This window comes from Anthropogastromicrobium sp., from assembly GCF_037349415.1.
Classification (GTDB): Bacteria; Bacillota; Clostridia; order Lachnospirales; family Lachnospiraceae; genus Anthropogastromicrobium; species Anthropogastromicrobium aceti.
Map to the genome: position 1 here is coordinate 1 of NZ_JAXWCK010000016.1, position 81,394 is coordinate 81,394.

Sequence of the window (81,394 nt, forward strand, 5' to 3'; positions counted from 1 at the left end):
GACATTAAGCTGGCTGTGGGAAAATCACAGAGAATTATTTGGCAATGTACAGGGAGACCGCTTTCCGCTTTTGATTAAGATTATTGATGCAAAGGCAGATCTTAGCATTCAGGTTCATCCAGATGATGCATACGCAGCAGAGCACGAGAATGGCTCTCTTGGCAAGATGGAGTGCTGGTACATTCTTGATGCAAAGGAAGGCGGCACTATCGTGATCGGTCATAATGCAAAGAATCACGAGGAAGTAGAAGAGATGATCCGCGGCAAGCGCTGGAAAGAATTTATCCGCGAGATTCCTGTAAAGAAGGGTGATTTCTTCCAGATCAATCCAGGCTGTGTTCATGCAATTAAGGGTGGAACTTTGATTCTTGAGACTCAGCAAAACAGTGATATTACATATCGTGTATATGACTATGATCGTCTGCAGGATGGAAAGCCGAGAGCACTTCATGTACAGCAGAGTATTGACGTTATTAAGGCACCATTTGAACCGGCAGTGGCAGAGCATGAAAAGCTTGACGTTGAAGGTGCAGAGGCCGAGAAGCTTGTAAGCTGCCCGTGCTATACTGTATGCAAGGCAACTGTAAATGGAACAGCAGAGTTTGATTGGAATCAGCCATTTGTAGATATCAGTGTTCTGGATGGAGAGGGAAGTTTTGACGGCACTCCAGTAAAGAAGGGCACTCACCTTATCGTTCCGGCAGAATATGGAAAGATGAAGGCAGAGGGCAAAAATTTGATGATGATTTATTCTTACGTCACAGAAAAATAAGAAGTAATCAATTAAAATCAAAATAAAACAGGAAAGATCACCCAAAAATAAAATAGAAGACAGGGGAAATAGAGGAGAATAGAAATGAGAATTGGCGCATTAGAGGGCGGCGGCACAAAGATGGTTCTTGCTGTCTGCAATGAAAATGGAGAAGTTTTGGATCGTGTATCCATTCCAACAGAGACACCAGAAATTACAATGCCGAAGATGATTGCATATTTCAAGGAGCAGCAAGTTGAAGCACTTGGAATCGGATTCTTTGGTCCGGTTATCTTAAACGAGCAGTCTCCAAAGTATGGCTGTGTCGGCAATACACCAAAGCTTGCATGGAAGTGGTATCCGGTACTTGATGAGTTTAAGAAGGCACTGCAGATTCCTGTTGGATTTGATACAGATGTAAATGCAGCAGCGCTTGGTGAGGCAACATGGGGCATCACAAAGGGCTTAAAGAACAGCATCTATATCACAGTTGGAACAGGAATTGGAGCAGGAGTTATTGTAGATGGAAAGATGCTTCACGGTATGCAACATCCGGAAGGCGGTCATATTTTAGTAGCACCTCATCCAAATGATACATATAAGGGCAAATGCCCATATCATGGAAGATGCTTAGAGGGTATGGCGAGCGGTCCGGCAATTGAAGAGCGCTGGGGCAAGAAGGCATATGAGCTGTCTGACAAGAAGGAAGTTTGGGAGTTAGAGGCTTACTATGTGGCACAGGGTCTTGTAGACATGATCATGCTTCTGTCACCAGAGCGTATTGTACTTGGCGGCGGTGTTATGCATCAGACTCATGTGATGGATCTGATTCGTAAGGAAACGCTTCGTATGGTCAACAAGTACATTGACACAGAGGAGCTTTCCGATATCGAAAACTACATTGTGCTTCCAAGCCTGAATGACAATCAGGGAATCCTTGGCTGTGCAAAGCTTGGAATGGATGCACTTACAGCAGCAAAATAAATCTGATTAATACAGATAAAATGAAAGGCTCAGCACCGCGTTTAGCGGTGGCTGAGCCATTTGTATATGGAAAAAAGAATCGCACTTACAATGATAATAAGTGAAAGCAGACAAAGATAATATACAGCATTTGGCTGAGACAGCGTCATGGTAAGTGACAGAACACTATCTGTTGTCTTGGCAGAGTAAACATTATCTAAGATATTGTTTTCAGTTGTAAGACTGCTTTCAAGAGAATCAGATATTATGGAAGTACCGTTTGGAAGCTGCACCATCACAGTAATTAATGTTGCATCTGGCTGTACAAGAAAATTGGAAAAGTCCATGTTTTCTGTGAAGCGATATGTATGCTTTGGCTGAAACAGCGCCATAGTCTGAGAGCAGTAGTCAATTGTTTCCTTTCCGTCAAAGAAAGCTTCAAATCCCTTTGCGAGATAGGATGGTGTACCAGTCTGTGTAAAAAATAAGGTCAGGTGATTTTCATCATCAGTTTTGGCAGTTATAGTTCCGAAAGTGTTAGTATCGCGCTCGGCAGTATCTGTGATAAGCTTTTGATGAAGCTTAGGTACCTCGCCGAGTGACAGAGTAATTGTGCGCGTCAGAAGCTGGATAGATTTTATCTGCGTGGAAACTGTGATTTGCTGCGGCTGATATTGGAAGATGGCATCATAGTTGTAGGTGCATCCACCTTCCACAAGATCATCAAACAGACAGACATAGCCATCATAACCATCGCGTGCAAGCGGAAGCTTTTGAAGCGTATGATCATTGTCGTATACAGCAAGCGTTGCATTTGTGTCTGTGCTGTAGAAATAGCGTGCCCTTGCTGTTCCTGAATCGGGAACAAAGAAGGAAAACTGAAAAGGCTCTTCATAAGAGTGCACGATTTTCATAGAATTTTCAGCAATGATCGATTCAGACGCAAGTGATTTGCTTGATGACTGAAATAGCTGGCTTGTCTTTACACACAATTCTTTAAAGCTTTCAGCGCTGAAGGTCAGTTGCCATGTGGTATCATTATTCCAGACAGCTTCAATTCCATCTGGGACAATAGCGTCCAGATAGCTTTTTACATTAGAAGCATTGTCGCGCAGTTCATCAGGAAAGATGATATAAATAGTACGGTTCCATTTGTCAAGAGAAAGTGATGTTAAAATATCAATTCGCTTGGCATCAAGAATTGTTTCTGCGTTGCAGACGAGTGCATTATTCTGACTTTTATAGCTTCGACCGTTATAGATAAGTTCATTTTCCTGCTGAGACAGGTAGGCTAAAAGCTTCGAGTCACTAAGTCCTGTGCGCTCCTTAAGAGCATCAGTAAACCAGGCAAAAACAGCCATCACATCATCTGGCTCAGATAAGGTAAAGCCAGTTTTTACACCGACTTGCGGTCGTGAAATAGAAGAAAATTGTTCAATGCCTGTAAGTGCATCAATTTTTTCCTGATATTCATCTAGCGAATCAAACGAAAGAACAAAAGTCAACTCATAGGCAGAAGCAGTGTCCACATAATTCCATTCAAGTACCTTAGGGCAGTTAGCTGTGATAAAGCTTTGAAAAGAAAAATTGCTGTTGTGGAAAAGCTTCTGCAGTGTCCTTTTATTGGCTGTAACAGACATCGTGCGTGTACCTGATTCGTCAGCCTGAATATCTAATACAGAAGAGAATGTGATTGGCGAGCACTTTGCGCAGCCGCTCATCATACAAGCAGTGATGAAAATAAAAAAGCAAAATAGAAAAGCGTGAAGAAATTGTTTTATCCTGTCAGTATGAATTATTCGTGTTTTCATAATCAAAACTGACCAAAATGGTTCTTCAGTGCTTCAAAACTCTCCTTACTGATTACATGCTCCATTTTGCATGCATCTTCAGCAGCAATGTTGCTGTCAACGCCAAGGCTAATAAGCCAATTTCTCAGCCACTCATGTCGCTCATAAATCATTTCAGCGATCTCGCGGCCACTGTCAGTAAGATAAATATAACCAGCCTGAGTTACGGTAATTTTTCCGCCTTCGCGTAAATTTTTCATTGCGATGCTGACACTTGATTTTTTAAAATCCAATTCATTTGCGATATCGACAGAGCGCACAACTGGCAGCTTTTTGCTGAGCATCAGTATTGTTTCGAGATAGTTTTCGGCAGATTCATGTATTTGCATAAGCAAACCTCCTGTGTAAAATATATCTAAGTCAATTACCTATAAGAATACCATATCTGCGAAAAAAGTTCAACATAACTTCAACGATTCATTTTGCAAAAAAAGTCATTGACAAAATAAAATCAGGTATTATAATAATTCTGTATCGAACAATTCGAAAACGAACTATTTTTGATTTCGGTGAAAGGAAAGGCTGTATGGAAAAAGAAAAATCAATATGCTTTAGCCTAAAGAGGGTTAATCATATCGTAGAAAGAGGCATTCACACAAGCCTCGCGGCAGCAGGTTTTGATGAAATTACCAACATGCATGGGTGGATTCTGGGTTTCTTGTATCACGCACAGCGTCCAGTCTACCAAAAGGATATTGAATCAAATTTTGGAATTGCCCGTTCAACGGTGACAAACATCCTACAGCTCATGGAGAAAAAGGGGTATCTGACAAGAACTACCGATGAGCACGATGCAAGGCTTAAACGGTTAGAGCTGACAGAGTTAGGGAAAAAGGTTCATCTTGATACGATTGCAGTAATCGATTCGGCACATGATACGATGGAGGCTGGTATTACAGATGAAGAGAGAAGAATCTGCTTTGAGGTATTGGAAAAGATCTGCAAAAATGTAGAGAAAATAACAGGAGGAGAGTAGCCATGATAAAAACACTAGGCGCATATGTAAAAGAGTTTAAGCGTGCATCAATTGCGACACCGTGCTACATGATTCTGGAAGTTTTGATGGAGATGATGATTCCCTATCTGATGGCTTCCATTATTGATGACGGTGTCAATAAGGGTGATATGAAGCATATTTATGTTGTCGGTGCAGGCATGCTTGTGATTGCAGCAATCGGTTTATTAGCTGGAATCATGGGCGGTGTGTATGGTGCAAAGGCATCAGCAGGATTTGCCCGTAATCTTAGAAAGGGAATGTACGATAATATTCAGACCTTTTCATTTTCTAACATTGATAAATTTTCAACTGCCAGTCTCGTAACAAGACTGACCACTGATGTAACTAATATTCAGAATGCATATCAGATGGTGCTTCGTATGTGTATGAGAGCACCAGCTAGTCTGATTTGTGCACTGGCAATGGCATTTATTACAAATGCAAGAATTTCTACAATTTTCTTAGGCGTTATCGTTGTTCTTGGTGTTGCTTTGTTTTTTATTGTCAACAGAGCAAGAAAATATTTTACCGCGGCATTTCCAAAGTACGATGAGTTAAATGCGAGTGTTCAGGAGAATGTTTCTGCTATTCGTGTTGTAAAGGCTTACGTGCGTGAAGATTATGAAAAGAACAAGTTTGTAAAGGCAAGCGAAAACATTTATAAGATCTTTGTAAAGGCAGAGGGTGTTGTTGCATTGAACTCTCCAGTCATGATGTTTGCTGTATATGGCTGTATCCTTGCAATCAGCTGGATTGGTGCGAAGATGATTATCGGAACAGGAAGTGTTGCATTGACAACTGGAAAGCTGATGAGCTTATTAAATTATTGCATGAGTATTTTGATGAGCTTGATGATGCTATCTATGGTTTTCGTTATGCTTACAATGAGTATTGCAAGTGCAGAGCGTATCTGTGAAGTATTAAATGAGAAACCAGATTTAAAGAACCCAGATCAGCCAGTTACAGATGTAAAGGATGGCAGCATTGAGTTTGATCATGTTACATTCCGATATAATGCAGGAAGCGAAAAGCCGATTTTGTCTGATATAAATTTATCTATTCGTTCAGGTGAGACAATTGGTCTGATCGGCGGAACAGGAAGTGCAAAGTCAAGTCTTGTTAATTTGATTAGCCGTCTGTATGATGTTCAGGAGGGTGCTGTAAAGGTTGGCGGATTAGATGTGCGAAAATATGATATGGAAGCACTTCGTAATCAGGTCAGTGTTGTTCTTCAGAAAAATGTTCTGTTTTCTGGAACCATTTTTGAAAATCTTCGCTGGGGTGATAAGACAGCTTCTGATGAGGAGTGTATCCGTGCCTGTAAGCTTGCCTGTGCAGATGAATTTATTGAGCGTTTCCCAGAGCGCTACAATACTTACATTGAGCAGGGTGGAAATAACGTATCAGGTGGACAAAAGCAGCGTCTTTGTATTGCAAGAGCACTTCTTAAAAAGCCAAAGATTTTAATTCTTGATGACTCTACAAGTGCAGTTGATACAGCAACTGATGCAAAGATACGTCAGGCATTTGCAACGGAAATTCCAGATACAACAAAGATCATCATCGCACAGCGTATCTCAAGTGTGCAGAATGCAGATCGTATCATCGTGATGGATGATGGTAAGATTAATGGAATTGGAACACATGAAGAGCTTCTTGCCCAAAATGAGATTTACCGCGAGGTATATGAATCTCAGACAGGCGGAAGCGGTGATTTTGATGAGAAAGGCGGTGATCAGTAATGCCAGGACCAAGACGTGATTTCGGACCAAAGCAGAAGGTCGAAAATCCAGTAAAGGTATTTAAACGCATCATGTCCTATGTGCTGAAGCGTTATCCAGTTCATTGTCTGTTTGTACTTATCTGTATTGTTGTAAGTGTATATGCAAATGTACAGGGAACTATGTTTATGAAGACTTTGATTGACGGTTATATTACACCTCTTTTAGGTCAGGCTAACCCAGACTATTCAGAGCTTCTGCAGGCAATTATCAAGATGGGAATTTTGTATGTAATTGGTATTGCTGCTACTTTTGGCAATACTAAGATCATGGTGTATGTTACTCAGGGAACGATGAGAAATATCCGTAACGACATGTTTAAACATATGGAATCCCTTCCAATTAAATATTTTGATACACATAAGCATGGCGATATTATGTCAATGTATACAAACGATGTTGATACGCTTCGCCAGATGGTCAGCCAGAGTATTCCGCAGTTCATCAACAGCTTAATTAGTATTGTAAATGTGCTGATCTACATGATCATCTTAAGTGTGCCGCTTACACTTGTTTCAATTGTTATGGTTATGCTTGTTATATGGGTAAGTAAAACAGCTGCTTCTAAGAGCGGAAAGTTTTTCGTATCACAGCAAAAAAATATCGGTGCATTAAACGGCTTTATCGAGGAGATGATGGATGGTCAGAAGGTTGTCAAGGTATTCTGTCACGAAGAGGAGAGTATTGAGCGCTTTGACCAGTTAAATAATGATCTGTTTGGAAGTGCATATAATGCAAACCGTTATGCTAATATCTTAGGACCAATCAATGCACAGCTTGGAAATTTAAGCTACGTTGTTGTTGCAATTGTCGGTGGTCTTGTTGCAATCAATGGAATTGGCGGCTTTACATTGGGAAGTTTGGCAAGCTTTTTAACTTTAAATAAGAGCTTCCAGCAGCCAATTAACCAGATCAGTAACCAGTTAAATAGTATCGTTATGGCACTTGCCGGCGGTGATCGAATTTTCCGTTTGCTTGATGAAAAGCCAGAGGTGGATGATGGCTATGTTACTCTTACAGATGCTGTTGTAAATGCAGATGGCACAATAACTGAATCAAATAAGAGAACAGGAACATGGGCTTGGAAGCATTATCACAAGGCAGAAGGTACGACAGATTATAGACAGCTTAAAGGCGATGTTGTATTTGAGCATGTGGATTTTGGTTACAACGACGATAAGATGGTACTTCATGATGTAAGCTTATATGCGCAGCCGGGACAAAAGATTGCATTTGTAGGTTCAACAGGTGCAGGAAAGACAACAATCACCAATTTGATCAATCGTTTCTATGACATTCAAAGCGGAAAGATCCGCTATGACGGTATAAATATCGGAAAGATCAAAAAGGATGATCTTCGTCATTCACTCGGAATTGTTCTTCAGGATACACATCTGTTTACTGGAACTGTTATGGAAAATATTCGTTACGGAAAACTTGATGCGACAGAAGAAGAGGTACATGCAGCAGCCAAGCTTGCTAATGCAGATGGCTTTATCCGCAGACTGCCGCAGGGCTACGACACAATGCTCACAGGAGATGGTGCTAACTTAAGTCAGGGTGAAAGACAGCTTCTTGCCATTGCCCGTGCAGCTGTTGCCGATCCGCCTGTACTAATTCTTGACGAGGCAACAAGCTCAATTGATACAAGAACTGAGAAAATTGTTCAGGATGGTATGGACAAGCTGATGCACGGAAGAACAACATTTGTTATCGCGCACCGTCTGTCTACCGTTAAGAACAGCGACTGTATCATGGTCTTAGAGCAGGGACGTATCATTGAGCGTGGAACTCATGATGATCTTATTGCACAAAAGGGCAAATATTATCAGTTATACACCGGAAATAAGATTAGCGAGTGAGTGCATAGTTTTAAACACAAAGAGCAAAAATGCAAAAATAAATAAAAGATAAAACGAATAAATCGTTATGTTTCATCAGACCCTCGGCGGTATTCGCTGGGGGTCTTTTTGTATCGTTTTTTAAATGAACGGTTAAAATAAGAAAGATTCTCATAGCCGCAGGAGAGGGCAATATCTAAAATAGAGTCATTTGTCAGCAAGAGAAGACGCGCTGCCATTGAAAGACGGTACGAGGAAAGATATGAAGTAAAAGAGGTACCCATTGCAGATTTAAAAAAACGCATAAAATGAGAAGCAGAAAAACCAGAAACAGCGGAAATTTCATCAATTGAGATTGAACTCATGTAGTGTGTTTCGATATATTTTAGGACACTTTTGAGTCGTTCAATGTGAGGGTCATTTTTGGGAGCAGGAATATCGGTGGAATTTGTGAATATGGTGTAGAAGAAGGTAAAAAGAGCACCCTTAATTGCAAGGCGGTAGCCTTTTGGAAAACTGCTGCTGATACTGTCAATGTGGTTTAGGCATGAAGAGAGAGCAGGGTAATGTTCATCATCACAGCAGACAAGATGCTCAAAGCCAATGGTACCAGCCAAAAAAGGCTCAAAAAATTCACTGCTTAGAGCATCCATGCTTCCAGTACAAAGAAGATCAAGTGAAAAAATAATATTTTCATATTCCATAGAATATTCAGCTGGGCCGATTGCATGAAGCTGACCTGGACTGACAATAATAATATCACCTGCCTCTACATAAAGAGAGGTAAAATCTAATGTGACGCGCCCACGCCCCTTTTTAATATAGATGATTTCCACCTCATCGTGCCAGTGAAGAGGCACCTTCTCAAAATCAAGTGGAATAGAACAAATATACGCATTGTAAGGAAAATCAGGTGTGCTGTGTGATTTTGTCTCATGATAATTTTCGTATTCAGGTATCTGCATCGTGGCTCTCTCCTTATGTTTTTGCGGATCCCAAGCTCAACCCCCTCATCGTGCAAGCACGATCGGTGGTTGGAGCTTTTGACCCTGGTATCATCATGATAGGATAGTACCATAAAAAGGCGGCATAATGCAAGAAAAATGACAAAAAAAGCAGTAAACTGCATACATCAACTCATGAAAGGAGTTTTAATAATGATGGTAAATGAAATTTGTGAAAAGAAATATAATAAGCCGTTATCTGGCTGCACCAATAAGGAGATTTATTACGCACTGCTTGATATGACAAAGGATCTGGCAGCAAAGAAGGAAAGCGAAGCTGGAAAGAAGAAGGTATATTACATTTCCGCAGAGTTTTTGATTGGAAAGCTGTTATCAAACAACCTTATCAATCTTGGTCTTTACAAGATTGTAAAGGAAGAACTTGAAGCAGCAGGAAAGGATATTGGTGAGATCGAAGAGATCGAGCCAGAACCATCTCTTGGAAACGGTGGACTTGGCCGTCTGGCAGCATGCTTTTTGGATTCCATGGCAACATTAAATCTGCACGGTGATGGTGTAGGCTTGAATTATCATATGGGTCTGTTTAAGCAGGTGTTTGATCACAATTTCCAGAAGGAAACACCAAATCCATGGATTGAAAAAGACAGCTGGCTGATCAAAACTAATGTAAGCTATCCAGTTTCATTTGGTGATCTGACAGTGACCTCACGCATGTATGACATTGAGGTGACAGGCTATGAGGGACGCACGAATAAGCTTCATCTGTTTGATGTTGATACTTTAGATGAGAGTCTTATTAAGGACGGTACCATAAGCTTTGACAAGACAGATATCGCAAAGAATCTGACACTGTTCTTATATCCAGATGACAGTGATGAGGCAGGAAACTTACTTCGTATCTACCAGCAGTATTTTATGGTAAGCAATGCAGCACACTTGATTTTAGATGAGTGTACGGCACGCGGCTGTAAGCTGACCGATTTAGATGAGTATGCTGCTATTCAGATCAATGATACTCATCCGTCAATGGTTATTCCTGAGCTGATCCGTCTGCTTCTTGAGCGCGGCATCACTATGGATGAGGCAGTTGAACTTGTCACAAAGGTATGCGCATATACAAACCACACAATTCTGTCAGAGGCACTTGAGAAGTGGCCGCTTGCATATTTAGAGAAGGTTGTTCCACAGTTAGTATTGATCATCAAGGAGCTTGATAAGCGTGTAAAGGCAAAATATTCAGATCCGAAGGTAGCGATTATTGATGAGAATGACAGAGTTCACATGGCACATATGGATATCCACTATGGTCACAGTGTAAACGGTGTTGCTTACCTGCATACTGAAATTTTGAAAAATTCAGAGCTTAATGCTTTTTACAAAATTTATCCGGAGAAATTCAACAACAAGACAAACGGAATCACCTTCCGCCGCTGGCTGCTTTCATGTAATGAGGAGCTTTCAGAGGAAATTGAAAATAAGATTGGAAGTGGTTTTAAAAAGGATGCCTGTGAGCTTGAAAAGCTGCTTTCATTCGAAAATGATGACAGCGTATTAGACAGCATTCTTGCGATCAAGAAGGAGAAAAAGCGCCAGCTTGCTGACTATTTAAAGCATACACAGGGTGTTGTTATTGATGAAAATTCTATTTTTGATATTCAGGTAAAGCGTCTTCACGAGTATAAACGCCAGCAGATGAATTTACTCTGGGCAATTCATAAATATCTTGAAATCAAGAATGGAAAGCTTCCTAAGACACCAGTAACGCTGATCTTTGGCGCAAAAGCAGCGCCAGCCTATACAATCGCAAAGGATATCATTCATGCAATTCTTTGCTTACAGCAGATCACAGAGCAGGATCCAGAAGTCAGCCCATATCTGCGCGTAGTTATGGTAGAAAACTACAACGTAACAAAGGCATCAAAAATTATACCGGCATGTGATATCTCCGAGCAGATCTCCTTAGCATCAAAGGAGGCATCAGGAACAGGAAACATGAAGTTTATGTTAAATGGTGCAGTAACATTAGGAACAAGAGATGGCGCAAACGTAGAGATTGGAGAGCTTGTCGGAGAAGATAATATTTACTTCTTCGGAGAGAGCAGCGAGCAGGTAATTGAACATTATAAAAATGCAGATTATTGTGCAAAAGATTACTACACAAAAGACGAAGACATACACACAGCAGTCGATTTCCTTATCAGTGAGCAAATGCTTGAAGCAGGAGACGAAGAAACCTTAACACAGCTTCATAAAGAACTGATAAATAAAGACTGGTTTATGACCCTCCTTGACTTAAAAGAGTATATAGCACGCAAAGAGCAGGTGCTTAATGACTACGCAGATAGAAAGAAATGGGCAAAGAAAATGCTCATCAACATCGCAAAGGCAGGATTTTTCTCATCCGACCGTACTATAGCACAATATAACGAAGAAATCTGGAAGTTATAATAAATATTAAAAAAGGTGGCAGCATAAACACGCTGCCACCTTTTTTTCGTTGATTTTCATCGTTTATTAGGGTAAAATGGAATACAGATAATTTGCGTACAGAAAGGATAGGGGGATATGTATCAGATATTGGTGGTAGACGATGAGCGAATTGAACGAAATGGCATTAAAATGCTGCTGCGCCACATGCAGCTGCCATGTGAGATTGCTGAGGCTGCAAATGGAAGAGATGCGCTTGAGTATTTAAAGGAGCATACGGCAGATATTTTGCTTACAGATGTAAAGATGCCATTTATGGACGGCATTCAGCTGATAGAGGAATGTAAAAAAGACGACAGAAACGAGGATATGAAATGCGTAATCTTTTCGGGCTGCAGTGAGTTTGACTATGCCAGAAAAGCAGTGCGTCTAGGTGTTTCTGATTACATTTTAAAGCCAGTTGATCCGAGTGAGTTTAAAGAGACTATTACACGGGTCATTCAGGAACTTGAAGCAGAACGTGCCGAGAAAAATATGAAAAAAAAGAGTATGCAGCAAATGCGTGAGCATGCACTATATCAGATTGTAAATGGAGTAAATGTAGCAGAAGTGCTTGAGAAAAGCGGCGGTGTTTTGACAAAATCAGACGTTGATTGTTTTTGCCGTATTCTAATGCTTGAGACAGATGATGATTTTTTCGGAAAAAATGGTGTTGATTTGCAGGAGCGCATTCTGGCAAAAAAAATAAAAGAAGTTTGCGCTAGCGAAGCCTTTCTTTATTTAAATCTGACTCCGCAGCAGTCTATCATCTTATTAAAAGATAGATCTATTGATCCTATTGAGTTTGCAAATAAGCTGCTAGATCAGATTAAAGAGGAATATGAAAATAGTTGTACAGCATCCATTTCTTCAGAAATTTCATGTGCAGAGCAGATTATTTGCGCAATGGATGAGCTTGAGGAGCTTATGGAAAATAAATTTTATCATCCGAATGTCAGACTGTTTTACAGTGGAATGAAGAGCAGTGATTGTGAGATCATTAAAATAGATGATGATACATTAATTAAGCAGATGAAGCAGGATATTCGAATGAAGGATGTTCAGAGCCTGCGTGATCATTTTGAGCGTTTCAGCCAGAGATACAGAAGTCAGACTGCATTTTCCCAGATGTATATCAAATTTTTATTTGCCAACTTACTAAAGGATATTTATGATGCAGTACCAGGAGAGGGAGAGAAGCAGTTAAATACGAAGATTGATCAGCTTTATCGTTCATTTGACTTTGTTCAGGTTACAGATATTGTAAGCGATTCCATAAATCTATTGGAAAAGACATTTTCAGGAAGAGTACAGACAGGCCATCGTGAGGTGGAGGCTGTCAAGCGCTACATTGCTGCTCATTATGGAGATGAAATGAGTGTGGAGCGACTAAGTGAGCTTGTCTATATGGCTCCAAGCTACTTAAGCAGTGTATTTAAAAAAGAAACAGGTCAGAATTTGAATCGTTTTATCAAGAGCGTTCGTATGGAAAAGGCAAAGGATCTTTTGGAGCAGACGATGATGAAAATTGTAGATATAAGCACTGCATGCGGTTATCCAAATGTTTCATATTTTTGCTCTAGCTTTCGTGAGTATTACGGAATTAGTCCACAAAAATTTAGAGAAAGCGGGGATGAAATGATTGAAGAAAAGTAAGCTTGGCAGCCGAATTGTCAGCTGGTTTAGAAATGTAAGGCTTGGTTATAAGCTGGCCATTGTATATGCGCTGTCAGGTTTTCTTCCTGTTGTGGCGGTGCTGTCAGTTACTTATGTTCAGATGAAGCAGATTTTATTGCAAAATGAGAGAGACAGTATGGAATCGTATCTGTATCAGGCACTTGCCTCAATGGAAAATAAGCTTGCAATCTACACAAATTTAAATAACTATATTTGCTACAACCAGACAATCTCACAGGTGATTGGATACCAGTATGATTCAGTGTATGAGATGTACAATCAGCTTGTTACGATACTTGACCCAATGCTTGCTTCACTGAAATATTTTCACAACGATGTTGGCAAAGTTACGATTTATGTAGATAAGGATATGATCAAGCATGGTGACACGCTGGCACCAATTTCAGAGATTATAGATACTAATTGGTATAGGAGTGTGGCAGATTCTGGAGAAATGCAGTGGTTTGTTGATAAAAATGAAGAAATTGTGTTTGGGGTAAGCCCAATGAGTATGCTAAAGCGCTATGGATTAGATGGTATTTTGTACATTAGTGTTGAGTATGACAGCATGTTTGAGACATTTAAGCAGACACTTCAGAATAATTATGGCATTGTTATTTTCGATGAGAAGGGCAATGCAGTGTATGAAAAAGCATTCTTTGATAAAAAATATCGGGAATATGAGTTAAACGCCGCGCAGCTTCTTGATCAGAAGAAAAATCAGGAAAATGAGTATACGATTCTTTCAGAAACATCATCTGTGACTGGATGGACAGCATGTTTGTATAAGCCAAATAGCTTAATAGTATGGTCAGTAACGCCAATTACACGAATTGCGATTATTGCGGTGTTTGTTATGACACTGATGTCAGTGATAGTCATGATGATTTTGACGAGCTTTGTTACAAAGAGGATTAGAAGACTTAGATCTGGAATGAAAGAGGTAGAGCAGGGGAATTTTGAGGTTAATATTACTAGTGACAGCCGTGATGAGATTGGTGATCTTGTCAATGGTTTTGATTCAATGCTTCTTCAATTAAATACCTTAATCAAAGAGGTTTACGAGGGACGAATTAAGGAAAAGGAATATGAGATGAGGGCGCTTCAGGCGCAGATTAATCCACACTTTTTATATAATACGCTGTCGTTAATTAATTGGAAGGCAATTGAGGCAGACGCGAAGGATATAAGTAAAATTACGCTGGCACTTTCTACATTTTACCGAACCTCGTTAAACAAAGGAAAGAATGTCATGTCACTTTCAGATGAGCTTCGTAACATGCGTTCTTATCTTGATATTCAGCTGATGATGCATGACTACGAATTTGATGTGGAGTTTGATGTAGATGAATCAATTGGTCAGTATCAGTCATTAAATCTTATGCTTCAGCCTCTTATTGAAAATGCTATTGCTCATGGAATCGATGTGAAGACAGACGGCAGAGGAAAGCTAACGATTACCGGAAAGGAAGATGGTGATCTGATAGTTTTGACTGTAGCAGATAATGGTGTCGGCATGAGTGATGAGCAGGCGGCTCGTATTTTAACAGAAGAGTCAAAGGGATATGGTGTTAGAAATGTCAATGAGCGCATAAAGCTTTACTATGGAGAACAGTATAGTCTGCAGATTGAAAGCAAAATAGGGCAGGGAACCAAGGCGAGTATCAGGATTCCAAAGAGAATATCGTAATTTCAGAAAAAAACAACATGAATCTAATATTTTTGATATATACGGAATCACCAAAATTTCTTATAATAATGACATAAAGATTTCCGAATGGAAACAGAAAACAGGGAGGATTTTGTATTATGAAATTTAGAAAAGCATCCAGTTTATTTTTAGCAGGCGCTATGTGTTTATCAACTTTTGGTGGTGCAATGAGTGTATTCGCTGATGAAGAGACAAGCTCAGAGGCAGCAGAGGAAGAAACAGTAGATTATTCAGCAGAGGATCCGATTACAGCAACTATCACTGTATGGGGACCAGCAGAGGATCAGGCAGAAGAGTACGGCGAGTGGCTGCAGAAGCGCTGCGAAGCATTCAATGAGCTTCATGTAAATTGGGATCTTACATTTGAGTATGGTACCTGCTCAGAGGGAGATGCAGGAAAGACTATTTCTCAGGATCCATCTGGTTCTGCAGATGTTTACATGTTTGCAAATGACCAGCTTCAGATGCTGATCGATGCAGGTGCAATCGCAGAGCTTGGCGGAAAGACTGTTGATTATATTAAGAATACAAACTCCGAGGCAATCATAGATTCTGTAACAGTAGATGATTGTGTATATGGTGTTCCGTTCACAACTAATACCTGGTATATGTTCTACGATAAGAGCGTATATGGTGAGGACGATATTAAGAGCCTTGATACCATGCTGGAAAAGGGTAAGGTTTCCTTCCCATTAACAAACTCCTGGTATATTGCTTCTTTCTATGTAGGAAACGGCTGTACATTGTTTGGTGAGGATGGCACCGATGAGGAAGCTGGCATTGATTTTGCTGGTGAGAAGGGTGCAGCAGTTACCAAGTATCTTGTAAATCTTGTAGGAAATAAGAACTTTGTAAATGATGAGTCTGGTGTTGGCGTTTCTGGTATGTGCGATGGAAGCATCAATGCAATGTTTAGTGGTTCTTGGGATTACACCAAGCTGTCAGAAGCAATGGGTGACAATCTTGGAATAGCAAAGCTTCCAACCTACAACTTAGACGGTGAAGATATCCAGATGGAATCATTCGCAGGTTCTAAGGCAATAGGTGTAAATCCTAACTGTGAGTATCCGCAGGTAGCAGTAGCACTTGCACTGTTCCTTGGAAATGAGGAGTCACAGCAGATGCACTATGATGCAAGAAGCATCGTTCCTTGCAATACTGATCTGTTAGCGGAAGAAGAAATTCAGAAGGATGAGCTTGTAATCGCTCAGAATGAGACATTTGATGAGACTTCTATCCTGCAGCCGTTCGTAAGCGCTATGAATAACTACTGGACACCGGCAGAGAACTTCGGTAAGTCTATCGTAAACGGTGAGGTTACATTAGACAATGCAGAAGAGATGACTGATAAGTTAAGTGATTCAATGAATCAGAGCATCGTTGACTAAATAAAAAGTGAAATAAAATAAAGAGCTCTGGGTTCCGCCTTGCGGGCCTGGGGCATTTATTTTCAAATTCATGTAACTATTAAGATTGAACGGGAGGTTTTTTATGTCCGAAAAGAAAAAAAGGGGCAAAGAATTTGATAATCCGTACTCTGTTGCGAAAGCAGTTACAAAGGGAAATATATTGACAAAGCTTTCCATGGTTGTACTCGGACTCGGAAACATTGCACATCATCAGATAATAAAGGGTCTTGGCATGCTTGCCATTGAAATTGCTTTTATCGCATTTATGGTGCTTGAAGGTGCAGGCTATATTGTAGATCTTGTTCACCTTGGAGGACAGGAGCAGCAGAAGGTATGGAGTGAGGCAAAGCAGATTTATGAGTATACAAAGGGTGATAATTCACTTCTTATGCTTTTGTTTGGTGTGGCTACATGCTTTTTAGTTGCTGCATTTATTATTTTCTGGCGTGGAAGCGTAAAGAGTGCATATAAAATGCAGTGTCTGTCAGAGGCTGGTAAAAAGATTCCTACTTTTAAGGAAGATATCAAGAGTCTTTTTGACAAAGATCTGCATCGTACACTTCTTACACTGCCAATTCTTGGCATACTAATTTTCACAGTTCTCCCACTTGCATTCATGATTTGTATGGCATTTACAAATTATAGTAAAGTAGATGCTCATACAACAATCTTTAATTGGGTAGGACTGGCAAATTTTGCGAAGGTATTAAATATTGGTGATTCCATTGGAAGTACATTCTGGTCAGTACTTGGTTGGACTCTTATCTGGGCTGTAGCAGCGACTTTTAGTAACTATATCTTAGGTATGATTCTTGCAATTGTCATCAACCGTAAGGGTACAAGATGTAAGGCATTCTGGCGTTTTTGCTTTGTACTTTCAGCAGCAGTTCCGCAGTTTGTTTCACTGCTGTTAATGAGAACGATCTTTAGTCAGAATGGTATTGTAAATACGCTATTATTAAATGCAGGCATCATTGAAAAGGCTATTCCGTTCTGGTCAAATACAACGCTGGCACGAGTGATGGTAGTTGTAATCAATATCTGGGTTGGTATTCCATTTACCATGCTTCAGGTAACTGGTGTTCTTCAGAATATTCCGGCAGATTTGTATGAGGCGGCAACAGTGGATGGTGCAGGTCCGGTGAGAACATTTTTCTCAATTACACTGCCGTATATGCTGTTTGTAACAGGTCCATATCTTATTACAACCTTTACTGGAAATGTAAATAACTTTAATGTAATTTATCTGCTGACAGGCGGAAATCCTACACCTGTAGGATCAACAGCAGGAAGGACGGATCTTCTCGTTACCTGGCTGTATAAGCTGACAGTTGATAACCAGTATTATAATCTTGGTGCAGTCATTGGTATTTTGACCTTCTTGGTTCTGGCCGTTGTATCACTGATCACGTATCGGAATACAGGTTCCTATAAGAATGAGGAGGGCTTCCAATGATGAAAAAGCAAAATACTGCTTCGGCAAAAAGCAAAAGATTTATTACAAACACAATAGTTCATGTGATTCTTGCTGTTTTGGCAGTTATTTGGGTCATTCCGATTGCGTGGATTATTATGATCAGCTTTAGAGGAGAGAGTGGACAATATATTTCCACACTCATTCCGAAGACATTTACACTGAACAACTATAAGAAGCTGTTTACAGATACGCAGATTTTAAATTTTCCGCAGATGTTTATTAATACACTTATCATCTCAATTTTCTCTTGCGCAATCTCTACCTTCTTTGTTTTGTCTGTATCATATTGTATGTCACGTATGCGTTTTAAGATGAGAAAACCGATGATGAACATTGCACTTGTTCTTGGTATGTTTCCGGGCTTTATGTCAATGATCGCTGTTTACTATATTTTAAAGTCAGTTGGTCTGTCAGAGGGTGCGATGATTCGTGTAGCATTAGTGCTTGTATATTCTGGCGGTGCGGGCTTAGGCTTTTATATTGCAAAAGGCTTTTTTGACACTATTCCAAAGTCTATTGATGAGGCTGCTTATCTGGATGGTGCGACAAGATTTCAGGTGTTTACAAAGATAACTATTCCGCTTAGTAAGCCTATTATTGTCTACACGATCCTGCAGGCATTTATGGCACCATGGCTTGATTTTATCTTTGCGAAAGTAATTTGCCGTGCGAATGCAAAGTACTATACGGTATCAATTGGTCTTTGGAACATGCTTGAAAAGGAATATGTAAACAGTTGGTTTAACTGCTTCGCAGCAGGTGCCGTGCTGATTTCCATTCCGATTGTCATTTTATTTATGTCAATGCAAAAATGCTACCAGGAAGGTGTATCAGGAGCTGTTAAGGGATAAAAACGGAGAATGTCTATGGAAAAGAAAATCCCAAAAAGTGTGTTGGCAGTGATGTTTGTATCGGTGCTGTCTGTTTGTCAGACAGTGCCGGCAAACGAATTAGCAAAAAAAGAGCAGTGGGAGTATGCCAGTACAACACCTGATGGCAAATATCCAGAGCTTGTAACATACACGCTTGGAAAAATGACTGGAGCAAATAACTCCAATCTTCCTAAAGGTGAGACTTACGAGAACAATGCTTATACGCGTTATCTGCGTGAGTACTTTAACATTCAAAATAAGGATGTATTTGAGGAAAAGAATGATCAGTATAATGTCAGTGTGTCAGTGGCTATGTCTTCTGATAATCTTCCAGATTTAATGCTTGTAGGGAGTATTGAGGATTTGCGCCAGCTCGTAGCGCTTGATTTGATTGAGGATTTGACAAAAAGTTATGAAAATTGTTTGACAGACCGAATCAAAGATATTTATGCAAGCTATGGAGAGGGCATAATAGATGGTGTTACCTTTGATGGAAAAATAATGGCAATTCCAGAGACAAATATTGATGATGGTCCAAACCTTTTATGGCTAAGGCGCGACTGGATGGATAAGCTAGGTCTTGAAAGTCCTAAAACAATAGAGGATGCAGAGGCAATTGTTCAGGCATTTATAGAGAAGGATCCTGGTGAAAATGGAGAAGGCAAGACAGTTGGTTTTGTATGTGATCCGGAGTTATCGGGTGAGTGCGGCTACAGCAGCGAATATTTGATGGATATTGTGTTTGCAGCAAATGGTGCCTATCCGAAACAATGGATTGAAGATGAAAATGGAGAGGTCTCTTACGGATCAGTTTTGCCGCAGGCAAAAGATGCATTGGCTAAGCTTAAAAGCATGTATGAGCGCAATATATTAGATCAGAATTTTTTGCTTCGTACCTCTGTAAACAATATTGAACTCATAACGAAGGGACTTTGCGGATCATTTTTTGGACCTTGGTGGGCAGCGAATAATCCACTTATGGAAGCTATTGCAGCTAATCCCGATGCTGTTTGGGAGCCATTTCTTATTCAGACAGATGACGATGGAAGCACAAGCTATTATTCACAAAATCCAACTTACAAGTATGTTGTTGTGAGAAAGGGTTATGAACATCCTGAGATCGCCTGCAAAATTATAAATGGATTGTTTGATTATGTGCGCTATGATGGAACATATAACAGTGAGTTTGAAGAATATTATCAGAACAATGTAGACCCAACAGCCAGACCACTTGCAATCAATGTTGATTACAGCTATGCGCTGACAAAATGTTATCACGAATTAACAGATGTGCTTTCAGGAAAAAAAGAACCAGAAGATCTTGATTTATTGGAGTATTCATATTATAGATCCTGTAAGGCCTATCTGGATAACACAGATAGTGCTACGCCAGAGGAGTGGGCGGCATACACCTCCCGAATCACAGCCTGCTCTTTGCTGGCGGATGCAAAAACAAATAAGGTTGAATCACTTTATTTTGATGAGACAGAAACTATGGGCACGCAGTGGTGGAAGCTTCGCCAAATAGAAAAAGAATATTACCTTCAGATCGTCACAGGAGAGCGTGACATTGATGCATTTGATGAATTTGTCACCAAATGGTATGAAAATGGAGGCGAGACTATCACGCAGGAAGTCAGGGAGGCTGTACATTAACAGAATAACCCCACAAGGCAAACTTTGCTTTGTGGGCTTTTCTTTTTGCAGATGGTACGCTATAATAATAAAAGCTGGTTTCAGTAAAAATTATGACATGGTGCATAACACATAAAATGTCAGTAAGGAGTGGACTATGGTAGATCGCGTAAAAGGAGTAGAGAAGGTAACTGATAATCCATTTTTAAATCTCTATAATTTTGATGTTGAAAAAAGAAATGGAAAAACAGGCAAATATTATGTGGCATCCAGAAAGAAGGATCCAACGCAGCTTAAAGCAGCAACTCATAAAAATACATCTGATGGTGTAATTATTTATAGTGTATATGGAGAAAAAAAGGATAAAATAGTGCTTATAAAGCAGTTTCGTTATCCAATCAATGCGTATGTGTATGAGTTTCCGGCAGGACTTGTAGAGCCAGGTGAGGAGATGGCACAGGCAGGTATACGTGAAATTTACGAGGAGACAGGGCTTGTTTTCGAGCCAAAGGTTACAGAAGGTGCATACACAAGACCATTTTTTACGACAGTCGGTATGACAGACGAAAGCTGCGGAACAATCTATGGCTACTGTAGTGGAACGCCAACAAACGAGCACGAGGAAGAATCAGAGGATATCGAGATTGTATTAGCAGACCGTGAAGAATGTAAGCGCATTTTAAAGGAAGAAAATGTAGCAATTATGTGTGCATACATGCTTATGCACTTTATTCATACCAAAGGAGATCCACTGGCATTTTTGGATGAGCAGTAAGAAAGTGTAATTGCCTTGATGTTTTTCATGAACCGTGGTATGATAGCCTTGTTTCGCAAAAATATAAAAAAGCTCTTTTAATGTGTAAAGTTGGAAAGAGAGGCAAATCATGAAAGAGGTAAAAACAGGACTTGTTCTTGAAGGCGGTGCCATGAGAGGAATGTATACGGCAGGTATTCTGGATGTTTTGATGGAAGAAAAAATCCAGGTGGACGGCGTGATTGGAGTTTCGGCGGGAGCTGTATTTGGCTGTAACTATAAGTCTGGACAGATAGGAAGAACTCTGCGTTACAATATGAAGTTTTGTGGTGATAAGCGTTATGGCACACTTCATTCACTTTTAAAAACAGGTGATATTTATGATGTTGATTTATGCTATCATCAGATACCAGAGATTCTTGATCCATTTGACAATGAGGCATTTGCCAAAAATCCAGCAGAATTTTTTGTGGTTTGCACAGATGTGGAAACAGGAAAGGCTGTTTATCACAAATGCACAGATTGCGGCAGAGATGATCTTAAGTGGATGCAGGCATCTGCATCAATGCCGCTTGTATCAAAGGTGGTAGAAATAGATGGATATAAGCTGCTTGACGGCGGCGTTGCCGATTCTATTCCGATCATGTGGTTTCGCAGACAGGGATACAAAAAAGATCTTGTCATTTTAACAAGACCTGAAGGGTACCAAAAGAAAAAAATGAAATTTCAAGGTGCCATAAACAAAATCCTTCATCGTTATCCAAATCTGGCTAAGGCGATGGCACACCGCTATGTGATATACAACAAAACACTAAAGAAGATTGATGAATTAAAGGAAAAAGGTGAAGTCATGGTGCTTCGCCCAAGTCGTCTGATCGAAGTGTCAAGACTTGAAAAGGATCCAGAAAAGTTAAAAGCATTGTATCAGCTTGGCCGAGAGGATGCAATGAAAAATTTGGATCAGATTCACGCATTTTTAAGTAAATGAGCCGCATAGGCGGCAGAATGGGAGGGCAGTATGGTAGCACAAAAATATAAAGACATGCTTCAGAAAAAATCAGTGATCCGTACATTATCCGAATTTGCAACAAAGAGAGGACAGGAGATTGGATACGAGAACGTTTTTGATTACAGTTTAGGAAATCCATCCGTTCCTGTTGTGCAGGACTACACAGACAATACTATTCGCCTACTTCAGACAAAGACATCGAGCGAGCTTCACGGCTACAGCCCGAGTGTCGGACTGCCTTCATTTAAAGAAAAGGTGGCTGCATCGCTTAACAAGCGTTTTGATATGAACTATACAGCAAATCATATTTTTCCAACCTCAGGAGCTGCGGGAGCCTTAGCTCATGCACTTCGTGCAGTAACATCTCCGGGAGACGATGTGCTTACATTTGCACCGTATTTTCCAGAGTATAACTGCTATGTAGGCATGACAGGAGCAAATCTGAGAGTGGTACCTGCAAACACAGCTGATTTTCAGGTGGATTTTGAACAGTTTGAAAAGATGCTGACGTCAAATGTGTCAGCTGTTTTGATCAACACACCGAACAATCCATCTGGTGCTGTATACTCAGCAGAAACGCTAAAAAAGTTGGCGCAGCTAATGGAAGACAAGCAAAAAGAGTATGGCCATGATATTTTTATAATCTCCGATGAGCCATACAGAGAAATCGTATTTGATGGAAAGAAAGCACCATATGTATCAAAATTTTATGACAATACGCTTTCATGCTATTCGTTTTCCAAGTCACTTTCTCTTCCAGGTGAGCGTATAGGTTATGTTGCTGTTAATCCAACATGTACCGATGCTGATTTGTTAGTGCCAATGATGTCACAAATCTCAAGAGGAATCGGACACAACTGTCCATCATCACTTATTATGATGGGTGTGGAGGATGTGTTAGATGAGACGTCTGATATGACTGTTTATGAGACTAACATGAATCTGCTCTATGACAAACTCATTGAGTTAGGATTTTCCTGTGTGCGTCCGTCAGGAACATTTTATATTTTCCCAAAGGCTCTTGAGGAGGATGCGGTGGCATTTTGCAACAAGGCATTAAAGTATGACCTGGTATTAGTTCCAAGTGATTCCTTTGGATGCCCTGGATATTTTCGTATGGCATACTGCATCGATACAGAGAAGGTTGTGCGCTCACTCGATGCATTGGAGCGCTTTGTAAAGACAGAGTATCCGGACAGATAAGTCAGGCAAACAAAAACGTAATAAACAAGGAGTGTTTCGAATGAACAAAAAAGAAGTATCCGAGATAAAAAGTCTTTTTAAGAGAGACGGCGGTGCAATTGACCGCATTTGCGGCTGCCTGATAGATGGTGAGCAGCAGATCCGCATGACATTTAGCGATATGTTTTTGTCGCTGTCACAGGAGGAAATCGACAAGTATTTTGAAATTTTCCGAAAGGCGCTTTCTGGAAGTCTGGGTAAAAATCTTCATTCACTCGATTACACGCTTGATCAGGAACTTTCGGGGGAAGGCCATAAGCGTTTGATGCAGCTAAAGGCGACTGGATTAAAGGATGAAACTGTTTTAGAGGAGTTTTACAAGTCGGTAGCAGAGACATATCATTTTGGTGAAAGCTACTATGTAGTTATGATCCATTGTAATTATGACGTTCCGGGAAGAGGAAGCGACAACTTAGATATGGATGATGCTTCAGAGGAGGTATATGAATTTATCCTTTGCTGCATCTGTCCTGTTAAGCTGTCAGAGGCTGGTTTGTGCTACAATACACAGACAAACCGCGTCGAGGAACGTATGCGTGATCAGTGGATAGAGGCTCCTGTAAATGCCTTTTTATTCCCTGCATTTGACGATCGCAGCAGTAATATTCACAGCCTTTTGTATTATACAAAAAAGACAGAGGAGCTTCACGAAGACTTTATCAATGATTGTATCGGTGGTCCGGCACCTATGTCCTTTAAGACGCAGAAGGCTGTATTTCAGGAGATCATAGAGGAGACTGTCGGAGATGTTGTAAACTATGATACTGTTTGCCAGATTCAGGAGAATCTGACGGAGCTGATTGAGGAGCATAAGGAAGAGCCGCAGCCTTTCAAGCTTCAAAAATCAGATGTAAAAAAGCTTCTTCAAAATAGTGGAATCAAAGAAGAAAAGCTTGAAAATTTCGAGCAAGTCTATGAGGAGACTGCAGGAGAGGATGCTTTCTTTCAGGCGGCAAACTTAGTTGAGGCAAAAAGCGTTGCCGTCAAGACTCCGGATGTGACAATAAAGGTCAGTCCGCAGCGCATGGATCTTGTACAGATCCAATTAGTAGAGGGACGCCGCTGCATTGTAATTCCGATGGAGGACGGCGTACAAATTAATGGAATGAATGTAACTATGGAGGGTACAAATGGAACAGATTGAGAAGATCTTTAAGATCAGGGAGAACCATACGACAGTGAAAACAGAAATCATTGCCGGTTTGACCACATTTATGACGATGGCGTACATCATCGCCTTAAATCCGAATCTTCTGACTGGATTTGGTGCAGAGGGACAGAATTTATGGAATGGTGTATTTTTAGCGACTTGTATCGCATCCTTTATCGGTATGATGGTAATGGCGTTTGTTGCAAATAAGCCATTTGCCATGGCTCCTGGTATGGGATTAAACAGCTTTTTTGCTGTAGTTGTTGCCAATATTGTTGGTATGACGGGCATGAGCTATCTGGAGTCTTTCCAGTCAGCACTGTGCATCATTTTACTTGAAGGAATTATCTTTATTATCCTGTCTGTATTAAATATTCGAGACAAGATTGTAAATGCGATTCCGCTTGGTGTTCGTCTTGGTATCTCCCCGGCAATCGGTCTTATGCTTTTAAATATCGGTGTTGGTTCCAACGCTGGTATCTATTCAGAGAATGGCGGACCATTCTTTGTAATGAGAGATTTTTTTGGTGCGTTGACACCGAGTGTTGCTCAGGATGCAATGGGAAGCGGCTACACCCAGATGGTTCTGACAGTAGTAACTATGTTTATCGGTTTATTTGTTATCATCGTTCTGGCACAGAAGGGTGTAAAGGCAGCTGTAATTCTTGGTATGCTTGCAGCATCTGTTATTTACTGGGCAGGTGAGGCAATCTTTCTTGGAACTAATCCATTTGCAGGTCTTGAGGGTGCAAGCTTCGTACCTCCATTTGCAGATATGGCAGAGACAACTCTGTTCCATTTTGATTTTGCCGGCTTTGTAAAGATCGGCTGGTTCACAGCAATCACACTTATCATTACCTTCTGCATTATCGATATGTTTGATACCATCGGAACACTTGTTGGTACTGCATCACGTGCAGGTATGGTTGATAAGGACGGAAATATGCCGCAGATGAAGGAAGCACTGTTAGCAGATGCAGTTGGAACTGTAGCAGGTGCGATTACTGGTACCTCAACAGTCACGACATTCGTAGAGTCTGCATCTGGTGTTGAGGCAGGCGGAAGAACTGGTCTGACTGCATTTACAACTGGAATTTTATTCCTGGCATGTATGTTCATCGCACCAATCGCAGCAATTATCCCGGCAGCAGCAACATCTTCAGCACTGATTTATGTTGGTATCCTGATGATCTCTGGTCTGTCAAAGGTAGATTTTACTGATATCTATCAGACTGTTCCAGCAGCAATCATGTTAATCTCTATGCCAATCTCCGGATCTATCGGACATGGTATTGGTCTTGCACTGATCTCCTATACAATCATGAAGGTATTCACCGGAAAGGCAAAGGACGTATCTGTACTGACCTATATTATTTCAGCAATCTTCTTATTAAAGTTCTTCTTAGTAGTTTAAAAATAAAAAAGCATCGCCATCGAAAGGTGGCGGTGCTTTTTTTAAAAAAACTAAAAATAATTAAAGCTCAACAATAACCTCAACCTCGCAAAGAGCGCCCTTTGGGAGAACAGCCTGTACGCAGGAACGTGCTGGCTTGTTGTTTGAAAAATACTGAGCATATACTTCATTAAAGTTTCCAAACTCCTTCATATCAGCGATGAAGCAGGTTGTCTTTACAACATTGTCAAATGTTGCACCGGCATTCTCAAGAAGTGCCTTAACATTCTCCATCACCTGCTTTGCCTGCTCAGCAACAGTTGTGCCAACCATTTCGCCTGTAGCAGGATTAAGTCCAATCTGACCAGAGCAGAAAAGAAGATTTCCTGTCTTTACAGCCTGACTATATGGGCCAACTGCTGCTGGTGCCTTATCTGTATGCATGATTTCCATAATAAAAAACCTCCTAAAAAATTGTTTCTAGTTTTTATTATAAGCGTTGAGGTTCTGTTTGTAAATAAGGAACTGTAAAACTAAAGTTTTTATAAAAATATTGGGTTGCGCTTGAAGAAAAAAATAGGCAATGTTACAATGGAATAAGTAAAAAGAGAATAAAAGAAATGGAGAATATTATGGAGCAGTCATATGTAATTTTGAAAGATGTGCGAAAAACATATCATATGGGCGAAGTTTCAATTAATGCAGCAGATGGCGTGAATTTTGAAATAAAAAAAGGAGAATTTGTAGTGATTGTCGGTCCGTCTGGTGCAGGAAAGACAACCATATTAAATATTTTAGGCGGAATGGATACTGTTACGAGCGGAGAGGTCATTGTAGATGGTGTTCATATCGAGTCTTTTAAGAACCGTCAGCTGACAAAATATCGCAGAGAGGATATTGGATTCATTTTCCAGTTTTATAATCTTGTTCCGAACTTGACAGCAAAGGAGAATGTTGAGCTTGCACTTCAAATCTGCAAAAATCCAAGAGATGCAGAAACAGTATTAAAAGAGGTTGGACTTGGAGAGCGCTTAAACAACTTTCCATCACAGCTATCAGGCGGCGAGCAACAGCGTGTTTCAATTGCCCGTGCACTTGCAAAAAATCCCAAAATGCTTTTATGTGATGAGCCGACTGGTGCGCTAGATTATGTAACAGGAAAGCAGATTTTAAAGCTTTTACAGGATACGTGCCGCAAGCAAAAGATGACTGTTCTTGTAATTACGCATAACTCTGCAATCGCGCCAATGGCAGATCGTGTGATCCGTATTAAAAACGGAAAAGCAGCCAGTGTGTGCACTAATCCATCTCCTGTGTCAGTAGAAGATATTGAGTGGTAATAAAGGGGGGAATATATGGCAAGAAAAAAAGCATTAAATAAAGATATACGGGTGGAGATCAAAAAAAGTCTTGGCCGCTACATTTCAATTTTTTTGATTGTTGCACTGGGCGTATCATTTTTTTCAGGACTTCGTTCAACGGAAAGTGATATGCGTTATACAGGAGATGCGTTTTCAGACGCAAGCAACTTGATGGATATTCGTGTGATAAGCACGATGGGTTTGACAGATGATGATGTAGAGGCACTTTCACAAATAGAAGGCATATCAGGCGCAGAGCCAGGGTATATGAAGGATGTAATCACAAAACAAAATGAGACAGATTACGTAGTTGAGCTTTTATCCATGCCAGAAAAAATGAATCAGATTCAAGTGACAGAAGGCCGTCTTCCTGAAAATGAAAATGAGTGTCTGCTTGATAATCGTCTGAAAAAGGCATTTGAAGTAAAAGTAGGTGACACGATTTCATTTGTATCAGGAACTGATACTGAGCTTAGTGAGGATTTGACGCAGACAAGCTATACAGTCACTGGATTTGGTGACAGCCCGCTTTTCATTTCCATGGAGCGTGGAAGCAGTATGATAGGAAGTGGTCAGATTAATGGCTTTGCAATTGTGCAGAAGGATGTGTTTACACAGGATTATTATACTCAGATTTATCTTACTGCAGCCGATGCTTTTGATGAGATAGCATTTACAGATGCATATACACAGGCAGTAGAGCCAGTGCAAAAGCGAGTGGAAGCACTTGAAGAAGAACGATGTCAGGCACGATATGATGAAGTGACAAAGGAGCCGAGGCAAGAGCTTAATGATGCAAGAAAAACCTGGCAGGAAGAAAAAGATAATGCTGACAGTGAGCTTGATGATGCCAGAGCAAAGCTTGATGATGGCTGGGCGCAGCTTTCAGACGCAAAGGATCAATTGGCTGAGGGCAGAAAAGAATACGAGCAAAATTATGAGACAACAGTGGAACAGTTAAAACAGCAGCAGGCTCAGCTCGATGCTGGAAAGGCCATGATGAGCGAGGACCAGATTGCGCAGGCACAGGGACAGATTGATGCGGCGTATGCGGCGCTTGACGAGGCAAAAAATACACTTGATCAATCAGAAGCACAGATAAAAGAAAATGAGGAAGAACTTACAAAACAGGAAGAAACTTATGAGAGCAGTAAGGCAGAGGCCAAACAAAAGCTAGATGATGCATGGAAAGAGATTGAAGATGGTCAAAAAGAGCTTGATGATATCAAGATGCCGACATGGCAGGTAATCAATCGTGAAAGTCTTCCAGGATATACTGATTATGGCAGCAATGCTGAGCGTATGGGGGCAATAGGAAAGGTATTTCCAGCAATCTTTTTCTTAGTTGCAGCACTTGTTGCATTGACAGCCATTACACGTATGGTAGAAGAGCAGCGTACACTTATTGGAACATACAAGGCTCTTGGCTACAGTAAGGCAGCTATCGCAAAAAAGTATCTTCTTTATGCGCTTTCAGCAACACTAGGCGGCAGTATTGTTGGTGTGCTTATTGGTGAAAAACTGTTTCCATTTATTATCATCATATCGTACCGCCTTATGTATGCATCATTATTAAAGTTAGTAATTCCATATAATTGGTATTATGCAATTTTATCTACTGCGCTTGCCGTGTTCAGTGTTACATTTGCTGCGCTTGTGGCATGCTACAGAGAGCTTTATGCGCAGCCGGCAGTACTTATGCGCCCAGTAGCACCAAAGCCAGGAAAGCGTGTTTTATTAGAACGGATTGGCTTTATTTGGAAACATTTGTCCTTCTCACAAAAAAATACATTTAGAAATCTGTTCCGTTATAAAAAGCGTCTGATTATGACAGTTTTTGGAATAGGATGTACAACAGGTCTGATGGTTGTTGGATTTGGTCTTAAAGATTCTATTATGAATATTGCATCGCTTCAATATGATAATATTCAGCTGTATGATGCGATGGCAGCATTAAATACGGACGAGACAGACAAACTAGATGATCCAGATAAAACACTTAATGAAATCATGGAAAATGAATCAGGCATTGAAACGTTTGCAAAGGTCAGCATGAAGTCGATGGATATTTCATCTGGTTCAAATGTTCGAACTGCTTACACTGTTGTATGTAAGGATGCGCAGGCATTGGAATCCATGATGGTTTTTCAGAGTCGTACAACAAAGAAAACATATGAACTGACTGATGATGGTGTCATTTTGACAGAGCAGATGGCAGAAGCGCTTGGTGTTGGTGAGGGAGATACTGTGTCAATAACAAGCGGTGAAAATGAACCAGTCACAGCAGTTGTCGCACATGTTATGGAAAATTATCTGATGCATTATGTTTATATGACAGAAGGCTGTTATGAAAAAGTGTTCCAGACTGAACCAGAATATAATATGTATTGGTTAAAGCTAAATAAAGACGGCCGCGCAAATGAAGATGCGTTAGGACAGCGTCTTATGGAGCATGATGAGATTTTAACAGTTACTTATGTTAGTACAACAAGAGAGATGATTGATGGCATGTTAAGCAGTCTGTATATTATTGTTGTAGTGCTCGTGATTTCAGCAAGCCTTCTGGCATTTGTTGTAATCTATAACTTAAATAACATCAATATCAGTGAGAGAAAACGAGAACTGGCAACAATCAAGCTGCTAGGTTTTTATGATTCTGAAGTTGCCATGTATGTCTACAGGGAAAATATCTGGCTGACTTTAATTGGTGCCTTTGCAGGAATTTTTATCGGAAAGGTACTTCATGGATTTATCATCAAGACAGTACAGGTTAATCAGGTCATGTTTGGACTTGATATTTCTGTGCCAAGCTATATCTACAGTATGGTACTCGCATTTATCTTCTCAATGGCTGTAAATGGTGTTATGTATTTCCAACTTAAAAAGATAGATATGATTGAATCATTAAAGAGTGTGGAGTAAGCCTAGGGTCAAAAACTCTAAAAACCGTTCGTGCTTGCACGATAAGGTTTGTGAGTTTGAGACCCGCAAAACCATGAGGATGCAGCGATTTTCAAAGAAAATCAGCGAATCCGAATGGTTTTAGAATTGCGAGAATTGCGAAGCAATGAAGCAATTCGTAGGCTTATAGTAAGCCACGCAAACAAGAAAGGAAAAATATGCCGAAGAAATTTTATGCCGTCCGCAAAGGACGTAAGACCGGAATTTTTACCACATGGGACGAGTGTCGTGCGCAGGTGCATGGCTTTCCGTGTGCGGAATATAAAAGCTTTCCAACAATGGAAGGCGCAAAAGGATTCATGGAGCTTGGGATGGAAGGTGAAAATAAGCTGCCATTCGATGAAGATACTAAACAGCCATCTAATAATATAAATTCGTCAATTGCTACAAACCAAATCACACAGAACATATCAAACGAGCCAGAACTAGTTGCATACGTCGATGGCAGCTACGATCAGTCCACCAAGCGTTTCTCCTATGGAATGGTAATATTGGAAAATGGCGAAGAAAAAACCTTTAACAAAAGCTTTTCTGATCCAAGCCTTGCAGGTATGAGAAACGTAGCAGGTGAGATCATGGGAGCCAGAGCCGCTATGGAGTATGCCATTGCAAATAATAAAAAGCGATTAGTCATTTATCACGATTATGAAGGTATCGCAAAATGGCCGCTTGGTATATGGAAAACAAATAAAGAAGGAACAATAGCCTATAAAGCTTATTACGACGAAGCAAAAGAAAAAGTCTCAGTTCGATTCCAAAAGGTGACAGGTCATTCAGGAGACAAATATAATGATTATGCTGACAAGCTTGCAAAGCAGGCGCTGGGGCTGGAGTGATTGTAAGTGTAGCTGCAAACACGGTAGAGCAGTGGCTGCAGGAAAAGACAAATGCGTAAGTAAGCTAACAAAAAATATATATAAACATATTTAGAGGGCAGACATCTGGTATGATCTGCCCTCTTTACTAAAATGAAAAATTATATTATTATAGTAGCATGGTCAAAAGTTAAAATCTATCTGACAAAAACCTTGAAAGGGGGACTCCATGGACTTTTTGGAAGCACAAAATTATCTGGAAAAGGTGCGAAGTCAAAAGGAAATCGTTCTGGGACTTGACACAATGCGCCATCTGATGGCTAAACTTAATAATCCGCAGGATAAAGTCAAATTTATTCAGGTTGCAGGAACAAACGGCAAGGGATCAACAGCTGCCTATCTCACTTCAATCTTATCTGAGGCAGGAATTAAAGTAGGAAGATATACATCTCCGGCTGTATTTTCAAGCACAGAGCAGTATTTCGCATGTGGAAGCTGTATAAGTGAAAGCGAATATGCAAAAGGCGTGACAGCAGTGGCAGAGGCTGCAGCAAGTCTTGACGGCGAAACACCTACTGCTTTTGAACAGGAAACAGCATTGGCATTTTGGTATTTTGCCCAAAAAGGCTGCGAGCTGGCAATTTTAGAGGCAGGTCTTGGCGGTGACATGGATGCTACAAATATTGTGACAACAACGGTATGCAGTATCATAACATCAATCAGCATGGATCATTGCCGTATCCTTGGAAATAAGATCAGCGAGATTGCAGCACATAAGGCTGGTATTATAAAGCCGGGTGCACCCGTTATTTGCATCGAGCAGAAGGAAGATGCGATGGAGCCAATTCGTGCAGCAGCAAAAGCAGCAGACACGCCGCTTTACGAGGTACACCGCGATGAGGTGCGTCAGATATTTTCTGATAAGCGAGAGAGCATTGTATTTTTTCGAGAATTTGAAAATCTGCATTTAAAGATGCTTGGAAGTTGTCAGCCTGAAAATGCTGCACTTGCCGTACAGGCAGCAAGCGTACTTAGCCGCAGCTATCCAATTGAAAAAAAGCACATTTATGATGGAATTGAAAAAACACGCTGGGGCGGACGCTTTGAGCTTCATAGCGGTTCACCTGATATAATATTAGATGGTGCGCATAATCCAGATGGCATAAGACGCCTTCGTGAGTCTGTAAATCAAATGTTTGGTGCAGTGCCGATTTGCTATGTCTGTGGTGTTCTGGCAGATAAAGATTACGAAAAAGAAATTGAAATTTTATTTGGCCGCGCATCAAACGTGTTTACTGTGACACCGCCATCACCAAGGGCAATGAAAAGCACAGATTTAAAAGCTGCAATTAAAAAGCGTTTTTCACAGTTAAAGGTCATTTCATTTGACAGTGAGGATGGTATTGAAAAAGCAATGGAAGCGGCTGTATCACAGAACAATCCAGTGGTTGTGTGCGGAACCCTTACAATTCTTGCAAGGGTAAAAGAGTGGATGAATTGCAATAACCGGCTGTAAACAAACAAAATAGAGACGAGGAATTATGGATAAAGAAAAGATTGAACAGGCTGTGCGCTTGTTTTTAGAAGGAATCGGTGAAGATCCAAACAGAGAGGGACTGTTAGGAACTCCCGACCGCGTTGCACGTATGTGCAGCGAAATATATGGCGGACTGGGGCAGGATGCAGGACAATATTTGCATACAACATTTGAAGCAAAGAATAACGAGCTGATATTAGAAAAAGATATTGATCTTTATTCAGTGTGTGAACATCATTTACTTCCGTTTTATGGAAAAGCACATATAGCATATATCCCAGATGGCAGAGTTGCAGGACTTTCCAAGCTGGCAAGAACAATAGAAGTATTTGCAAAGCGCCCACAGATTCAGGAGCAGCTGACAGCTCAGACGGCTGATGCACTTATGGAACATTTAAAGCCAAAGGGTGTTATGGTTGTAATAGAAGCAGAGCATATGTGCATGACAATGCGCGGCGTGAGAAAGCCAGGTACCAAGACGTTAACATATGTGTGCAGAGGCGTCTTTGAAAATAATGACGAGCTGATCAATCGTGTTTTGATGATGGTTCGCTAAGTTGGAGGAAAAAATGAGAATAGGAAACAGAGACTTTCAGACAAACGGTCATACCTACGTAATGGGAATTTTAAATGTTACACCAGACTCATTTTCAGATGGTGGACGCTGGAATCATATGGACGATGCACTTTTTCATGCACAGCGCATGATTGAAGAAGGTGCAGATATCTTAGATATTGGTGGCGAATCGACAAGACCTGGTTATACACGAATTTCAGACGAAGAGGAAATTTCTCGTGTGGCACCCGTTATCGAGGCATTAAAGAAACGTTTTGACACTCCGCTTTCCGTGGACACCTACAAATCTGGTGTTGCAAGTGCAGCGATTGCGGCAGGAGCTGATCTGATCAATGATATCTGGGGATTAAAGGCAGATAAAAAAATGGCAGAAGTGATTGCAAAGGCAAAGCTGCCGTCATGTCTTATGCATAATCGAGAGACAATGGATTATAACAACTTTTTAGAGGATGTTGTATCAGATTTGCAGGAGACATTAAATATTGCAAAAAAAGCAGGAATTTCAAAGGATACCATTATACTCGATCCTGGTGTTGGTTTTGCAAAAAATTATGAGCAGAATTTAGCTATCACAAATCATCTTGAAGTATTAGATACACTTGGCTGCCCGGTTCTTCTTGGAACAAGCCGCAAATCAATGATTGGACTGACACTTGATTTGCCATCAGACCAGAGAGAAGAAGGCACTATGGTAACGACCGTCTGGGCAGTACAGAAAGGCTGCATGTTTGTACGTGTCCACAATGTACAGGCAAATGTGAGAGCAATTAAGATGGCAGAAGCACTGCTTAGAAACTAACGCTACATGATATTGGAAAAACATTGCTTTAAATTTAATAATTAATATAGAAGGAAATTTGATAGAGAATGGATAAAATAGAAATCAAGGGGCTTGAAGTATTTGCCCATCATGGTGTATATGAAGAGGAGCAGCGTCTAGGACAAAAATTTGTTGTGTCAGCTGTTTTATCTCTTGATACAACAGCAGCTGCACAGACAGATGATCTTGATAAGACAGTAAATTATGGAGCAATCTCAAGACAGATCACGCAGATTTTGCAGCGTGAAAACCATAAGCTCTTAGAGCGTGCAGCAGCAGTTACAGCTGAAGAAATTTTGCTGACAAATCCGCTCATTAACGGCATCACAATCAAAATTGAAAAGCCGTGGGCGCCTGTTGGTCTGCCGCTTGAAACTGTGGCAGTCGAGACAACAAGAAAGTGGCATACTGCATATATTGCGCTTGGCTCAAATCTTGGAGAAAAGAAAAACTATCTTGATGTTGCCATTGAAGAATTAAAAGCAGTAAAAGGCATTGAGATAGAAAGTGTTTCCGACTGGATTGAGACAGAGCCGTATGGCTATCTTGATCAGCCAAATTTTTTAAATGGCTGTGCATGCCTTCGTACCTGGCTGGAGCCATTTGCACTTTTAGATGTGCTTCAGAGTATTGAAGCAAAGGCAGGACGTGAGCGCAAGATTCATTGGGGACCGAGAACACTTGATTTAGATTTGCTTTTCTACGATGATCAGATCCTTGGAACAAAGAGACTGATTGTACCGCATCCAGAAATTGAAAAGAGAAGTTTTGTGTTAGTGCCGATGGCACAGATTGCACCATGGCTTCGTCATCCGGTAAGTAAAAGCACGATCAAACAGCTGCTTGAAGAATTGAACGCAGAGCAGTAAATAAGAAACAGTTCACTGTGAGAAGCATAGTTGCTTGCAAAATAGCATTAACAAAAATACAGGTTATAAGTGAGGAATAAAAAATATATGTTAGATTTATCAGAATCAAGAGCACAGATTGACGTGATAGATAAAGAAATCACACGCCTGTTTCAGAAACGAATTGATGTCTGCAGGGATGTAGCCGCATACAAGATACAGAATAATAAAAAGGTGCTTGATAAAACAAGAGAAAACCAGAAGCTAGAAGCTTTGTCAAAGCTTGCAGAGGATGGTTTTAAAGAACATGGCATCTGCGATTTGTTTACACAGGTCATGGCAATTTGCCGCAAGCGTCAGTATCAGATCATGAAGGAAGAGGGCGTTGCTCAGCCGGTTCCATTTGACTGTGTGGATGAGATTGACAAAATAAATGCAACTGTCGTATTTCAGGGAGTAGAAGGAGCATACAGTCATGCTGCTTCCATGGCATATTTTGGAGACTTGGCAACATATTTTCATGTGCCAAACTTCGAGGAGGTCATGAAGGCAGTTGCAAATAAAGAAGCTGATTTTGGCGTGCTGCCTCTTGAAAATTCCAGTGCCGGACAGGTTGGTGATGTGTATGATCTTTTGACACGCTACGATAATACTATTGTAGGCGAGTATTATCTTCCTGTACGTCATTGTCTGCTAGGATTAAAGGGTGCAGACATAGATAAGATTCAGACAGTTTACTCTCATCCGCAGGGACTTATGCAGTGTGGAAAATTTTTAAATGAGCACTCATCCTGGCAGCAGATCAGTCAGGCAAATACGGCAATGGCTGCACAGAAGGTCATTAAGGAAAATAATCCAAAGACAGCTGCAATAGCAAGCGAAACAGCGGCAAAGCTGTATGGATTAGAGATTCTTGAGGAAGGAATCAATGACAACAAGACTAATACAACAAGATTTATTATTGTAAGCAGAAAAAAATGCTACCGCAGGGATGCATCAAAGATTTCTATCATGTTTGAGATTCCTCATGAGAGCGGAAGTTTATACACGATTTTGTCTCATATGATTTATAATGATTTGAATATGACAAAAATCGAATCAAGACCAATTCCAGAGCAGCCATTTGAGTATCGCTTCTTTGTTGATTTCGAAGGAAATCTTGCCGATGCAGCTGTAGAAAATGCGATTCTTGGCATCAAAGAGGAGGCTGCACGCTTGAAAATCTTGGGAAACTACTAAAAACATAGAAAAGTTTCAAAAGTAACGAATTAATTATTATAGAAAGCATCAGGGGATTTGACATGAACAGATTATTATTATACAGAAACTTTGAACACGAAGATCTGGTTTACCAGATGAGAACATTGGCAAAAAAGGCACAGATTGATGCGCTTACCGAGGATGATTTAGAATGCTATGAAAACTGCATCCATCAGATGATCGAGATGGCAGCAGCCTATGGACTGCAGGAAAATCTGTGGCACAGTGTACTTGCCTGTATATTGGCAAATGCAGAAAATGCGTTTTCTAAGGCATGTGAGAAAAAGGGTCTTCCGCAGGGAACATTATCAAAGCTTGTTCTTCCAGATATTTCATTTTGGAAAGAAATGTTTGCAGTAAGCCTTGAAGATTTAGACCGTGCATTTGGATGCAGCTTGGCAGCTCTTTTGGAGAATTATGTAAACTCTAATACAAATGGTCATGTATTTAACAAGCGTATTCGCGACAGCATCACAGAGCTTGGAAAAAATCTTGGTGCATGTGACAGTGAGGAAGATTTTTTACATACGCTGACAGATTTTTATCGCGATTATGGTGTTGGAAAGCTTGGTCTTCATAAGGCATTCCGCATAGGCCAGGATAATGATGGAGAGCCAATCATCGAGCCAATCACATGTACTGAGCATGTGCATTTAGATGATCTTGTAGGTTACGAGCGTCAGAAGAAAAAGTTAGTTGATAATACACTTAGTTTTGTTAATGGACAGGCCGCAAACAATTGCCTTTTGTTTGGTGATGCCGGAACAGGAAAATCCTCTAGCATAAAGGCAATCATGAACGAGTTTTATTCTAAGGGACTTCGTCTGATCGAGGTGTATAAGCATCAGTTCAAAGATTTGCCAAAAATTATTTCTCAGATTAAAAGCCGCAATTATAAATTCATTATTTATATGGATGATTTGTCATTTGAGGAGTTTGAGATCGAGTACAAATATTTAAAGGCTGTTATCGAGGGCGGTCTTGAGACAAAACCAGATAATGTGCTGATTTATGCTACAAGTAATCGTCGTCATTTAATTAAGGAAAGCTTCGATGATGTAAAGGATTATAAGCCAGAGCTTCATTCTTCAGATACAGTGCAGGAAAAGCTGTCTTTGGTGGCACGTTTTGGCGTAACAATCTATTATGGTGCACCAGAAAAGCAGGAGTACGATGATATTGTGATCAATCTTGCAAAAAAGAATGGCATCGAAATGGACACAGACGAGCTTTTGTTAGAGGCAGGCAGATGGGAATTAAATCATGGAGGCAGAAGCGGAAGATGTGCACAGCAGTTTATTATTTATCTGCTTGGACAAAAGGCATTAAAAAAACAGTAAAGCAATAGAAAGGACGTGAAATTATGGCAGCAGTGCGTATGGCAGTAATGGAGATCGGGGCACAGGACGTGATTATGAAAGTGTACGAGATTGCTCCTAGAAAGGGAATGCAGGTGATTGACAGCCTGCGCCGAATGGTTCCAGTAGGAAAAGATACATATTCAGAGGGGCGAATCAGTACACAGGTCTTAGAACAGATCTGTAATGCATTTACTCATTTTAAGCAGACGCTGGCTGAGTATGGAATAACAGAGTATTATGCACTTGCAAACAGTGCCGTGCGTGAGGCGAAAAACTGTGCAATGGTCGTGGACCAGATTGAGGTGCGCACAGGAATCCGCGTGCGGGTACTTAGTAATTCTGAGCAGCGTTATGTAAGAATTAAGGGTGTAATTGCAAGAGAAAATGATTTTAAGCTTCCGGAAAAGGGAACAGCTATGGTTGATATTGGATCAGGAAGCTTACAGATTTCTATCTACGAGAAAAAAGCTCTTGCAACTACACAGAATATTCGTCTTGGAATGGCAAAGATTGGTGAGATGTTCTCTGCATTTTCATGGGAATATCCTGTTGTGGAGCTTGTGTTAAAGGAAATGATCGACAATGATGTACAGACATTTGAGAAAATGTTCTTAAAGGATCACACGATCCGCAGTCTGATTCTTGTCGGTGATACACTTATTTCTCAGATCAGAAAGGTGCTTGAGCATACTGGAGATCCAGGCATAACCGCAGAGGATATCAGAAACTTGTACTCACAGATTCGCGGAAAATCAACAAGTGAGATTAGTCAGATGCTTGACATGCCGTTTGAGTATGCAGCGATGGTGCTTCCTGTTATGATTTTGGCGCAGACACTTCTTGATGCAAGTCAGGCAGAGAGAATCTGGATTCCGCAGTCTGATCTTTGTGACGGTTATGCAATTGATTACATGGAAAAGCATAAGCTTGGACGCATCACATACAATTTCGAAGAAGACATAATTGCATCTGCAAAGACAATCTGCAAGCGCTACAAAGGAAATCAGGCTCATGCAGAATATCTTGAGCAGATGGCAGGCAAGTTTTTTGATCTGCTGCAAAAATATCATGGTCTTGGGGAGCGTGAGCGTCTGCTTCTTCGTCTGGCTGCCATTTTACATGACTGTGGAAAATTTATAAGTATGAGTGCACCAGGCGAGTGTGCATATCAAATTATTATGTCTACAGAAATTCTCGGAATTTCTCATATGGAGCGTGAGATGGTTGCATGCATTGTCCGCTACAACACAATGGAGCTTCCAAATTTCAGGGAATTTGATGGAAAGCTTGGCAATGACGAATATTTGATTGTTATGAAATTAGCAGCTATCTTAAGAGTATGCAATGCGCTTGATCGAAGCCACCGCCAGAAATTTGCCGATATGAAGCTGACTATTAAGGACTCAAATATCGTGATCACGACAGCTTATCCGGACAACATTACGCTCGAGAAAAAGACATTAAAGGATAAGCAGGATTTCTTTGAGGAAGTATACGGACTTGGGTTTGAAATTAAGCAGAAGAAAAAGAAACAGTGAGAAAAATAGAGAAAAATAGAAAGGCAGGTTGGCAAGATGGATTTTGAAAATAGTCAATATTATACAAACAGAGAATTAAGCTGGATTCAGTTCAACTATCGTGTGCTGGAAGAGGCAAGGGATAAGAGTAATCCGTTGTTTGAGCGCCTCAAATTTTTAAGCATCACCTCATCAAATCTGGATGAATTTTTTATGGTGCGTGTTGCATCATTAAAGGATATGGTAAATGCTGGATACAAAAAGCCGGACATTGCAGGTATGACACCAAAGGAGCAGCTTTCAGCTATCAGCGAAGCACTTCATGAATTTACTCAGACACAATATTCAACATATAACAGAAGTCTTTTGCCGTTGTTGGCAAAGGAGCATATCACCGTGTTAACTTCATTTGAGCAGATGAACGATGAGGAAGCATCATTTGCAGACAATTTCTTTATGGAAAAGGTGTACCCTGTTTTAACACCGATGGCTGTAGATGCATCAAGACCATTTCCGTTAATCAGAAATAAGTCATTAAATATTGCTGCACTCATTAAGACAAAGAATCAAAGCGAAGAGGAAATGGAGCCAGAGCTTGAGTTTGCGACAGTTCAGGTGCCGTCTGTAATGGGACGAATTGTACAGCTGCCATGTACAGAGGGTGTTAAGCTGATTCTTCTTGAAGAAATCATCCGCAGAAATATCAGCAAGCTGTTTTTAAATTATGATGTCATAAGTACTGCTGCATACCGTATTGAAAGAAACGCAGATCTTAGCATCGACGAGGAGGAAGCAGAGGATCTTCTTCAGGAAATTGAAAAGCAGTTAAAGCAGCGCCAGTGGGGCGAGGCAATCAAGCTTGAGGTCAGTGAGGAGATTGACAAATATCTGCTCAAATATCTTAAAAAAGAGCTAGCGATATCAGACGAGGAAATTTATAAGATCCAGGGACCGCTCGATCTTACATTTTTAATGAAGCTCTATGGAATGGAAGGCTTTGATGCATTTAAGCAGCCAAAGTATAAGCCACAGAGCTGTCCGCAGATTGACCCAGAGCTGTCCATCTTTGACAACATTAAAAAAGGTGATATTTTCCTGCATCATCCATACATCACATTCGACCCTGTTGTAAACTTTATTAAAGAAGCAGCAGTTGATCCAAAGGTGTTGGCAATCAAACAGACATTGTACCGTGTCAGCGGCAATTCACCAATCGTTGCAGCACTTGCAAAGGCAGCAGAAAATGGCAAGCAGGTAACAGTTCTTGTCGAGTTAAAGGCACGTTTTGATGAGGAACACAATATTGTATGGGCAAAGATGCTTGAGAAAGCAGGCTGCCATGTAATTTATGGTCTTCGCGGCTTAAAGACGCATAGCAAGATTACACTTATCGTTCGTGATGAGGAAGATGGAATCTGCCGCTATGTACATTTAGGAACTGGAAATTATAATGATGCGACTGCAAAGCTTTACACTGACTGTGGTATCATGACATGCAACCGCATGATCGGTGAGGATGCTACTGCTGTATTTAACATGCTGTCTGGTTATTCAGAGCCGGAGTCTTGGAATCAGCTTGCTGTAGCACCGCTTTGGCTAAGAGGAAAGTTTTTGTCATGGATTAAAAGAGAAACTGAGTTTGCAAAGAGCGGTCGTCCGGCATATATCATTGCTAAGATGAACTCCCTTTGTGATAAAGGCATCATTGCTGCACTTTACGAGGCTTCAGCAGCCGGTGTTAAGATTGATCTGATCATTCGTGGCATCTGCTGTGTAAAGGCTGGTATACCAGGAGTCAGTGAAAACATCCGTGTGCGCTCTATAGTAGGAACCTTCCTTGAGCACAGCCGTATTTTCTGTTTTGGAAATGGCGGAAATGAAGAAATTTATATGGGAAGTGCAGACTGGATGCCAAGAAACCTTGACAGAAGAGTGGAGATTACATTCCCAGTGCTTGATCCATCTGTACGTGCAAAGGTGCGTCATATCTTAGAGGTTGAGCTTGAGGATACTGTACGTGCAAGAATCATGAAGATGGACGAAAGCGGTCAGTATGAGCGCATCGATAAGAGAGGAAAAGTGCTTGTTGACTCTCAGGAAGTGTTCTGCAATGAGGCAGAGGAGCAGGCTTTTAGGGAAGATGAAGGTTTGCAGCAGCAACGCGTATTCGAGCCGCTTACAGCAGAGGATGCGCAGGACTAAAAAAGTGCTCTGTCGTTTGAGTGCGGCAGCGGCAAAGTGAAACGGAGAAAAACATGGATCAAATTAATATATTAGTAACAGATGACGAGAGAGAAATTGCTGATCTTCTTGAAATCTATCTTGTCAGCGATGGATATCGTGTCTGGAAGGCATACAGTGCAAAAGAAGGTATTCAGATTTTACAGGAGCATGATATTCAGCTGGCTATTTTAGACATTATGATGCCGGAGATGGACGGCATCGAGATGTGCAGACAGATTAGGAAATTCAGCAACATTCCGGTTATCTTTTTAAGTGCTAAGTCAGCAGATCTTGATAAAATTCTTGGACTTGGCTGCGGAGCAGATGACTACGTGACAAAGCCGTTTAGCCCATTAGAGCTTACTGCAAGAGTCAAGTCACAGCTTCGCCGTTATACGGAATTTAATCCAGATGGCGTACAAAAAAAGGACGCAAGTGAAGTCATTTCAATACGAGGTGTTGTGATTAATCGCACAACTCATGTTGTTACTGTAGATGGTGAGGAAATTAAGCTGACACCGCTTGAATTTGATATTCTTTGTCTGTTGGCACAAAACCCAGGCAAGGTATTCAGTACAGACGAAATCTTTAAAAACGTCTGGAATGAAACTGTTTACGAGGCAAATAATACTGTTATGGTACATATCCGCCGTCTTCGTACAAAAATCAAGGATGATAATCGTGAGGATAAGATCATAACAACCGTATGGGGAGTTGGATACAAAATTGACCAGTAAAAATAAAGTGAAATATAGAGGCAGTCTGCTGCTTAACACTGTGTTAAGTGCAGCTGCCGCGCTGGCGGCTGAGGTCGCACTTTTGCTAAACAGCAAGCTGGCCGACGTGATTTTGTGTCAGTTCGGTTTTCAGGGGAGCGTCGCCAGTTTGTCAGGTGAGTATAACGCGCCCCTGATTTTTGTTTATCTGCTGATTGGCATATGCGTGTTTGCTTTTGTGTTTGGTATGCTTCAGCATCGAACACTAAAATATACAAGAAAGATTTCAGCATCTCTTCAGGAGATTTCTGAGGGACATTTTAATACGCGTATTCCAGTGCGAGGCGATAATGAGCTGTCAGATATTGCAATGCAGGTCAATCACATGGCAGAGGAGATCGAGCAGCTTCTTGAAAAAGAAAAGCAGGCAGAGGAGACAAAAAACGAGCTGATAACTAATATTGCACATGATTTGCGTACACCGCTCACATCAATTTTAGGATATCTTGATATTCTTTCCATGAGAAAGGATCTTCCAGAAGAGACGCGTCAGAATTACATCAGGATTGCTCATGACAAGGCAAAACATTTGCAGCAGATGATAGAAGATTTGTTTGGATTTACTAAGCTTAGCTACAGTAAGCAGACTACAAATATGCAGCCAATTGATATAATAACACTTTTAGCGCAGCTTCTTGATGAATTTTATCCGGTATTTGAGAATAACGAGATGGATTACGAGTACCATCCCGATGCATCAAATTTTGTAATTCAGGGTGATGCTACGCTTCTTGTGCGTCTTTTTGACAACTTGATTAACAATGCAATCAAGTATGGAAAAGAGGGAAAGCTTCTGATTGTAAAGACGAGAACACAAAAAGAAGCAATCACAGTAGATATCATTAACTTTGGAAAGGTAATTCCGCAAAAGGATTTAGACCGCGTATTTGAAAAGTTTTACCGTGCTGAAAGTTCAAGAAATTCCGCTACAGGAGGAACAGGTCTTGGTCTTGCGATTGCAGCAAATGTGGCGCGTATACACGGAGGTTCAATTGCGGCAAAAAGCAGCCTTGAGGGAACTGTTTTTAGTGTGATGCTGCCAAGCACACATGAAGAAAATATCGAGGATGACAATCATGCTACGCAGGAGGTGTCAGATGAGACCTAAAACTACCCATCGCACTGCAGTCACAGTACTGTTTTTTACAATTGTCCTATGCCTGATTACAGCAGGTGGCTGTAAAAATGCTTCAAAACGCGCGTACCGCGCCTATTCAGGAACAGTCAGTGTCAGTCTTGGTCTTGGAAGAGAAGGGATTCTTGTGGAAGAACATCCTTTTCCAGTTACGGTGCATGTTGATGGAGATTATGCAAAAGAGGGTGGAACATGCGTTCTTACAGTGCCGACAAATGCAAGTGATTACTATGCGTACCGAAAGCCGCTGTCAGATGAGAATGAACAGACGATCTCGTTTATTGTTCCTGCAGCGAAATACAGCAGTCAGATTACAATTGAACTTCTTGATAGCTATGAGCGTGTCATTTACAGCAGAACATGTACCTATCAGGCATATGATGAATGGCAGAATATGCTTTTAGCAGGCCATATGGGAAAACAGACAGATACCGTATCATGGCCAGAGCAAATTAAAAGAAATGATCTTGGAACAGCGGTTTCAGTACGAACTGTCACACTCACAGAAGACAATTTGTATACCGAAAAAGAGGGCTACGGTATGCTCGATTTTTTATCGGTTGATGTTGCCTATTTTGAAGAACTAAGCAGTGATGTGAAAAATGCATTGTTAGAATGGGTAAAAGAGGGCGGTACGATTGTATTTGAGGGAAGCGGCGGATGGACAGCACTCCAGAAAATGAATATAAACGGATTTGGCAGCTCCAAAACTTTTAGTGCAGGCAGTAACCAAAAGCTGCTTTACCGAAGTCTTGGAGATGGAAGTGTATGGTTTCTTGGAAAAACACTCAGCCAGACTGTGTCACGTCTTACAGATGAAAGAAAGTCGCAGTTTATTCTAATCTTGAGCAAAGGAGCAAGCGGAAGCTACTCAGAAGATTTTAGCTCTCTTAGTGTTTATGAAAATTCATCGCTGCTTTACAGACTCAGGACACATAAATCATCTGCTGAGACACCAAAGGTATGGATATATGTAGCCATTTTGATTTTATATCTGGTAGTTGGCATTCCTGGAATTTATCTTTTGATGCGCAAGAAAAAAAGGATACGCTGGTTTCGCCCGCTTGTCTGTCTGCTTGCTGCATGCTTTTCCATTTTGATATTCATAGTAGGAACAAGCACACGTTATTCACGGCCATTTATTCGAAGCCTCACTGTATTATCTGATGAGAACAGCAGAGAAAATGAGAATAGTGAAACAATCTATACAAGCATTCAGGCACCGTTTAACAGCAGCTATGAGGTAAGCATTAATCCAGCATACCATGTTACATCACTTATGGAAGAGTATTATTGGGGAAGCGGCACACAAAACGGAACTGTCAATGCAAAGCGTGTCGTGTCGTTTGATTTTTCTAAAGAGCAGACACTTTTGTCTTTGGAAAACCTGACAGCCTTTTCCTCACGCTGTTTTGCACTTGAAAATAATATTTCAGGTATCGGAACTATTACAGGCACAGTTGAAGAAAATGCGTCAGGAGTTTTTGGAACACTTGTAAATAATACTGAATACGAACTTATATCGGCTGTAGTAAATACAGGAAATGAGCTTGCACTGATCGAGCACTGGAAGCCGGGGGAGACAATTGATTTGGAGACAGAACAGCAAAATGGACGTGTTCATATGATGACAAAAGATCAGTTTTCAGATGGTGCATACAAAAACCGCGGTCAGTGGATTGGAAAGCTAGCAGATTATTATGAATACTATTTGTATACAAAAAAAGAGCAGTTATATGTTATGGCGCAAATTGATTATATGCCTGCTATACAGCAGTATACAGATTATCCGGTAGAAAATGATACCATTATTTGTTTGTCTGTCACACAGAACTGACGGATGTAACATGATAACTATGAGATAGGAGGCATGTATGCTGTCTGTAAATCAGCTTAAATTTAAGGTAAAAAATAAGACTTTGATCGACGAGCTTACGCTAAACGTTACGCCGGGCAGCTTTTATGCGCTTCTTGGCAGAAAAGGGTCAGGTAAGACAACACTTCTTCGTCTTTGTTCTGGTCTTTTAGAGCCGCAAAGCGGAAATATTTACATTAATGGGATGGATGTGTCAAAACGAGAAAATAAGAAAAATATTCTTCGTATTCTGGGCTATATGGGATCGCAGGATGGTTATTTTCCGCGTCTTCAGGTAATGGAGTATCTCGAAGTGTATGCACATGCGCAGGGACTTTATGGTCTTGCAGCGAGAGAGCGCTGCATGGAGGTGCTTCAGCTGGGGCACCTTGAGCGAAGAGCAGAGCAGCTTGTGGAGGAGCAGTCTGCTAGTGTCAGAAGAGAACTTTCATTTTTGCGGGCGATTCTTCATCGTCCGCGCCTGCTGCTTCTTGATGATCCATTTAATGGGATGGAGAGTGCACAAAAGCTTGCGATGGAGGAATTGTTTGCTATTCTTGCAGAGGATGAGGTAACTGTCTTAATGGCATCGCAGTCACTTCCAGATGCAGCGCATCTTTGCGGTGAGATCGGTATTATTGAGAAGGGACGCATTATAAGTGAAGGAAATCTGTCAGATATTCTTCGTCAGGCAAGAAGCGAGGCACTTTTATATCTTCGTGTCTGTGAAGCGCCTGAGGCAGCTGTTGCCATTTTGCGAAAGGAAGCGCTTGTGCGCACGATTTCAAGAGATGGTAATTTTATCGTTATGCATTTTGCTGGAGGCATCAAAGATGAAGCTGCACTTTTAAAAAAACTTATAGAAAGCAATGTCAAGGTATACTCATTTAGCCGTGGGCAGAGCAGTCTGGAAAATCTGTTAGAGCGTGAAATTTCAGGCGGAAAGGGGAGAAGATGAGCAAATTCCATAATCCAATATATGAAAAGGATCGTTGGGCAGCAAACCGCAGCAAGGCATTTCTAATTGCTGTTCTTTCTGTTAACAGTGTGATTGCTGTTATAGCAATAGTTGTATTCATGAACATGGTAAGTTACATGAAGACGAGCAGTGAAAATGATTATGCCGCACTGCTTCAGCTATATCTTACGCTTGCGATGGCAGAATGTTTGATGATCGTTTTTATCGCCCCGGCACTTGCAGGAACTGGCATCAGTCAGGAGCGCGAAAATGGAAATCTGGAGCTGTTTTTATCGACGGGTGTTTCGCCATGGCAGGTGATTTTAGGAAAGCTTGTTTCTTGCATGAATATGATGTTTGTGCTTATTGTGACATCACTTCCAGTTTTTTCACTTGTATTTGTGTACGGTGGTGTTCAGATGCGCGATCTTATTGCAATGATCAGCGTGCTTCTTGTTGTTGCACTTGAGATTTGTTCGCTCTCCATTCTATGCTCAGCAGGTGCAAATCGTTCAGTTTACGCGGCGCTTTCTGCCTACGCTTCAAATCTGATTTTGATCGGTGGAACATTATTTGTTCATCTTGCACCGAGCCTTTTGTACAGCTCATCAGTCTATGGAGATCAGTTGGGAAGTCCTGTATCCTGGTATCATTATCTGCTTCTTACTAATCCAGTTGTCACATTTTATGGTGTATTAAATTACCAGGCGGGAAGCCGTAGTGCAATTTTTGATATGATTAATTACATGGGAAATTATAAACAAAACTGGATTACGCAGCATTGGCTGCCCGTAAGTTTATTAGTACAGGCAGCCATCGTAGCATTTGAGTTATTATATGCCGTTCATATCTTATACAGTAAGCGAAGAGGCAACTATCGCGAAATCCGATTAAGATAAGAATCAGAAATACTTCTGAGCTGGTCAATTGTTTCTTTTAATATTGAAACAACTAAGTCCAGCTCTTTTTTTGTTGTGTTTCGTCCAAGTGTCAGACGAAGCGAAGCATGTGCAAGCTCATCAGACAATCCGATTGCAGTCAGTACATGGGACGGCTCCGCAGATGAAGAGGCACAAGCAGAGCCAGATGATGCACAGATACCTTGCGCGTCAAGCATCATAAGAAGGGAGCTGCCCTCGACATATTCGAATGAAAAGTTTGCATTGCCGGGAAGACGATTTTGGTGACTGCCATTTAACTGACAAAATGGAATTTCATGCAGTACTCGTTGAATCAGATAATTGCGAAGGGCAATTTCGTGACGCATTGTGGTGCGCATCTGATTAAATGCGATTTTTGCTGCCACGCCAAAGCCTGCAATTGCCGGTACATTTTCTGTGCCTCCGCGAATGCCACTTTCCTGTCCTCCGCCAAATATAAGTGGTGTCAGTGTAACGCCATCGCGGATATACAAAAGACCGATGCCCTTTGGTCCATAAATTTTATGTGCACTGGCACTTAAAAGATCAACTCCAAGACGTTTTACGTCAATAGGAATTTGTCCGTATGCCTGAACAGCATCAGTGTGAAAAAGACAGCCCTCACAGCCGTTTGTATGAGCAATATAAGCTAAATCAGAAATTGGCTGTATCGTACCAATTTCATTATTTGCCATCATAATTGACACAAGAATCGTATCAGGGCGCATTGCCTTTAGAAGATTTTCAGGGTGAATGAAGCCGGCTGCATCAGGCATCAGATAAGTGACATCAAAGCCTTCATCTTCAAGGAAGGCGGCTGCATGCAAAATTGCATGATGTTCAATAGCAGAGACGATGATGTGATTTCCTTTACAGCGAAGCAGCCGTGCGCAGCCAATAAGTGCCCAGCTGTCAGATTCAGAGCCTCCGGAAGTAAAAAAGATACGCTTTGGATCAGCATGGATCAGGGCGGCAGTATGTGCACGCGCGTCCAAAACGGCGCGTCGTGGTTCATCAGAAAAATCATACAGCGAAGAGGGATTTCCCCATTCACTTTTCATATAAGAGATCATAGTGTCGCAGACCTCTGGCAGAGGTGGGGTCGTTGCGGCATGATCAAGATAGATTTGGTTCATAAAAAAGGATCCTTTCTTTATGGAAGTTGCTGCCTTCTATTTTATCTTATGAAAAAACAACTGTAAAGTACCGGGATTGCGAAAAAAGGCAGTTGTCATATTCGTTTATTCGCGGTATAATTAAAAACAACTGTGTGCAGCTGTTATGAAAAAAATTTGCTGCCGCAATTTCATTTACTAAAAGGAGGCAATTATGGAATTAATTACAGTCCGCGAAATTTTTGCGCAGCCGGACGCGTATATGGATAAGGAAGTAACAGTAGGAGGATGGATTCGCAGTATCCGTGATTCCAAGACATTTGGATTTATCGTACTAAGCGATGGAACTAGCTTTGAGCCAATTCAGGTTGTATATCATGATACCATGGAGAACTTTGCAGAGATCTCAAAGTGCAATGTAGGTACAGCCCTGATTGTAAAGGGAACATTAGTTGCTACACCGCAGGCAAAGCAGCCATTCGAGATTCAGGCAGTGACTGTTACAGTTGAGGGTGCATCTACACCAGACTATCCGTTACAGAAGAAGCGTCACAGCATGGAATATCTGCGTACCATTTCCCATCTGCGTCCGCGTACAAACACCTTCCAGGCAGTTTTCCGTGTTCGTTCTTTGATCGCATTTGCTATTCATCAGTTCTTCCAGGAGAAGGGCTTTGTATATGTGCACACTCCATTGATCACTGGAAGTGACTGCGAGGGTGCAGGCGAGATGTTCCAGGTAACAACTATGGATTTAAACAACATCCCGAAGACAGAGGATGGAAAGGTTGACTACTCACAGGACTTCTTTGGAAAGCCAACTAACCTGACTGTAAGTGGACAGTTAAACGGTGAGACATATGCAATGGCATTTAGAAACATCTACACCTTTGGACCGACATTCCGTGCAGAAAACTCAAACACTACACGTCATGCAGCAGAGTTCTGGATGATCGAGCCTGAGATGGCATTTGCTGATTTAAATGATGATATGAAGTTAGCAGAGGAAATGTTAAAGTATGTAATTCGCTATGTATTAGAGAAGGCACCAAAGGAGATGGAGTTCTTCAATTCCTTCATCGACAAGGGATTATTAGATCGCTTAAATCACGTATTAAACTCTGAGTTTGGTCATGTCACCTATACAGAGGCAATCGAGATTTTAGAGAAGCACAATGATAAGTTTGATTATAAGGTAAGCTGGGGCTGTGATTTACAGACAGAGCATGAGCGTTATCTGACAGAGGAGATCTTCAAGCGTCCTGTATTTGTAACTGATTATCCGAAGGAAATCAAGGCATTCTACATGAAGCAAAATGAAGATGGAAAGACAGTTGCCGCAATGGACTGCCTCGTACCAGGTATCGGAGAAATCATCGGAGGAAGCCAGAGAGAGGACGACTATACAAAGCTGACAGAGCGTATGAAAGAACTTGGCTTAAAAGAAGAAGATTATGGCTTCTATCTGGATTTAAGAAAGTACGGAAGTGCACGTCATGCAGGCTTTGGTCTGGGATTTGAGCGCTGCGTTATGTACCTGACAGGAATGGGCAACATCCGCGACGTAATTCCATTCCCAAGAACTGTAAATAACTGTGATATTTGATGATACTAGGAGACCGAAGTCAATGTGCGATCGTGCTTGCACGAGAGAGCACATTTGACCTCGGGATCCGAACAAACATGAGGATGCAGCGATTTTCGAAGAAAATCAGCGAATCCGAATGTTTGCAGGCTTGTGAGAGCTGCAAAGCAGCGGAGCAAGCCGTAGGTATCATCAAAGTAGAATAACACAACAAGAGAGGAGACCAAATGCGCTTTATACACATAGCAGACTTGCATCTGGGCAGCAGCCCTGAAGCAGAATTTCTCTGGGGAAAGAACCGTGCAGAAGAAATTTGGGACTCATTTGCTGCAGTGATAGATGCGTGTAATGAAAAAGAGATCGACCTGTTATTAATCGCAGGCGATCTCTTTGATCGACCTCCCGTCTGGGCAGATCTTGACCGGGCAGCAAAGCTGTTTGCCAGACTGACCGCCACAGAAGTTGTCATGATTGCCGGTGCATCTGACTATATCACAGAAGATAGTCCGTGGAAGACATATCCGTGGCAGTCATGGGTACATATGCTGTCTGATAAGCATTGCATGAATGTGCAGCTGGGAAACATAAATACATCTGTTCATGGATGCAGCTACTATGCTCCGACAGAAGGCAAGCCGTATCTGGAGGATGCAAGACCAGATAAAGAAAGTGAATATCAGATTTTGCTTGGCTATACAGGTGATGATAATCATATGCCGGCAGACCTTTCAGAGTTGTCTGAAAAAGGCTTTGACTATATTGCACTTGGCTACGAGCACAAGGCAAGCGTTATGCAAAGTATGCACATGGCTTATGCCGGATCACTTGAGCCTCTTAGCGTACATGAAACAGGCAAGCATGGATTTATTCTCGGAGAGATTAACGAGGATAGTACAACGATTAGGTTCGTACCGTTTGCCTGCCGTGAATACATCAATATTAAGGTGCGCCTGTCAAGTGATATTACAGAGGATGAGCTGGAAGAAAAGCTGACAGCTGCAATCAATCAGTATGGCAGCGATAACATCTTCACGATTAGTCTTGAAGGACGTTATCAGCCAAAAGAGCCATATGACAGAGCACGTCTTCTTGCGCTTGGCAATGTGGCAGATGTAAAGGACGGCACAATGCCAGACTACAATCTGGTGGCACTTTTAGATGAGCATAAGGATGATATGATCGGTATGTATCTGGAAGAGTTTTTAAAAGAACCGGCAGGAACGCGTGAGCAAAAAGCACTTTACTGCGGCTTGGAGGCACTTTTAAATGCCGTACAGAAGACACAGTAACAGACAGGGAAGTGGGGTAGCAAGTGAATATTCTAAAGCTGGAATTGACACATTTTGGAAAATTCCATTTAAAAACAATTACATTTACGTCCGGCCTGAATATTGTGTATGGCAAAAATGAGGCTGGAAAATCCACGATTCATGCATTTGTGCGCAGTATGCTGTTTGGCATCCCGGATACAGAGGAGGGAAATGAGCGTTACAGTCATTATCTTCCATGGGAGACACCGCATGATTTTTGTGGAAGAATGTGGATTAAAAAAGATGATAAAGTATACAGAATCGAGCGAAACTTTTTAAGACCGCAGCCAACGGTTCGTGTATTTGATGATGAGACAGGCGAGTCGCTTCAGCCGGCAAAGCAGCATTTAAGACAGATTTTGAGCGGTCTCACTGAGACAAGCTATCTTAATACTATCTGTATTGAGCAGCTAAAGAGTGCTACAGATCCTCAGCTTGCAAAGGAACTTGAGGATATGGCAGTCAATGCCAGTCGGAGCAAAAATCTGAACATCGACGTCAAGCAGGCAAAACAGGAGCTGTTATTAAAAAAGCAGAGTCTGCAGTCACAGATCGTAAATGATGTGGACAGCGTTCATCAAAAGAATCAAAAGATGGCAGATGAGTCAGGCAAGCGTCTGAGTCGCCTTCAGCGTTCACGTTATATTAGAGAAAAGCAAAGCAGTGATTTACAGACAAAAATCGAGACTGAGCGCCGTCAGGCAGAGGAAGAACTGATGGCATATGAGCGCGAGCGAAATGAGCTTCGCCGCCGCTATGAATCAGACAAAAAGGCAAGTGAAAATGCAGCTAATGCCAATATGACGGCAGCAGGCGGACATGGATGGCTTATATGGTTAGTGCTTGCTGTTCTTGCTGGTGCATTTTCCATCTATCGCTACAGCAGTGTCGGTATGACAAACAGAGGCGATTTCTGGATGATTACAATCGGGGCATGCGCAGCATTTGTATGTATTGTTTCCATGTTTTTATGTGCATGGAAGAGTAAGGACAACAAAAAGAATGCGTTTGCGGCCCAGAAGATATCAAAAGAACTAAAAGAAAAGCTTGAACAAAGCTTAAAAGAATTTGAGGAATGTAAAACAAAGATGCCGACGGATGCTGCCGACCGCTGCAAGCCACTTGAAGAGCAGTATGAAAAGGCACAGCGAGAGCTTTCTTATCTTGTGCATGAGCAAAAAGAAGAAGAAAAGATTTTGCTGTCACTTGAAGAAAACGATCAGAAGCTAAAGGGTGCTGCCGCAGAAAATGCCAGACTTGCAGAAGAAATTGAATCTGTCAATATGGCACTTAAGACAATGGATCACGTATCAGAACGTATCCGTGCCACCTTTGGAAATCTGTTAAACAGTGAGGCTTCTAAAATTTTGTTTGATATTACAGACGGAAAGTATGAGAAGGTTGTTATTGGACAGGATATGAAGGTGAGAGTGTATGCAGATGAGCGGGAGATTCAGTTAGAAAGTGTAAGCCGAGGAACAATCGAGCAGATTTACTTAAGCATCCGTGTTGCAGCTGCAAAGCTTTTGTGGCAGGACGAACCGATGCCATTTTTGTTTGATGATGTATTTGCGTACTATGATGATGAGCGCCTTGCCGCAGCAATCGATATGCTCAAAAAGTGCGGTCATCAGGTAATCATATTTAGCTGTCATTCAAGAGAAGACAGCTTATTAAGATAAGAGAACAAGAAGACAGGAGTGTATAAGCCGCAGATGCAGCAGGCAGGCGGCGGAATGAGAGGGAAACATGATTAGTGCAAATGGAGTAACATTACGTCTGGGCAAACGCGCCCTTTTCGAAGATGTAAATATCAAATTTACAGAAGGAAACTGTTATGGAATTATCGGTGCAAACGGTGCCGGAAAATCAACATTTTTAAAGATTTTGTCTGGTCAGCTTGAGCCGACAAATGGAAGCATCACAATGACACCGGGACAGCGTCTTTCCGTATTGGAGCAGGATCACTTTAAGTATGATGACTGTGTAGTACTAGATACTGTTATGATGGGAAATGCCCGTCTTTTTGAAATCATGAAGGAAAAGGATGCTATCTATGCAAAAGAGGATTTCTCTGATGAAGATGGTATTCGTGCAAGTGAGCTGGAGGCAGAATTTGCACAGATGAATGGATGGGAGGCAGATTCTGATGCTGCATCTTTGTTAAATGGTCTTGGTATTGAAACTGATCTTCATTATAAGAAGATGGGTGAGCTTGATGGTCCAGACAAGGTAAAGGTTCTTCTTGCAAGAGCTTTGTTTGGAAATCCAGATATTCTATTAATGGACGAGCCGACCAACCATTTGGACTTAGCAGCAATCGACTGGTTAGAGGAGTTTTTGATCAACTTTGAAAACACTGTCATTGTCGTTTCCCATGACCGTTATTTCTTAAATAAGGTATGTACACAGATCGCTGATATTGACTATGCAAAGATTCAGCTGTATTCTGGTAACTATGATTTCTGGTATGAGTCTTCTCAGCTTATGATTAAGCAGATGAAGGAAGCAAACCGCAAGAAGGAAGAAAAGATTAAGGAGTTACAGGAGTTCATCCAGCGTTTCTCCGCAAATGCATCTAAGAGTAAGCAGGCAACATCACGTAAGAGAGCACTTGAGAAGATCCAGCTTGACGATATGCGTCCATCTTCCAGAAAGTATCCATACATCGACTTTAGACCAGACCGTACTATCGGAAATGAGGTTCTGACAGTCGAGAATTTAAGTAAGACAATCGATGGTGTAAAGGTGCTTGACAATATCAGCTTTACACTGCGTCATGACGATAAGGTTGCATTTGTTGGTTCAAACGAGCTGGCAAAGACAACATTATTCCAGATCTTAATGGGTGAGATGGAGCCAGATTCAGGAAGCTTCAAGTGGGGTGTAACAACATCTCAGGCATACTTCCCGAAGGATAACTCCGCTGAGTTTGACAGCGATCTTGTGATCTATGACTGGCTGCAGCAGTACTCCCCTGTAAAGGATATCACTTATGTAAGAGGTTTCCTTGGACGTATGCTTTTTGCTGGTGATGACGGTGCGAAGAAGGTTCGCGTTTTATCAGGAGGAGAGAAGGTTCGCTGTATGCTCTCCAAGATGATGATTTCTGGTGCAAACGTATTAGTATTTGATGAGCCAACAAACCACTTAGACATGGAGTCTATCACAGCATTAAATAACGGTATGATGAAGTTCCCAGGTGTAATTTTGTTCTCCTCAAGAGACCATCAGATCGTTCAGACAACTGCAAACCGTATTATCGAGCTGCTTCCAGGCGGATTTATCGATAAGATTACCACATACGACGAGTATCTGGCAAGTGATGAGATGGCAATGAAGCGTCAGGTTTACACTGCAAATCTCGAGGATGATGTAGAACCGGATGGCGAAGAATAATCTTGTTACTAAAGAGAAAGGCGGTGAAGCATGAGTGCATTTGCATTAAAAATTATTGCAATGGTCACAATGTTTATCGATCATCTCTTTGCCTCCTGTATCGATCCATATGGTGTTGATGTATGGAACATTTCAAGGCATATCGTGCCAGGAACTGGAACTACACTTTACTGGATTGGCAGAATGATCGGACGCATTGCTTTTCCTATATTCTGCTTCCAGATAGTGGAGGGAGTGCGGTACACAAAAAACTGGAAGCGCTACATGGCGCGTCTGGCACTGCTTGCCTTAATTTCTGAGATTCCATTTGATCTGGCATTAAAAAATTTTCAGATTGATATGTCTTCACAAAATGTATTTCTTACGCTGCTGTTTGGCATGATGATTGTTACATTTATGAAGGTAGTTGATCAAGACTGGAAATATCTGGTGTGGCCAGTCCTTGTATTTGGATACGGTTACATGGCAAAATTCATCTTTCATACTGACTATGACTGGAGCGGAGTTGTGTGCATCGCTGTCATGGGTCTTATGAATGAGCCATGGGAGAAGGTTTTTAGGCCATACACACCGGCAGTCTCTCAGATGATTCACGTAGTATTTGCGGCACTTGGAATATTTGTACTTTATTATAAGAACAGCTTCGAAATATATGGATTTTTTGCACTGCTTCCAATCGCCCTTTATAATGGAAGAAAAGGCTATTCAAGCAAAAAGGTACAATATGCATTTTATTTTTTCTATCCTGTGCATCTGATAGTGCTGTTTGTGATCGCGTATACATTCAGGTAAGGAATAAAAAATAAACAAAGGTGGAAAAACGAATGAAAAGAATTGAAGATTATGTAATCAGTATTCCGGATTTTCCGGAGCCAGGTATCATTTTTCGTGACATAACTGGAATTCTTCGTGATGCTGACGGATTAAAGCTGTCCATAGACAAGATTCAGGAAATGTTAGAGGGTGTTGAGTTTGATGCAGTACTTGGCTTAGAGTCAAGAGGCTTTATCTTTGGTATGCCGATTGCCTACAATTTGCATAAAGCATTTATCCCAGTAAGAAAAAAGGGAAAGCTGCCAAGAGAGACTGTTTCTGCAAAGTACGATCTTGAATACGGCACAGCGGAGATTGAGATTCATAAGGAAGATCTTCGTCCAGGCATGAAAGTTGTCATCATCGACGATTTGATTGCAACAGGCGGAACAGTAGAGGCAGCTGTAAAGTTAGCAGAGAGCCTTGGTGCAGAAGTTGTAAAGATTGCATTTGTCATGGAGCTGGCTGGATTAAAGGGAAGAGAGCGCCTGGCAGGTTATGATGTAGAGTCCGTTATCACATACGAAGGAAAGTAAGGTAAAAACGATGCCAAGACAAGTAGATCTTGATATGATAGAATTGATCGACAATAAGCTGACAGTAGACGAATATCTAAAGCTTCGTGCGCTTGTCGGCTGGAAGAAATTATCACGTGAGCAGGCACAGAAGGCACTCGATAATAGTCTTCTTGTTGTCGGCGCCTATCTGGCAGGACAGCCAATTGGCATGGGACGCCTAGTGGGAGATGGTGCAGTCATCTGCTACGTGCAGGATCTTGTAATTCCGCCGCAGGCGCAAGGGTATGGAATCGGATCACTTGTTCTTTCAAGACTGACCCAGTACGTCGAAAGTCTTCGTCTTCCAGGTACTGAGATGATGTTGGATCTGATGTGCGCAAAAGGACGAGAGCGCTTCTACGAAGCGCACGGCTTTCTGGCACGCCCAACAGAAAAGTTAGGACCAGGAATGATCCAATATATCAACGATAATAGGGGATAAAAGTCAAAGAATCATCCTGCTTGCAGGGATGATTCACTGCGGCTTCATTCTTGCGCGATATTGCGTAGGAGTGAGGCCGTATTCCTGTTTAAAGACCTTCATAAAGTTCTCTGAACAGCTGTAGCCAAGCTGCTCAGCAATAAGATTTACTGGTGTGTCCGCATATAAAAGGTAACTGACTGCCTTTTGCATGCGGATCTTTTTTTGCAGCTGTTTAAAGGTGAAGCCAGTATTCTCCAGAACAAAGTGAGAGCAGTAGGAAAGAGAATAGTTAAGCTGATCTGCCAGTCCGGCCAGTGACGCGCATGTGTAGTTTTGCAGCAGATAGCGTGCAATGACAGCCATATGAGTCTTCTTAGAAAAATCATGTGATCCAAGAATCGTCATCTCACCGTTTCGCATTAATTTATAAAAAAGCGTAAGCAGCAGATGAAAAAGCATTTTTTCACTGTAAAGATCAGCTTTCTGACATTCCTGTGTCATTGCATCAAGCAGTACCCAAGTATCAGGTTCTGCGCTGTCAGTATGGCTGATCAAGCAGTCAGTGCTTTCCTTAGCAAAGACAGACTGCAGAAAAAATTCGCAGAAAATATTGTTATCAAAAGAAAGCAGCTGCTCAAGAACATCAGGTGCGATCAGAAGCTGATACCAGATGCAGTCTTGATTTGGATGAACAAGATGGGCTGTATCAGGCGGTAAAAAAGCAAAGGAATCAGCGGGCAGAAAAAACGAATGCCCCCCCAACTCAGCAAGACAGCGTCCCACTTTTACACAATCAAGTTCAAAAAAGGTATGATTGTGACGGCCTTCTGCAGCAGAAGGATTCTTGATGATCGTGATTTGATTATGGGCAGGAAATAAGGTTTCACAAGAATACATATTAACACCTCACGAACTTTTCTAATTTATCGTACAAAAGAGACAAAAAGCAAAAAAAGAAAACGATTGCGTTTCACATATTGTACTACAAAACAAAGAAGAAAACAAGTAAAATAATAAAAAATACCAGTATATACCTCAAAAAACACCAGTGCAAATTTAGATAGTCAGTATTATAATAAAAATAACATAAAGTTGTCTTTGAAAAAAAATAATATAACATAATATATCATTATTTTTTTAAGAAAAAGCGAAAACGTTACCGCAGACAACAGACAGAAAGGGGAAGAAAATGAATCAAAAAAAAGCAAAACAGCGCCAGGCTTATGATTATCTCTATTATGTAATTCGCGCTGCCGTTCTGCTGTCGGTTGTCTTTTTATTTATACCGAGTCTGAACCCAGCAAGAATTAGTGAAATGATCAATAAGAATCTGTCACTCTTTACGTCAGGCATTTCATATAGTACGTTGACAAATGGTTTTGGCCGTGCATTTAAGAAGGGATGGGTATCACAAGAAAGCTTCATGCTTGACTGTGCAGGCGCAATCGTTATGTGTGTCGGCATTGCATCAGGCGTAGCAGCAGCCTGTATGTCACTAGGAAATATACGCTTAAAGAAGCTTGGAAATATTTTTTCTTTGATAAGCGGTGTGGTGATGACAGCTGGTATCGTGATGATTTCTACTGCATACAAACAGATAAGCGCCAGTGAAAAGGTTGATAAAATCGAGCCTATGCTGCCAAAGAGCGTCACAATTATGACCGCATTTGCAGTCATTTTAATTGTTTCGTCTGTTGTAGCCATACTTCTTCTTAAAAAGCAAAAGAGCGAAAAGAAGTTTGAAATGGAGACAAAGTATACTCTATTTTTGATGCTTATGCCATTTTTAGCACTTGTTGCAGTATTTTCATATTTGCCGCTTTGGGGCTGGAGATATGCATTCTTTGACTACAAAGCCGGCGATTCTCTGAGCATGGCAAACTTTGTTGGATTTAAGTGGTTCACAGAGCTTTTGAAAAATCCGGCAACGGTAAAGGATATTGGAAATGTAATGAAAAATACGCTTGGTATGAGCGGAATCGGAATTTTAACAAGCTGGATGCCAATGGCATTTGCAATATTCCTTTGTGAGATTAAAAACCTTAAGTTTAGACGTTTTGTTCAGACATTTACTACTGTTCCGAATTTTATCAGCTGGGTATTAGTATACTCAATTGCAACATGTATCTTCTCTACAGATGGATTCTTAAGCAGTATTCTTGTTAATCTTGGAATATGGAGTGAAGGACATAATCTTCTTATGAACGGCTCACATACATGGCTTAAGATGTGGCTTTGGGGAACCTGGAAGGGAATCGGATGGAGCGCAATTATCTACATAGCCGGTATCTCAGGTATTGACCAGCAGCTCTATGAGGCAGCAACAGTTGACGGCGCAGGACGCTTCCAGCGTATGTGGCACATCACCGTGCCAGGTCTTATTCCGACCTTTTGTGTATTGCTTTTGATGTCCATTGCAAACGTATTAAGCAATGGCATGGATCAGTATCTTGTATTCAAGAATGCGACGAATGCGACATCTATACGTGTTTTGGATCTGTATGTGTATGAGCTTGGTATTGGACAGGGTTCCATACCGCTGACCACCGTTGTCAGTATGCTCAAATCGGTTATCAGTGTTACGCTTTTGTTTTTAGCAAATGGTGCGTCTAAGCTGATCCGTGGTGAGAGTATCGTATAAGGAGGGGACAATGGCAAAGACAGCACAGGAAAAGGCCGATTTAAAGGCCGAGAAATTATATGAAAAAACACATAAAAATAGATACCGCACTAGTGTGGGAGATCAAATTTTTAATGTAATCAATTATGTTGTATACACGTTGTTTACGATTATATGTATCTTTCCATTCTACTATCTGTTTATCAATACGATCAGCGACAACGATCTTGTTGTAAAAGGACTGATCAATTTTATTCCAAGAGGCATTCATTTTGGAAATTATGCGGCACTTTTAAATGTAAGTGATTTGATGAGCTCCTTTATCGTATCAGTCACCAGAACTGTGTTTGGTACGGCGCTTATGGTTGCCGCATCAGCCTTCATAGGTTATCTTGTAACACAGCAGGAGATGTGGGGACGAAAAGTTTGGTACCGTTTTATCGTAATCACGATGTATTTCAATGCCGGATTAATTCCTTGGTTTTTGAATATGCAGATGCTTGGTCTGACAAATACCTACTGGGCTTACATAATCCCAGGTATTGTGGCACCATACAATATTATTCTTGTAAAAACCTACATCGAATCTATTCCGAACGAGCTTGAGGAAAGCGCAAAGATTGATGGCGCTTCTCATATCCGTATATTTGCACAGATTATATGGCCGCTCAGTAAGCCAATTTTAGCGACCATTGCGATCTTCGGTGCAGTTGGAAACTGGAACTCATTCACTGATTCTTTGATATTGATGTCATCAAAGCCAGAGCTTTACACACTGCAGCATCGTCTCTATATTTATTTAAATCAGGCATCTAATTTAAGTGCATTGATGCAGTCAGGTGGTTCTGTCAGTGATTCAGCAGTAAAGTCAGCACTCAGCGGCAAGGTAATCAAGTACACAATCTCCATGGTAACGGTTATTCCGATTCTTGTTGTATATCCGTTCATGCAGCGTTACTTTGAAAAGGGAATTATGCTGGGAGCTGTCAAGGGATAATAAATGATGTTAACCGCAAGAGCGCGGAGCATATAAAAATTAGGAGGAAGAAAAATATGAAATTGAGAAAAGCGAGTGCACTGTTTATGGCGGCAGCTATGTCTGCATCAATGTTTGTTGTTCCTGCAGCAGCAGATGAGACTGAGGATCCTGCAAAGGCGATTCCGGAGGACGTGATTCCGGATGAGACTGTTACACTGAATGTATTTGACCAGCTGGCAAACTATTCAGGTGAGCAGATCGGTTGGTTTGGACAAGTTATGTTAGAGAAGTTTAATGTAAAGTTAAATATCATTCCTGACAGTGATGGAACTTATGAGACACGTATGGAGTCAGGTGATCTCGGCGATCTTGTAATCTGGGGAAATGACGGTGATGAATATCTGCAGGCAGTAGATAAGGGCATGCTCTTTGACTGGAACGAGGATGATATCCTCAGTGAATATGGTCCATATATTGCAGAGCATATGCAGCCGGCACTTGAGAAGAATACAAAGATTTCCGGCGGAACAACATATGGAATCGGATTTGATATCGCAACAGATGCTAATCAGCGTCAGGATATCATGTATGAGTGGGATCTTCGCTGGGATCTTTATAAGGAACTTGGCTATCCAGAAATCAAGAATCTTGATGATATGGTAGATGTTCTTGCACAGATGAAGGAACTTTGCCCGACTGATGATAATGGAAAGACTACCTATGGCGTATCATTATTTGCAGACTGGGACGGCGATATGGTTATGTTTGTAAAGTCAACTGCATCTGCATATTTTGGCTATGATGAATTTGGAATTGGTCTTTATGATTCTGATAAGCAGGAGTATCATCCATGCTTAGAGGAGAACGGACCATACCTGACAGCGCTGAAATTCTATAACACTCTGTACCAGAAGGGACTTTTAGATCCAGATTCCCAGACACAGGGATATGATGGCATGGTTGAGGATTATCAGAATGGTACTGCTTTCATGAATGTATTTAATTTCCTTGGATCTTCTCTGTATAACAGCGAGGCTCACACATCAGACGGCAAGATGATGGCTCCGTGTCCGCCGTCAGAAGCAGAGCCAATCGCTTACGGCCAGAATATTTATGGCGGAAACAGACCGTGGACTATCGGTGCAAATACTGAGTATCCAGAACTTTGTATGGCAATCATCAACTGGCTTGCAACACCAGAAGGACGTATGACACTTGAGTATGGTCCAAAGGATGTATGCTGGTATTATGATGAGGATGGAAATACATGCTTTACCGATCTTGGAAAGAGCGCAAAGCTTGATGGAAAGACAGAAATGTCTGATGGCTACAGCGGCACCTTCGAAGATGGAAACTTCAAGATCAACAATACAACATGGGCACTTGATACAACAAATCTTGACTCAAAGGTTGGCGAGACTTATAACTATAAGAGATGGTCAAGCTTTAACTCTGCAGCAGGTTCTGAGATTGAGCAGGATTGGAGAGATCACAATAACTGCGAACTGTTTGATGACTACTTCAAGAATGTAAATCTTCACATTGCACCTGGTACCATGTATTCAGCAGGCGTAAGATCTGATGAACTTCAGCTTGTATGGACACAGGTAACAACATGTATTAAAGAAGGTTCTTGGAAGGCAATCTACGCTTCCTCCGATGAAGAATTTGATAAGATCGTAGCTGATATGGTTGCACAGGCAAACGAGTATGGCTATGATCAGTGTGTAGAGTTCCAGGAGAACGAGGTAACACTTCGTGCAGCAGCAGAAGATGCAGCAAGAGCAGGAGAAGTTGTTGAGTAAAACAAAATAAAAATCACTTTTATTTAAAAGGGGGTCCGGCCATTTGGTCAGACCCCTTTTGGCAGATTAATTTAATTCTCCCATTCTCGTAATTCCTACATAGATATAACTAATCTTGTACCAGGTAGCAAAGTCTACCACGCCTGTCTGTGGCAGCCCGAAAATATTCTGAAAGGCACGAACTGCCTCAGCAGTCGCCTCATCATAGTAGCCAGTTGGCGTGAGGGGCGGAATAGTCGTGTAGACTTTCGAGATTTCAAGCAATTGCTCCTGAAGCTGCTGAACTTTTGGACCAGAGCTTCCTACTGTCAAATCATAGCGCGGCCATGATGCCGGAATACCTGCGATCTGCTGTGCAGTATTAATATAGAGATCATCGCCATAATAATAGCGAAGAATTTCGATAGGCGAATAGCCCTGCTCGCCAAGCGATGCCGATCCCCACTGGCTCATCCAGTTAGGGCAAGAAACACGCTTTCCATCGCAGTACTGAGTTAAAATGGGCTGTCGCACATCAGGACGTGACAGATACTGGTCAAAAATCTCATCAACGATAATTGAAATAGAATCAAAAATATTGCGTCCATAAATCCATTTATGATCATATGCAGTTGATGATGTTATTGTAAAATCATAACCCTGATTGCGGTACCATTCTGTATACACACGGTTGAGCGTGAAAGACATAATTGCCAGGATATTTGACACAAGAGCACTTTCAGGCCACGTTGCATAAATTTCACTGGAAGCTACATTTTTAATATAATCTCTGTAAGGCACGTAGTAATCTGGTGCCGTGCGGTCAGATGGTGTGCCGTCATGGACAACAATAGTTTCTGGAATAACTACACGGCTTAATACAACCTCACCTGACTCGTAGGAGGGTTTTACCTCGGCCTCAGGATTTTTAGGGGGATAGGTGCCATAAAGTGTATGCTCAGGAATCTCAATTAAATTATTTAAACTAGATCCAATAGGGCGAAGACGTGCCATCTGGATAGCAGTCTGGTCAGGAAGCACCTCAGTACCGCGAATAGTAAGAGGTTCAAAGCCAGGTGCACTGATCGTGAGAATCAGTGCAGAATAAGGGCGTGGTTCATCAGGCTTTAGGCTGTAGTCAATAGGCGGTGTTGCGACAGATAAATCAGGTGTCTGACCGACAGAATTTGTTGAAAGCTCCTCCAAAATCGTGTCAGGATCAGATTCGTCAGCTATAGAAACGCTGGCACCATCAATAGGATAATTATTTTGCGCAGAAAGAACAGTAGTCAAAAGAAAGCCGCTGTCAGGCGTGTCAGAAGAAAACGAGCGAAGAAGACTCATAAATTAGAAATCCTTTCACATCAGCGTAAATCCCTATTAGTATATGCACAATTCTTCATAGGCATGAAAAAAGCCACGGGAACCCCCGCGGCTTTATATAACTTTATCCCTCAATCGGAACAATCTTACAGCAGTTAGGTGTATCAACCTTAAGCGGACGGCCATTCATAACAAGAAGACCCTTCTCGTAATCAACAGTAAAGAAAGTAATTGAGTTAGAGTTCTTGTTAATACTTGCAACATGCTTATTATCAGGGAAGACAGAAATGTGCTTCGGGAAATCACCGCTGATTGGAAGAACGCATTTCATATAAAGAAGGCCGTTCTCCGGATCACGCTCATACAGTGCAAAGCTGTTGTCTCCGGCATTAGAGCAAAACAGATACTTATCATCGCTTGTAAACTGCATTGCACATGCAGCAGACTGCTCGTCATATTTCTTTGGCAGTGTGGATACAAGCTGCTTAAACTGAAACTCAGGCTCATTTGGATGAGGAAGATAATTATAGACTGTTACATAATTCTTCAGCTCAGAGATCATGTACATATGACGGTCATCCTTTGAGAAGAGCATACGAAGCGGTGCAGAATTTAATTCACAATGAATGATATCGGCAAGTGTAAGATGACCATTAGAGTGATCAAAACGATATGCCTTAATGTTATCAAGACCAGTATCTACCATGCAGAGGAACTTTTCGTCCGGAGTAAACTGAACGCATGTGACATGTGGGCGGAAATTACGCTCACCGATTGTACCAGTACCGTGATCAAAGATTTCAGATGCAATGCTTCCAACAGAACCATCCTCATTGATATTAAGAATAGTCATCTTACCATCGTGATAACCAGCAGTAACTAAAAACTTTCCAGCCTTATCAACAGTCAGATAACAGGTACGCATACCGCGGATAGAAGCAGTATTTAAATATTCAAGATCACCATCAGGAAGGATCTTAAATGCGGCAACACCCTCATCAACAACAGAATACAAATATTTGTTATTGCGGGAAGCAACAAGATAAGAAGAATTGTTGACAGAAACTTCCTTTCGCTTTGTAAAGATGCCCTTTTCTACATCTACGTCCATAATGCTGATGCCTTTGCTGGAACCATAATAGGTGTAAGAGCCTACATATGCAACATATTTTTGTGCCATAAAAGTAAACCTCCTAGTTATATAAATGCCGCTGCATCTGCCTGATTTACACTCAAAAACGGCTGCAGACAGATTCATTCAAATCATGTGGCAGAGTCTGCTAAACTGCCATACCTAAGCATACCACATTTTGGAAAAATATTCAAATAAAATCGCTTGACAACATAAAAAAAATAGGTATAATTGTCTATTGTGAGTTTAGCAAAACTAAACCTGAGGTTTAATAATAGAATTGCAGAAATAATACAAAACATTTTGTTTAGCTTTACTTTGCTTTTACAAACCATGTTTTATTGTGTGTTTTTGCAGTCACATGGATGCAATATGGGAGGTAAATGTGGAAATCGGACAGAGGATAAAGCAGCTGAGAGTCATGAAGGGGCTGACGCAGGAAGAGCTGGCAGACCGCGCGGAGTTATCGAAGGGCTTTATATCACAGGTAGAGAGGGATCTGACCTCTCCATCGATTGCGACACTGATGGATATTTTGCAGTGTCTGGGCGTTTCTGTCAGCGAGTTTTTTACAGAAGAACCCGAAGAACAGATTGTATTTACAAAGGAAGATTACTTTATTAAGAAGGATGAAGAGAACGAAAATACGATTGAGTGGATCGTTCCAAATGCACAGAAAAATCAGATGGAGCCCATTCTTTTGAAATTAGAGCCGGGAGGATCAACAGATCCAGACAACCCACATGAGGGAGAAGAGTTTGGATATGTCTTAAACGGCGCTGTCACAATTCATCTGGGAAATAAGGTTTACCGGGCAAAAAAGGGAGAAACCTTTTACTATGTATCTGGTAAGCAGCATTACTTAACATCAAAGGTAGGCGCGACAGTACTTTGGATTAGTTCACCGCCGACGTTTTGATCAGGTATCAGAAAAAATGTGTGAAAGGCATGGTTTTATAGTACAATGAAAGAATCGCTGGTTAAATTGGAGGGTATCACAAAAAGCTATGATGGGCAGATGATACTAGATGATTTAAATCTTGATATTTATCAAAATTCATTTGTAACGCTGTTAGGACCAAGCGGCTGCGGAAAGACCACAACGCTTCGTATCATCGGCGGTTTTGAGACACCTGACAAGGGAAAGGTTATTTTTGACGGACAGGATATTACATCCCTTCCGCCTCATAAGAGAGCATTAAATACTGTATTCCAGAAATATGCACTCTTTCCTAATATGACAATCGAGGAAAACATCGCTTTTGGCTTAAAAATCAAGAAAAAGTCAAAGCAGTATATTAAAGATAAGATTGCATATGCATTAAAGCTTGTTAATCTGAAAGGTTACGAGAAGCGTATGCCAGATTCTCTTTCAGGAGGACAGCAGCAGCGTATTGCTATTGCACGTGCTATTGTAAACGAGCCTAAGGTGCTTCTTCTTGATGAGCCGCTTGGTGCACTTGACTTAAAACTTCGTCAGGACATGCAGTATGAGCTAATTCGCATGAAAAAAGAGCTTGGCATTACCTTTATCTATGTCACACACGACCAGGAAGAGGCACTTACAATGTCAGACCATATCATTGTAATGAACCAGGGCTATATTCAGCAGCAGGGCTCCCCGGAAAAGATCTATAACGAGCCAGAGAATGCATTTGTAGCAGATTTTATCGGTGACAGCAACATCATCGGTGCAACATTCATTCAAGATGAGCTTGTAGAGATTTTAGGAAGCCGTTTTGCCTGTGTGGATAAAGGCTTTGGAAGAAATAAGCCAGTCGATGTCGTGATTCGTCCAGAGGATGTAGATCTTTTGCCAGAGGGTCAGGGAAGTCTCGAGGGAGTAGTTACTCATATGATCTTTAAGGGTGTACATTACGAGATGGAGGTCATGGCCGGCGGTTTTGAGTGGCTTGTCCACAGCACCGACATGTTCCCGATTGGAACAAAGGTAAGCATCCATGTCGATCCGTTTGACATTCAGATTATGAACAAGCCGGAATCCGAGGATGAGGAGGCGATGGGGGTCCATGAATAAGAAAAAATTGTTATCTGGACCGTACTTTGTCTGGATGATTCTCTTTACTATAATTCCGCTTTTAGTGATTGCCTGGTATGGCTTTACAGACCGCACAGGTGCCTTCACGCTTGCAAATGTAAGAGCCATAGCAAGTCCAGAGCATTTAAAGGCACTTGGACTATCACTTAGTCTATCAATTGCCTGTACGATTCTTTGTTTGCTGATTGCATATCCGCTTGCCATGATTTTAAAAAAAACAGGTATGGGTAAGAAAGGCTTTGTTGTATTTATATTTATCCTGCCGATGTGGATGAATTTTTTGCTTCGTACCTACGCATGGTTAAATCTTCTTGATGACGGCGGTATTTTATTTAATATCTGCAGAAACTTAGGTCTTCCGACATTTAGTGTGGTAGGAACAAACGCGGCAATCATTATGGGTATGATCTACAACTTCCTGCCATTTATGGTTCTTCCGCTGTTTAACGTTCTAACAAAAATTGATGAGAATGTATTAAATGCAGCAAGAGATCTCGGTGCAAACAGTGCGCAGGTATTTTTTAAAGTAACATTGCCGCTTAGTCTTCCAGGTATTATAAGCGGTGTTACAATGGTATTTGTTCCGTCACTGACCACATTTGCCATCTCAGATCTTCTTGGTGCGAGAAAGATTATGTTAATCGGCAACATTATCGAGCAGGAATTTTCCACAGCTGATAACTGGCATCTTGGCTCAGGACTTTCACTTGTCTTAATGGTATTTATCTTAATCAGCATGGCAGTACTTGAGCACTACGATAAAAACGGGGAGGGAACATCATTCTGATGAAAAAATTAAAATCTTTTTTTTCGGGCATGTACCTTACACTGATCTTTATCTTTTTGTATGCCCCGATTGTAACATTAATTATTTTTTCCTTTAATGAAGGAAAAGGAAGCCGCTGGAAAGGATTTTCCTTAAAGTGGTATGAGGATTTATTTGAGAGCAGAATGATTATGGAGGCTCTCAGCAATACATTAATTATAGCATTTGTGTCCGCATTAGTTGCCACACTGGTAGGCACAATTACATGTATCGGTATCAATGCATTAAAAGGAAAGTTTAAGACAACTTATATGGCTATAAACAACATTCCTCTTATGAATTCCGATCTTGTAACAGGACTTTCATTGATGCTTGTATTTATTTCTGTTGGCTGGAAGTTTGGCTTTTCCACTATATTGGTGGCGCATATCACGTTCAATATTCCGTATGTGATCTTAAGCGTTATGCCTCGTCTTCGCCAGACAAATGTAAGTACTTACGAGGCAGCTATGGATTTAGGTGCAACGCCACTGTCTGCTTTTTTTAAGGTTGTGCTTCCTGATCTTGCACCGGGAATTACATCTGGATTTTTACTGGCATTTACGATGTCTTTAGACGATTTTATCATCACCTACTTCACCAGAGGCGCCGGCATCAATACGCTGTCAACATTAATATACAGTGAAGTAAGAAAGGGCATCAAGCCAACAATGAACGCACTGTCAACAGTGATGTTTGTTTCTGTACTGCTGTTGTTAGTTTTAATGAACACGCTTCCGGACATGCGCGATAAAAGAAAAAGAAAACAAGAGGAGAAAAGTTGACTATGAAAAGAAGAGTATGGGTAGCAGCATCTGCTGCAATGATGGCAACTACTGCATTTGGCGCACAGGCTGTATTGGCAGATAAGTATCCAAATGGCCAGGTAAAGGTATTTAACTGGGGCGAATATATTGACGAGGATCTGATTGACGAGTTCGAAGATGAGTATGGTATCGAAGTTATCTATGATACATTTGATACAAACGAGGCCATGTATCCGCGTGTAGAGGCAGATCCAAGTCTTTATGACGTTATCTGTCCATCTGACTATATGATCGAGAAGATGATCCAGAATGATGTTCTGCAGGAGATCGACTGGGATCAGATCACAAACAAGGAAAACATTGGAGAAGTTTACTTAAAGAGCTGCGAAGGCTTTGATCCAGGCAATAAATATTGTGTTCCATATACATTCGGAACAGTCGGCATTCTTTATAATAAGGAATTAGTAGATGAGGATGCTGTAATTGACAGCTGGGATGTACTTTGGGATGAGACGTACAAGAACGATATCATCATGCAGGATTCTGTGCGTGATGCATTTATGATCTCCTTAAAGCGTCTTGGCTATTCCTGCAACACAACAGATGAGGACGAGTTAAACGAGGCAATGGAGGAGTTAAAGATCCAGTCCAAGTTAAACAAGGCTTACACCATCGACGAGGTGCGTGATAAGATGATCAACGGTGCAGCAGCAATCGGTGTTATCTACTCAGGTGAATATCTGTACTGCCAGGAAGAGAACGAAGACCTTGAATATGTAATTCCAAAAGAAGGAACAAATATATGGTACGATGGCTGGGTTATCACAAAGGGCTCCGAAAATGTAGAAAACGCGCATAAGTGGATTGATTTTCTGTGCAGTCAGGAAGCTGCTTATGATAACTTCGAGTATATCTATTACGGAACACCAAATATCGCAGCACAGGAGTTAATCGACGAAGATATCATAAACAATCCGGGCGTATTCCCAGATGAAGAAACCATCGAAAAGTGTGAGGTTTACAATTATCTGGGTGAAGAAGCTGAAGATATGTATTATGAGCTTTGGAAGAAGGTAAAATAAAATATAGGTTGCAAAAAACACAAACCTGTATTAGAATAATGGTGCTGATAAAAGCGTTAAATATTATTTCCAAGGAGGAAAAACAAATGGCATACAAGATTAGTGATGAGTGTATTATGTGTGGTACATGTGAGGGTGAGTGCCCAGTAGGTGCAATCGCAGAGGGCGAAGGCAAGTACGAGATCGACGCAGACGCATGCATCGAGTGCGGAAGCTGCGCAGCTGCATGTCCAGTAGGTGCAATCAGCGAATAATTTATTCACTGTAAGAAAAAGACTGTCCGAGAGGGCAGTCTTTTTTGCTTACGTTTTATGTTTCCTTTTCCATGGCAGTCGGCTCGCGGCAGCCTCTTTTTGTTCACGTGACTTTTTGCGGCGCATAAAAAGTGTTTCATCAAGCTTGCGAAAGCGCTCCTCTGCCTCATCATCCTGCAGCCGCATCCTATAATCCATCTCCTTGATAACCTTTGTGCTGACCTGTTCCGTGATTTTTTCTGCGATAACATTGTCAAGCTGCACACCTATCTTTTCACAGATTGTATCTGCAAGCTGTGCATTAATATCAGCGGAGTGTCGGCACAGTGCCTCATCTAAAATACGGTTCATAACATCTTCAAATTCCTCCATGCGAAGCTTTCGTGCAAGCTCCGTCTGACTTGCAGAGACAGGAAGAATAGCCGGAAGCGTATCAGGCAGCTCACTGGCTCGTTTATTCATCTCATCAGATAATTTCACCAGATAATAAAATTCATCATCATCCAAAAGAGCCAGTCTTGGAACCACCAGCTTAATAGCCTTTAGCTGATAGCCCGCATCACGCAAAATCTTAATCCGCTGAAACATCAGAAGCTGCGCATTTGTGTAGCAGCGATAGCCCTGATCATTTCTCATGATAGGAAGACCAAGCTCCTCCTCCCAGTATCGAAGCACATGAGCCTCCATATTGAGCTGCTTGCAGGCATCCGAAATCAAAATGGGCTGTTCGTCAGCGGCCTTAATAGTTTCCTGCAATTGCTGTTCTGTTTTTTCCTCTCGATCCTGCATAAATTCCTTCCTTTCTAAAATGAAAGCTGTGTTCACATGAACATCAAAATATCCTATAGCGATACTATATCAGCTTTTAAGGGCAGCGCGAAAAAATTCCTTCGTTTCATTTCCCCAAATTTTTCGAGGATTCTACATTGCTTTGCATACAAAAAGAGTGGTATCATTTCTTTATATAGAGAGAAAAGAAAGGAGAAAAAACAAATGAAACAGATATTTTCTTATCTGATTCCGTATCGGGCAAGAATGGCATTAGGTTTTTCAATAAAGGTTGCTGCTACCATTGTTGAACTTTTGATTCCGTGGGCACTTTCCATCATGGTAGATAAGGTGATTCCGACTGAAAACATTGGCTTTGTGTTTGCGTGGGGCGGTGTAATGATTTTATTTGCGATTCTTGCGCTGCTTGGAAATATCGTGGCAAACCGCATGGCATCGCTTGTTGCCAGAAATACAACAGAAAGAATCCGTCTGCAGCTGTTTTCAAAGATCAGCTTTTTATCTGCCAGACAGCAGGAGCAGATAGGACAGGCATCACTAATTTCAAGATCAACATCAGATACTTACAACATTCATCAATTTATCGGTATGATGCAGCGCCTTGGCGTGCGTCAGCCTATCATGCTTATCGGAGGTCTTGCCGTCACGCTTTCAATGGATGCGCCGCTTACATGCATCATGTTGGCACTTCTTCCAGTCATGGCACTTCTTGTATATTTGTTTTCAAGTAAAGGTGTGCCAATGTACACAAAGGTGCAGGAGGCAGTAGATCGCTTTGTGCGTCTTGTAAGAGAGGATATTGCAGGTATTCGTGTCATCAAGGCACTGTCAAAGACAGACACAGAAAGAAGTAAATTTGCAAAAATAAATGAAGAAGTTGTAACGCGTGATCAGCATGCTGGAATGATCATGGGTGCAATGAACCCTGTCATGAGCATCATTTTAAATATAGGATTGGTGCTAGTTCTTTTCGTAGGTGCAAAGCGTGTCAATGAAGGATTAACAACACCAGGTGTCATCATGGCATTTATGTCATACGTGACAATTATTTTAAATTCAATTTTGTTTTTGTCACGAATTTTTGTAATGTATTCAAAGGCATCTGCATCCGCAAGACGTATCAGCGAGGTATTAAATCTGCCTGAGGATCTTATGGTAGAGCATCCTGTTGGAAATGTAGATTCAGTAGTAGAAAAGGCAGTGAATGAGGCAGAGGCAGCCGCTGCCAAAGAGACAGGTGCAGAGTTTGTCCTGCCGCAGATTATCTTCGATCATGTATCCTTCCGCTATGAGGATGGGGACGGTGAGGACTGTCTGCATGATGTAAGCTTTACAGTAAATAAAGGAGAAACGCTTGGTATTATAGGAGCCACCGGCTCAGGAAAGACAACTATTGTGAATCTTTTGATGCGCTACTATGATCCGGACGAAGGACACATCTATGTCAATGGCCGCGATGTGCGCACCTACACGTCAAAGGAACTCATGCCTCTTTTTGGTGCTGCCTTCCAAAATGATGTTATTTTCCATGATACAATCTATGAGAACATTCGCTTTGGACGTGATGTCTCAAAGAAAGAAGCAATGGCAGCAGCACAGGATGCGCAGGCTGTCGAGTTTATTGAGGAAAAGGGACTTGATGCTATGCTTGCCATCAGGGGAATGGATCTTTCAGGTGGACAAAAGCAGCGTCTTTTAATTACAAGAGCGCTCGCAAAGCATCCGCAGATTCTTGTGCTTGACGATTCATCAAGTGCGCTCGATTATGCGACAGATGCACGTCTTCGCAGGGCAATTCAGGAAAATTATGGCGATCTTACATCCATTATTGTAGCGCAGAGAATCAGTTCAATTTACCGCGCCGATAAGATTATCGTTCTTGAAGATGGAGAAATGATCGGCTATGGAACACATAAAGAGCTGATGGAAAGCTGTGAGGTCTATAGGGAAATCAGCCAGTCACAGATGGGAGGTGGTATTGATGAAGCATAAGAATATGAAACAATATGAAGAAAAAAATGATCCAATGCTTAACCACGATATCACGCTAGAAGAGATCGAGGCCGCATGCCGCGCACATCAAAAGGAAAATGATAACCGCAACATGGCAGAGGAGTGCCGCGCTATTGCAAGAGAACAAAAAGAAAAAATGCAGGCACAGTTTACAAAAGGAAAGGGTGAAAAGCGTCATATCCTGCTTCGCCTTGGCCGTTATCTGTGGCAGTTTAAAGGCTGGTTGTTTCTTGCCATCTTGTTAAGTATAAGCTCAAATCTGCTGTCGCTAGCAGGTCCTATGTATTCTGGCTATGCCGTCGATGCGATGGTTGGCAAGGGACAGGTAAATATGGAGCGTGTAATTTACTGCTGTGAGATCATGATTGCGCTGTATTTAGTATCAGCAGCACTTGCCTATATCTTAAATCTTGTCATGCTTCAGATTACAAAGCGCATAGTCTCAACTATGCGAAGCAATATCTTCGACCGCCTGATGCGTCTTCCTGTCAGCTTCTTTGATACGCACGCGGCAGGCGATATTATAAGCCGTATCACCTATGATGTAGATACAATAAACACAAGCCTTTCAAATGATGTTGTGTCACTTGCTGCAAGCTTTATTACGGTAATAGGCTCGCTAGTTATGATGCTTTTAATTTCACCGCCGCTTGTATTGATTTTTGTTGTTACTGTGCCGCTTACAATCTTCTTTATTAAAAAGCTTACAGGACTTACAAGACCTCTTTTTCGTGCCCGTTCAGGAAAGCTTGGCGAGTTAAACGGCTTTATAGAGGAGATGCTTGCAGGTCAGAAAAGCTTAAAGGCATATCATCAGGAAGTCAATACAATAGGCAAGTTTCAGGCAAAAAATGAGGAGGCTGTGGATGCCTATTACCGCGCCGATTACATGGGCAGCATGGTAGGACCGTCAGTAAACCTTGTCAACAATATTTCACTTGCACTAGTCACGATCTTTGGAGCGATTCGCTTCATATTTGGTCAGATGACACTTGGAAATATTTCCTCATTTGTTCTGTATTCAAGAAAATTTTCTGGTCCAATCAACGAGTCTGCAAATATCATGAGCGAGCTGCAGTCAGCACTTGCCGCCGCAGAGCGCGTGTTTAGACTGCTTGATGAGACAGAGGAGCCGGCTGACAGCACAGATGCGAAAGTACTCACCGACATTTACGGAGATGTAGAGCTGTCCCATGTAAGCTTCGGCTACACAAAGGATCATACTATTATCCATGATCTGAGTTTACATGCAGAACCGGGTAAGCTTATTGCAATCGTCGGTCCTACAGGAGCCGGAAAGACAACCATCATAAATCTTTTGATGCGTTTTTATGATATTGACAGCGGAAAAATTACTATTGATGGAAATGACATTACAAAGGTTACAAGAGACAGTCTGCGCCGTGCATTTGCCATGGTACTGCAGGATACGTGGCTGTTTCACGGAACAATTTATGAAAATATCGCCTACGGCAAGCCAGATGCCACACTCGAAGATGTGCAGCGTGTCTGCAAGGCTGCCCGTATTCATAACTATATAATGCGTCTGCCAAAGCAGTACGACACAGTACTTACAGATGACGGAAGAAATATTTCCAAGGGACAAAAGCAGCTTCTAACTATCGCCAGAGCAATGCTTCTTGATGCACATATGCTGATACTCGATGAAGCCACATCAAATGTCGATACAAGAACAGAGCTTCAAATTCAGGAAGCCATGCTGGAGCTTATGAAAGACAAGACATGCTTTGTAATAGCACATCGCCTCTCGACAATTCAGAATGCAGACTGTATACTAGTTGTAAAAGAAGGCGAAGTAATCGAACAGGGAACACATGATGAACTTATGGAGAAACGCGGCTTCTATCGCTCACTGTATGATTCACAATTCGCAGGAAAACAGATTTAAGAAAGGAAGAAATTCATGAAAGATTTGTCAAAGACTGAACTTTTAATTATGAAATGTGTATGGGGGACTGACCATCCGGTGACAGCAACACAGATTCAGCAGATTTTGCTGGAAAAATATCAGACTGAACTTGACCGCAGATCACTCGGCACGCTTATGTACCGCCTTGATCAGAAGGGCTATGTCAACGTAGATGTCAGCACAAGAGTAAACCTCTATACAGCAAAGGTAAAAGAAGAGGAGGCGAGAAAAAAGAAGGGAAGAGAAATCTTAAAGCTCTGGTATGACGGCTCTCTTGATCAGCTAGTCTCAGATCTTTACAGTGCAGAGGATGATGACGAAGAAGATAACTGATGAAAAAGAAAGGCAGGTGAAAACATATGGAAACATCAGAGTGGTTTAACTTTTTCTTTCAGTGGGCAGCAACATTATTTTGGATTTTCTTTCTGACTGGAATGACAGGAAGCATAATAGCAAATTTGTGGCGTTTTGCCAGAAAACGTCACTTTATAAACGATACGATCTTTATGAGGATGCTTCTTTGGCCTGTTTTGATCAGTTTCTTTGTCCCGGTAATTTTTCTGTACTGGCAGCAAAAAGAAGGCAGACATGCATTTCAATATGAAATGTTTCGTTCAGCAGGATTTGTGACGCTTATGCTTAGTGCTGTTATAATTATATGGCTGGCAGGCGCTTTGCGAAGAACTGCTATTACATTATGTCAGCTTAATAGCCTGTATCAGTTAAAAATAAACGCGAAGCGAGATCTTTTGTGGCAGGAAGATGAACAAAAAGAAACATATAAGCTTTGCGCTAAAATGGGTATCTGCCGCCATGTTAATGTTTTTATAAGCAAAGAGATTGTGTCGCCAATGACAATGGGATTTTTAAATCCATGTATTTTTCTTCCGGCAGGTGAAATCGACAAAAGTACGCTTCGGCTAATTCTAGTGCATGAACTGACGCATATTCATCATAAAGATTTTTTAATGAAGCAGATGATGCTTGTGATTTCAAGTATGTATTGGTTTTGTCCGGGCATAAATGAGCTTTTTGCAGAATTAAATGTATGCAATGAATATTATTGTGACCTTGACAGCATTAAACAGCTTGGCATAGAGCAACATGAATATTTTTCAAAGATTCGTGCCTTTGCAGCCGATCAGAAGCAGCGGCGCGCATATGCGTATTCAGCACTGTGCGAAAACAAAAACACGTTAAAAGCGCGTGAGCGTGCCGCTCAAAAGACTAAACTTGCACAAAACAGTAAGATGTTTACAACAACAGGACGTATAACAGCTGTAATTCTTGCAGGTATTATCTTATGTACAAGTGCCTATACAATCAGCTTTGCATCAATAGTCAGCTATGATGCCGCGATGAAATTTGTTACATCAGAAGAAACGGAGTATCAGAAAAAGCAGACAGAGCTTGATGTATCTGACCTTTATTTTACTGGTGATGAGATTAAAATTGATGAGCTGCTATCAAAAAAATCAGCCCATAAATATGGTTCAGATGAACAAAAATGGACGCTGCAAAAAGATCAAGAGATTCAGTTTGGCCCGTTCTACAAAGAAAAGGGCGAGAGCATATGGGTTTATACATACGCGAACTATAAAGTAGAATATGGAATCATCCGTGACACAAAAAGACGCTGCCTCGAAGGAAAGAATGAAGGCCATAATTTTGATATAGAAGAGAGCGGGATGTATTATGTCTTTATCAGGAATTGGTCAGGAGAGCGGACAGAGGGTGGATCATTAGTAGTACAGTAAGAAAAAATAGTGCAAAAAGAAAACAATAGACAAAATAGTGAAAAGTAGTTGACAGATTCGTAACATCAAGTTAGTATAAAAACAAGATGTTACGAATTTTTTTTTAGCATACATATATTGTTTTCTACTTGCTTACAAACTATTTTACAGCATAACGGAGAGAGTTGAAATACTTTCATTAATATTTGTGCCGCCAGCTGAAGGCGGCGGAATGGAGATTAGTATGAAACATATGAAGTTCATTAAAACAGCAGGTATAATCGTATTGATATTTGTAGTGATAGTTATACTTTTGAGTATTGTAATCTTAGCATTAACTCATAATTGACATATTTCTACGGTTAAAACAGGAGGTTTAGTGTAAAAGTGCGGTTGCATGAGCACACTGTACTACAGAGATGATACATATATTTGTGAGAAAACTGTCAGGAAAGCGGACAGAGGGTGGATCGCTGATGGTACAGTAAAAGGATGAAGCCAAATAGGTGCTTTAAGGAAAATGTAAGAAAAAATATATATAAATGTTAATTGACAGATTCATAACATTGCGTTAGTATAACAACAAGATGTTACGAATCTTTTTTTGATTATACATTGATTGTTTTCTACTTGCATATATAAAGGCGCCGAAGGTAAGTAGGGGAGGATCAGTTGTGTAAAATATATCACAAAGGCGAAAGCCTAGAAGGTTTCTCTAGGGTGATATTTCGTAGGAGGAGTTCGATGAAAAATAAGAAAAAGAAAATTTTAACAATGGTAGTTGTATACAGTTTGTTGGGAACATTGGGCGGATGTAGATTTAAAAGGAATGTTGATATTAGTATTCCAACGGAACCTGAAAAAACTCAATCAGAAATGAATCAGAACGATGAAGATATGAGTCAAGTTCAAAATGAAAGTGCGCAGACAAGTGCTGAGACATTGAGTGTTGTATATAAAAATATTGATCTGAATCTTTTTGCACAGGTATTTATGGAAACCTCAACAATAGAAGAAGCGGAAAAATATAAGCCGAAGCATTCACTTGGCGAATATTACTATGAAATAGGTGGAAAGACAATTGTATACACTGGTATAACATCAGGTATTATCAGCTATAATGACGTGACAGATGGTGCGGGAGATTGTTATGATGCTATTATAAATTCATTAGGATATCTTACAAATGGAATGGGAAATTCGTTTAGACAGTTATGTCCAAATGAAAGTTTAGATATATGTTCAAAAGAACAGGCAATAGAAGCTTGTAGTAAATACGCACAGGCATGTGGATATGGAAGTGATTGTGATATTACAGTATATGCTTTTACATTGGATGCAATAGAAAAGGTTAATGAAGTGTTTGCTGATAGTATCAGTGCGCCAGGTGAAGGGTTTGATATTGTGACAAAAGGTCAGGTGGAAGAACTACGAGATGAAGGAAAAGATGAAGAAGCAGAAAAAATGGATGATCAGTTACATAGTGCAACTGGGCGCGGATTGCCATGGAAAAAAGAGCATGAAGCCATGGTAGTGTATTATCGATCAAAATTAAATGGAATGTTGTTAGATTCACATGATGCAGGATTAGAAATTGTCTATGTTCCATATATAGATAAAATTGTATTAATAACAGGACATGTTCCTTGCCAACAAACGGCTGTATCAAAAATCAGTGAATTGATTAGCAAGGAAGCAGCGGTGTCTCAGGTAGCACAAACATTAGGAGTACGTACACAGGATGACATACAAATTGATGCAATTTCATTAGTATATGCAATGCAATATGCAGGAACAGATCAGTTGTGTGCAATTCCTTCATGGAAAGTAGATTATGTATTGAAAAATGCAGATGAAAATACACAAATTAAAGATCCAGGATCATTATGGATTGATGCAGTAAGTGGATTTGTGGCTGATTATTGGAAACAAGATTAGAGTGAGGTAACGATATGTCAAATTGTTTTCGCATGGATTTGAAAAGAAGCATTTTCTGCAAAAAATTTTGCGCGGTCGTGCTAGGTGTGTTGATAGTATTGATTATTTCAACATGGGATGATTTAAAAATGTATACGAGATGGGGGGATGTTCCAGGATATAGCGGACCAGTTGATACACTGGCAAAAAGTTTGGCGTTTGATAAATTTAAAATAGTAGTAGTGTTTTTGCTGGGTGGACTCTATACGGGAAGTTATTGTAGTGATATGCAAAGTCGATATATTCGGTCTATTTTTACAAGAACAACAATTACATCCTATACATTAACGAGGTTTGCAGTTAATTGCTTGGCGATTATTTTGGGAATGTTAGTATCATTTGGACTCTATAGTATTCTTTGTCTTTTCGGAGGGATGCCATTAGTAGGAAGTTATGTGGAAGGATTCTTTTACGGAGCCTTTGCAGTACGACATCCAGTTTTGTATCTAATTATGATGGCACTTCAGTTTGGCGTTATCATAGTGGCATGTAGTGGTATTGGTTTGTTGCTATCGGTATATCAGGCAAATTTGTTTGTGGCAGTAGGAACATGTGGACTGGTATTTTATGTGGCAGTCTCTTATATTCCGAGTAGAAGTATATTTAATATAATTGGATTGGTTTCTATGTTGTCAACTTTGGGAAGCACGGTATCTCACGGAATCATGTTTTTATGGGGGATGCTATACCCACTTACCGTATATGCATTTTGTGCATTTTTCTTTGCCAGAAGACTAGAATGGAGGAAAAAACATGGGCTTATTTAAACGTTCAATGGCAGTTACTTCCATTAATTTTAATTGTTGGAGACAGGACTTTAGAGTAAAATTTATTTTTTTATTTACTGCGCTTATTGTTTTTAATACATTGAAATCTGTGCTGCAGTACGGACTAGATAATGGTGCAGTATCAACACCACTTCTTCTTCCATTACTATTTGGAAGTACAGAGATTTCAATAGGAACACCAAAAATGTACTTTCATATTGGACTTATTTTGTTACTCTGTGATGCGCCATTTTATTATCCGATTACACCATATGCAATCATGAGAAGCAAACGCTCTGGTTGGTGCATTGGCACTTGTCTGTACATAGCAGTAGTTTCATTTGTCTATATTGCGTTTATTACAATCTGTGCAGCACTGGTGGCAGTTCCAATTCTTTCCTTGAGGGACAGTTGGGATGGAGCAGCAGCGGATCTTATTTATGGAACCTCACAGATGAGTAAAGAGCAATTAGCTCAATTATATCCAACGATTATTCCAATTGCAGTTGTGAAATATTTATACCCAAGTGGAGCAACACTTTATACGTTTCTGACAGCATGGGCTTCCTTTACACTGCTTGGTATGATTTTATATTTCGTTAGCTTAATTAGCAAAAATATATTGTGGGGACTAGCTGTGAGTGGAATCATTGTTTTTCTTGATCCGATATTGATGTGGCTTGCATGGCCTAAAAATTATTGGCTGCAATATTTTTCGCCTGTCTGCTGGACAAGTGTAGAGTCACTAGATTCTGTACAGGCGCATCGGGCACTCACGATTCCAGCAATCTCAGCTCTGTATGTAATTTTGTTGTTGGCATCTTTTGTGGCAATCTATTATCAGAGCAAACGAATCATGATAACGGATTTACAGGGGAATAACGACCAATAATGAGTGATCAAAAAGAGAAAGTGAGGAACGCATATAATGATAGAAATAAAAGATCTGACAAAGAGCTTTGATGGTGTAGAAGTTCTTTCACATATTAGCATGACACTGGAAAAAGGAAAGATTTACGGTCTTGTTGGACGAAATGGCTCTGGAAAAACGATGCTGATGAAGCATATTTTGGGTTTCGTTTCGCCCACATCCGGATCAATTACAATTGACGGTAAAATACTTGGAAAAGATATTGATGCACCAGATAATATCGGAGCCATTATTGAAAATCCAGGATTTCTTCCCGGCTACTCAGGCTTTCGCAATTTGAAGATGCTTGCGTCCATTCGCCATAAGATTTCCGATGAAGATATTAAAAATGCGATTCGTCTTGTTGGACTTGACCCAGAGAGTAAGAAGCATGTAGGAAAATATTCGCTCGGTATGCGTCAGCGTCTTGGACTGGCACAGGCACTAATGGAGCACCCAGATATTCTTCTTTTGGACGAGCCATTGTCAGGCTTAGATAACGACGGCGTGCAGGAAATGTACCAGATTCTTCTAAAGCAAAGAGAAGAGGGGAAACTAATCGTTGTCGCCAGCCACAGCAGCGAGGACATCCGTGTCCTTTGCGATGAGATTTTCCACTTTGACAAGGGAAAGATGATCGATCACCAGATCGCAGAAAAGTAGTTCAAAGTAGATTGAAGCTTGTTTGAAGTGACATTGAAGTTGACTTTGAAGTGACTTTGAAGTAAAATTGAAATGACATTGAAGTTTTAAAACAAGCTTGATGCTATTTTGGAGGTGAGCGCATGTATTTGGAAGAGCTTATTGGAAACGTACAGCTAGAAAATGATAAATTTGAATGTAAAAGCAGACTAAATAGAGAAGATGTAGTAGGATGGCTGAAAAGTATTGCAGGTTTTGCGAATGCACTAGGTGGAGAATTTTATATTGGCGTAGAGGATAAGACTAATAAATTGATTGGATTTAGCCGCACTGAGGCTGACAATGAGCGTAATTATTTCAATAATCAGGTGAATGAACATCTGTCACCTAGACCGCAGATGAAGATTTCCTTCCTTTCCTATGAAGTAAAAGGAAATGAGCGCTTTGTGATTCGGGTAAATATTCCAGAGTCAGTTGTAAAGCCAGTCATATTAAAATATAAAAATATTCCATCTATTTTCATGCGAAGGGATGGCTTTACAAATGGTGCAACCTACGAGGAAATTATAGAGATGAGTGTGAAAAGCAAAAATACACAATACGATATTTTAGCATCTGATGAGAAATATGAGGCAGATAAATTTCACATTTTGCATGAGTTTTATTCTGAGCATAATAATGGAAAGGAAATTGCCGAAAAGGCACTTCGCTCTATGGGCTTTTATGATGAGAATGGTTTTTTAGCAAATGGCGCTGTACTGTTTCAAGATGGATATGATGGAAGAAAAACACAAGTACAGTGTTCTGTTTTTTCAGGATTTACAAAAGGCAGTGAGCGGATTGTAACTATTAACCGTTTTCAGGGAGATCTTATTTCTTCAATTAAATATATGACAGAATTTGTTTTACAGCGAATGAATCATTCAGTGATAAAACAAAAGGATGGCAGAAAAAATATTGATGCATATCCACAGAGGGCATTGTTTGAGGGAATTATCAATGCTGTAGCTCACCGTGACTATTTTCTTGATGGGACTCAGATTCAAGTAGATTTGTTTCAGGATCGTTTGGAAATTTCATCTCCAGGAGGTTTTTACAGGGGCGAAAAGCTAGGAAAAACATACGATTTATCTGGAATCATTTCAAAGAGAAGAAACGAACTAATTTGTTCTGTGTTAGTGTCTTGCAATGTAATGGAAGCAGATGGAACAGGGTTTGATAAGATTGTGGAGGATTATAAAGATGCCGACGAGAAGCATCGGCCGTTTATTTCTTCAGCATCTGATCATTTTACACTAGTGCTGCCAGACTTAACATATGTTGATGGCATAGAGGAAAGTGCAATTCCAATTATTGAATTTGCACCAGTTCCAGAAGGCACAGATTTTGATGAGAAGGTACTAGCATATTGCTATTATCGCGCACGCAAGGTTTCAGAGATAGCAGCTTATCTCGGTGTGAGAGATTCTTCGTATCTGCGAAAAAAGGTTCTGGAAAATCTGGTGCAAAATGGATATCTGGAGAAAAATAAGGTGTCGAGGGCAATGTATTACAAGACAAAGCATGAGTCTGTATATGTAGGATGAAAAATCATCACTTCACAGTTTTATTAAATTAAAGTGAAAAAGTGCTTGATAACTAAAACGTTGAAGAATATAATAAAAAACATCTAACTGACTTAACCTAGGGGCAAGCCCCTAGGGTTCCATTGACGGAGTTCTAGTGCCTGCGTACATCGCAAGGACTTTGGCAGAC

65 protein-coding genes and 1 pseudogene are annotated in these 81,394 nt (G+C 40.9%); 57 read left to right on the forward strand and 9 right to left on the reverse strand.

Translation table 11 applies throughout. The features are described 5' to 3' along the window. A partial coding sequence (locus tag WJP93_RS02085; RefSeq protein WP_337546610.1) for a type I phosphomannose isomerase catalytic subunit occupies positions 1-772 on the forward strand: 772 nt, incomplete at its 5' end. An 84-nt stretch (positions 773-856) separates the two neighbouring features. Further along, the gene (locus WJP93_RS02090; protein WP_066558101.1) at positions 857-1,735 is read left to right on the forward strand and encodes an ROK family protein; all 879 of its coding nucleotides are present in this window, start codon (positions 857-859) and stop codon (positions 1,733-1,735) included. A gap of 41 nt (positions 1,736-1,776) precedes the next feature. On the opposite strand, the gene WJP93_RS02095 is transcribed toward WJP93_RS02090, so the two are convergent. Next, complete coding sequence (locus WJP93_RS02095) at positions 1,777-3,525, reverse strand: hypothetical protein (RefSeq protein WP_337546614.1); 1,749 nt, start codon at positions 3,523-3,525, stop codon at positions 1,777-1,779. A 2-nt stretch (positions 3,526-3,527) separates the two neighbouring features. Further along, entirely contained in the window at positions 3,528-3,893 is a 366-nt protein-coding gene (locus WJP93_RS02100) for a metal-dependent transcriptional regulator (protein ID WP_066562849.1), read from the reverse strand. Between the two features lie 197 nt (positions 3,894-4,090). Here WJP93_RS02100 and WJP93_RS02105 point away from each other — a divergent pair, with 197 nt between their 5' ends. The 3 genes from WJP93_RS02105 to WJP93_RS02115 are packed head-to-tail and all read left to right on the forward strand — an operon-like array spanning position 4,091 to position 8,204. Continuing rightward, on the forward strand, positions 4,091-4,540 hold the full coding sequence (locus WJP93_RS02105) for a MarR family winged helix-turn-helix transcriptional regulator (protein ID WP_262535979.1): 450 nt from the start codon (positions 4,091-4,093) through the stop codon (positions 4,538-4,540). Positions 4,541-4,542: 2 nt separating this feature from the next. After that, complete coding sequence (locus WJP93_RS02110) at positions 4,543-6,303, forward strand: ABC transporter ATP-binding protein (protein WP_337546618.1); 1,761 nt, start codon at positions 4,543-4,545, stop codon at positions 6,301-6,303. Beyond that, positions 6,303-8,204, forward strand: a complete 1,902-nt coding sequence (locus tag WJP93_RS02115) for an ABC transporter ATP-binding protein (protein WP_337546619.1) — start codon at positions 6,303-6,305, stop codon at positions 8,202-8,204. The genes WJP93_RS02110 and WJP93_RS02115 overlap by 1 nt, the downstream gene beginning before the upstream one ends. Before the next feature lie 65 nt (positions 8,205-8,269). On the opposite strand, the gene WJP93_RS02120 is transcribed toward WJP93_RS02115, so the two are convergent. Then, positions 8,270-9,148: an AraC family transcriptional regulator gene (locus tag WJP93_RS02120; protein ID WP_337546621.1), complete on the reverse strand. Its 879-nt coding sequence runs from the start codon at positions 9,146-9,148 to the stop codon at positions 8,270-8,272. Between the two features lie 192 nt (positions 9,149-9,340). Here WJP93_RS02120 and WJP93_RS02125 point away from each other — a divergent pair, with 192 nt between their 5' ends. From WJP93_RS02125 to WJP93_RS02180, 12 genes are all read left to right on the forward strand, one after another. Beyond that, positions 9,341-11,596, forward strand: coding sequence for a glycogen/starch/alpha-glucan phosphorylase (locus tag WJP93_RS02125; protein ID WP_337546623.1), 2,256 nt, complete (start codon positions 9,341-9,343; stop codon positions 11,594-11,596). A gap of 117 nt (positions 11,597-11,713) precedes the next feature. Further along, on the forward strand, positions 11,714-13,270 hold the full coding sequence (locus WJP93_RS02130) for a response regulator (RefSeq protein WP_227102306.1): 1,557 nt from the start codon (positions 11,714-11,716) through the stop codon (positions 13,268-13,270). Next, positions 13,257-14,981: a sensor histidine kinase gene (locus tag WJP93_RS02135; RefSeq protein WP_337546627.1), complete on the forward strand. Its 1,725-nt coding sequence runs from the start codon at positions 13,257-13,259 to the stop codon at positions 14,979-14,981. Before WJP93_RS02130 ends, WJP93_RS02135 begins: the two co-directional genes overlap by 14 nt. Before the next feature lie 119 nt (positions 14,982-15,100). Further along, complete coding sequence (locus WJP93_RS02140) at positions 15,101-16,390, forward strand: extracellular solute-binding protein (RefSeq protein WP_337546628.1); 1,290 nt, start codon at positions 15,101-15,103, stop codon at positions 16,388-16,390. Positions 16,391-16,493: 103 nt separating this feature from the next. Continuing rightward, positions 16,494-17,867 carry a sugar ABC transporter permease gene (locus WJP93_RS02145; protein WP_337546629.1) on the forward strand — a complete coding sequence of 458 codons (1,374 nt, stop codon included), beginning with the start codon at positions 16,494-16,496 and terminating at the stop codon, positions 17,865-17,867. Then, positions 17,867-18,739 carry a sugar ABC transporter permease gene (locus tag WJP93_RS02150; RefSeq protein WP_308731989.1) on the forward strand — a complete coding sequence of 291 codons (873 nt, stop codon included), beginning with the start codon at positions 17,867-17,869 and terminating at the stop codon, positions 18,737-18,739. Before WJP93_RS02145 ends, WJP93_RS02150 begins: the two co-directional genes overlap by 1 nt. Positions 18,740-18,754: 15 nt before the next feature. Further along, on the forward strand, positions 18,755-20,416 hold the full coding sequence (locus WJP93_RS02155; RefSeq protein WP_337546631.1) for a peripheral protein: 1,662 nt from the start codon (positions 18,755-18,757) through the stop codon (positions 20,414-20,416). Between the two features lie 136 nt (positions 20,417-20,552). Continuing rightward, complete coding sequence (locus tag WJP93_RS02160; RefSeq protein ID WP_118613995.1) at positions 20,553-21,170, forward strand: NUDIX hydrolase; 618 nt, start codon at positions 20,553-20,555, stop codon at positions 21,168-21,170. Between the two features lie 109 nt (positions 21,171-21,279). Then, positions 21,280-22,137 (forward strand): patatin family protein, encoded by an 858-nt coding sequence (locus tag WJP93_RS02165; protein WP_066562831.1) that lies wholly within the window; start codon positions 21,280-21,282, stop codon positions 22,135-22,137. A gap of 30 nt (positions 22,138-22,167) precedes the next feature. Next, positions 22,168-23,361, forward strand: coding sequence for a pyridoxal phosphate-dependent aminotransferase (locus WJP93_RS02170; RefSeq protein WP_337546634.1), 1,194 nt, complete (start codon positions 22,168-22,170; stop codon positions 23,359-23,361). Positions 23,362-23,401: 40 nt separating this feature from the next. Next, positions 23,402-24,544, forward strand: a complete 1,143-nt coding sequence (locus WJP93_RS02175; RefSeq protein ID WP_066562826.1) for a DUF4317 domain-containing protein — start codon at positions 23,402-23,404, stop codon at positions 24,542-24,544. Further along, entirely contained in the window at positions 24,531-25,964 is a 1,434-nt protein-coding gene (locus tag WJP93_RS02180) for an NCS2 family permease (RefSeq protein WP_337546635.1), read from the forward strand. Before WJP93_RS02175 ends, WJP93_RS02180 begins: the two co-directional genes overlap by 14 nt. A 60-nt stretch (positions 25,965-26,024) precedes the next feature. On the opposite strand, the gene WJP93_RS02185 is transcribed toward WJP93_RS02180, so the two are convergent. After that, positions 26,025-26,396, reverse strand: coding sequence for a RidA family protein (locus tag WJP93_RS02185; protein WP_066562820.1), 372 nt, complete (start codon positions 26,394-26,396; stop codon positions 26,025-26,027). 167 nt (positions 26,397-26,563) lie between these two features. Between WJP93_RS02185 and WJP93_RS02190 the strand changes: the two genes are divergently transcribed. The 16 genes from WJP93_RS02190 (at position 26,564) to WJP93_RS02265 (ending at position 46,846) form a co-directional block, all read left to right on the forward strand. Next, entirely contained in the window at positions 26,564-27,283 is a 720-nt protein-coding gene (locus WJP93_RS02190) for an ABC transporter ATP-binding protein (protein ID WP_337546636.1), read from the forward strand. 15 nt (positions 27,284-27,298) lie between these two features. Further along, the gene (locus WJP93_RS02195; RefSeq protein WP_337546638.1) at positions 27,299-30,226 is read left to right on the forward strand and encodes an FtsX-like permease family protein; all 2,928 of its coding nucleotides are present in this window, start codon (positions 27,299-27,301) and stop codon (positions 30,224-30,226) included. Positions 30,227-30,423: 197 nt separating this feature from the next. Continuing rightward, positions 30,424-31,101, forward strand: coding sequence for a ribonuclease H family protein (locus WJP93_RS02200; protein WP_337546639.1), 678 nt, complete (start codon positions 30,424-30,426; stop codon positions 31,099-31,101). Between the two features lie 208 nt (positions 31,102-31,309). Beyond that, entirely contained in the window at positions 31,310-32,596 is a 1,287-nt protein-coding gene (locus WJP93_RS02205) for a folylpolyglutamate synthase/dihydrofolate synthase family protein (RefSeq protein WP_337546641.1), read from the forward strand. 22 nt (positions 32,597-32,618) lie between these two features. Further along, positions 32,619-33,173, forward strand: coding sequence for a GTP cyclohydrolase I FolE (gene folE, locus WJP93_RS02210; protein WP_066562812.1), 555 nt, complete (start codon positions 32,619-32,621; stop codon positions 33,171-33,173). A 13-nt stretch (positions 33,174-33,186) separates the two neighbouring features. Next, positions 33,187-33,993, forward strand: coding sequence for a dihydropteroate synthase (gene folP / locus WJP93_RS02215; protein ID WP_337546643.1), 807 nt, complete (start codon positions 33,187-33,189; stop codon positions 33,991-33,993). 68 nt (positions 33,994-34,061) lie between these two features. Next, entirely contained in the window at positions 34,062-34,883 is an 822-nt protein-coding gene (gene folK, locus WJP93_RS02220) for a 2-amino-4-hydroxy-6-hydroxymethyldihydropteridine diphosphokinase (protein WP_118614015.1), read from the forward strand. Positions 34,884-34,970: 87 nt separating this feature from the next. Then, entirely contained in the window at positions 34,971-36,101 is a 1,131-nt protein-coding gene (gene pheA / locus WJP93_RS02225; protein WP_066562807.1) for a prephenate dehydratase, read from the forward strand. A 62-nt stretch (positions 36,102-36,163) separates the two neighbouring features. Then, positions 36,164-37,462: an ATP-binding protein gene (locus WJP93_RS02230; protein WP_262538952.1), complete on the forward strand. Its 1,299-nt coding sequence runs from the start codon at positions 36,164-36,166 to the stop codon at positions 37,460-37,462. Between the two features lie 23 nt (positions 37,463-37,485). After that, positions 37,486-39,021, forward strand: coding sequence for an exopolyphosphatase (locus WJP93_RS02235; RefSeq protein WP_337546646.1), 1,536 nt, complete (start codon positions 37,486-37,488; stop codon positions 39,019-39,021). Between the two features lie 36 nt (positions 39,022-39,057). Further along, positions 39,058-41,202 (forward strand): RNA degradosome polyphosphate kinase, encoded by a 2,145-nt coding sequence (locus WJP93_RS02240; protein WP_337546648.1) that lies wholly within the window; start codon positions 39,058-39,060, stop codon positions 41,200-41,202. 53 nt (positions 41,203-41,255) lie between these two features. After that, positions 41,256-41,960 carry a response regulator transcription factor gene (locus tag WJP93_RS02245; protein ID WP_337546649.1) on the forward strand — a complete coding sequence of 235 codons (705 nt, stop codon included), beginning with the start codon at positions 41,256-41,258 and terminating at the stop codon, positions 41,958-41,960. Continuing rightward, the gene (locus WJP93_RS02250; RefSeq protein ID WP_337546650.1) at positions 41,950-43,107 is read left to right on the forward strand and encodes a HAMP domain-containing sensor histidine kinase; all 1,158 of its coding nucleotides are present in this window, start codon (positions 41,950-41,952) and stop codon (positions 43,105-43,107) included. The genes WJP93_RS02245 and WJP93_RS02250 overlap by 11 nt, the downstream gene beginning before the upstream one ends. Continuing rightward, a complete protein-coding gene (locus tag WJP93_RS02255) occupies positions 43,097-44,971 on the forward strand; it encodes a hypothetical protein (RefSeq protein ID WP_337546652.1) in 1,875 nt (624 codons plus the stop codon). The genes WJP93_RS02250 and WJP93_RS02255 overlap by 11 nt, the downstream gene beginning before the upstream one ends. A 37-nt stretch (positions 44,972-45,008) precedes the next feature. Continuing rightward, entirely contained in the window at positions 45,009-45,947 is a 939-nt protein-coding gene (locus WJP93_RS02260; RefSeq protein ID WP_337546653.1) for an ABC transporter ATP-binding protein, read from the forward strand. Continuing rightward, positions 45,944-46,846 (forward strand): ABC transporter permease subunit, encoded by a 903-nt coding sequence (locus WJP93_RS02265; RefSeq protein ID WP_337546655.1) that lies wholly within the window; start codon positions 45,944-45,946, stop codon positions 46,844-46,846. The genes WJP93_RS02260 and WJP93_RS02265 overlap by 4 nt, the downstream gene beginning before the upstream one ends. Here the strand turns inward: WJP93_RS02265 and WJP93_RS02270 are convergent. Then, positions 46,822-48,003 (reverse strand): cysteine desulfurase family protein, encoded by a 1,182-nt coding sequence (locus WJP93_RS02270; RefSeq protein ID WP_227101603.1) that lies wholly within the window; start codon positions 48,001-48,003, stop codon positions 46,822-46,824. The genes WJP93_RS02265 and WJP93_RS02270 overlap by 25 nt on opposite strands. A gap of 193 nt (positions 48,004-48,196) precedes the next feature. Between WJP93_RS02270 and asnS the strand changes: the two genes are divergently transcribed. The 7 genes from asnS to WJP93_RS02305 all read left to right on the forward strand — a co-directional run bounded on the left by asnS (position 48,197) and on the right by WJP93_RS02305 (position 56,088). Beyond that, a complete protein-coding gene (gene asnS / locus WJP93_RS02275) occupies positions 48,197-49,588 on the forward strand; it encodes an asparagine--tRNA ligase (protein WP_337546658.1) in 1,392 nt (463 codons plus the stop codon). A gap of 206 nt (positions 49,589-49,794) precedes the next feature. Further along, positions 49,795-50,856: a DNA repair exonuclease gene (locus tag WJP93_RS02280; RefSeq protein WP_066562784.1), complete on the forward strand. Its 1,062-nt coding sequence runs from the start codon at positions 49,795-49,797 to the stop codon at positions 50,854-50,856. Between the two features lie 23 nt (positions 50,857-50,879). Then, entirely contained in the window at positions 50,880-52,559 is a 1,680-nt protein-coding gene (locus tag WJP93_RS02285) for an AAA family ATPase (protein WP_308731942.1), read from the forward strand. A gap of 67 nt (positions 52,560-52,626) precedes the next feature. Beyond that, positions 52,627-54,276, forward strand: coding sequence for an ATP-binding cassette domain-containing protein (locus WJP93_RS02290; RefSeq protein ID WP_066562780.1), 1,650 nt, complete (start codon positions 52,627-52,629; stop codon positions 54,274-54,276). Between the two features lie 30 nt (positions 54,277-54,306). Further along, positions 54,307-55,068, forward strand: a complete 762-nt coding sequence (locus tag WJP93_RS02295) for a TraX family protein (RefSeq protein WP_118614045.1) — start codon at positions 54,307-54,309, stop codon at positions 55,066-55,068. Positions 55,069-55,100: 32 nt separating this feature from the next. Beyond that, positions 55,101-55,625 carry an adenine phosphoribosyltransferase gene (locus WJP93_RS02300; protein ID WP_066562777.1) on the forward strand — a complete coding sequence of 175 codons (525 nt, stop codon included), beginning with the start codon at positions 55,101-55,103 and terminating at the stop codon, positions 55,623-55,625. 10 nt (positions 55,626-55,635) lie between these two features. Beyond that, positions 55,636-56,088: a GNAT family N-acetyltransferase gene (locus tag WJP93_RS02305; RefSeq protein WP_337546664.1), complete on the forward strand. Its 453-nt coding sequence runs from the start codon at positions 55,636-55,638 to the stop codon at positions 56,086-56,088. A 33-nt stretch (positions 56,089-56,121) separates the two neighbouring features. Here WJP93_RS02305 and WJP93_RS02310 read toward each other — a convergent pair whose 3' ends face one another. Next, positions 56,122-56,967, reverse strand: a complete 846-nt coding sequence (locus WJP93_RS02310; protein WP_337546665.1) for an AraC family transcriptional regulator — start codon at positions 56,965-56,967, stop codon at positions 56,122-56,124. Between the two features lie 292 nt (positions 56,968-57,259). Between WJP93_RS02310 and WJP93_RS02315 the strand changes: the two genes are divergently transcribed. The 3 genes from WJP93_RS02315 to WJP93_RS02325 are packed head-to-tail and all read left to right on the forward strand — an operon-like array spanning position 57,260 to position 61,474. Next, complete coding sequence (locus tag WJP93_RS02315) at positions 57,260-58,711, forward strand: ABC transporter permease subunit (RefSeq protein WP_337546666.1); 1,452 nt, start codon at positions 57,260-57,262, stop codon at positions 58,709-58,711. Positions 58,712-58,721: 10 nt separating this feature from the next. Then, on the forward strand, positions 58,722-59,687 hold the full coding sequence (locus WJP93_RS02320) for a carbohydrate ABC transporter permease (protein ID WP_308731937.1): 966 nt from the start codon (positions 58,722-58,724) through the stop codon (positions 59,685-59,687). Between the two features lie 56 nt (positions 59,688-59,743). Continuing rightward, the gene (locus tag WJP93_RS02325) at positions 59,744-61,474 is read left to right on the forward strand and encodes an extracellular solute-binding protein (RefSeq protein ID WP_337546668.1); all 1,731 of its coding nucleotides are present in this window, start codon (positions 59,744-59,746) and stop codon (positions 61,472-61,474) included. A gap of 66 nt (positions 61,475-61,540) precedes the next feature. On the opposite strand, the gene WJP93_RS02330 is transcribed toward WJP93_RS02325, so the two are convergent. After that, on the reverse strand, positions 61,541-62,797 hold the full coding sequence (locus tag WJP93_RS02330; protein ID WP_227101613.1) for a peptidoglycan-binding protein: 1,257 nt from the start codon (positions 62,795-62,797) through the stop codon (positions 61,541-61,543). A 103-nt stretch (positions 62,798-62,900) separates the two neighbouring features. Then, positions 62,901-63,956 (reverse strand): beta-propeller fold lactonase family protein, encoded by a 1,056-nt coding sequence (locus WJP93_RS02335; RefSeq protein WP_118614055.1) that lies wholly within the window; start codon positions 63,954-63,956, stop codon positions 62,901-62,903. A gap of 337 nt (positions 63,957-64,293) precedes the next feature. Between WJP93_RS02335 and WJP93_RS02340 the strand changes: the two genes are divergently transcribed. The 5 genes and pseudogenes from WJP93_RS02340 (at position 64,294) to WJP93_RS02360 (ending at position 68,875) form a co-directional block, all read left to right on the forward strand. Beyond that, a complete protein-coding gene (locus WJP93_RS02340; RefSeq protein ID WP_227101615.1) occupies positions 64,294-64,827 on the forward strand; it encodes a helix-turn-helix domain-containing protein in 534 nt (177 codons plus the stop codon). A gap of 45 nt (positions 64,828-64,872) precedes the next feature. Continuing rightward, positions 64,873-65,946 carry an ABC transporter ATP-binding protein gene (locus WJP93_RS02345; RefSeq protein ID WP_066562762.1) on the forward strand — a complete coding sequence of 358 codons (1,074 nt, stop codon included), beginning with the start codon at positions 64,873-64,875 and terminating at the stop codon, positions 65,944-65,946. Then, positions 65,939-66,754, forward strand: a complete 816-nt coding sequence (locus WJP93_RS02350) for an ABC transporter permease (protein ID WP_227101616.1) — start codon at positions 65,939-65,941, stop codon at positions 66,752-66,754. Before WJP93_RS02345 ends, WJP93_RS02350 begins: the two co-directional genes overlap by 8 nt. Next, positions 66,754-68,621 (forward strand): annotated as a pseudogene (locus WJP93_RS02355) (extracellular solute-binding protein). The gene WJP93_RS02350 and the pseudogene WJP93_RS02355 overlap by 1 nt, the downstream one beginning before the upstream one ends. Positions 68,622-68,707: 86 nt before the next feature. After that, a complete protein-coding gene (locus WJP93_RS02360) occupies positions 68,708-68,875 on the forward strand; it encodes a 4Fe-4S binding protein (protein WP_066562753.1) in 168 nt (55 codons plus the stop codon). A gap of 48 nt (positions 68,876-68,923) precedes the next feature. Here the strand turns inward: WJP93_RS02360 and WJP93_RS02365 are convergent, their stop codons facing one another. After that, the gene (locus WJP93_RS02365) at positions 68,924-69,664 is read right to left on the reverse strand and encodes a helix-turn-helix domain-containing protein (protein WP_337546670.1); all 741 of its coding nucleotides are present in this window, start codon (positions 69,662-69,664) and stop codon (positions 68,924-68,926) included. A 204-nt stretch (positions 69,665-69,868) separates the two neighbouring features. Between WJP93_RS02365 and WJP93_RS02370 the strand changes: the two genes are divergently transcribed. From WJP93_RS02370 to WJP93_RS02410, 9 genes are all read left to right on the forward strand, one after another. Then, a complete protein-coding gene (locus WJP93_RS02370) occupies positions 69,869-71,656 on the forward strand; it encodes an ABC transporter ATP-binding protein (protein ID WP_337546672.1) in 1,788 nt (595 codons plus the stop codon). Then, on the forward strand, positions 71,646-73,586 hold the full coding sequence (locus WJP93_RS02375; RefSeq protein WP_262538983.1) for an ABC transporter ATP-binding protein: 1,941 nt from the start codon (positions 71,646-71,648) through the stop codon (positions 73,584-73,586). The genes WJP93_RS02370 and WJP93_RS02375 overlap by 11 nt, the downstream gene beginning before the upstream one ends. Before the next feature lie 15 nt (positions 73,587-73,601). Further along, on the forward strand, positions 73,602-73,940 hold the full coding sequence (locus WJP93_RS02380) for a BlaI/MecI/CopY family transcriptional regulator (protein WP_337546676.1): 339 nt from the start codon (positions 73,602-73,604) through the stop codon (positions 73,938-73,940). Positions 73,941-73,966: 26 nt separating this feature from the next. After that, the gene (locus WJP93_RS02385) at positions 73,967-75,364 is read left to right on the forward strand and encodes a M56 family metallopeptidase (RefSeq protein ID WP_337546677.1); all 1,398 of its coding nucleotides are present in this window, start codon (positions 73,967-73,969) and stop codon (positions 75,362-75,364) included. A 723-nt stretch (positions 75,365-76,087) separates the two neighbouring features. After that, the gene (locus WJP93_RS02390; RefSeq protein ID WP_337546679.1) at positions 76,088-77,281 is read left to right on the forward strand and encodes a hypothetical protein; all 1,194 of its coding nucleotides are present in this window, start codon (positions 76,088-76,090) and stop codon (positions 77,279-77,281) included. Positions 77,282-77,409: 128 nt separating this feature from the next. Continuing rightward, positions 77,410-78,087, forward strand: a complete 678-nt coding sequence (locus tag WJP93_RS02395; RefSeq protein WP_337546680.1) for a hypothetical protein — start codon at positions 77,410-77,412, stop codon at positions 78,085-78,087. Beyond that, a complete protein-coding gene (locus WJP93_RS02400) occupies positions 78,074-78,979 on the forward strand; it encodes a hypothetical protein (protein ID WP_337546682.1) in 906 nt (301 codons plus the stop codon). Before WJP93_RS02395 ends, WJP93_RS02400 begins: the two co-directional genes overlap by 14 nt. A 36-nt stretch (positions 78,980-79,015) precedes the next feature. After that, positions 79,016-79,660 carry an ATP-binding cassette domain-containing protein gene (locus WJP93_RS02405; RefSeq protein ID WP_337546684.1) on the forward strand — a complete coding sequence of 215 codons (645 nt, stop codon included), beginning with the start codon at positions 79,016-79,018 and terminating at the stop codon, positions 79,658-79,660. Positions 79,661-79,782: 122 nt separating this feature from the next. Beyond that, positions 79,783-81,225 carry an ATP-binding protein gene (locus WJP93_RS02410; protein WP_337546686.1) on the forward strand — a complete coding sequence of 481 codons (1,443 nt, stop codon included), beginning with the start codon at positions 79,783-79,785 and terminating at the stop codon, positions 81,223-81,225. The last annotated feature ends 169 nt before the right edge of the window (positions 81,226-81,394 follow it).

Bases quoted from the DNA above. Each gene is read 5' to 3' on its own strand.
- WJP93_RS02090 (WP_066558101.1), top strand. From the start codon at position 857: ATGAGAATTGGCGCATTAGAGGGCGGCGGCACAAAGATGGTTCTTGCT.
- WJP93_RS02095 (WP_337546614.1), bottom strand. From the start codon at position 3,525: ATGAAAACACGAATAATTCATACTGACAGGATAAAACAATTTCTTCAC.
- WJP93_RS02100 (WP_066562849.1), bottom strand. From the start codon at position 3,893: ATGCAAATACATGAATCTGCCGAAAACTATCTCGAAACAATACTGATG.
- WJP93_RS02105 (WP_262535979.1), top strand. From the start codon at position 4,091: ATGGAAAAAGAAAAATCAATATGCTTTAGCCTAAAGAGGGTTAATCAT.
- WJP93_RS02110 (WP_337546618.1), top strand. From the start codon at position 4,543: ATGATAAAAACACTAGGCGCATATGTAAAAGAGTTTAAGCGTGCATCA.
- WJP93_RS02115 (WP_337546619.1), top strand. From the start codon at position 6,303: ATGCCAGGACCAAGACGTGATTTCGGACCAAAGCAGAAGGTCGAAAAT.
- WJP93_RS02120 (WP_337546621.1), bottom strand. From the start codon at position 9,148: ATGCAGATACCTGAATACGAAAATTATCATGAGACAAAATCACACAGC.
- WJP93_RS02125 (WP_337546623.1), top strand. From the start codon at position 9,341: ATGATGGTAAATGAAATTTGTGAAAAGAAATATAATAAGCCGTTATCT.
- WJP93_RS02130 (WP_227102306.1), top strand. From the start codon at position 11,714: ATGTATCAGATATTGGTGGTAGACGATGAGCGAATTGAACGAAATGGC.
- WJP93_RS02140 (WP_337546628.1), top strand. From the start codon at position 15,101: ATGAAATTTAGAAAAGCATCCAGTTTATTTTTAGCAGGCGCTATGTGT.
- WJP93_RS02145 (WP_337546629.1), top strand. From the start codon at position 16,494: ATGTCCGAAAAGAAAAAAAGGGGCAAAGAATTTGATAATCCGTACTCT.
- WJP93_RS02150 (WP_308731989.1), top strand. From the start codon at position 17,867: ATGAAAAAGCAAAATACTGCTTCGGCAAAAAGCAAAAGATTTATTACA.
- WJP93_RS02155 (WP_337546631.1), top strand. From the start codon at position 18,755: ATGGAAAAGAAAATCCCAAAAAGTGTGTTGGCAGTGATGTTTGTATCG.
- WJP93_RS02160 (WP_118613995.1), top strand. From the start codon at position 20,553: ATGGTAGATCGCGTAAAAGGAGTAGAGAAGGTAACTGATAATCCATTT.
- WJP93_RS02165 (WP_066562831.1), top strand. From the start codon at position 21,280: ATGAAAGAGGTAAAAACAGGACTTGTTCTTGAAGGCGGTGCCATGAGA.
- WJP93_RS02170 (WP_337546634.1), top strand. From the start codon at position 22,168: ATGGTAGCACAAAAATATAAAGACATGCTTCAGAAAAAATCAGTGATC.
- WJP93_RS02175 (WP_066562826.1), top strand. From the start codon at position 23,402: ATGAACAAAAAAGAAGTATCCGAGATAAAAAGTCTTTTTAAGAGAGAC.
- WJP93_RS02180 (WP_337546635.1), top strand. From the start codon at position 24,531: ATGGAACAGATTGAGAAGATCTTTAAGATCAGGGAGAACCATACGACA.
- WJP93_RS02185 (WP_066562820.1), bottom strand. From the start codon at position 26,396: ATGGAAATCATGCATACAGATAAGGCACCAGCAGCAGTTGGCCCATAT.
- WJP93_RS02190 (WP_337546636.1), top strand. From the start codon at position 26,564: ATGGAGAATATTATGGAGCAGTCATATGTAATTTTGAAAGATGTGCGA.
- WJP93_RS02195 (WP_337546638.1), top strand. From the start codon at position 27,299: ATGGCAAGAAAAAAAGCATTAAATAAAGATATACGGGTGGAGATCAAA.
- WJP93_RS02200 (WP_337546639.1), top strand. From the start codon at position 30,424: ATGCCGAAGAAATTTTATGCCGTCCGCAAAGGACGTAAGACCGGAATT.
- WJP93_RS02205 (WP_337546641.1), top strand. From the start codon at position 31,310: ATGGACTTTTTGGAAGCACAAAATTATCTGGAAAAGGTGCGAAGTCAA.
- folP (WP_337546643.1), top strand. From the start codon at position 33,187: ATGAGAATAGGAAACAGAGACTTTCAGACAAACGGTCATACCTACGTA.
- folK (WP_118614015.1), top strand. From the start codon at position 34,062: ATGGATAAAATAGAAATCAAGGGGCTTGAAGTATTTGCCCATCATGGT.
- pheA (WP_066562807.1), top strand. From the start codon at position 34,971: ATGTTAGATTTATCAGAATCAAGAGCACAGATTGACGTGATAGATAAA.
- WJP93_RS02230 (WP_262538952.1), top strand. From the start codon at position 36,164: ATGAACAGATTATTATTATACAGAAACTTTGAACACGAAGATCTGGTT.
- WJP93_RS02235 (WP_337546646.1), top strand. From the start codon at position 37,486: ATGGCAGCAGTGCGTATGGCAGTAATGGAGATCGGGGCACAGGACGTG.
- WJP93_RS02240 (WP_337546648.1), top strand. From the start codon at position 39,058: ATGGATTTTGAAAATAGTCAATATTATACAAACAGAGAATTAAGCTGG.
- WJP93_RS02245 (WP_337546649.1), top strand. From the start codon at position 41,256: ATGGATCAAATTAATATATTAGTAACAGATGACGAGAGAGAAATTGCT.
- WJP93_RS02255 (WP_337546652.1), top strand. From the start codon at position 43,097: ATGAGACCTAAAACTACCCATCGCACTGCAGTCACAGTACTGTTTTTT.
- WJP93_RS02260 (WP_337546653.1), top strand. From the start codon at position 45,009: ATGCTGTCTGTAAATCAGCTTAAATTTAAGGTAAAAAATAAGACTTTG.
- WJP93_RS02265 (WP_337546655.1), top strand. From the start codon at position 45,944: ATGAGCAAATTCCATAATCCAATATATGAAAAGGATCGTTGGGCAGCA.
- WJP93_RS02270 (WP_227101603.1), bottom strand. From the start codon at position 48,003: ATGAACCAAATCTATCTTGATCATGCCGCAACGACCCCACCTCTGCCA.
- asnS (WP_337546658.1), top strand. From the start codon at position 48,197: ATGGAATTAATTACAGTCCGCGAAATTTTTGCGCAGCCGGACGCGTAT.
- WJP93_RS02280 (WP_066562784.1), top strand. From the start codon at position 49,795: ATGCGCTTTATACACATAGCAGACTTGCATCTGGGCAGCAGCCCTGAA.
- WJP93_RS02290 (WP_066562780.1), top strand. From the start codon at position 52,627: ATGATTAGTGCAAATGGAGTAACATTACGTCTGGGCAAACGCGCCCTT.
- WJP93_RS02295 (WP_118614045.1), top strand. From the start codon at position 54,307: ATGAGTGCATTTGCATTAAAAATTATTGCAATGGTCACAATGTTTATC.
- WJP93_RS02300 (WP_066562777.1), top strand. From the start codon at position 55,101: ATGAAAAGAATTGAAGATTATGTAATCAGTATTCCGGATTTTCCGGAG.
- WJP93_RS02305 (WP_337546664.1), top strand. From the start codon at position 55,636: ATGCCAAGACAAGTAGATCTTGATATGATAGAATTGATCGACAATAAG.
- WJP93_RS02310 (WP_337546665.1), bottom strand. From the start codon at position 56,967: ATGTATTCTTGTGAAACCTTATTTCCTGCCCATAATCAAATCACGATC.
- WJP93_RS02315 (WP_337546666.1), top strand. From the start codon at position 57,260: ATGAATCAAAAAAAAGCAAAACAGCGCCAGGCTTATGATTATCTCTAT.
- WJP93_RS02320 (WP_308731937.1), top strand. From the start codon at position 58,722: ATGGCAAAGACAGCACAGGAAAAGGCCGATTTAAAGGCCGAGAAATTA.
- WJP93_RS02325 (WP_337546668.1), top strand. From the start codon at position 59,744: ATGAAATTGAGAAAAGCGAGTGCACTGTTTATGGCGGCAGCTATGTCT.
- WJP93_RS02330 (WP_227101613.1), bottom strand. From the start codon at position 62,797: ATGAGTCTTCTTCGCTCGTTTTCTTCTGACACGCCTGACAGCGGCTTT.
- WJP93_RS02335 (WP_118614055.1), bottom strand. From the start codon at position 63,956: ATGGCACAAAAATATGTTGCATATGTAGGCTCTTACACCTATTATGGT.
- WJP93_RS02345 (WP_066562762.1), top strand. From the start codon at position 64,873: ATGAAAGAATCGCTGGTTAAATTGGAGGGTATCACAAAAAGCTATGAT.
- WJP93_RS02350 (WP_227101616.1), top strand. From the start codon at position 65,939: ATGAATAAGAAAAAATTGTTATCTGGACCGTACTTTGTCTGGATGATT.
- WJP93_RS02360 (WP_066562753.1), top strand. From the start codon at position 68,708: ATGGCATACAAGATTAGTGATGAGTGTATTATGTGTGGTACATGTGAG.
- WJP93_RS02365 (WP_337546670.1), bottom strand. From the start codon at position 69,664: ATGCAGGATCGAGAGGAAAAAACAGAACAGCAATTGCAGGAAACTATT.
- WJP93_RS02370 (WP_337546672.1), top strand. From the start codon at position 69,869: ATGAAACAGATATTTTCTTATCTGATTCCGTATCGGGCAAGAATGGCA.
- WJP93_RS02375 (WP_262538983.1), top strand. From the start codon at position 71,646: ATGAAGCATAAGAATATGAAACAATATGAAGAAAAAAATGATCCAATG.
- WJP93_RS02380 (WP_337546676.1), top strand. From the start codon at position 73,602: ATGAAAGATTTGTCAAAGACTGAACTTTTAATTATGAAATGTGTATGG.
- WJP93_RS02385 (WP_337546677.1), top strand. From the start codon at position 73,967: ATGGAAACATCAGAGTGGTTTAACTTTTTCTTTCAGTGGGCAGCAACA.
- WJP93_RS02390 (WP_337546679.1), top strand. From the start codon at position 76,088: ATGAAAAATAAGAAAAAGAAAATTTTAACAATGGTAGTTGTATACAGT.
- WJP93_RS02395 (WP_337546680.1), top strand. From the start codon at position 77,410: ATGTATACGAGATGGGGGGATGTTCCAGGATATAGCGGACCAGTTGAT.
- WJP93_RS02400 (WP_337546682.1), top strand. From the start codon at position 78,074: ATGGGCTTATTTAAACGTTCAATGGCAGTTACTTCCATTAATTTTAAT.
- WJP93_RS02405 (WP_337546684.1), top strand. From the start codon at position 79,016: ATGATAGAAATAAAAGATCTGACAAAGAGCTTTGATGGTGTAGAAGTT.
- WJP93_RS02410 (WP_337546686.1), top strand. From the start codon at position 79,783: ATGTATTTGGAAGAGCTTATTGGAAACGTACAGCTAGAAAATGATAAA.